The organism is Streptomyces sp. CBMA29 (genome assembly GCF_014596445.1).
Lineage (GTDB): Bacteria > Actinomycetota > Actinomycetes > Streptomycetales > Streptomycetaceae > Actinacidiphila.
Genome location: NZ_MECL01000192.1, coordinates 1 through 98,877, shown reverse-complemented (window position 1 = coordinate 98,877; position 98,877 = coordinate 1). Strand labels below are relative to the sequence as shown.

Below are 98,877 nucleotides of genomic sequence, written 5' to 3'. Positions count from 1 at the left end.
CGGGCGGCTCGGCCGCCACCTCGTCGTCGAGTGGCGCGACCTGCTGGCGCTGCTGCGGGCTCCCGGGCGGCTCGGCAAGGCGGCCGTCTGGACCGCGTGCGGCGCCGCCACCGCCGGGCTCGGCGTGGACCTCGGCGGGGAACGGCGGGTCGTCGGCCTCGTCCTCGGCCTGCTCTTCGGCTACCTGGCGGTCGGCGCGCTCGCCGAGGCCGCGCGGCTGGAGACCGACGACGTACGGCGGGCCGCCTGGGCGCCGTTCCGCTTCCGCACGCTGATGCTGCACCACGCCGTCGTGCCCGCCGTCCTCGGCGCGCTCCTCGGCCTGCTCGCCGCGGTCCCCTTCGCCGTGACCGGCACCCCCTCGGCGCTGCTGCTCATGCCCCTGTGCGCCCCGCCCTTCACCGCCGCCGCCCTCTTCTCCGCCTGCCGCGGGCCCGCCCGCACCCAGCTCCTCTTCCTCGGCGGCGGCTCCCCCGTCGGCGGCCCCGGCCCGCTGATCTTCCTCGCCTGGTACGCCGCCGGGCCCCTCGTCTCCGTCACCGCCCTCTCCCTCCTCCTCGACCCGCCCCTCGTCCACGGCCTCCACCCCGCCTCCGCCGCCCAACTCCTCCTCCCCACCGCCCTCCTCACCGCCCTCCTTCTCCTCCTCACCACCCGCGCCGCCGACCGCCTCATCCGCCACTAGCCGCCCTCCGGGCAGGTCCCCCCACCAGCGCGGCGCCCTCGCGCAGGGCCAGGTCTTGACGGGCGCGGGTACCCGCCCGACAGGCCGAGACGCTCCCGCACGTCACCACCTGCCGGTGGTGGGTCGCCCGCGCAGTTCCTCCCCCAGCTACCGCTGGGAGGTGCCCCCCGCGCCCCTGACGGGCGGGCCCTGCATGTGCGGGGAAGCGGGGAGCCGGGGTGCGGCCCCTGGGCGGTTCTTCTGCCGAGGCGGCAGGACGGGCCCCGCAGGGGCGCGAGGAACTGCGCGGGCGACCCACCACCGGCGGGTGGTCCGACGACAACCGGACTGCCCCGCCGGGGCCGCTGGTGACGTGCGGGAGCGTCCGGGTCGCCCGCGCAGTTCTCCGCGCCACTGAGAAGATCGGCCTGCCGCCCCCGGCAGAAGAACCGCCCAGGGCCGCGCCCCTGACGGGGCGCCGTCCTGCGCAAGGTGTCGGCGGCGGCGGACGAGGCAACCTGACCGCCGCGAAGCGGCTCTTAGCGGGCGTGAAGGACCACGACAGCCCAGACCACCCCTCCCGCCGCTCCCTGCTGACGGCAGCGGTGGCAACGGCGGGAGCGACGGCCGCGGCAGCGGCCCTGAGCGGCTGCACGTCCCAGGCCCAGGACACCGCCCCGCGCAGACTCCCGGCCCCGGCGGACCCGCTGGCGACGCAGCCGTACCGCCCGCAGGGCGACCCGCTGGTGCTCCAGGTGATGGCCCACCCGGACGACGACCTGTTCTTCATGAACCCGGACACGCTGCACTCGCTCCAGGCGGGCACGCCCGTGGTGTCGGTGTACGTGACGGCGGGTGAGTCGACAGGCGTCAACCACGAACCGTTCGGCCCGCGCAAGCGCCACCGCAGGGACCAGGCCGCGTATTCCTCCTCCCGCCACCAGGGCCTGCGGCAGGCGTACGCGACGATGCTGGGGCTGCCGCACTTCACCCGGTGGACCACGGACGTGATCGACGTCGGCGGCGGTCTGCACGCGGAGATGGACGAGCTGCGGCACGGCGCGATGCACGCGCGCCTGGTGTTCCTCCAGGTGTCGATGCACGAGCTGAGCTCGAGCGCGAGCCTGCCGATGATGTGGGAGGTGCCGGGCACCGTACTGCGGTACGTGGTGGCGCAGAACGCGCCCGCGCCCGCCAACGGGCGCGGCACGTACACCCACCAGAAGCTGGTGGACGTACTGGCGGGCCTGATGGAACGTTTCCGCCCGACGGAGATCAGGACGCTGGACCCGGACCCCGACATCCAGGTGCACGACAAGCGGCATCCGGCGGCCAGTGAGCAGCCCGGCTTCTCCGACCACCGGGACCACACCGCGACGGCGCTGTTCACGTGGAAGGCGATGGCGCAGTGGGTGTCGGAGTCGGCGAACGGCCCCGCCAGGGCGGTGCCCGCCTTCACCATCACCGCCTATCGCGGCTACTACAACCACCACTGGCCGTACAACCTGCCGCCCGCGACCGTCGCGCTCAAGGCGCGCTTCCTCTTCCAGTACGGCGGCAACCAGGCGTGGCGCTGCGGGAATCCGGGCGGCTGCGGAGACTACGGCCAGGGCGAGAACGAGCCGCTGGCCAACCACAAGGGCTGGATCCGCTCGACGCACCGCCGCTATCCCGGGGCGCGCCGGATCGTGGTCGGCGGGGCCGCGTACGAAGTGCTCGGTACACGGGCGGTGCGGCGCGAGCAGACCCGGCCGGGCAGCGGGGTCTGGGGGCCGCCCCAGGATCTCGGCGGCGGGACGCTGGCGCCCGCGCTGTCCTGCGTACGGACCCGCGACGGCGGCACCCTGCTGTTCGCACTGCGCTTCGCCGTCCTGGAGGGGCACGGCGGGCCGAACACCCGCGACATCGTGATGTGGCGCGACGGGGGCTGGTCCTCGCTCGGCAGTCCCGAGACGCGTCCGGACCGTACCCGCGGGACCGGTGCGCCGGTCGCCGTGGCGGCCCCTGACGGCAGCGTGCACCTCTTCGCGCGCAACGCGGCCAAGGGGGTCAGCACCCGGGTGCTGACCGCCGGCGTCTGGAGCCCCTGGCGCGATCTCGGCGGCGCCGAGGTCCAGGACGGGCTCGCCGTCGTCACCGACCGCCGCGGCCGTGTCCACGTCTTCGCCTCCGGCCACACCACCGTCCACCACTGGGCCCAGCACACGCCCGGCGGCGCCGTCGCCTACACCCCCCTCCCGGCCGTCCCCGCCCCGGGCGGCCTCCCCTCCGCCGCCCTCACCCCGACCGGCCTGACGCTGCGCTACACCCTCCCGGCCAGCCCCCACGTCTTCCAACGCAAGGGGCTCGCCCCGTAGGGGCACAACGCAAAGGGGCGACAACGCAAAGGTGCCCCGGATCGCGGGAAGCGATACGGGGCACCCTCGTCGGCTCGGAGCGAGCCGCGGGCTACTACTTGTTGATCTTCGTGACCTGGCCGGCACCCACCGTGCGCCCACCCTCACGGATGGCGAACTTCAGGCCCTCTTCCATGGCGATCGGCTGGATGAGCGAAACGGTCATCGCCGTGTTGTCGCCCGGCATGACCATCTCGGTGCCCTCGGGGAGGGTCACGACGCCGGTCACGTCCGTGGTGCGGAAGTAGAACTGCGGACGGTAGTTGTTGAAGAAGGGGGTGTGACGGCCACCCTCGTCCTTCGACAGGATGTAGGACTGGGCCTCGAACTCGGTGTGCGGGGTGACCGAACCGGGCTTGATGATGACCTGGCCGCGCTCGACATCCTCGCGCTTGATGCCACGCAGGAGCAGACCGACGTTCTCACCGGCCTGGCCCTCGTCGAGCAGCTTGCGGAACATCTCGATGCCGGTGACCGTGGTGGTGGTCTTGTCCTGCTTGATGCCGATGATGTCAACGGTCTCGTTGACCTTCAGCACACCACGCTCGATGCGGCCGGTGACGACGGTGCCACGACCGGTGATCGTGAAGACGTCCTCGATCGGCATCAGGAACGGCTTGTCGACGTCACGCTCGGGGGTCGGGATCGCGGTGTCCACGGCCTCCATGAGGCCGAGGAGCTTCTCGCCCCACTCCTTGTCGCCCTCAAGCGCCTTGAGCGCGGAGACGCGCACGACCGGCAGGTCGTCGCCCGGGAACTCGTACTCGGAGAGCAGCTCACGGACCTCGAGCTCGACGAGCTCCAGGATCTCCTCGTCGTCCACCATGTCGGCCTTGTTCAGGGCGACGACGATGTACGGCACGCCGACCTGGCGGGCCAGGAGCACGTGCTCCTTGGTCTGCGGCATCGGGCCGTCGGTCGCGGCGACCACCAGGATGGCGCCGTCCATCTGCGCCGCACCGGTGATCATGTTCTTGATGTAGTCCGCGTGACCGGGGCAGTCGACGTGCGCGTAGTGACGCGACTCGGTCTGGTACTCGACGTGCGCGATCGAGATGGTGATACCGCGCTGGCGCTCCTCAGGAGCCTTGTCGATCTGGTCGAAGGCCGAGGCCTCGTTCAGGTTCGGGTACGCGTCGTGCAGCACCTTGGTAATCGCCGCGGTGAGCGTCGTCTTACCGTGGTCGATGTGACCGATGGTGCCGATGTTGACGTGCGGCTTAGTCCGCTCGAACTTCGCCTTCGCCACTGGGGTCCTCCTGGGGAGTGGATCTGTACGCCTTGCTTCATCGGCGCCAGGTGATCTTTGCTGGAATGCGGACTGCCGGGGCACCCGCCGCGCACCGTCCGGTACACACCTTCCGGATTGCGGCGGATTGCCCCGAAGCCTGCTGTCAAGCCTAAAGGGTGATACGCGCTGAGGATTTCAGGCGTTACTCGCCCTTGGCCTTCGCGATGATCTCCTCGGCGACGTTCCGCGGAACCTCGGCGTAGGAGTCGAACTGCATGGAGTAGCTGGCCCGGCCCGAGGTCTTGGACCGCAGGTCACCGACGTAGCCGAACATCTCCGACAGCGGAACCAGGCCCTTGACGACGCGGGCGCCGCTGCGCTCCTCCATGGCCTGGATCTGGCCACGGCGGGAGTTGAGGTCGCCGATGACATCGCCCATGTAGTCCTCGGGCGTGGTGACCTCGACGGCCATCATCGGTTCGAGGAGCACGGGGCTCGCCTTGCGGGCACCCTCCTTGAACGCCTGCGAACCGGCGATCTTGAATGCCAGTTCGGAGGAGTCGACCTCGTGGTAGCCACCGTCGAGAAGGGTGACGCGGACGCCCACCATCTCGTAGCCGGCCAGGATGCCGAACTTCATGGCCTCCTGCGCACCGGCGTCCACCGACGGGATGTACTCGCGGGGGATGCGGCCACCGGTGACCTTGTTGACGAACTCGTAGGTCGCGTCGCCGCCTTCCAGCGGCTCCAGCATGATCTGCACCTTCGCGAACTGACCGGTGCCACCGGTCTGCTTCTTGTGGGTGTAGTCAATGCGCTCGACCGTCTTGCGGATGGTCTCGCGGTACGCGACCTGCGGCTTGCCGACGTTGGCCTCGACCTTGAACTCGCGCCGCATACGGTCGACCAGCACCTCGAGGTGCAGTTCGCCCATACCGCCGATGATGGTCTGGCCGGTCTCCTCGTCCGAGTGGACCTGGAAGGAGGGGTCCTCCTCCGAGAGCCGCTGGATGGCGACACCCAGCTTCTCCTGGTCACCCTTGGACTTGGGCTCGATCGCGACCTGGATCACCGGCGCCGGGAAGTCCATGGACTCCAGGATCACCGGGTTCTTGTCGTCGCACAGCGTCTCACCGGTGGTGGTCTGCTTCAGGCCCATGACGGCGATGATGTCGCCCGCGCCCACCGACTCGATCTCCTCACGCTTGTTCGCGTGCATGCGGTAGATCTTGCCGATGCGCTCCTTCTTGCCCTTGACGGAGTTCAGCACAGCCGAACCCGCGTTCAGGCGGCCCGAGTAGACCCGGACGAAGGTGAGCTTGCCCAGGTGCGGGTCGCTCATGATCTTGAACGCGAGGCCGGAGAACGGCTCCTCGTCCGACGGCTTGCGCTTGATGATCTCCTCGGCGTTGCCGACGGCGTGGCCTTCGACGGCCTCGACGTCCAGCGGCGACGGGAGGTAGCGCACGACCGCGTCGAGCAGGGGCTGAACGCCCTTGTTCTTGAACGCGGTGCCGCAGAACACGGGGGTGACGGTGACGGAGTCCTTGGCGCCCTTGGACGCCAGGGTGATCCGGCGGATGGCCGCGATGAGCGCTTCCTGGTCGGGCTCCTGGCCCTCCAGGTACAGCTCCATCATGGCGTCGTCGTGCTCGGCGACAGCCTCGAGCAACTTGCCGCGCCACTCGTCGGCCGCTTCGACGTGGGTGTCCGGGATGTCGACGACGTCGTACATCTCGCCCTTGGTCGCTTCCGCGGACCAGACCAGCGCCTTCATCTGGACGAGGTCGACCACGCCCTTGAAGTCGGCTTCCGCGCCGATCGGGAGCTGCATGACCAGCGGCACCGCACCGAGGCGGTCCACGATCATGTCGACGCAGCGGTGGAACTCCGCGCCGGTGCGGTCGAGCTTGTTGACGAAGCAGATGCGGGGCACGCCGTAACGGTCGGCCTGACGCCACACCGTCTCGGACTGCGGCTCCACACCGGCGACACCGTCGAACACCGTGACGGCGCCGTCGAGGACGCGGAGCGAACGCTCCACCTCGACGGTGAAGTCGACGTGACCGGGGGTGTCGATGATGTTGATGGTGTGGTCGACATCATCGAGCGGCCAGTGACAGGTCGTCGCGGCCGACGTGATCGTGATGCCGCGCTCCTGCTCCTGCTCCATCCAGTCCATGGTGGCTGCGCCGTCGTGGACTTCACCGATCTTGTAGGAGACACCGGTGTAGAACAGGATCCGCTCGGTGGTCGTCGTCTTGCCCGCGTCGATGTGGGCCATGATCCCGATGTTGCGGACCCTGGCCAGGTCAAGCGAAGTGGTGGCCATGTGGCTCAGTCTTCTCTCGGTCTCGATGTGGGTGGTGACTACCAGCGGTAGTGCGCGAAGGCCTTGTTGGACTCGGCCATCTTGTGCGTGTCCTCGCGGCGCTTCACGGAAGCACCCAGGCCATTGCTGGCGTCGAGGATCTCGTTCATCAGACGCTCGGTCATCGTCTTCTCGCGACGGGCGCGGGAGTAACCGACGAGCCAGCGCAGCGCCAGCGTGTTCTGACGGCCCGGACGGACCTCGACCGGCACCTGGTAGGTCGCACCGCCGACGCGGCGGGACTTGACCTCAAGGGTCGGCTTGATGTTCTCCAGCGCGCGCTTCAGCGTGATGACCGGGTCGTTGCCCGACTTCTCACGAAGGCCCTCAAGGGCGCCGTACACGATGCGCTCAGCGGTGGAGCGCTTGCCGTGCAGGAGGATCTTGTTGACGAGCGACGTCACCAGCGGGGAGCCGTAAACCGGGTCGATGATGACCGGGCGCTTCGGGGCGGGGCCCTTACGAGGCATGCTTACTTCTCCTTCTTGGCGCCGTAGCGGCTACGAGCCTGCTTACGGTTCTTGACGCCCTGCGTGTCGAGGGAACCGCGGATGATCTTGTAACGAACACCCGGAAGGTCCTTCACACGACCGCCGCGCACGAGCACGATCGAGTGCTCCTGGAGGTTGTGACCCTCACCCGGGATGTAAGCCGTGACCTCGATACCGCTGGTCAGCCGTACGCGCGCGACCTTGCGCAGCGCCGAGTTCGGCTTCTTCGGGGTGGTCGTGTACACACGCGTGCAAACGCCACGACGCTGCGGGGAACCCTTCAGCGCGGGCGTCTTGTTCTTCTCGACCTTGTCCTGCCGGCCCTTTCGGACCAACTGCTGGATCGTAGGCACCGTTTCTCCGGTTTCTGTGTGCCGATCTCGATAAATCTAACCTGGGGACCGACCCACGCGGTCGGGTGTGTCGCGGACCCCACACGAATCCGAACCAACGGAGAAGTGCGTATGTCGGGTGACGCGGCCTCGGTGCCCTCTCGCGGTCGCATGGCACGCGCGAGGACCCGGGCACACCCCAGGCACAAGGACAGAGCGTACCTACCGCATCGGCTGCGGTCAAAACAAATGCAAACGCGCAGGCCGGCGACTACTCGAAGATTGCCACCACCCAGACCAGCGCCCAGAAGGCCAGCCCGAGGTAACCGATCACCAACCCGGCCGTCGCCATCCCGTCACCCTGCTCGCCGCGCTCGCGGATCTGCCGCTTCGCGGTGTGCCCGAGCACGACCGCGCCGATCGACGCCATCCCGAAGATCGGCGAACCGACCAGCGAGCACACCAGTGCCCCGATCGCCGCCCCGTTCGTCTTCGGCACGGGCGCCATGACCGGCGGCGCGTACCTGAACGGCTGCGGCGGCCCGAACGTCGGAGGCACCGGATACGGCGAGGACGGCCGCGGAATGTCCGCCGTCAGCCGGTCCAAATCCCCGTACGTACGCGCCGCGTAGGCCCGCCCCAACCGGTCCTCGTACTCTTCCTGCTTCAACCGCCCCTCGGTGAACGCCTCGTTCAGCACGTTCACCGCGCGCTCTCTGTCCGCATCCCCGGCAAGCATGTATCCATAATGCCGCAGAGCGGCCATCCCCGAGAGGGATGGCCGCCCTGTGTGACAGCAACGGGACGAAACTCAGCCGTTGTACGGGCCGTAGTCGTAGTCCTCCAGCGGAACGGCCTGGCCGGAGCCGGTGCCGAACGGGCTGTAGTCGATGTCGTCGTAGCCGACGGCCGAGTACATCGCGGCCTTGGCCTCCTCGGTCGGCTCCACCCGGATGTTGCGGTAGCGGGCGAGGCCCGTACCGGCCGGGATCAGCTTGCCGATGATGACGTTCTCCTTCAGGCCCAGCAGCGAGTCCGACTTGGCGTGGATCGCCGCGTCGGTCAGCACCCGGGTCGTCTCCTGGAAGGAGGCGGCCGACAGCCAGGACTCCGTGGCCAGCGACGCCTTGGTGATACCCATGAGCTGCGGACGGCCCGAGGCCGGGTGACCGCCCTCGGAGACCACACGCCGGTTCTCGGTCTCGAACCGGCCGCGCTCGACCAGCTCGCCGGGCAGCAGCTCCGCGTCGCCGGACTCGATGATCGTCACCCGGCGCAGCATCTGCCGGATGATGATCTCGATGTGCTTGTCGTGGATCGACACGCCCTGCGAGTTGTAGACCTTCTGGACTTCCTGCACCAGGTGGATCTGCACCTGGCGCTGGCCCAGAATGCGCAGCACGTCGTGCGGGTTGGTGGCACCGAAGGTCAGCTTCTGGCCGACCTCGACGTGGTCGCCCTCGCCCACCAGGAGCTTGGCGCGCTTGGAGATCGGGTAGGCGATCTCCTCGGCACCGTCGTCCGGGGTGACGACGAGCTTCTTCGTCTTCTCGGTCTCCTCGATCCGCACCCGGCCGGACGCCTCGGAGATCGGGGCGACACCCTTCGGGACACGGGCCTCGAACAGCTCGACGACACGCGGCAGACCCTGCGTGATGTCGTCACCGGCCACACCACCGGTGTGGAAGGTACGCATCGTGAGCTGGGTGCCGGGCTCACCGATCGACTGGGCCGCGATGATACCGACGGCCTCGCCGATGTCGACGAGCTTGCCGGTGGCCAGCGAACGGCCGTAGCAGTACGCGCAGGTGCCGACGGTCGACTCGCAGGTGAGGATCGAGCGGGTCTTGACCTCCTCGACACCGTGCCGCACGAGCTGGTCGATCAGCACGTCACCGAGGTCGACGTTGGCGGGCGCGATGACCTTGCCGTCCACCACGACGTCCTCGGCGAGCATGCGCGCGTACACGCTGGTCTCGACGTCGTCCGTCTTGCGCAGCGCGCCGTCCGCGCCGCGCTCGGCGATCCGCAGCTTCAGACCGCGCTCGGTGCCGCAGTCCTCCTCGCGGATGATCACGTCCTGCGAGACGTCCACCAGACGACGGGTCAGGTAACCCGAGTCGGCGGTACGCAGCGCGGTGTCGGCCAGACCCTTACGGGCACCGTGGGTGGAGATGAAGTACTCCAGCACGGACAGGCCCTCACGGAAGGACGCCTTGATCGGACGCGGGATGGTCTCGTTCTTCGCGTTCGACACCAGACCGCGCATACCGGCGATCTGCCGCATCTGCATCATGTTTCCTCGGGCACCCGAGTCGACCATCATGAAAATGGGGTTGGTCTTGGGGAAGTTCGCGTTCATCGCCACGGCGACCTCGTTGGTCGCCTTGGTCCAGATCGCGATGAGCTCCTGCGTGCGCTCGTCCTTGGTGATCAGGCCGCGCTCGTACTGCTTCTGGACCTTCTCGTCCTGCTCCTCGTAGCCCTTGACGATGGCCTTCTTGGCCTCGGGCACGACGATGTCCGTGACGGACACGGTGACACCGGAACGCGTCGCCCAGTGGAAGCCCGCCGCCTTCAGGTTGTCGAGCGTCGCCGCCACGATGACCTTCGGGTAGCGCTCGGCGAGGTCGTTGACGATCTCGGAGAGCTGCTTCTTGCCGACCGCGTAGTCCACGAACGGGTAGTCCTCGGGCAGCAGCTCGTTGAAGAGCGCGCGGCCGAGCGTCGTCCGCAGCCGGAAGGTGTCGCCGAGCTGGTACGGCTCCTCGCCCTCGGTGGGCTCCGGCGGCACCCAGCCACGCGGCGGGACGGTGCCCACCGGGAAGCGGATGTCGACCGGCGCCTGCATCGTCAGCTCACGGTTGTCGAACGCCATGATCGCTTCGGCGGCCGAACCGAACGCCCGGTTCTCCCCGATGACCTCGCGCTCCTCGGAGTCCGTGGTCAGGAAGAACAGTCCGAGCACCATGTCCTGGGTCGGCATGGTGACCGGACGGCCGTCGGCCGGCTTGAGGATGTTGTTCGAGGACAGCATCAGGATGCGGGCCTCGGCCTGCGCCTCCGCGGACAGCGGGAGGTGCACGGCCATCTGGTCACCGTCGAAGTCCGCGTTGAACGCGGTGCAGACCAGCGGGTGGATCTGGATGGCCTTGCCCTCGACGAGCTGCGGCTCGAATGCCTGGATGCCCAGACGGTGCAGGGTCGGTGCGCGGTTGAGCAGCACCGGGTGCTCGGCGATGACCTCTTCGAGCACGTCGTACACGACCGTACGGCCGCGCTCGACCATGCGCTTGGCCGACTTGATGTTCTGCGCGTGGTTCAGGTCCACCAGGCGCTTCATCACGAACGGCTTGAAGAGCTCCAGCGCCATGGCCTTGGGCAGACCGCACTGGTGCAGCTTGAGCTGCGGGCCGACGACGATCACCGAACGGGCGGAGTAGTCGACGCGCTTGCCGAGCAGATTCTGCCGGAAGCGGCCCTGCTTGCCCTTGAGCATGTCGGACAGCGACTTCAGCGGACGGTTGCCGGGGCCCGTGACCGGGCGGCCGCGACGGCCGTTGTCGAAGAGCGCGTCGACGGCCTCCTGGAGCATGCGCTTCTCGTTGTTCACGATGATCTCGGGGGCGCCGAGGTCGAGAAGCCGCTTCAGGCGGTTGTTGCGGTTGATGACACGGCGGTACAGGTCGTTGAGGTCGGAGGTCGCGAAGCGGCCACCGTCGAGCTGCACCATCGGACGCAGGTCCGGCGGGATCACCGGGACGCAGTCCAGCACCATGCCGTTGGGCTTGTTGGTGGTCTGGAGGAAGGCGGAGACGACCTTGAGACGCTTGAGCGCCCTGGTCTTCTTCTGACCCTTGCCGGTACGGATGATCTCGCGGAGGCGCTCGGCCTCCTCCTCCAGGTCGAAGGACTCCAGGCGCTTTTGCAGCGCCGCGGCACCCATCGAACCCTGGAAGTACGTACCGAAGCGGTCGCGCAGCTCGCGGTAGAGCAGCTCGTCGCCCTCCAGGTCCTGGACCTTGAGGTTCTTGAAGCGGGCCCACACCTCGTCGAGCCGGTCGATCTCGCGCTGCGCACGGTCGCGGAGCTGCTTCATCTCGCGCTCGGCGCCCTCGCGGACCTTGCGGCGGACGTCGGCCTTGGCGCCTTCGTTCTCCAGCTCGGCCAGGTCGGCTTCCAGCTTCTTCTGCCGGCCCTCGACGTCGGAGTCACGGCGCTGCTCGACCTGCTGACGCTCGACGGAGACCTGGGCCTCCAGCGACGGCAGGTCACGCGTGCGGCGCTCGTCGTCCACCCACGTGATCATGTACGCCGCGAAGTAGATGACCTTCTCCAGGTCCTTCGGGGCGAGGTCGAGCAGGTAGCCGAGGCGCGACGGAACGCCCTTGAAGTACCAGATGTGCGTGACGGGCGCGGCCAGCTCGATGTGGCCCATCCGCTCACGACGCACCTTGGCGCGAGTGACCTCGACGCCGCAGCGCTCACAGATGATGCCCTTGAAGCGGACCCGCTTGTACTTCCCGCAGTAGCACTCCCAGTCCCGGGTCGGGCCGAAGATCTTCTCGCAGAAGAGCCCGTCCTTTTCCGGCTTGAGCGTGCGGTAGTTGATGGTCTCCGGCTTCTTCACTTCGCCGTGCGACCAGGTACGAATGTCGTCCGCGGTGGCAAGGCCGATCCGCAGCTCGTCGAAGAAGTTGACGTCGAGCACTTGTCGTCAATCCCGCCTTCGGGTTCCACCCGACCAAAAAACGCGGTCGGGGTCGATTGTCAAACATGGTCTGAACGGTCCTGGGAGAGGCCGCCCGGTCCTGGAGGGACCGGGCGACCGGCCCGTCAGACCTCTTCGACGCTGCTCGGCTCCCGCCGGGACAGGTCGATACCGAGTTCTTCCGCGGCGCGGAAGACGTCCTCGTCGGTGTCACGCATCTCGATGGACATGCCGTCCGAGGACAGCACCTCCACGTTGAGGCAGAGCGACTGCATTTCCTTGATGAGCACCTTGAAGGACTCGGGGATGCCCGGCTCGGGGATGTTCTCGCCCTTGACGATGGCCTCGTAGACCTTCACGCGGCCGAGCACGTCGTCGGACTTGATGGTCAGCAGCTCCTGGAGGGCGTAAGCGGCGCCGTACGCCTCCAGCGCCCACACCTCCATCTCACCGAATCGCTGGCCACCGAACTGCGCCTTACCACCCAGCGGCTGCTGGGTGATCATCGAGTACGGACCGGTGGAGCGGGCGTGCAGCTTGTCGTCCACCAGGTGGTGCAGCTTGAGGATGTACATGTAGCCGATCGAGATCGGCTCCGGGAACGGCTCGCCGGAGCGGCCGTCGAACATCCGGGCCTTGCCGGACGGCAGGACCATGCGGTCGCCGTCGCGGTTCGGGATGGTGGACTCGAACAGACCGCGGATCTCGTCCTCGCGGGCACCGTCGAAGACCGGGGTCGCGACGTTGGTGCCGGCGGCGACGACGTCCGCGTCGATCGCCTGGAGGCGACGCGCCCACTCCTCGCCGATACCGGAGACGTCCCAGCCCTGCTTGGCGAGCCAGCCGAGGTGGATCTCCAGCACCTGTCCCGGGTTCATCCGGGACGGGACGCCGAGCGGGTTGAGGATGATGTCGACCGGGGTGCCGTCCTCGGTGAACGGCATGTCCTCGACCGGCAGGATCTTCGAGATGACGCCCTTGTTGCCGTGGCGGCCGGCGAGCTTGTCGCCGTCGGTGATCTTCCGCTTCTGCGCCACGTACACGCGCACGAGCTGGTTGACACCGGGCGGCAGTTCGTCGCCCTCCTCGCGGTCGAAGACGCGGACGCCGATGACCTTGCCGACCTCGCCGTGCGGCACCTTCAGCGAGGTGTCACGGACCTCACGGGCCTTCTCGCCGAAGATCGCGCGCAGCAGGCGCTCCTCCGGGGTCAGCTCGGTCTCGCCCTTGGGCGTGACCTTGCCGACCAGGATGTCGCCGGCGACGACGTCGGCGCCGATCCGGATGATCCCGCGCTCGTCGAGGTCCGCGAGGACCTCCTCGGAGACGTTGGGGATGTCCCGGGTGATCTCTTCCGGGCCGAGCTTGGTGTCCCGGGCGTCGACCTCGTGCTCCTCGATGTGGATCGAGGAGAGGACGTCGTCCTGGACCAGCCGCTGGCTGAGGATGATCGCGTCTTCGTAGTTGTGGCCCTCCCAGGGCATGAACGCCACCAGGAGGTTCTTGCCGAGGGCCATCTCGCCCTCGTCGGTCGAGGGACCGTCGGCGAGCACCTGGCCGACGACGACCCGGTCGCCCTCGTTGACGACGACCTTCTGGTTGAAGGACGTGCCCTGGTTGGAGCGGGAGAACTTCGCGACGCGGTACGTGGTGTACGTGCCGTCGTCGTTGGTGATGGTGACGTAGTCGGCGGAGACCTCCTGGACCACACCGTCCTTGTCCGCCTTGATGACGTCACCGGCGTCGACCGCGCAGCGGTACTCCATGCCGGTGCCGACCAGCGGCGCCTCCGCCTTGATCAGCGGCACGGCCTGGCGCATCATGTTCGATCCCATGAGCGCGCGGTTGGCGTCGTCGTGCTCCAGGAACGGGATCATCGCGGTCGCGACCGACACCATCTGGCGCGGCGAGACGTCCATGTAGTCGACGTCGTCGCCGGGGATGTAGTCGATCTCGCCGCCGCGGCGGCGGACCAGCACGCGGGACTCGGCGAACCGCAGGTCCTCGGTGAGCGGCGCGTTGGCCTGCGCGATGACGAAGCGGTCTTCCTCGTCCGCGGTCAGGTAGTCGACGTCGTCGGTGACGACGCCCTCGACGACCTTGCGGTACGGGGTCTCGACGAAGCCGAACGCGTTGACCCGGCCGTAGGAGGCGAGCGAGCCGATCAGGCCGATGTTCGGGCCTTCGGGGGTCTCGATCGGGCACATGCGGCCGTAGTGCGACGGGTGCACGTCGCGGACCTCGAAGCCGGCCCGCTCACGGGACAGACCGCCGGGGCCCAGCGCCGACAGGCGGCGCTTGTGGGTCAGGCCGGACAGCGGGTTCGTCTGGTCCATGAACTGGGAGAGCTGGCTGGTGCCGAAGAACTCCTTGATGGAGGCGACGACCGGCCGGATGTTGATCAGGGTCTGCGGCGTGATCGCCTCGACGTCCTGGGTCGTCATCCGCTCGCGGACCACGCGCTCCATACGGGCCAGGCCGGTACGGACCTGGTTCTGGATCAGCTCGCCCACGTTGCGCAGACGGCGGTTGCCGAAGTGGTCGATGTCGTCGACCTCGACCACCATCGAGGAGCCGTTCTCCCCGGTGGTCTCGGTCTCACCGGCGTGCAGCTTCACCAGGTACTTGATGGTGGCGATGATGTCGTCGGTGGTGAGCACACCGGCGTCCAGGGGCGCGTCGCTGCCGAGCTTCTTGTTCACCTTGTAGCGGCCGACCTTCGCGAGGTCGTAGCGCTTGGGGTTGAAGTAGAGGTTCTCCAGCAGGGTCTGCGCGGCCTCCTTGGTCGGCGGCTCGCCCGGACGCAGCTTGCGGTAGATGTCGAGCAGCGCGTCGTCCTGGCCCTGGGTGTGGTCCTTCTCCAGGGTGGCGCGCATCGACTCGTAGTCGCCGAACTCGTCCAGGATCTGCTCGGTGCTCCAGCCGAGCGCCTTGAGCAGCACGGTGACCGACTGCTTGCGCTTGCGGTCGATGCGGACACCGACCATGTCGCGCTTGTCGATCTCCATCTCCAGCCAGGCGCCCCGGGACGGGATGATCTTGGCGGAGAAGATGTCCTTGTCGGACGTCTTGTCGATCTGGCTGTCGAAGTAGACACCCGGCGAGCGCACGAGCTGCGAGACGACGACACGCTCGGTGCCGTTGATGCAGAAGGTGCCCTTGTTGGTCATCAGCGGGAAGTCGCCCATGAAGACCGTCTGGGACTTGATCTCGCCGGTCTCGTTGTTGGTGAACTCGGCGGTGACGAAGAGCGGGGCGCCGTACGTGAAGTCGCGCTCCTTGCACTCGTCCAGCGAGTTCTTCGGAGGCTCGAATCGGTGGTCACGGAAAGTGAGCGACATCGACCCGGAGAAGTCCTCGATCGGCGAGATCTCCTCGAAGATCTCCTCCAGACCGGACTTCCTGGGGACGTCCTGCCCACTGTCCAGGGCCGCCTCGACACGGGCCTTCCACGCGGCGTTGCCGAGCAGCCAGTCAAAGCTCTCGGTCTGGAGCGCGAGGAGGTTCGGAACTTCGAGCGGTTCACGGATCTTCGCGAAAGAGATGCGCAGCGGAGCGGTGCTTGCGCCGTTGTTCGAATTGGTGGTCGAGGCGTTGCGCGAGGCGGCCAAGAGGGGGTCCTTCCGAGGGCTCGGACTCACTACGCGCGTACCGGTCCGCCCCTGAGCGTCAGAAGAAAGCCCTGATGGAGGCTTCTTCAGCAGTGCTCAGACGTGGGCATGCCCCTGGTGACGGGCCAGGCAGCAGCTAACAGGCAGCGCAAAGGGTCAGTGTAGCCACTCGGCACACTGATGTCCAGAGCAGAGATTCGGAGTACCGAATCATCGCCCCCTCGTCCGTCCTGCGGATCCCGCCTCGGAACCGGATCCGCGCCTGCGCCATGCATTCCCGCATCTCCCCCGATCCATGCATCCAACCCGGATCGAAGTGTCGACGCGTCCTGAGAATTGCGCGCCGCGTGCGGTTCGTCAAGGCCCTGGCCTGGCAGAGATGCTCACCGCCCGGCACACGGCCCCCCGCACAGCCCCCTGCCGGATGGCTCCCGGAGCAGGTCCTGTGCGGGAACGATCACCTTATCCGGACGGTGGCACCGCCCCGCCGCAAGAACGCGGGAACGCCGCAGGGCGGCCACCCGGATGGGTGACCGCCCTACGGCTGTCCGGCCCTGTGCGGGCCGTACGGGGACTGCTGGGTACCGCTCGGTGTTACTTGACCTCGACCGAGGCGCCGGCGGCCTTGAGGGACTCGGCGGCCTTCTCGGCGGCAGCCTTGTCGACCTTCTCCAGGACGGGCTTCGGGGCGCCGTCCACGAGGTCCTTGGCTTCCTTCAGACCGAGCGAGGTCAGCTCACGCACGACCTTGATGACCTGGATCTTCTTCTCGCCGGCACCGGTGAGGATGACGTCGAACTCGTCCTGCTCCGCGACAGCCTCAACGGCGGCGGCCGGGCCCGCGGGGGCGGCGGCGACGGCCGCGGCGGCGGTGACGTCGAACTTCTCCTCGAATGCCTTCACGAACTCGGAGAGCTCGATGAGGGTGAGGGTCTCGAACTGCTCGAGCAGCTCGGTCTGGCTGAGCTTCGCCATGATGGCGGTCCTTCCACTAATTCGGCTGGTGCCGGTTGTCGATGTCGGCGGGCGTACTCGGAGCCCGCTGGACTGCGGGAGTGGTTACTCCGCGGCCTCGGCGGGAGCCGGCGTACCGGCACCGCCCTGCTCGTCCTGCTCGGCCCTCTTGGCACGAAGCGCCTCCGCGGTGCGGACGAACTTCGACGGGAGCGCCTGGAAGAGCGTGGCAGCCTGCGACTGCTTGCCCTTCATGGCGCCCGCCAGCTTGGCGAGCAGAACCTCGCGGGACTCGAGGTCCGCGAGCTTCTTGATCTCGTCGGCGGACAGCGCCTTGCCGTCAAGGACACCGCCCTTGATGACGAGAGCGGGGTTGTCCTTGGCGAAGTCACGCAGACCCTTCGCCGCCTCGACCGGGTCACCGGCGACGAAGGCGACGGCCGACGGACCCGCGAACAGGTCGTCGAGCGTGCTGATCCCGGCCTCGTTGGCCGCGATCTTGGTCAGCGTGTTCTTCACCACGGCGTACGTGACGTTCTCACCGAGCGAACGGCGCAGCGTCTTGAGCTGCGCCACGGTGAGACCGCGGTACTCGGTCAGCACAGCGGCGTTCGAGGAGCGGAACTGATCCGTCAACTCGGCAACCGCGGCAGCCTTATCGGGCCTCGCCATGAGTCTCGGCCTCCTTCCGGGTGATTGCGGACCGCACGGAATTGAAGGAGGGGACTTGGCAAAAACGAACGCCCCGGCGCAGGCGCACGGGGCGTGACTCGACGGAACCGACTTCCGCTGAGCGGAAATCCCTTCCGGAGTTCATCCACGATCACCTGCGCGGGCCATCCGCAGCTAGCGGATCCTTCGGCCGCCACGCCCTTTTCGGGGCACGGCAACGACCAGCGGTCTTTGGCTTCCCGGGAAGCGTACGGGACGGGTCCGCACAACACCAAATCCGGCCCCCGTGCGGTGCGCACGGAGGCCGGACATGTGGACGGGTGCTGTGGACGGCGCTGCCACCCGACGCGCTCTCAGGCGCGGCCCCGCGTCGTCATCAGACGGACGCCGGGTCCTCCTCGACGAGGAGGTTGCGGGTGCGGTTGGGGTCGAGCTGGATGCCGGGGCCCATGGTGGTGCTCACGGCGGCCTTCTTGATGTAACGCCCCTTGGCGGCGGACGGCTTGAGACGCAGGATCTCGTCCAGGGCCGCCGCGTAGTTCTCCACCAGCTTGGTCTCGTCGAAGGAGACCTTGCCGATGATGAAGTGCAGGTTCGAGTGCTTGTCGACGCGGAACTCGATCTTGCCGCCCTTGATGTCCGTGACAGCCTTCGCCACGTCCGGGGTGACCGTACCGGTCTTCGGGTTGGGCATCAGGCCACGGGGACCGAGCACGCGGCCCAGGCGGCCGACCTTGCCCATGAGGTCCGGGGTGGCGACGACGGCGTCGAAGTCCAGACGGCCCTTCGACACCTCGTCGATCAGTTCGTCGGAGCCGACGATGTCGGCTCCCGCGGCTTCCGCGGCCGCAGCACGGTCACCGGTCGCGAAGACCAGGACCCGGGCGGTCTTGCCGGTGCCGTGCGGAAGGTTCACGGTGCCACGGACCATCTGGTCGGCCTTGCGCGGGTCGACACCCAGGCGGAAGGCGACCTCGACGGTCGAGTCGAACTTGGTGGTCGCGGTGTCCTTGGCGATCCGGACGGCCTCGAGCGGGGCGTACAGGCGCTCCGCGTCGATCTTGCCGTCGGCAGCGCGAAGGGACTTGCTGCGCTTGCTCACTTACTGCTCCTGGTTGCTCGTGGTGGAGTCGTGGTGCGGGCCGAGCAGGCCCTTCCACTGAGGCGTCGCCGCCCCTTGACGTACGGGGGTGGGCGTCAGCCCTCGCCCCATTTGCTCGGGCTTCCTGCTCACTCGCTCCGCGGACGACCTCGTTCCTCGGTCGGCCACTGCGCGAGTTCGGGCGTCAGCCCTCGACCGTGATGCCCATGGAGCGGGCGGTGCCGGCGATGATCTTCTCGGCGGCGTCCAGGTCGTTCGCGTTCAGGTCGGGGAGCTTCGTCGTGGCGATGTCCCGAACCTGGTCGCGGGTGAGCTTGGCGACCTTCTTGACGTGCGGCTCGCCGGAGCCCTTGTCGACACCCGCGGCCTTGAGGATCAGCTTGGCCGCCGGCGGCGTCTTGGTGATGAAGGTGAAGGAACGGTCGTCGTAGACCGTGATCTCCACCGGGATCACCATGCCGCGCTGCGACTCGGTCGCCGCGTTGTAGGCCTTGCAGAACTCCATGATGTTCACGCCGTGCTGGCCCAGCGCGGGGCCGACCGGCGGCGCCGGGTTGGCCGCGCCGGCGTTGATCTGGAGCTTGATCAGCCCCGTGACCTTCTTCTTCTTGGGAGGCATTGCTCTCTCCGGGTCCTGTTGAGAGTGTTCGTGCCTGCGTACAGGCATACCGCACCACGATAGCGGGTATTGCCCCCGGTCCTGAAATCCCGGGGTCGCCCGTCCCGTCCGTTACGCGTGGGCGCTGATCTGGCCGTCGTTGCCGAGGACGATGTAGATGCCGTTGGCGTTGACTCCGGCGGAGTGCCCGTCGTCGCCCGACTTCGCGTCGAGGGTGGCCACATCGCCCTCACCGCCGCTGATGCGGGCGCTGTAGTGCAACTCGGCGACCCGGGTGACCTTGGCGGTCCAGCCGCCCGCGAGGGTGAAGGTGCCCGGTCCCTGCTGGGCGCCGCCCGTCCAGGAGTGGATGGTGCCGTCCAGGTCGAGCACGATGAACATGTCGTTGGCGTCGACGCCGTCCACATGCCCGTTCGTGGTCTCCAGCGAGGTGAAGAGTTCACCGTTGGCGATGACCTTGGCGTAGTAGTGCGTGTCGCCGAGCTTGTAGATCTTGGCGGTGCTGCCGTCGACCAGCTTCGTCGTACGGATCGGGGACGCCCCCTTGGCCGGATCCTTGGCGCCCGTCGCGGCGGGCGCCGTGGTCTTCCCTGAGCCGCCCGTGCTCCCCTTGTCACCCGTGCCGGTCGGCACGGTGGCCTTGGGCGAGGGCATCGCGGGCGCCGAGGCCGAGGGGGCGGCGGGGGCCGAGGAGGACGTGGCCGGGGTTCCGGAGTTCGCCGGCGCGCTCGAACCGGTGTCCGACGGCCCGCAGGCGGTCGCGAGGAACGCGGCGGCGGTACCGAGGACGACGGCGATGGCGGTGCGGCGGCGGTTCATGGAGATCCCCTGTCGGTAGAGCGGTTGTCCGCGTCGGCTACAACCACCAGGACAGCTCTCCCCCCGCCCGGGGTTTCCGATGTGCGTCCGCTGTGGCCCGACGGTGACCGCTGTCATACAACGGAGACAACCGTCCCCGTACGAAGATCTCCACGGATCGCCACGTGGACGTACGGGACACCCGCAGGACGGCACACGCGCAGGACGGGACACGCGCAGGACGGCACACGCGGCGTGAAAAACGCCCCTACCGGCGGGTGAACCGCTGGTAGGGGCGTCTTCCGCCGATGATCCGGGTCAGTTCTTCTGGATCTGGTCGAAGCTCAGCTCGACCGGGGTCTCGCGGCCGAAGATCTCGACCAGGCCCTTGACCTTCTTCGAGTCGGCGTTGATCTCGTTGATCGTCGCCTGGAGCGTCGCGAAGGGGCCGTCGGTGACGGTGACCGAGTCGCCGACCTCGAAGTCCAGCACCTGGACCTCGACCTTGCGCGGCTGGGCGGTGCCCTCGGCGATGGCGGCGGCCTCGGCCGCGGCCTCCACCTCGGGGGCGAGCATCTTCACGATCTCGTCGAGGGTCAGCGGGTACGGGTCGTACGCGTTGCCGACGAAGCCGGTGACACCGGGGGTGTTGCGGACGACGCCCCACGACTCGTTCGTCAGGTCCATGCGCACCAGCACGTAGCCGGGGAGCTTGTTCTGCCGAATGGTCTTGCGGTCGCCGTTCTTGATCTGGACGACTTCTTCCTGGGGAACTTCCGCCTGGTAGATGTAGTCCTCGACGTTGAGCGAGACGGCGCGCTGCTCCAGATTGGACTTCACGCGGTTCTCGTAACCGGCGTAGGTGTGGATCACGTACCACTCGCCGGGCAGGGTGCGAAGCTCCTCGCGGAAGGCGGCGACCGCGTCCACGACCGGCTCCGACACGGCGGCCTCGCCGTCGTCCTCGGCCTCGGCGGCCTCGCCGTCGTCCTCGGCCTCGGCGTCCCCGGCGTCCTCATCGGACTCGTCGGCCGCCTCGTCCGTGGCGGCCTCGGCGGCTTCCTCGTCCTCGTCCTCGTGGACGGCGGCCTGCTCGGCGGCTTCGCCGGCGTTCAGGTCGGCAGCCTCGGCCTGGTCGATCTCGCCGTCGGCGGCCTCGACGATGTCGAGCGCGGTGTCGTCGCCCTCAACGGTTTCGCCGGCGTCGTTCACGTTCGGGTCAGACACGGTGACTGCTTCTTCCTGACTTCAAGGGGTGGAACATGCGGACAGGCGCCCGTGGACCGGCGCCCACCGCGGGATCAGCCGAAGACGTACGAGACGAGCTTCGAGAATCCCCAGTCAATCACGCTGACGAGACCGATGACGACGACAACGAAGACAATCACCACTGTGGTGTAGGTGATCAGGTCGTTGCGGCTCGGCCAGACGACCTTGCGGAGTTCCGCGACGATCTGGCGGTAGAAGAGCGCCAGCCGACCGAGGGGGCCCTTCTTGCCGCGCTTGCCGCCGCGGCGGGGCTTCCGAGTGTCGTCGTCCTCGGATGTGTCAGGCTCAGGGGCCTCGATGGAGTCCGTGATCTCAGTCACTACGTCCTCACCTGACTCCGGGTCGTGGCCGTGTCGCGCCCGTCGCGCGGTACGGCGAGTGCTTTACCTGCCCACGTCCGTCGGGTGACGTGTGGAGCAGGGTCGGAGGGACTCGAACCCACAACCGCTGGTTTTGGAGACCAGTGCTCTACCAATTGAGCTACGACCCTTTGCGACTCCCCCAACGTACCGCAGCATTGCGGAACCGCGGTGCCGGTGGGAAGGCCATCGACGGATGAGTGTACGTGTTTCGCGGCCCTCCGTCGAACGCCTTGCGTCCGATCAGGTTCCGGCCGCGTTCCGTTGACGTTGCGACAAGCTGCCGACGAGCTGCCGACCAGCTGACGACGGGGTGCCGAAGGGCTGTGTTCACAGTGCGGACAGGTCCGCAAACCCGGTGCCGGGCCTCCCCCGCGTCTGGGACCATGCAGTCATGAGCGCAGCTACTCCCCCCGTACAGTCTCCCACCGACCGTCGGGTGTCGGCCCGCGTCGGGTCGATCTCCGAGTCCGCGACGCTGGCCGTCGACGCCAAGGCCAAGGCCCTCAAGGCCGCCGGGCGCCCGGTCATCGGATTCGGCGCGGGAGAGCCCGATTTCCCGACGCCCGGCTACATCGTCGAAGCCGCGGTGGAGGCGTGCCGCAACCCGAAGTACCACCGCTACACCCCGGCCGGCGGTCTGCCCGAGCTGAAGGCGGCCATCGCCGCCAAGACGCTCCGCGACTCCGGCTACGAGGTCGAGCCCTCGCAGGTGCTGGTCACCAACGGCGGCAAGCAGGCCATCTACGAGGCGTTCGCCGCGATCCTCGACCCGGGTGACGAGGTCATCGTGCCCGCCCCGTACTGGACCACCTACCCCGAGTCGATCCGGCTCGCGGGCGGCGTGCCGGTCGAGGTCGTCGCGGACGAGACCACCGGCTACCGGGTCTCGGTCGAGCAGCTCGAAGCGGCCCGCACCGAGCGCACCAAGGTCGTGCTGTTCGTCTCGCCGTCCAACCCCACCGGCGCCGTGTACAGCGCCGCCGACACCGAGGCGATCGGCCGCTGGGCCGTCGAGCACGGCCTGTGGGTGCTGACCGACGAGATCTACGAGCACCTGGTGTACGGCGACGCGACGTTCACCTCGCTGCCGACCGCCGTGCCCGAGCTGCGCGACAAGTGCGTCGTGGTCAACGGCGTGGCGAAGACGTACGCCATGACCGGCTGGCGGGTCGGGTGGATCATCGGCCCGAAGGACGTGGTCAAGGCCGCGACGAACCTCCAGTCGCACGCCACCTCGAACGTCTCCAACGTCGCGCAGGTCGCCGCGCTGGCCGCCGTCTCGGGGAATCTGGACGCGGTCGCCGAGATGCGGACCGCCTTCGACCGCCGCCGCCGCACCATCGTGCGGATGCTCAACGAGATCGACGGCGTCGTCTGCCCGACGCCCGAGGGCGCGTTCTACGTCTACCCGTCGGTGAAGGCGCTGCTCGGCAAGGAGATCCGCGGCAAGCGCCCGGCCGACTCCGTCGAGCTGGCCGCGCTGATCCTGGACGAGGCCGAGGTCGCGGTCGTCCCCGGTGAGGCGTTCGGCACCCCCGGCTACCTGCGGCTTTCGTACGCGCTCGGCGACGAGGACCTGGAAGAGGGCGTCTCGCGGCTCCAGAAGCTGCTGGGCGAGGCGAAGGACTGAGCCTCTTCGGACGCCGCGGCGATCCGTTTTTGCATTCGGCCAAGCCCCCGTTCGGAGAAAGTGGTACCGGACGGGGGCTGTCGTATAGCAGGATCTTGGAATGGCACGCGAGGTCCGTCAGCTCCCCAAGGCACATCTGCATCTGCACTTCACCGGCTCCATGCGCCCCAGCACGCTCCTGGAACTGGCCGACCGGCACGGCGTGCACCTCCCCGAGGCGCTGACCTCGGGCGAACCCCCCAAGCTCCGGGCCACCGACGAGCGCGGCTGGTTCCGCTTCCAGCGGCTGTACGACATCGCCCGCTCCTGCCTGCGCACCCCGGAGGACATCCAGCGGCTGGTCCGCGAGGCCGCCGAGGAGGACGCGGCGGACGGCTCCGGCTGGCTGGAGATCCAGGTCGACCCGACCTCGTACGCGCCGCGGCTCGGCGGGCTGATCCCCACGATGGAGATCGTCCTGGACGCCGTGCACACCGCCTCGCGGGACACCGGGGTCGGCATGGCCGTGGTCGTCGCCGCCAACCGCATGAAGCACCCGCTGGACGCCCGTACGCTGGCCCGGCTCGCCGTCCGGTACGCCGACCGCGGCGTGGTCGGCTTCGGGCTCTCCAACGACGAACGGCGCGGTCTGGCACGGGACTTCGACCGCGCCTTCGCCATCGCCCGGGACGGCGGCCTGCTCGCGGCCCCGCACGGCGGGGAACTGGCGGGGCCCTCCAGCGTCCGCGACTGCGTCGACGACCTGTACGCGGGCCGTATCGGGCACGGGGTCCGCGCCGCAGAGGACCCGCGGCTGCTGCGCCGCCTCGCCGAGAAGGGCATCACCTGCGAGGTCTGCCCGGCCTCCAACGTCGCGCTCGGCGTGTACGAGAAGGCCGAGGACGTACCGCTGCGCACCCTGTACGAGGCGGGCGTCCCGATGGCGCTCGGCGCCGACGACCCGCTGCTCTTCGGCTCCCGGCTCGCCGCCCAGTACGAGATCGCCCGCGCCTCGCACGACTTCACCGACGCCGAACTGGCCGAACTGGCCCGGCAGTCGGTACGGGCCTCCCGCGCGCCGCAGGACGTACGGCAGCGGCTGCTGACCGGCATCGACGAGTGGGTGGCCAAGCCCGCCGAGTGACGCCTGCCGGCTGGGGTCTGTGCTGCTGAGGTCTGTGCTGCTGGGGTCTGTTCGGACGGGGGCTGGCTGGGGTCTACAGGCTGACGCCGACCAGGACCGGCTCGTTGACCAGGGTCACGCCGAACGCCGCGTGCACGCCGTCGCGCACCTCGCGGGCCAGCGCCAGCAGGTCCTCGGCGGTCGCGCCGCCGCGGTTGGTCAGCGCGAGCGTGTGCTTGGTGGAGATCCGCGCCGGGCCGCTGCCGTACCCCTTGGTGAACCCCGCCTTGTCGATCAGCCAGGCCGCCGAGAGCTTCGTGAGGCCCTGGCCGGCCTCGCCCGCCGGGTACGAGGGCGGCGCCGTGTCCTGGCCGAGCCGCTCCTTCGCCCGCTCCAGGAACGCGGCGTGCTCCGGGGCGGTCAGGATCGGGTTGGTGAAGAAGGAGCCCGCCGACCAGGTGTCGTGGTCGGCCTCGTCCAGCACCATGCCCTTGCCCGCGCGCAGCGCGAGCACCGTCTCCCGCGCCTTCTCCAGGGGCACCCGGTCGCCGGGTTCCACGCCCAGGGCGCGGGCCGTCTCCGCGTACTTCACCGGGGCGGAGAGCCCGCCCGCGTCCTCAAGACCGAAGCGGACGCGCAGGACGACGAAGCGGTGCGGCTCCGCCTTGAAGCGGCTGTGGCGGTACGAGAAGGCGCACGCGTCGTTCGCCAGCGTCACCGTCTCGCGGGTCTCGCGGTCGTACGCGACGACCTCGGTGATCGTCGTCGACACCTCTTGGCCGTAGGCGCCGACGTTCTGGATCGGCGTCGCCCCCGCCGAGCCGGGGATGCCCGCCAGGCACTCGATTCCGGCCAGGCCGGCGGCGACGGTCCGGGCCACGACGTCGCTCCAGGTCTCGCCCGCGGCGACCTCAAGCGAGGTGCCGTCGAGGGTCAGGCCGCGGGTGGCGATCCGTAGGGCCGTGCCCGCGAAGCCGCGGTCGCCCACGAGGAGGTTGCTGCCGCCGCCGACGATCAGCAGGGGGGTGCCGGTGGTGTCCGCCGCCGCGACGGCGGCGGTGACTTCGGCGTCTGAGGCCGCCGTGATCAGGCGGTGGGCGGGGCCGCCGAGGCGGAAGGTTGTCAGCGGGGCCAGCGGCGCCTTCTCCATTACGTCCACCCCCTCACCCTAGGGGTCCCGCCCTTTCTCTTCTTTTCCCGCCCGCCCACCCGTGCGGGTGCTTTCTCCGTCTGCGGGTGCCGCCTGTGCCTGGTCGGTGCCGGTCCGGGGTACCTCCTCGAAATCCGTATCACCTGGCCCCTCGTATCCGGTGACCTTCTTGTCAACGTATTTCTGCGGGGGCACCCCGCCCCGTCCCCTCCGGGTCCGTCGGCGTCCGCCTGTCCGGTGGGGGTGGCCGGGGAGGGGGGTGGGTGGGGGCCGGGCCCGTCGGCGGTCGCCTGTCCGTTGTGGCTGATGGGCTGGGGGGTCCTTCGGGCGAACCGCCCCCAGACGAACCAAAACCCCAGCCCCCACCCCCAACCGCACAAGGAGCCGACCCCAACTCCCACCACCACAAACCCCCATCCTCAAACCCCCCGGAGGCCCCGTAGCCCGACCAGGAGGGCCAACCCCCACCCACCGCGAACCGCCACCCGCACCCGTAGCCGTAGCCGTAGCCGCAGCCGTACCGGTGGGGGCGTTACCCGCCCACCCCTCCCTCCCGCCCTCCCCCACGGCGGACCGTCAGGCGGCGACGGAGCGGAGGGGACGGGGCGGGGTGCCCCCGCAGAAATACGTTGACAAGAAGGTCACTGGATACGCGGGGCCAGGTGTTACGGATTTCGAGGAGGTACCCCGGACCGGGACCGACACCAGGGACAGGGCGGGGGAAGAAAGGGCTGACCCCCGCGCCCGGGGCGGGAGCGGGGGTCAGGGAAGGAGGAAAGGGCTAGGCGGTGGGCTGGAGGTCGCGGGGGGAAGGGGAGGGGGAGGAGGACGGGGTGGAGTCGAGGGAGGGGGGCGAGGGACGGCGGGGAAGGAGGAGGGCCGCGACCGTGGCGACACCGAGAACGGCGGCACCGACCCACAGCGCAGGCGTCAACCCGTTGACAAAGGCGTCAGCCGACCCGTACCCGCCCTGCGCGGAAAAGATCGAGCCCAGCACCGCGATCCCGAGCGCTCCCCCCACCTCACGCAGCGCGTTGTTGGCCCCGGAGGCGATTCCCTGCTCGGCCCCCCGCACACTCCCCATCACCAACGCCGTGGCCGGCGCCACGAACAGCGCCATCCCGGCCCCACTGATGATCAGCGCGGGAAGCTGCGCCAGATAGGAGACGTCCGGCGAGATGATCGTCGCGAACCACCCGAGCCCGATCGCCTGAAGGGCGAGCCCGGCCGCGACCACCGGCCGCCCCCCGATCCGGTCGGAGAGAATCCCGGCGATCGGCGCGACGATCATCGGCATACCGGTCCACGGCAGCATGCGCAGCCCGGCCTCGGTCGGCGAGTAGCCGACGACGTTCTGCAGGAACTGGCTGAGCAGGAAGATCGACCCGAACATCCCGGTGAACATCAGCATGCTGGCCGCGTTGATGGCCGAGAACCCGCGGCTGCGGAACAGCCGCATCGGCAGCATGGCGTTCGGCGAGGTCGCCCCGTGCCGGATGAAGGCGGCGACGAGCGCCGCGCCGCCGATGAGCCCGCCGAGCACCGGCCCGCTGGTCCACCCCTTGGTCGTGGCGTTGACCAGCGCGTAGACGACGCCGAACAGCCCGAGGCTGATGAGCGCGGTGCCGCGCGGGTCGAGCCGGGCGCCGGGCGCGGTGGACTCGTTGAGGCGCAGCCGGGCCAGCGGGATGAGGGCGATGCCGAGCGGAACGTTCAGCCAGAAGATCCACTGCCAGGAGATGTGTTCGGTCAGGCTGCCGCCGATGAGCGGGCCGCTGGCGACGGCGAGGCCGTTGACGGCGCCCCAGATGCCGAACGCGGCACCCCGGCGCTCGGCCGGCACCGCCGCGGTGAGCAGCGTCAGCGTGAGCGGCATCATGATCGCGGCGCCGACGCCCTGGAGTGCGCGGAAGGCGATGAGCATGGTGATGGTGGGCGCGAGCGCCGCCGCGGCGGAGGCGCCGGTGAAGATCGTGAGGCCGGTGAGGAAGAGCTTGCGGCGGCCGAAGCGGTCGCCGAGCGCCGCGCCGAACATCAGCAGGACGGCGAAGGTGAGCGTGTAGGCGTTCACCGTCCATTCGAGGTCGGACAGCGCCCCGCCGAGGTCCTTGCGGATGGACGGCAGTGCGGTGGTGACCACGAGATTGTCGAGGGCCGCCATGAATCCGGCGACGCTGGTGATGATCAGAGCCCAGGCGGCGGTGCCTGGCCTGCGGCCTTCTGCTGCTTGCTGGGTCATGACTCCCCCTGTGGAGTGGGTACTGCGACGGCTTCGAGCCGTACGGTTAGTTATCGATGACTAACTTCAGCGGACAGAAAAACGCGCCGGTTCCGCGCCCCGAAAGGCGCCTCACTCGGGATGGGCCGTCTCGTGCAGGCCCTCCCAGATACGGTGGTCGGCCGGGAAGCCCAGCGACACCAGGGTGTTGATCAACATTCCGTAGGCGAGGAACTGCGTGGTCTGCTCGACATCCGCACCCAGCTCCAGATGCAGGGTCTCCCACAGCGCCTCCCACCCCTCACGGATGGAACGGCCGAACTCGTGGTCACCGGTCGCCTCCGCGGCGGCGACCGCGACATACATCTGCATCTGCATCAGCAGCCGCTCCGGGTCGTCGGAGATCAGCGTCTGATACGCGTCCCCCATCGCCTTGAGCTTGCCCTCGTGGTCCGTCTCCTCCTCGGCCACGTCGGCGAAAGCCTTGCGCGTCGATTCCAGGCAGTAGGTGGCCGCCGCCAGGAACATGGCCTCCTTGTTCGGGAAGAGGCGGAAGAGATACGGCTGCGAGACGCCCACCCGGCGGGCGATCGTCTCGGTGGACGTGCCGTTGTAGCCGCCGCGGGCGAATTCGCTCATCGCCGCGCGGATGACGCTCTCGCGCCTCTCCTCTGCGCTCATCCTGACCATACGAGTAAGTTAGTGGTCAATAACTAACCTGTCAACCGGAAGGCGGGAGGCGCGATACGTGAGACACGGGCAAACGTAAGGGGCGCCCACCTGGATGGGTACCCCTTACCTGCGCTTCTCCGTCTCAGGCGAGCCGGACCACGGCGCGGGACATGCCCAGCACCTTCTGGCCCGCGGACATCGCGGTGAGATCGACGCGCACCCGCTGGTCGTCCAGTTTGGCGGCGACCTTCGCGGTCACCTCGATGAGCGCGCCCTGCTCGTCGTTCGGCACGACGACGGGCTTGGTGAACCGCACGCCGTACTCGACGACCGCTCCCGGGTCGCCGGCCCAGTCCGTGACCACCCGGATCGCCTCGGCCATGGTGAACATGCCGTGCGCGATGACGTCGGGCAGGCCGACCTCGCGGGCGAACTTCTCGTTCCAGTGGATCGGGTTGAAGTCACCGGACGCGCCCGCGTACTGCACGAGCGTGGCACGGCTCACCGGGAAGGTCCGCGCGGGCAGTTCGGTGCCGACCTCGACGTCCGCGTAACCGATCGTCGCCGTCATGCCGCACCCTCCGCCGCGCGGGCGACCAGCTTCGTCCAGGCGGTCACCACGTGCTCGCCGGACTCGTCGTGGACCTCGCCGCGGATGTCGATGATGTCGTTGCCCGCCAGGGACTTGATCGCCTCGATGGTGGAGGTGACCGAGAGCCGGTCGCCCGCCATGACCGGGCGCGTGTAGGCGAACTTCTGGTCGCCGTGCACGACCCGGCTGTAGTCGAGGCCCAGCTCCGGGTCCTGGACGACCTGGCCCGCGGCCTTGAAGGTGATCGAGAAGGCGAAGGTCGGCGGGGCGATCACATCGCGGTGCCCGAGCGCCTTGGCCGCGTCCGCGTCCACGTACGCCGGGTTGGCGTCCCCGACCGCCTCGGCGAATTCGCGGATCTTCTCCCGGCCCACCTCGTAGGCGGCGGTGGGCGGATAGCTCCGCCCCACGAAGGACTGGTCCAGAGCCATCGGCACCTCCGGTGCGGGAAGCGGGCGGGATCGGGGGCAGCGTACGACATACGTACGGAAGTCGTACGGGCGCGGGGGGTCGCGGGGGGTGGCAGGGGGCGGCGTAACGGTTCAGCTGATCCGTACGGCTCCCACCGGGCAATACGTCGAGGCCGCCCCCGGTGACGGGGACGGCCTCGCGGTACTGCTACGGCCTGGTGTCAGCGCGTTTCGCGGTGCGCGGTGTGCGCGTTGCAGCGCGGGCAGTGCTTCTTCATCTCAAGACGGTCCGGGTCGTTGCGCCGGTTCTTCTTGGTGATGTAGTTCCGCTCCTTGCACTCCACGCAGGCCAGCGTGATCTTCGGGCGGACGTCTGTGGCGGCCACGTGAGTGCTCCTTGACGAACGGGGGTGATTTGAACATGAGAATAGTAGCCGACTGAGGGACCGATCCCACAATCGGCTACGGTGAGTAGCGGCGACCGGACTTGAACCGGTGACACAGCGATTATGAGCCGCTTGCTCTACCGACTGAGCTACGCCGCTTTGACGAACTGGCCCCCGCCTGGTGGCGGGGAACCGATCCATCAGAGCCCCAATACGGAATCGAACCGTAGACCTTCTCCTTACCATGGAGACGCTCTACCGACTGAGCTATTGGGGCGAGCGAGGAAGACATTACACGGTCCGCCGCGATACGTGAAATCCGTATCGGGCAGGGCACATCGGGCGTCGCGGGGCGTCCCGCCCACCCCCTGATCAGGGCTTGATCACCTCCCGGCCGCCCCGCGCCGGGCGGCCGACGGGCCCCGTACGAGGGCCTGTTCGCGCCATCGCGACGGCGGTCCGCCCGCGCCGCCGCGGTGGCGACGACCGCCGGAGCCGCCGGAGCCGCACCCGCGCTCGCCCTCCGCACGGAACCGCGCCCGCCCGCACCGTGTGCCCCGTCCCACGACCCCTACCGGTACGACTAATGCCCTGCTGTCAGGTGTGTGCCGTGCTGCCCCCTAAGCTCGGCTTTGCGTGATCTTGCCTCCCGCCGCCCGCCCTGCACGCACCGGAGGAGCGCGATGACCGACAGCCCTCGCGACAGTGCCCGCACCGCCGCAGAAACCGCCACCCTGCTGCTGTGCGGCGCCCGGCTGACCGACGGCCGGACCGTGGACGTACGGCTCAGCGGCCCCCGGATCGAGGCCGTGGGCACCGCCGGCAGCCTCGCGCCCGCCGCGGGCCGTACCGCCGACGGGTCGCGACGTCCGGCCGACGGCACCCGTATCGACCTGCGCGGATACCTGCTGCTGCCCGCGCCGGCCGAGCCGCACGCGCATCTCGACCTGGCGCTGACCGCGGGCGCCGCGGGGCCGCCCTCCGACGATCCCGCCGATGTGCAGCGCCGCGCCACCGAGGCCGCGCTGCTCCAACTCGGCCACGGCGCCACCGCTTTGCGCAGCCATGTGCGGATCGGCGACGTCCAGGGGTTGCAGGCGCTCGAAGCCGTGCTCCAGGCGCGGCGGGCGCTGCGCGGGCTCGTCGACCTGCACACCGTCGCCGTACCGCGGCTGCTGACCGGCGCGGCGGGCGCGGACGGGCTCGCGATGCTGCGTGACGCGCTGAAGATGGGCGCCGCGGTGGTCGGCGGCTGTCCCGATCTGGACCCGGACCCGAGCGGGTACGCCGAGGCCGTCTTCTCGCTCGCCGCCGAGTTCGGGCTCCCCGTCGACCTGCACACCGCGGCCGACGACCCGGCGCGGCTGGCCCGGCTCGCCGCGATGGCGGGCGGTCTGCGGCCGGGCGTCACCCTCGGCCCGTGCCAGGGTCTCGGCGCGCTGCCGCCGGAGGCAATCGACTGCGCCGCGCAGAGACTGGCCGCCGCAGGGATTTCCGTCACCGCGCTCCCCCAGGGCGGCTGCGGCGCGCTGGACTCCGTACGCCGTGGCGGCGGCCCGCACACCCCGGTGCGCCGTCTGCGCGCGGCGGGCGTCCGGGTCACGGCGGGCAGCGGCGCGTTGGGCGACCTGGCCAATCCGGTCGGCCGCGGCGATCCGCTGGAGGCCGCCTTCCTGCTCGCCTCCTACGGCGAGTGCGGCGCGACGCAGGCGTACGCGGCGGTCAGCGGCCGGGCGCGGGCCGTGCTCGGGCTGCCGGAGGTACGGGTCGAGGCCGGTTTCCCCGCCGAACTGCTGGCGGTGCGCGGGGAGGGGGTCGAGGCGGTGCTCTCCCTGGCGTACAGCCGGATCGTCATCCACCGCGGCCGGGTGGTCTCCCGGACGAGCGCGGTGCGCGAGTACTGCGACTCGGCGGGCGAGGCCGCGCTCGACCTCCCGCGTCAGTCGCACCGCGAGGCGTAGCGTCGCGTCCATGCGCATGGTGATCGCTGGTGGACATGGACAGATCGCGCTGCGGCTTGAGCGGTTGCTCGCCGAGCGCGGTGACAGTGTGGTCGGGCTGATCCGTAACCCGGCCCAGGCAGACGACTTGCGGGCGGCGGGCGCCGAGCCGGTCGTCCTGGACCTCGAATCGGCGACGGTCGCGGAGGTGGCCGCCGTCCTGGAGGGCGCCGAGGCGGCCGTCTTCGCGGCGGGCGCGGGTGCGGGCAGCGGGGCCGCCCGCAAGCACACCGTCGACCACGCGGCGGCCGTGCTCTTCGCCGACGCGGCCGAACAGGCGGGCGTACGGCGCTGTCTGGTGGTCTCCTCGATGGGCGCCGACGTCCGGGCGAGCGGCGGCGACCCCGTCTTCACCGAGTACCTGCGCGCCAAGGGCGCGGCCGACGACGACATCCGCGCGCGTACGGCCCTGGACTGGACGATCGTGCGCCCCGGCGCCCTGACCAACGACCCCGGCACCGGCCGCGTCCGCCTCGCCGCCTCCACCGGCCGCGGCTCCATCCCCCGCGACGACGTCGCCGCCGTCCTCGCCGGTCTCCTGCTGACCCCCGCCACCGCCGGCCTCACCCTCGAACTCGTCTCCGGCGCCGACACCGTCCCCGAAGCCCTCCGCACCGCCACAACCGTCTGACCACACACAGCAGAACGGCCCCCCGCCCTGCTCTTCAGCAGGCCGGGGGGCCGTTCTCATGATGTGGCGGCACGTGGATTCGAACCACGGTAGGCATAGCCGACGGATTTACAGTCCGTTCCCATTGGCCACTCGGGCATACCGCCATGGGATGAAGCCGCGGATCCGCTGGGTGCGGGGCGCCGTGGCGACGACGTAAACGATACCCGATCCGCGGGGGTGGTTCGCCACCGGATTGATCACCGCTCGCGGGCGGTGCCGCCGGATCAGGTGGCTAGTCTTTGACGATGGTGGTCCGGGGATCGGGCCGCGGATGTGATGGAAGACAGACAAGCGATACCCAAGGAGCCCACTGAAGATGGCCGACTCCAGTTTCGACATCGTCTCGAAGGTCGAGCGGCAGGAGGTCGACAACGCCCTCAACCAGGCCGCCAAGGAGATCTCGCAGCGGTACGACTTCAAGAACGTCGGGGCCTCGATCGCCTGGTCGGGCGAGAAGATCCTGATGGAGGCGAACTCCGAGGAGCGCGTGAAGGCGATCCTGGACGTCTTCGAGACCAAGCTGGTCAAGCGGGGAATCTCGCTGAAGGCGCTGGACGCGGGCGAGCCGCAGCTCTCCGGCAAGGAGTACAAGATCTTCGCCTCGATCGAGGAAGGCATCTCCCAGGAGAACGCCAAGAAGGTCGCGAAGATCATCAGGGACGAGGGTCCCAAGGGCGTCAAGGCCCAGGTCCAGGGCGAGGAGCTGCGCGTCAGTTCCAAGAGCCGCGACGACCTCCAGTCCGTCCAGGCCCTGCTCAAGGGCAAGGACCTCGACTTCGCCCTCCAGTTCGTCAACTACCGCTGATTCCACGCCGGGAGGCCGCGGCCGGCGTCGCGGCTCTCCCGCCGGTTCCCCGCGGACGCCGAATCCACGCGGACGCCGAATCCCCGAGGCCGCCGAATCCCTGTGGCGCCCGCGCCCCCGGCGATAGGCTGCCTGGCCACGACAGGCAACGGGGAACGGGGAAGTACCAGGCATGTCCGCCAAAGGAGATCTGACGATAAGTCTGATCGGACTCAGCGACCTGGCAACGGGGCTGAGATCGGTCAAGACGCGGATGGACGACACCGGGCAGGTCGATCGCGCCCTCGGCAACGGGGAGTTGGGCTCGTCCAGGGCGCACGACGCGCTCGACGGCTTCATGCACGGCTGGAAGGACGGCCGCAAGGAGATCGACAGCGGCCTGGAGAGCGTCGCGAAGATGGCGCAGGCCGTCGTGGACGAGATCACCAAGACCGACCAGGAGCTGAAGGACGCGCTGGCCAAGCACGAGGGCGGCGGTCAGCCGTGACCGTGTCCTCTTCCGCCCCCTCCGGCACGTCGCCGGTGCGCGGGGTGAACATCCTGGTACCCAGTTCCTGGTACGAATTCGACATCCATCCGGCCACGCGCGACGAGTCGATACGTGAGGTCGTACGCGAACGGGTGCGGGAACGGCCGGAGTTGGCCGACTCCAGGACGGCGCTCATCCGCACGCTGACCCGTACGGCCGACGAGGCGTGGCAGACCGGGGTGCTGTACTTCGGCGCGCTGGCCGACCTGAGCGACGAGGCGCCGCTGACGGCGAGCCTCACGATCGCGGTCCTGGAAGCCGACGACCGGGCGGACGACGGGCCCGACGGCAATCTGGCGGCGCTGGTGGCGGCGCTCAAGCCGGTCGCCGCGGGCCGCAGGCCGACCGACCCGTGGCGCCGGATCAAGCTGGTGGAGCTGCCGGACGCGGGTTCCGCGGCGCGCAGCGAGGGCATCGACGACATCGAGTTGCCGGACGACGACCGTATGGTCCGGATGGTGCTGATGCAGACCTTCGTACCGTTCCCCGGCGGCGACCCGCGGGTCGCGGTGATCAGCGGGGCGACCTCCCAACTCGCGCTCGCCGAGCCGATGCTGGAGCTGTTCGACGGCATCACCGAGACCTTTCGCTTCGTGTACGCCGACGACGACCCCTCCGCCGGGTCCGCCGGGAGGGTGAGCTGAGCCGTGACCCGACCCACCGACTGGCACCATCTCGACCTCGACAGCGACCCCACTCCCGGTGACGTCTACGAGATCAGGGCCGAGGGCAGGCGCTTCCAGACCTTCGCCGAGGACGTGGCGACCGTGCACTCGCTACTCAGCGGCGCGGCGAAGGACCAGGCGCTCGCCGAGTGGAACGGCAAGGCCGCCGAGGCGTTCCGCGGTCAAATAGGCAAGCTTCCGGGGCAGTTGGGCAAGCTCCACGACTCCTACGGCGCGGCCGGCGACGCCTTGGTGACCTTCGCCGGCTCGGTGGAGACCGAACAGTCCACCGCCGACGGCGCGTTGTCCCAGGCGCGCCTGCTGCGCGACGATCTGGCCGCGAAGCAGACCGAGTTGGCCCGCGCGCAGGTCGACGCGACCACGGCGGGCGACGCCAGGGCGAAGCTCGACGGCTCCGCTCCGAGCTCCGGCTCCAAGGAACCAACCGCGACCACCGGCGGGAACGTTCCGCCGCCCGACCCGGACAAGGTCCGCCAGGCGGTCCGCAACGCCCAGCAGGCCGACGCCCACAAGAACCAGGTCGCGGGCCAGGTGTCCGGTATTCAGCAGCAGTTGGCCGAGCTGCGCAAGAAGGCGCAGGAGGCCGGTACCAACCACGGCACCGCGGTGGACGTCCTCAAGAAGGACCTCGACCACGCCTCCGACGTCGGCATCCACAACAAGAAGTGGTACCAGAAGCTCGGGGACTTCCTGGTCAAGGCGTGGAGCGTCATCCTCCCGATCCTCAAGGTGATCGTCGCCATCGGCGGCATCCTGCTGCTGTTCATCGGCGGCCCGCTGGCCTGGATCGTGCTGGCCGCGGCCTTGCTGGTCTTCGCCGACACCTTGGTGAAGTTCATTCAGGGCAAGGCGGGTTGGGGCGATCTGCTGTTCGCCGCGCTGGACTGCATCCCGGTGATGGGCAAGGTCAGCATGCTGGTCAAGGCGGGTGAGATCGGCAAGCTGAAGTGGGCGGTCAAGATCCTCCAGGCCGAGCGGAAGTACCAGAACGTCATCAAGGTGTGGAAGTACGGCGAAGACCTCAGCGGCTTCCGCAAGGTCGCCTTCGGCTTCGCCAAGGGCCTGGGCAAGGACACCCTCAAGGACGCCATGAACGGCGGCTGGACGAACGTCAAGAAGAACTTCCTGGCCAACCTCGCGGGCAACACCATCGGCGCCGGGATCTCGCCGCTGGTCGACAAGGGCTTCGCCAAGATCCCCCGGCTCTACTACAGCGGCCCGATCTCCGCGATGTCGGGCGCCGAACGCCGTGCGCTGGGCCACCTGTCGATGGACATGAACGGCCTGACGCAGCGCGGGAAGACGCTCATCGGCGCCACGAAGGGGCTGGTGACGTCGGTGACGAAGGAGACCGTCAAGAGCACGGTCTTCGGCAAGGACTTCACCATCGAGAACATCGGCTTCGGCACGCTCACCGGCTTCGGCAACTCGGGCGGCGGCTACCGCACCGGCCGGCACTGAGCCGGACGGCTACGGGCCGCCGGCCGGGCACTGAGCGGGACGACTACGGGCCGCGCCGTACGGCCACGTCGTACCGCGGGTCGCCGAAACCGGCGGCCCGCGCCCGGCGCAGCGCCTCGTCGCCGATGTCCCGGATCGCCGGGCCGCCGCCGCGGGCCGCGTTGGTCCGCTCGGCGGCTCCGGCGGCCCCGCCCTGCCTGACCAGACTCACCCCGCGCGGCCCCGGCAGCGCGAGCACTCCCCCGATCCTGGGGTCGCCCGCGAACCAGACCTCGCGCTTGGCGTTCTCGCCGAGCACCCGCCGCCAGCGGCGGACGTCGGGGAAGCGGACCCGGATGCTGACGTCCTTGTCCGGGTTGCCGGGCACGGGCAGCCGGAAGAACGGCACACCGTTGTCGGCCACTTGGGCGACGCCGTCCAGGCGCTGCCAGGGGTAGACCTGAAGGACCCGCCAGTACCGCTTGTAGCGCGGCTGTATCAGGGCCCACCAGCCGAGGCCGAGCATCGAGGCCGTCATGAGGACGTACGCGAGCCAGGTGACGTCGATGTCGAGGAAGACGTCGAGGAAGGCGAAGACCAGGGCCCAGCCGGGGATGCCCGCGGCGCTGACGATCAGCAGGGTCCGCAGCCGCCGGCGGGAGCGCGCGCACCACTCGCGCGTCGCCGGTTCCGCGACCGCGCCCTCGTACGTCACGCCGTCGTACGTCAGGCCCTCGTACGCCACGCCGTCGCGCGGCACACCCTCGTAGGCCCCAGCAGGCACGGGAATTCCCCCTCGGGTGTGGGTGCGGCCATCGGGTCCGGCCGTCGGCGTTCGACCCTAGCAGTGCGGGTCTCCGGCGGCGTGGGCTCAACCGGCAGCGCGCGCTCAACCGGCGGCGCGGTACGTCACGGCGTGCCGAAGTCGGCCGCCCACGGGTTGAGTTCGGCGTACTGCTGCTTCCAGGCCGTGCGGTACTGGGCGGCCAGCGGCGGGGGGAAGATCGCCAGGACTTCGGCGACGCGCTCGGGAGTGGCGCCGTCGAGGAGCCACGGGATGTAGCGCGGGGCGAGGCCGAGGCCGATCTGATTGCGCTGGCTGTCGGCGAACAAGGCCCAGTCGGCCGGGGACAGTTCGCGCTCGATGAGCGGGAGCGCGTCGCTCTCCTCGTGGGTGAGGTGGGCGTTCAGCTCGGTGGCGAAGGCGTCGGCGGCGTCGCCGAGGGCGGTGTGGCCGCCCTGTTCGTCGGCGAACGCCGCGTCGATCGCGGCGATCAGCGGGTCGATCCGGTCGTGTTCCGCCTCCATCGCCTCAAGGAGTTCGAGGTCGTCGGGGCGGTCGGCGAACTGGCCGCGCAGCTTCGGCCACAGGACGTCGTCCTCGGCGGTGTGGTGGATGGTCAGGAACCGCTTGAACAGATCCCACCCGAAGTGGGTGGCGGTGAGCCGGGACGGGTCGTCGCCCGTGACCGCGGCGGACTTGGCGATGATCGCCACATCGCGCCGCAGTCCGTCGTGGAAGGCGTACATCATCGTCAGATCGACGGTCTCGCCCGGCTGGTGCGGAGTGGTCATCAACGTGTCTCCCTGGAACTAGGTGAACCAGTGGATCAGGAGGAATCGCCACACCGAGGCTATAGTCAGCCTGCCGAATCGTCAATCTGCATATCTATCCGGGAGTTGAACCATTACCGAGCCGAACCGAACCGAGAGGCTACTGAAGCTCCTTGACCACCTTCAGCGCGTCCCCGATGTGGCCGCCGATGTTCATCATCGAGGAGAACGCGTGCCGGACGACGCCCTCGCGGTCGATGACGAAGGTGACGCGGCCGGGCACGACGCCCAGGCTCGTGGCGCCGTACTGCTTGCGCACGGCCTTGTCGGTGTCGGCGAGGAGGATGAAGGGCAGCTCGTGGCGGCCGGCGAACTTCTCGTGCGTCTCGACCGAGTCGGAGCTGACGCCGATCACCTCGGCGCCCGCGTCGGTGAAGCTCTCGTAGCTGTCACGGAAGCTGCACGCCTCGGTGGTGCAGCCGCTGGTGTTGTCCTTCGGGTAGAAGTACAGCACCACGACCTTCTCGCCCAGCACATCGCTGAGCTTGACGGGCTTGCCCGTCTGGTCGGGGAGCGTGAAGTCCGTTGCCTTGGTGCCGACTTGCGCAATCGCCATGGGGGGTCGTTCTCCTTCGGGGGGTCTTCGTACGGAGAAGCCTCGTACCGAGAGGCTTCGTGGACATTCGCGGACGCTCGCGGAAAGGATTGGTCGCAGGGGGGACGGGATCTAGACCTCCGCGCGCAGCATCTTGGTGAGCAGCGCCTTCAGCTCCGCCCGGCCGTCGGTGCCGAGCCTCGTGCCCATGTCGGTCTCGGCGGCCTCGACGGCCCGCCGTGCGGTGGCCAGCGCGTCCCGCCCCGCGTCGGTCAGCCGCAGCGCGTACCGCCGCCGGTCCCGCGGGTCGCGCTCGCGCACCACCCTGCCCGCGCTCTCCAGGTCGTCGACGATCTGGAGGATCGCCTGCTCGCTGATGCCGAGCCGCCGGGCGAGCCGCTGCTGCGAACTCGCCTCGTCGGCCAGGACGGTGAGCGCGCCGAAGTGCCGTGCCTGGAGGCCGACATCGGTCAGCGCGTCCTCGATCCGGCGCCGTACGAAATGGTGCGCCTGGGCGATCAGCGGGCTCGTACGCCGTACGCCGCGCTCCGGCGGGGTACGGGCCAGCAGGGTGCTCAACAGCGCGTCGAGGCGGACGCGTTCCGCGGCGGTCAGGGCCGCGGTGAGGTGGTCGTCGCCCGCGGCCATCACGGGCTCCATGGCCTTGACGGCGCTGCGGCCGTCGTCGGTGAGGGCGAGGACGTACGAGCGGCGGTCGCCGGGGTTGCGGGCGCGGGTGACCTGGCCCGCCTGCTCCAGCCGGTCGATCAGCTTGACCATGGTGGTGCGGTTGATGCCGAGCCGCTCGCCGAGATCCTGCTGGGAGTACGCGGCGGGGGCGTCGAGCGCGTCGAGTATCTGGAAGTCGCGCGCGCCTGAGGCGCCTTGGCCCGCCGCGACGCCGAATTCCGGGGCGAGGTGATTGGCGACCCGGTTGGCGCGGATGTGTGCGCGGCGCAGAAGATGCGCCGCGTAGACGGCGAGGGCGGGCGGCAGCTCGGCGTCCGCCGTCTCGACACTGAGCGCGTAGTCGTCCACCCGGCACCTCCGCAGGTGAGGGTAGCAGGGACGGCCTCCTGACCGGCCGTCAGGTATGGCGGACGGCCGGAAGGCGCTCACCGCGAGGGACCGCCGGTAGGCGCTCAGCGCGCGGCGAACGGCCGGTCGGTCGGCACGATCTCCTTGCCCAGGGGCATGAGCGACAGCGGGATCAGCTTGAAGTTGGCGATGCCGAACGGGATGCCGATGATCGTCACGCAGAGCAGCACGCCGGTGACGATGTGGCCGAGGGCCAGCCACCAGCCCGCGAGGATCACCCACAGCACATTGCCGACGAAGGAGCCCGTGCCCGCGTCCCGGCGCTCGACCGCGGTGTAGCCGAACGGCCAGAGCGCGTAGACGCCGATGCGGAAGGCCGCGATGCCGAACGGGATGCCGATGATCGTGATGCAGAGGAGGGCCCCTGCGAGGACGTAGCCGAGGAACATCCACACACCGCAGAGGATGAGCCAGATGACGTTCAGGATGGTCTTCACCGGTGGCCTGCCATGTCTTCGAGGCGGGAGATGCGTTCTGCCATCGGGGGATGGGTCGAGAAGAGCTTGGAGACGTCGCCCGCGCGGAATGGACTGGCGATCATCATATGGCTGGCGGTCTCCAGGCGGGGTTCCGGCGCGAGGGGCCGCTGCTGTGTGCCCGTTTCGAGCTTGCGCAGCGCGGAGGCCAGGGCCAGCGGGTCGCCGGTCAGGCGCGCGCCCGAGGCGTCGGCCTCGTACTCCCGCGAGCGCGAGACGGCCAACTGGATGACCGAGGCGGCCAGCGGGCCGAGGATCATCAGCAGCAGCATGCCGAGGATGCCGGGGCCCTCGTCGTCGTCGGAGCGGCCGATCGGGATCAGCCACGCGAAGTTGACCAGGAACATCACCACGGAGGCGAGCGCGCCCGCGATCGAGGAGATGAGGATGTCGCGGTTGTAGACGTGGCTCAGCTCGTGGCCGAGGACGCCGCGCAGCTCGCGCTCGTCGAGGATGGCCAGGATGCCCTGGGTGCAGCAGACCGCCGCGTTGCGCGGATTACGGCCGGTCGCGAAGGCGTTCGGCGCCTCGGTGGGCGAGATGTACAGCCGGGGCATGGGCTCGCGGGCGGTGGTCGAGAGCTCGCGCACGATCCGGTACAACTCGGGCGCCTCGAATTCGCTGACGGGGCGGGCGCGCATCGCGCGTAGAGCCAGCTTGTCGCTGTTCCAGTACGCGTACGCGTTCGTCCCCACCGCGATGACCAGGGCCACGATGAGTCCGGTCCGGCCGAAGAAGCTGCCGATGACCAGGATGAGGGCCGACAGACCGCCGAGGAGTACGGCGGTCTTCAACCCGTTGTGCCGGCGGTGCACGGTGCGCCCTCCAAAGTGTGCGTCGGGGGGAACCTCTCCCCCTAGGAGAACCTCCTGCCCACAACAACGCCACCTGAGCGCCGCTAGTTCCCTTATGCGCACGCAGCGCTACCGGCGCCCGGAGCCGCCGCCGGGCCAGAAGCGCTGGTCAGAAGCGCTGGTCAGAACAGCGAGCCCTGCGCGTACCGCAGGACGAGCTGCGGCGCGCCGGACAGTGCCACCCCGGCCAGTGCGGTCAGCGTGATGGCGGCGACGAGACCGACGGGCGTACGGGTGACGGGTACGGCCGCGAGCGCGCCGCCGGTCGTGACGCCGCCCGCGCCGCCGGTCGTGACCGCGCCCGGGGGCTGCGCGGGGGCGCTCTCGGGGCGGGTGAAGAGCAGCGCCGTCCAGCGCAGGTAGTACACGAGCGCGATGACGACGTTGACGGCCATGATCACCGCGAGCCAGCCGTGCTGCGCGCCGACGGCGGAGGAGAAGACGGCCACCTTGGCGAACAGGCCGATGACGCCGGGCGGCAGTCCGGCCAGGCACAGCAGGAAGAAGCCGAGCGCGAGGGCGGCCAGCGGGCGGGTCGCGTACAGGCCCCGGTAGTCGCTGAGCCGGCCCTGCGGGGCGGTGCGCGAGACGAGGGCGGCCACGGCGAAGGCGCCGAGGTTCACTACCGCGTACATCAGGGCGTACGCGACGGTGGTGCCGATCTCGTGCGCCGGGTCGGCGGCGGAGGACGCGGCGGCCAGCGGCACCAGCAGATACCCCGCCTGGCCGATGGACGACCAGGCCAGCAGGCGTACGGCGCCGCGCTCGACGTCGGGCCGCTGCCGGAGCGCGCCGACGTTGCCGACGGTCATGGTGAGCGCGGCCAGCACGCCGAAGGCCGGGCCCCACACGTCGTGGTAGGGCTTGAAGGCGATGACCGACGCCAGGATCAGGCCGGAGAAACCGGCGGCCTTCCCGACCACCGACAGATACGCGGCGACCGGCAGCGGCGCGCCCGCGTAGGTGTCGGGCACCCAGAAGTGAAAGGGGGCCGCGGCGAGTTTGAAGGCGAACCCCACCAGAGTGAGGGCCGCGCCGACCTTCGCCACGGTGACGAGTTGCGCGGGCGCGTGCGTGAGGCCGTCGGCGACGGCGGCCAGGTGCATGGTGCCGGTGGCCGCGTAGACGAAGCTGATGCCGAGCAGTGAGACGGCGGTCGCGGTCACCGAGGACAGGAAGAATTTGAGCGCGGCCTCGCTGGACAGTTTGTCGCCGCGCCGCAGGCCGACCAGCGCGAAGGCCGGCAGGGTGGCGACCTCCAGGGCGACGATCAGGGTCGCCAGGTCGCGGGAGGCGGGCAGCAGGGCCGCGCCGGAGGCGGAGGCGAGCAGCAGGAACCAGTACTCCCCCGCCGGGATGTCGTCCTGGGTGTTGACCGACAGCAGGGCGGTGAGCAGCGCGCCGCCGAGTACCAGGGCCTGGACGACCAGGGTGAAGTGGTCGGCCGCGTACGAGCAGCCGCCGCCGCCCGCGGGGAGCGCCGGGGGGCCGGTCTCGGCGCCGGGGTGCACGACCGTCACGCAGAAGGTGGCGTGGCGGCCCGCCCGCAGCGGGATCAGGGCCAGTGCGGCCAAGGCGAGTCCCGCGACGGTGATCCAGGCCAGCAGCTCCTTGCGGGCCTTGGGCAGGAAGAGGTCGGCGACCAGGACGACGAGGGCGAGGACCGCCGGGATGGCGGCGGGGGCGAGCGCCGTCCAGTCGACGGACTGTACGAGGGACGGCATCAGTTGCCTCCGAGGAGGGTGTGCACGGCCGGATCGGTGAGGCCGAGCAGGACGGCGGGCCACAGTCCGGCGAGGACGGTGAGCGCGGCGAGCGGCGTCCAGGCGGCGAATTCGTAACCCTGGACGTCGGCGAGCGCGGGCTGCGCGTCGACGGTCTCGCGGTCGCCCATGCAGACCCGGCGGACCACGACCAGCAGGTACGCGGCGGTGAGCAGGGTGCCGAAGGCGGCGACGGCGGTGAAGGTCAGATACGCGGGGCGGCTGAGGCCCGCGGCGGGTTTGAAGGCGCCGAACATCGACAGCATCTCGCCCCAGAATCCGGCCAGGCCCGGCAGTCCGAGGGAGGCGACGGCGGCGAAGGCGACCAGGCCGCCCAGGCGCGGCGCCTTGCCGTAGAGCGCGGCTCCCGTGGCGCCGGCGAGGGTGTCGAGGTCGCTGGAGCCGTATCGGTCCTTCAGAGCGCCGACCAGGAAGAACAGCAGTCCGGTGATGAGGCCGTGGGCGATGTTGGCGAAGAGCGCGCCGTTGACGCCGGTGGGGGTCAGGGAGGCGATGCCGAGCAGGACGAAGCCCATGTGGCCGACGGAGGAGTACGCGATCAGCCGTTTGAGGTCGCCGCCGTTGCCCCGGCGGGCCAGCGCGAGGCAGGCGAGCGAGCCGTAGACGATGCCGACGACGGCGAAGGCGGCCAGGTACGGCGCGAAGGTGTGGATGCCGTCGGGGGCCATCGGCAGGACGATCCGGACCAGGCCGTAGGTGCCCATCTTCAGCAGCACGCCCGCGAGCAGCACCGATCCGACGGTGGGGGCGGCGGTGTGGGCGTCGGGCAGCCAGCTGTGCAGCGGCCACATCGGGGCCTTCACGGCCAGGCCGAGGCCGATCGCGAGGACCGCGATCAGTTGCGTGGAGTGACTGAGCGATGACCCGTTGTCAGTGGCGAGTGCCACCATGTCGAATGTGCCCGCTTTCACGCCGATGAGGAGCAGGCCGAGCAGCATGATCACGGAGCCGAGGAGGGTGTAGACGATGAAGCGCAGTGCGGACTTCTCCCGATCCCCGCCGCCCCAGCGGGCGATGAGGAAGTACATCGGGATGAGGACCATCTCGAAGGCGAGGAAGAACAGCATCAGGTCGAGCACGGCGAAGGTCGCCAGCGTGCCCGCTTCCAGGAGCAGCAACAGGGCGACGAACGCCTTGGGGCCGGGCCCCGCGGGCATTTTGAAGTAGCTGTAGAGCGCGCAGAGGAAGGTCAGCAGCGCGGTCAGGACGAGGAGGGGGAGCGAGATGCCGTCGACGCCGAGGTGGAGATGGATCTTGAGCGCGGGGATCCAGTTGAGGTCGGTGCTGGCCTGGGTCCTGGCGGGGTGGTCGTGGTCGAAGCCGGCCGCGAGGACGATCGCCAGGACGAGTACGGCGCCGGTGACGGTGACGCCGTGCCGCAGGACGGCCTGGCCGGGGTCACGGCCCTTCAGGCCGGGCGGCGGGGGGAGCAGGGCTCCGACGGCGCCGAGCAGCGGCAGCACGAGGAGCGCCGCGAGGACGTACTGGAGGGCGGTGTCGTTCACTTCGGGCTCAGCCTCCGACGGCGACGAGGACGGCGAGGACGACCGCACCGGCCAGCAGCGCGCTGAGGTAGGTCTGGACGTTTCCGGTCTGGGCCTTGCGGACGGCCGCGCCGAGCAGCCGGGGGGTGCCGCCCGCGCCGCGGACGTAGGTCTCGATGACCTCGCGGTCCAGGAAGCGGACGAGTTGCGCTGCGGCCAGCACCGGGCGGACGAACAGCGCGGTGTAGAGGGCGTCGAGGTGGAAGCCGTGGGCCGCGTGGCGGTGCAGCCTGCCCAGCAGCAGGCGGCCGGGGTCGCCCGGGTCGTCGGCGGACGCGATGTCGCCGTAGACCGCCTCGTGGGTGGCGATGGCCTCGGCCTCGACGAGGGCGGGTTCGGCGCCGGGGTCGCCGTCGGCGGTGACGACGGCTCCGGCGGGGACGGCGAGCCGGGTGGCGGTGGCCGCCTTCCAGGCGCCGTAGGTGATGAGGACGCCGACCAGGGCCAGGCCGGTGCCGAGGACGGAGGTGATCAGGGTGGGGCCGAGCGGGCCGCCGCCGAACCAGTCGGGCAGCTCGCGGTAGGCGAGGCCGCCGAAGGCGATGGCGGGGACGGCCAGCACCCACAGCACGGAGGTCATCACGACGGGCTGCCTGCCGTGGTCGGGGGCTTCGGGGCCGCTGCCGCGGAAAGCCAGCAGGAACAGCCGGGTGGCGTATCCGGCTGTCAGGACGGCGGCGATCAGGCCCGCGACGAAGACGGTCCAGCCGACGGCCGAGGGAACGTGCGCGGTGTGCCCGGCCGAGGCGTGCTCGGCGGCGCGCAGCACGGACTCCTTGGAGAAGAAACCGGACAGCGGAGGGAGGGCCGCGAGGGCGGCGAGCGCGATGCCCATCGTCCACATGGCGTCGGGGACGCGCTTGGCGAGCGATCCCATGCGGGACATCGCGGTGAGCGAGTTGGTGCCCGCCGCGTGGATGACGACGCCCGCGCCGAGGAAGAGCAGCGCCTTGAAGGCGCCGTGCGACAGGAGGTGGAAGACGGCGGCGTCGCGGTCGGCGACGGCCAGGGCGCCCGCCATGTAGCCGAGTTGGCCGATGGTGGAGTACGCCAGCACGCGTTTGATGTCGTCCTGGGCGAGGGCGGCCAGGCCCGAGCCGATCATGGTGACGGCGGCCATCACGGCGAGGACGGCCAGTGCGGCGGCGGACGCGGTGAACACCGGCAGCAGCCTGGCCACCAGATAGATGCCGGCGGCGACCATGGTGGCGGCGTGGATCAGCGCGGAGACCGGGGTGGGACCGGCCATCGCGTCGGGCAGCCAGGTGTGCAGCGGGAACTGCGCGGACTTGCCCGCGACCCCGGCGAGCAGCAGCAGCGCGATCACCGTGGGGTGGTGGAGTCGGCCGTGCGCCGCGGCGGAGAGGATGCCGCTGATCCGGAAGGTCCCGGCGTCGGCGGCGAGCGCGAACACCCCGATGAGGAAGGGGACGTCGCCGAGCTTGGTGACCAGGAACGCCTTGATCGACGCCGTCCTGGCGGCCTCGGTCTCCCAGTAGTGCCCGACCAGGAAGTACGAGCAGATGCCCATGATCTCCCAGCCGACCAGCAGCACCATCAGGTCGCCCGAGTAGACGACCAGGAACATGGCGGCGGTGAACAGCGAGACGAGGGCCGCGTACGAGGGATAGCGCGGGTCGTCGCGCAGATAGGCGGTGGAGTAGAGCTGGACACAGGTGGCGACGAGGCCGACGAGGACGGCGATCAGGACCGCGAAGCCGTCCAGGTGCAGGGCGAGGTAGACGGGCACGGAGCCGGTGTCGGTGAGCTTGTGGACGGCGTCGGTCGGCGCGCCGGTGCCCTGGCGGGCGGCGACGACCGCGGCCAGGACGAAGGCGGTGGCGGTGGGCAGTACGGCCAGCGGGCGTACGAAGCCGGGTGCGCGCCGGCCGAGCAGGAGTCCGGCGACCGCGCCGAGGAAGGGCAGGAGGGGGACGAGCGCGGCAAGGGCGGTCAGGGTCACGCGGCGGCCTCGGCCTTCTTGTCAGCGGCCGGGCCGTCCGGGTCGGACGCGGTGTGCTCGGACGACGCGTGCTCAGGCGACGGGTGCTCGGGCGGTTCGGCGAGGTCGGTGAGCCGGTCGATGTCGGAGCTGCCGCGGTTGCGGTACACGAGCAGCACGATCGCCAGGCCGAGACCGATCTCGGCGGCGGCGATCGTGATGGTGAACAGGGTGAGGGCCTGGCCGGAGTGGAGGGTGTCGCGCAGCCACACGTCGAAGGCGACCAGGTTGAGGTTGACGGCGTTGAGCATCAGCTCGACGGACATCAGGACGAGGATCGCGTTGCGGCGGGCGAGGACGCCGTAGACACCGACGCAGAAGAGGAGGGCGGCGAGGACGGCCGGGTAGACGAGGTGCATCAGTTCTCCTTGCCTGCGGCGGTGCCGCCGTCGTCCCCGCGGCGGGAGAGGACGATCGCGCCGACGAGGGCGGCGAGCAGCAGCACCGACAGCGCCTCGAAGGGCAGCACCCAGAACCGGAACAGGGTCTGCCCGGTGGCGTGCGAGGAGCCCTGGACCACGCCGTGCAGGTCGATCCAGGTGGAGCGGAAGGCGTCCACGACCACCCACACCAAGGTGACCGCGGCGGCAACGGCGACGCCGAGGGCGACCCAGCGGTTCTCGGAGTCGGCGTCCGGCGAGCGGCCGATGGGCGCTCTGGTCAGCATCAGTCCGAACAGCAGGAGGACGACGACGGAGCCGACGTAGATCAGCACCTGCACCCAGGCGATGAACTCGGCCGTGAGCAGCAGGTATTCGACGGCGAGGCCGCCGAGGGCGACGACCAGCCACAGGGCCGCGTGCACGAGCTGCCGGGTGGTGACGGTCAGGACGGCCGCGCCGAGGGTGACGAGGCCGACGAGGAGGAAGGCGATCTCGACGCCGGTGGGCGAGAGGAAGCCGCCCTGGCTGTGGAGGGTTTCGTGGACGATCACGAGTCGCCCTCCCCCGGGTCCTGGGTGGCCTCGGCCTGCGCCTGAGCCTGCGTCTGTGCCTGCGCTTCTGCCTGGGCCTGTGCGGCGAGGGCCTTGTCGGCGGCCTTGCGGGCGGCGGCGATCTCCTTGGGTTCCTCGGCGGCCGGGTCGAGCGCGGGAGGCGCGGGCACCGTCCACATCCAGTCGCGCAGCTTGTCGCGCTCGTGGGTGAGTTCGAGGATGTCGGTCTCGGCGTACTCGAACTCCGGCGACCAGAACAGCGCGTCGAAGGGGCACACCTCGATGCAGATGCCGCAGTACATGCACAGCGAGAAGTCGATGGCGAAGCGGTCCAGCACATTGCGGCTGCGCTCGCGCCCGCCGGGGACGACGGCCGGTGTCGTCTCCTTGTGGGAGTCGATGTAGATGCACCAGTCGGGGCACTCGCGGGCGCACAGCATGCAGACCGTGCAGTTCTCCTCGAACAGCGCGATCACACCGCGCGAGCGCGGCGGGAGTGCGGGCAGCGCGTCCGGGTACTGGTCGGTGACGGAACGCTTCGTCATCGTCCGCAGGGTGACGGCCAGGCCCTTGGCGAGGCCGGTTCCGGGGATGGCCATGCTTAGGAGATCACCACCTTGACGACGCCGGTCAGGGCGATCTGGGCGAGGGCGAGCGGGATGAGTACGGTCCAGGCGAGTTTCTGGAGCTGGTCCTCGCGAAGGCGCGGGTAGCTGACCCGCAGCCAGATCACGACGAAGGCCAGCAGGCCGGTCTTGACCAGCGTCCACAGCCAGCCGACGCTGCCGGACCAGGGGCCGTGCCAGCCGCCGAGGAACAGCACCGTGGTCAGGGCGCACAGCACGACGATGCCCGCGTACTCGGCGAGCAGGAACAGGGCGAAGCGCAGGCCGGTGTATTCGGTGTACGCGCCGAAGATGATCTCGGAGTCGGCCACCGGCATGTCGAACGGGGGCCGTTGCAGCTCGGCGAGGCCCGCCGTGAAGAAGACGAGGCCGCCGATGAGCTGCCAGGGGGTCCACCACCAGTGGTACTCCCCCACGATGCCCGGCAGTGACAGCGTGCCCGCAGCCATCGCGACCGACGCGGCGGTGAGCAGCATCGGCAGCTCGTACGCCATCAGTTGCGCCGCCGTGCGCAGGCCGCCGAGCAGGGAGAACTTGTTCGCCGACGCCCAGCCCGCCATCAGCGAGCCGAGCACGCCGATGCCCATCATGGCCAGTACGAAGATCAGGCCCGCGTCCAGCGCCTGGCCCACGAAGCCGTGGGGTCCCACCGGGATCGCGATCAGCACCACGAGGTAGGGCAGCAGCGCGACGGCGGGGGCGAGTTGGAAGATCCGCCGGTCCGCGTCGGCCGGAACCACGTCTTCCTTCTGCGCGAACTTCACTCCGTCCGCCACCAGTTGGGCCCACCCGTGGAACCCGCCCGCGTACATCGGCCCCAACCGGCCCTGCATATGAGCCATCACCTTGTGCTCCGCCTGCCCCACCACCAGTGGAAACACCAGGAACACGACGAGCACGGCCGCTAGCCGCAGCGCCACATCCACCACGTCGCTCACCCCCCCTCGCCTGCGGCGGGCTTGTCCGTAGGCGTGTCTCCGCCACCCCCAGCCGAGCCGCCACCCCCGACGGACGGCTCGCCTGCGGCGGACGGTTCGCCTGCGGCGGACGGTTCGCCTGCGGCGGGCAGTTCGCCTGCGGCGGGTTCGTCGGACGACTCGGGCTCGCCGCCCCGGGCGGGGGTGCCGCCTGCGGCGGGCCCCTCCTCTACGGCGGGCGGTTCGCTCGCAGCGCGCTCGTCGGACGACGCGGCATCGCCGCCCCGGGCGGAGCCACCACCTGCGGCGGACGGTTCGCTTGCAGCGGGCTCGCCCGACGACGCGGCATCGCCGCCCCCGGCGGGGGTGCCGCCAGCGGCGGACGGCTCGTCGGCATCGGACGGTTCGGCCTCGCTACCCCGGACAGGGCCACCGCCTGCGGTGAGCTCCTCGCCTGCGGCGGACGGTTCACTCGCATCGGACGCCTCGGACGGCACGGGCACGCTGCTGGCAACGGAACTGCCGCCAGCGGCGGGCTTGTCCGACGGCGCGGGCTTGCTACTCCGGGCGGGGGTGCCACCTGTCGCAGGCGCCTCGCCAGCGGCAGACTCGTCGGACGACGCCAGTCCGCCAATCCGGGCGGAGCCACCGCCGGCGGCAGACTCGTCGGACGACGCCAGTCCGCCAACCCCGGCGGAGCCACCACCTGCGGCGGGCTCGCCGGACGACGCGGGCTCGCTGCCCACAGCGGAACTGCCGCCTGCGGCGGGGGCGGCGGGGGGTGACGGGGGTTGTTCCCATGGGGCGTCGGGGACGCGCTTGCGTGGGGGCGCGGGGGGGTCGGCGGCGGAGCCCCCGGCAGGGGCTTGGCTGGCGGAGCCTTCGGTCACGCTGCGGGTGCGGCGCGCGGGCCGGTCGCCGGGGGGCGCCGTACGGGCCGGGCGGGCGGGGCGCGTGGGGGCGGGGGGGAGCTGGCCTTTTTGGGGGCCCCAGTCGTTGGGGTCGGGGACGCCGGGGGGCTGCATCTGACGGCGCTTGGGGCCGCCGTCGTGGGACTCGCCGGGCTCCTTGGCGCCGGGCCATGCCTTGGCGACGCGGGCCGCGAGGACGAAGTCCTTGCGGAGGGGGTGCCCCTCGAACTCGTCGGGGAGGAGGAGCGGCGCGAGGCCCGGGTGCCCGGTGAAGTCGACGCCGAACATCTCGTGGGTCTCGCGTTCGTGCCAGGCGGCCCCCGCGTAGACGCCGGTGGCGGTGGCGAGGACGGGCGCGTCGTGCGGCACGGTCGTACGCAGCAGCAGCCGCCGGACGCCGCCGTCCAGCGCGACGACGTGCGCGCAGACGCGGAAGCCGGTGCCGGGCTCGTCGACGGCGCTCAGCCAGTCGAAGTACGTGCAGCCGAGGGTGTCCCGCGCGGCCGTGAGCGAGGCGACCCACTCACCGGCCGGCACATCGACGGTCAGGAGGTCGTACGCCTCCTGTGCGACGGCGCCCTCGCCGAAGATCTCCGCGGCCTCCCGCGGCAGCCAACCGGTCACCGCGGCCCCTCCGGCGGAGTGACGAGGCCGCTCGTCAAGGCGGCGACGGACGGGCGCGGGCCCGCGGCGGAGCCGTACCGCTCCGCCAGCGACTCGCGCGCGATCTTCTCCTGGAGCTTGAGGATGCCCTGGAGGAGCGCTTCGGGGCGCGGCGGGCAGCCGGGCACGTAGACGTCGACGGGGATGATCTGGTCGACGCCCTTGGTGACGGAGTACGAGTCCCAGTAGGGGCCGCCGCAGTTGGAGCAGGCGCCGAAGGAGATGACGTACTTCGGCTCGGGCATCTGCTCGTACAGGCGCTTGACGGCGGGCGCCATCTTGTCGGTGACGGTGCCGGAGACGACCATGAGGTCGGCCTGGCGCGGTCCCGGCGCGAAGGGGATGACGCCCAGCCGGATGAAGTCGTGCCGGGACATCGACGCGGCGATGAACTCGATGGCGCAGCAGGCGAGGCCGAAGTTGAAGACCCACAGGCTGTAGCGGCGGCCCCAGTTGAGCACCACCTTCATCGGCTCCGGCGCCAGCCGGGACAGCACGCCGAGCCGGCGCGGCTCGGGAAGCGCCTGCGGCGCAGCCGCCTGCGCGGCCGGGTTCACGTCCATTCGAGGACGCCCTTCTTCCATGCGTAGAGCAGCCCGATCGCGAGGAAGCCGATGAAGACGAACATCTCCACCAGCGTCGTGGCGCCGAAGCCGGGCGCGGCGAAGACCGTGGCCCACGGGAACAGGAAGATCGCGTCGACCGCGAAGATGACGTAGAGGAAGGAGTACACGTAGTACTTGACCTGGGTGTGCGCCCAGCCCTCGCCGACCGGGTCGACCCCGCACTCGTACGTGAGCATCTTCTCGCGCGTCGGCACGACGGGCCGCAGCAGGCGGCCGGACGCGAAGGCGACGGTCACGAAGAGCACACCGACGACCGCGACCAGGCCGACGACCGAGTAGCCGTGGAAGTAGTCCACGTCCGTCCGCCCCTCGTTCACTCGTTGACCGGTGGTGTCCAGCGATCCTTGTGGATCTCTTTAGACGATCTATACGGAGGGAGTCTAGGCCCTGGCTTCACGCGCGCACGCCCCCCGTGCGGGCACCGAAAGCGGCATCGCCCGCGGCGCGACCGGCGCCCGCGCCCGTACCGGGGGATAACCCCACCGCCGCCTGACCTACGCACCCCATGGCGCGCCCCACCGCTTCACCGGCAGGCTGGACTCATGAACACCTCGCCCGCGTCCCGTCAACCCGCCGCCCCCGCCCCGCTGCCGCCCGTGCGCTTCGCGTACGACCGCGTGACGTGGCGGGAGATCGGGTATCTGCTGCTGAATCTGCCGGTGTCGATCATCGGCTTCGTCTACGTCGTGACGGTCGTGACGGTGGGCCTCAGCCTGTCGGTGACGGTGATCGGGTTGCCCCTGCTGGCGTACGGACTCGCCGGGTGCCGGCTGCTGGGGCGGGTGGAGCGGAGCCGGGCGCGCGACCTGCTGGGCGTGCGCATCGACGAGCCGCGCCCGCTGAAGCGGGGCACCTTCGGCTTCCTGCCGTGGCTGTGGGCGTCGCTGAAGGACCCGGTGGCGTGGCGGCACGCCCTTTATTACGGGATCCGGCTGCCGTGGGGCATCCTCACCTTCACCTTGACGCTGGTCTCGCTGTTCGTGCTGTGGCCGGTGCTGCCGTTCCTGGCGCGCGGGCTGACGACGGTCGACCGGGCGATGGTCCGCGGTCTGCTCCAGCCGTCGGACGAGCTGGAGCGGCGGATCGAGGAGCTGGAGTCGGACCGCGGGGTCGTGGTCGACACGGCGGCGGCCGACCTGCGGCGGATCGAGCGCGACCTGCACGACGGCGCGCAGGCGCGGCTGGTGGCACTGGCGATGGACCTCGGCCTGGCCAAGGAGAAGCTGCTGGAGGACCCGGAGGCGGCGGCCAAGATGGTGGGCGAGGCGCACGGCGAGGTGAAGGTGGCCCTCCAGGAACTGCGGGATCTGGCGCGCGGCATCCACCCGGCGATCCTCACCGACCGCGGCCTGGACGCGGCCCTGTCGTCGGTCGCGTCACGCTGTACGGTGCCGGTCGCCGTGACCGTCGATCTGCCCGCGCGGCCCGCGGAGGCGATCGAGGGGATCGCGTACTTCACGGTCTCGGAGCTGCTGCAGAACGTCAGCAAGCACAGCCGGGCGCGGCACGCCTCGGTGGACGTGTGGCGCGCCGACGACCGGCTGATGGTACAGGTACGGGACGACGGCCGCGGCGGCGCGGACGTGTCGGGCGGTACGGGTCTGGCCGGGCTCGGCGAACGGCTGCGGTCGGTGGACGGGCTCTTCGTGGTCAGCTCACCGGTGGCGGGGCCGACCGTGGTCACGGCAGAACTGCCCTGGCGCGACCGGGAGTTCCGCAAGGCCGGGGCCACGCGCTGACCCGGGCCACGCGCTGACCGGGGCCAGGCGCGGAGCGCGGCGGCCGTGGGGGGTCGGGGCGGTAGGGCTAGCCCCACCCCCAAGACGCCGATCCGCACCATGGGGATGGGTGCATACAGCAGCCACCATGGAGTCACAGAGAAAAGCAGAGAGGACGGACCGACCATGGCTTACGGCTTCCCGCCCGCCGAACGTGCGCGTGAGCGCGAACGCGGGCACCGCCTGCCGACGGCGCTGCGCGCGCCGGTCGAGGCACGCGCCTGGCGCGAGCTCGCCTACCTGCTGATCAATCTGCCGATGGGCGTCGCCGGCTTCGTCTGGACCGTGACGATGTTCTCGCTCGGCGCCGGGCTGCTGGTCACCTTCATCGGTCTGCCGGTGCTCGTGCTCGCGCTCGGCGGCTGCCGCGCGATCGGCGCCGTGGAGCGGGCCCGCGCGCGGTCGCTGCTCTGGCTGGACGTGGAGGACCCGCGGCCGGTACGCGGCAGGAACGGCGGTTTCCTGTCCCGGCTCGGTGCCCAGCTCGGCAGCGGCGTCAACTGGCGGCACGCCGCCTACACCCTGATCCACTTCCCGTGGGGGATCTTCACCTTCTCCGTCGCCGTCAGCTTCTTCACGTACGGCTGGGGCCTGTTGACGTATCCGCTGTGGCGCTGGGTCTTCCCGGTCTACTTCGGGCAGGACGGCCTCCAGATGTACGGCGACGGGCACGGGCACGGCTGGTGGCTGCACACCCCGGCCGACATGCTGCTGTGTGTCGTGGTCGGCGGCGCGCTCGTGCTGAGCAGCCCGTGGGTCTACCGGGGCATGGCGCACGTCGACCGGATTCTGGTGAGCGGTCTGCTCGGTCCTTCCCGGCTGGCGGAGCGGGTCACCGAGCTGGAGTCGGACCGCGGGGTCGTGGTCGACACGGCGGCGGCCGACCTGCGGCGGATCGAGCGGGATCTGCACGACGGCGCGCAGGCGCGGCTGGTGGCGCTGGCCATGGACCTCGGCCTGGCCAAGGAGAAGCTGCTCGAAGATCCGTCGGCCGGGGCCGTGATGGTCGAGGAGGCGCACGGCGAGGTGAAGATCGCGCTTCAGGAGCTGCGGGATCTGGCCCGGGGCATCCACCCGGCGATCCTCACCGACCGCGGCCTGGACGCGGCCCTGTCGTCGGTCGCGTCACGCTGCACGGTGCCGGTCGCCGTGACCGTCGATCTGCCGGCGCGGCCGGTGCCCGCCATTGAGGGCATCGCCTACTTCACGGTGTCCGAGCTGCTTCAGAACATCAGCAAGCACAGTGGCGCTTCGCGCGCGACCGTTGATGTGTGGCGGGTCGGTGACCGGCTCATGATGCAGGTCACCGACAACGGGCGCGGGGGCGCCGCCGTGTCCGGTGGGTCCGGGCTCGCCGGGCTCGCCGAGCGGCTCGACTCCGTCGACGGTGTCCTCGCCGTGGCCTCACCCCCCGGCGGCCCCACCCACATCACCACCGAACTCCCCTGGCGCGTCTAGCCCCTCCCCCAGGGGCACGCCCCCTGGTACGTCGCCTCTGCGCAAGGCGGTGCGCCGATCTTTTAAGGGGCGCGGGGAACTGCGCGGCCAGCCACGGCGGTGGCGCGCCTTTGAAAACCGGCCCCAGTGGGGCAGATGCGGATGTGTTCGGGCTGAAAGCCCGGTGGGGGCGGGTGGCGCAGTTCCCCGCGCCCCTTAAAAGATCGGCCAGCCGCCCTGGGAGAAGAGCCGCACCAGGTTCGCGGCCCTGGAAAACAGGCCCTGCGTAAGGCGGGCGCACAGGGACCGCGGCCCTGGAAGATGCGGCCTCCCCCGCAGGGGGCCGGCTAGGTCAGGGCGAGGAGGACCTTGCCGCGGTTGGTGCCGGCCTGGAGGGCCTGGTGGGCTTGGAAGGCCGCTGCAAGCGAAAGCTCGGCGGTGATGTCGAGCCGGATGGCTCCGGAGGCGAGAAGGGAGAGGGCGGCGAGGGCGTGGCCGCGCAGAACGGCGGGGGCGCGCAAGGCGAGGTCGTGGACGGAGTAGCCGGTGAGAGAGCGGTTGTGCCGGGAGAAGGGGAGGACGGGCAGGGTGAGGTCGGGCTGGCGGGCGGCCTCGCCGTAGGCGACCAGGCGGCCGAAGGGGGCCAGGAGGGAGAGCCCGGCCTGCCGGGTGGCCCCGCCGATGGGGTCGAGCAGCACGTCGATCTCGGTGCGAGCAGCGGAAAGCTCCTCGGCGAAGGTCTCGCGCAGCAGCACCGCGTCGTAGCCGAAACGTTTCGCGTACTCGGCCTTCTCGGCCGTACGGACCGTCCCGTACACGGCGGCGGCCCCCAGCGCGCGGGCGATCTGCGCGGCGGCCGAGCCGACCCCGCCCGCGGCGGCGTGGATGAGGACGGTGTCCCCCGCGGTGAGCCGCGCGGCCCCGGCGAGCACCCCGTACGCGGTGGTGAGGACGAGCGCCGCGCCGCCCCCGTCCCGCAGCGAGATCCCGTCGAGCGGGAAGGCGAAGTCGGCGGGCGCGACGGCGTATTCGGCGTATCCGCCGCCGTCGGGCAGGTAGGCGGCGACGGGGTCGCCGACGGCGAGCCCGGTGACGCCCGCGCCGAGCGCGGCGATCTCGCCGGAGACCTCGAGGCCGGGGACGGCGATCCCGTCCGGCGGACCGTAGTCGCCGAGCCGGTGCAGCACCTCGCCGTGGTTGACGCCCGCGTACGCGACCTGGATCAGCACCTGCCCGGGGCCCGGTTCCGGGACGGGGATTTCCACCGGCCGGAGCACTTCCGGGCCACCGTTGACGTCGAATCCGACCGCGCGCACACGCTCTCCTCTTGCCTGTGAGCCGCTGACGCGCGACCCCCGCCGACCTTCCGGGCGCAACCTTGCCCACCGGAACCGTATTCCCCATCAGCGCGTCGTTGCTGGGATGCTGGGGAAGACAGGGTCGGATGCGGGGGGCTGGAACGGGTGGAGGACAAGGTGCGGGTGGTCATCGCCGAGGATTCGGTACTGCTTCGGGAGGGACTGACCCGATTGCTGACCGACCGCGGTCATGATGTGGTGGCCGGCGTCGGTGACGCCGAGGCGCTGATCAAGGTCGTACGGGAGCTGGCGGACGAGGGCGCGGCCCCCGACGTCGTGGTGGCGGACGTACGGATGCCGCCGACGCACACCGACGAGGGGGTGCGGGCGGCGGTGCAGTTGCGCCGGGACCACCCCGGCGTGGGCGTGCTGGTGCTGTCGCAGTACGTGGAGGAGCGGTACGCGACCGAGCTGCTGGCGGGCAGCAGCCGCGGGGTGGGGTATCTGCTCAAGGACCGGGTGGCCGAGGTCCGCGAGTTCGTGGACGCGGTGGTGCGGGTCGCCGAGGGCGGCACGGCGCTGGACCCCGAGGTGGTCGCGCAGCTCCTGGGCCGCAGCCGCAAGCAGGACGTGCTGGCCGGGCTGACGCCGCGCGAGCGCGAGGTGCTGGGGCTGATGGCGGAGGGCCGGACGAATTCGGCGGTGGCCAAGCAGCTCGTGGTGAGCGACGGCGCGGTGGAGAAGCACGTCAGCAACATCTTCCTGAAGCTCGGTCTGGCGCCGAGTGACGGGGATCACCGTCGCGTCCTGGCGGTGCTCACCTACCTGAACTCCTGATCTGTTGACACTCTGTCTCACAGCAGACGCCTGACGGCGCGGGCCTCACGGACTCGCGCCGTTACATGCACATGCCACACACATGTCCGGCAGTCCGCAGGTCGGGGCCGCGCTCCCGCATCCACATTCCGGGACGTACGGGGAAGGCGACCCTTACCGACGTACGATGACCGGTGAGCCGCCGCCTCTAGGGAGGTCCGTTTCAGTGACCAGCCAGGTCAGCAGCAGCAGCCCCGTGCCCACGGAGCAGCCCGCGCATCCGCCGGTGATCGGCGATGTCCTGGGCGAACAGCGCAAACCGGCGAAAGAGACGAAACGCCTCGACCGGGTGATCATCCGGTTCGCCGGTGACTCCGGGGACGGCATGCAGCTCACCGGGGACCGTTTCACCTCGGAGACCGCGTCCTTCGGGAACGATCTCTCGACGCTGCCGAACTTCCCGGCCGAGATCCGGGCCCCCGCAGGCACCCTGCCCGGCGTGTCGTCGTTCCAGCTCCACTTCGCGGACCACGACATCCTCACGCCGGGCGACGCGCCCGACGTGCTGGTCGCGATGAACCCGGCCGCGCTGAAGGCGAACGTCGCCGACCTGCCGCGCGGCGCCGAGATCATCGTCAACACCGACGAGTTCACCAAGCGCGCGATGGCGAAGGTCGGATACGCCGCCAACCCGTTGGACGACGGGTCCCTGGAGGCGTACGCGATCCACCCGGTGCCGCTGACGACGCTCACCGTCGAGGCGCTCAAGGACAGCGGCCTGGCGCGCAAGGACGCCGAACGGGCGAAGAACATGTTCGCGCTCGGCCTGCTGTCGTGGATGTACCACCGGCCGACCGAGGGCACCGAGTCGTTCCTCCGCAGGAAGTTCGCCAAGAAGCCGGACATCGCGGAGGCCAACGTCACGGCCTTCCGCGCGGGCTGGAACTTCGGCGAGACCACCGAGGACTTCGCGGTCAACTACGAGGTGCAGCCCGCCTCCAGCGCTTTCCCCGCGGGCACCTACCGCAACATCTCCGGGAATCTGGCGCTGTCGTACGGCCTGATCGCGGCGAGCCAGCAGAGTGAACTCCCGCTGTTCCTCGGCTCGTATCCGATCACCCCGGCCTCCGACATCCTGCACGAGCTGTCGAAGCACAAGAATTTCGGTGTCCGCACCTTCCAGGCGGAGGACGAGATCGCCGCGATCGGCGCGGCGCTCGGCGCGTCCTTCGGCGGTTCGCTGGCGCTCACCACCACCTCGGGCCCCGGTGTGGCGCTGAAGTCGGAGACCATCGGGCTGGCCGTCAGTCTCGAACTGCCGCTGCTGATCATCGACATCCAGCGCGGCGGCCCCTCGACCGGACTGCCCACCAAGACCGAGCAGTCCGACCTGCTCCAGGCGATGTACGGGCGCAACGGCGAGGCGCCGGTGCCGATCGTGGCGCCCAGCACCCCGGCGGACTGCTTCGACGCGGCCCTGGAGGCGGCCAGGATCGCGGTCACGTACCGCACCCCGGTCTTCCTGCTCTCCGACGGCTATCTCGCCAACGGCTCGGAGCCGTGGCGGGTCCCCGACGTGCAGGACCTGCCGGATCTGCGGGTGCGGTTCGCGACCGGGCCCAACCACACCGCCGAGGACGGCACCGAGGACTTCTGGCCGTATCTGCGCGACCCGGAGACGCTGGCCCGCCCCTGGGCGGTGCCCGGCACGCCAGGACTCGAACACCGCATCGGCGGCATCGAGAAGCAGGACGGCACCGGCAACATCTCGTACGACCCGGCCAACCACGACTTCATGACCCGCACCCGGCAGGCCAAGATCGACGGCATCAAGGTGCCCGACCTGATCGTGGACGACCCGGAAGGCGCCGCGCGGACCCTGGTCATCGGCTGGGGTTCGACGTACGGGCCGATCACCGCGGCCGTGCGCCGCATCCGGCGCGAGGGCGGCGCGATCGCGCAGGCCCATCTGCGCAATCTCAACCCCTTCCCGGCCAACCTCGGGGAGATCCTGCGGGCGTACGACAAGGTCGTGGTGCCCGAGATGAACCTCGGCCAGCTCGCCCACCTGCTGCGCGCCAAATACTTGGTCGACGCCCGTTCGTACACGCAGGTCACCGGGCTGCCGTTCAAGTCGGAACAGCTCGCGAAGGCCCTCGTGGAGGAGAGTGCGAATGATTGAGGCGCTGTCGCTGGTGCCCAAGGCCGAGGCGAAGCAGTCCATGAAGGACTTCAAGTCGGACCAGGAGGTGCGCTGGTGCCCCGGTTGCGGGGACTACGCGATCCTGGCCGCCGTCCAGTCCTTCATGCCGGAGCTGGGCCTGGCCCGCGAGAACGTGGTGTTCGTGTCCGGGATCGGGTGCTCGTCCCGCTTCCCGTACTACATGAACACCTACGGCATGCACTCCATCCACGGCCGCGCCCCGGCCATCGCGACGGGGCTCGCCGCCTCGCGCCGCGACCTGAGCGTGTGGGTCGTCACCGGTGACGGCGACGCGCTCTCCATCGGCGGCAACCACCTGATCCACGCGCTGCGGCGCAATGTGAACCTGAAGATCCTGCTGTTCAACAACCGGATCTACGGGCTCACCAAGGGTCAGTACAGCCCCACCTCCGAGGTCGGCAAGATCACCAAGTCGACGCCGATGGGGTCGCTGGACGCGCCCTTCAACCCGGTGTCGCTGGCGATCGGCGCCGAGGCGTCCTTCGTGGCCCGCACGATCGACTCCGACCGCAAGCACCTCCAGTCGGTGCTGCGCGCGGCGGCCGAGCACGAGGGCACGGCGCTGGTGGAGATCTACCAGAACTGCAACATCTTCAACGACGGCGCCTTCGACGTCCTCAAGGAGCGCGAGAGCGCGCAGGACGCCGTGATCCGGCTGGAGCAGGGGCAGCCGATCCGCTTCGGCGCCCCCGCCGAGGACGGTCTCGGTGCGAAGGGCGTCGTACGGGACCCGGCGACCGGTGACCTGAAGGTGATCGACGTGACCGTGGACGGTACTGCGGGGGTACTGGTCCACGACGCGCACACCGCGTCCCCGACGACGGCTTTCGCGCTGTCGCGGCTGGCGGACGCCGACACGCTCCACCACACGCCGATCGGTGTGCTGCGGGACGTGACGCGCCCGGTGTACGACACGGAGATGTCGGACCAGCTCGAAAAGGCCGTGGTGCAGCAGGGCAAGGGCGACCTCGCCGGGCTGCTGACCGGGCGGGACACCTGGACCGTCGTCGGCTGACACGTACGGATACGGAAGGGGGGCGGGCCGCGCGACGCGCACCCGCCCCCTTTCGTGTGTCGGGCTTTCGTGTGTCGGGTCGTGTGTCGGGTTGCTCAACGCCTGGTCCCGCCGGAGAAGAGCGCGGCGCGCTGCTTGGCGGCGTCGGCGATGTCGAAGCGGGCCAGCAACTCCTCGGCCCGCGCCCGCCCTTCGGCCTTGCCGAGGTGCAGCAGGTCGGCCATGAGGAGCAGGTTCTCCTCGGCGGTGAGCAGGTCGTCGAGCGCCGCGAACTGCCCGGTGACGCCGATCGCGGCGCGGACCCCGTCCGGTGAGCCGGCCACGTCGTGGCCCGCGACCTGGGCGTGGCCGCCGTCGGCGGAGATGAGGGTGGACAGGATCTGCACGGTGGTGGTCTTGCCCGCGCCGTTCGGGCCGAGCAGGGCGAAGACGGTGCCCGCCGGGATGCGCAGGTCGATGCCGTCGAGGACGGTCTTGTCGCCGTAGGACTTGCGCAGGTAGGCGGTGGAGACGGCGGGCGGGCGCGGGTCGGTGCCCTGAGTATTTCTGGGCACGGGCATCGGCATGGGCATGGGCATGACAGGAGAAGGCATGGGCTTCGCCCTTTCGGGGGTGCGGTGACGTGGCCCGGTGCGTCGGGCCGTACGGGGAGGGGCGGGGGGGCGTACGGGGAGGGGCGGGCGGGTCAGCCGCGCGCGCGGAGGATCTCGATGTTGCCCCAGTTGGTCCTGGCGCGGACCGAGACGGCGTCCTCGGTCTGCCCGGGGGCCTCGGAGGCGGGGAGCCTGTTGCGCACCTGGCCGTGGCTGGAGCTGACGTCGAGCCAGGCGGCGGTGCCCTCGCGGACGCCGACCTCGATGGGGCCGTTGGAGGTCTCCAACCGGACCTCGCCGCTGATGACTTCGGCGACCCGCAGGTGGCCGTTGGACGTGGTGCCGGTGACCGACGCCTCGGCGCGCGCGATGTCGATGCCGCCGTTGGTGCCGCTGACCCGCAGGTCGCCGGTGACGGCGGCGAGGGTCGTGGTGCCGTTGGAGTTCTTCAGCACGGCGGTCCCCACGACCGTGCCGATCCGCAGGCTCCCGGAGCTGGTGGCGATCTCGGCCGGGCCCTCGACCCGGTCCACGGTGACGCTGCCGTGCGACACGACCAGGTCGAGCGGCCCGGTCGTGTCGAACCGCACGTCGCCCACCGAGACCTTCACCCGCACCTCGCCGAGCCTGCCCTCGCCGTGCACCTGCGCCCACGCGCCGGTCACTTCGACCGCCGAGCCCGTGGGCAGTTCGACCGTCACGTCCACGGCGCCGGAAGGCCCGATGAGGCGGCGGCCCTTGGGGGTCCTGATGGTCAACAGGCCACTCGCGTAACGGACTTCGGTCTGCTCGGCCGCCCGTACGTCCTGGTCCCGCTTCGGGTCGCGGGGCCGTACCTCCACGAGGGTGTCGAGGCGGTCGACGGCCGTGAACTGGATCGATCCGGCTTCCACGGTGCTCGTCACGGAGATGGGTTCGGGGGTGTCGAAAGGGGTGTGGAAAGGGGTGTCGAAAGAAGGCATGGCTGTCCCGTCGTCTTGGGTCGTTGGGTGAGCCGGGGCGCGCGGCTAGCGGACCCAGCCCTTGAAGCTCTGTCCTACGGTTCTGGTGGTACGGGTCTTCTCCGCCATACGCGGCTGGCCGCCGCCGCCGCCGTCGCCGCCGACCGCCGCCGAGACGGCTCGCACCAGCCAGGCGTTGACCGACAGGCCCTCCCTGGTCGCGGCCTCCTCGGCCCGCGTCTTGAGGTGGCCCGGCAGTCGCAGGTTCACCCTGGCGGTGCCGCCGTCGTCCCCCTCTGCTGGGGCGGGCCCCGGGGCCTGCGGCTGGGCCTGCGTCTGTGCCTGCGGCTCGTCCTCGTCCCGCGCGTACGGGCGCGTCACCACGAAGTCCGGGTCCAGGCCCCGGAGCCGCACGTCCACCGAGCCCGGCGCCAGCTCCCGCGTGACCTCGTCCATCGCCGCCGACAGCACATTCAGCATCGTCAAGCGCGTCGCCGACTCCAGCGGAGCCGTCAGTCGCTCCGCGAGGGCGCGTGATGCGTCCCCGCCGGCTTCGGCGGCCACCGCCAGCTCGCGGCGCAGATTCTCGACATACGGCGTCAGGTCCATAACGCCATAGTGGCACCACCATGGCGCCACCCGCAAGGGGTTCCTTGAGCCAACCTGGCACCACGTGGTGCCATCACAGTGAGGGGCGCGGGGACCTGCGCGCTCGGCCACCACGGCGGCATCGCCAAAAAACCGGCCCCAACAGGACAGACGCTGTCTGTTTCCGGACCGAAAGCCCGGCGCGGCCTGGCCGCGAAAGACCCGGGGTGCGGCGCCCTAGGAAGGGCTGGGGTGGGCGGCGTCGTAGGCGGTGCGGGCGGAGAGGACGGCGGGGGCGGCGTCGGCGGTCCAGACGGAGAGGGCGTGGACGCGGGCGGCAGCCTCAAGGCCGAGAGGGGTGAGGGAGTAGGTGACGTGCGGCGGGATGACGGGCAGAGCCCGGCGAAGGACGAAGCCGTCCCGCTCCAGCGTGCGCAGCGTCTGCGTGAGCATCTTCTCCGAGACGATGCCGATCGCCCGCCGCAGCGCGCTGAAGCGCAACTCCGCCCCGTCGAGCAGCTCGCACAGGACAAGAACCCCCCACCGGGAGGTGACGTGTTCGAGAATGACCCGCTCGGGGCAACTTACGTCCATGTCGGTACCTTACTTCAAGGTGGGTACTTTCCAAGAGTTAGTGACCGTCGTACGGTGGAGCCGAAGACACCGGACCACCGCGAACAGGGAGCAAAAAGACATGAGCATCGTCGTCACAGGAGCCACCGGGCACCTCGGCCGCCTCGTCATCGACGAGCTGCTCACGCGGGTACCGGCCACCGACGTGGCCGCCGTCGTGCGGGACGAGACCAAGGCCGCCGACCTGGCGGAGCGCGGCGTGGAACTCCGGGTCGCGGACTACAGCGACCCGGCGACGCTGAAGGACGCCTTCCACGCGGGCGACAAGGTGCTGCTGATCTCGGGCAGCGAGGTCGGCCGCCGCATCGCGCAGCACAGCGCGGTGATCGACGCGGCGGCGGCCGCGGGCGTGGCCCTGTTCGCGTACACAGGAGTCCTCGGCGGTCCCGCCGCCGACTTCGACCTCGCGATCGAGCACAAGGCGACCGAGGAGCACGTCCTGGCCTCCGGCCTGCCCTACGTCTTCCTGCGCAACGGCTGGTACAGCGAGGTCTACACCGAGAACCTGGCCCCGGTCCTGGAGCACCACGCCGTCGTCGCCAACGCCGGCGACGGCCGCCTCGCGAGCGCCGCCCGCGCGGACTACGCGGCAGCGGCGGCGGTCGTCCTGGCCACCGACGGCCACGAGAACACGGCGTACGAGCTGAGCGGCGACACCGCGTGGAGCTTCGCCGAATACGCGGCGCTCGTCGCCGAGCTGACCGGCGAGGACATCACGTACCAGAACGTCCCCGCCGAAACGCGCCAGCAGATCCTCGAAGCCGCGGGCCTCCCGCCCGCCTTCGCCGCCATCCTGGTCGACGTCGACCACGCCATCGAGCGCGGCCTGCTCGCGGGCACCAGCGGCGACATGTCCCGCCTGATCGGCCGCCCCACCACCCCGATCCGCGACACCCTGAAGGCCGCCCTCAAGGCGTGAGCGACGCCCGGTCACCCGGGCCTATCCGTACGGGTTGAGGGCCCAGAAGCGGACGGTGTCGCTGCGGCGGTCGAACCACAGGTCGGTGGAGCGACCGCCGCCGTCTTCGGTGTCGAGCTCGTCCGACCTGATCCACTCCGGGTTCTTCGGCCCCTCCCCCTTGAGCGGCTTCTCGAACCACGAGGAGAAGTCATGGGGCGGCCCGTCCGGGACAAAGGCATGGGCCGCCGTCAGTTCGGCGAGTTTCCCCGGTGCCAGCCGGGCGAGGCCCGAGAGCACCAGCTCCGGCGACGGCGTGCCTCGGTCGTCATCCCGACTGCTCACCCACTTGGCGTGGGTGAGCGGGCCGAGCAGCGGGAACGTCCGCTCCAGCCGGGCGGTGTCGGTACGCCAGCCGTCCCCGGACCCGTTCGCCATACGCCGCAGGCCCCACCAGGCGGGTACGACCGCGAGCCCCGCACCGACCCCGATCAGCTTCCGTCGCTTCAACGCGCCCCCCTCACGCCCGGCTCCGGGTGCACCTTACGCGCCGGAAGCCTCCGGCACGGGCGGCCTGTCATGACCGTGGGGTGGGACGGGCATGACAGGCCGGTGGGGGTGGGGCTAACGTCGTCACGTCGCGGCCCGGCGGCGGGTCATACGGCCAGGGCGGGGCGGTACGGGAAGGGGTCGGGATGAACGAGCGGCGCGCGGGACTGGTGTACGGCTTCGCGGCCTACGGCATGTGGGGCCTGTTCCCGCTGTTCTGGCCGCTGCTCGAACCGGCGGGGGCGCTGGAGATCCTGGCCCACCGGATGGTGTGGGCGCTGGTGGTGGTCGCCGTGATCCTGCTGGCGATGCGCCGCTGGGCGTGGATATCCGAAGTGGTCAGGCAGCCCAGGCGGCTCGGCCTGATCGCCGTCGCGGCGCTGTTCGTCTCCGTCAACTGGGGCCTGTACATCTGGGCGGTCAACGCGGGCCATGTGGTGGAGGCTTCGCTCGGCTACTTCATCAACCCGCTGGTCACCATCGCGCTCGGCGTCCTCGTCCTGCACGAGCGGCTGCGCCCGGTGCAGTGGGCGGCGGTCGGCGTCGGCGTGCTGGCCGTCGTCGTCCTCGCCGTCGGATACGGGCGGCTGCCGTGGATCGCGCTCACGCTCGCCTTCTCCTTCGGCGTCTACGGCCTGGCGAAGAAGCAGATCAACATGGGCGGCCTGGAGTCGCTGGCCGCCGAGACCTCGGTGCAGTTCCTGCCCGCGCTGGTCTTCCTCGTCGTGCTCGGCGCGCGCGGCGACTCGACCTTCACCCACCACGGCCCCGGCCACGCCGCCCTGCTGGCCGCCTGCGGTCTGGTCACCGCCGTGCCGCTGGTCTGCTTCGGCATGGCGGCGACCCGGCTCCCGCTGTCCACCATCGGCCTCATGCAGTATCTGACGCCGGTCTTCCAGTTCCTGATCGGCGTGCTCCACTTCCACGAGGAGATGCCCCCCGAGCGCTGGGCCGGTTTCCTGATGGTGTGGGCGGCGCTCGTCCTGCTCACCTGGGACGCGATACGGGGCGCACGGCGCGGACGTACGCAAGCGCGGGCCGCGCGCCAGGCCCCGGCGGTACGGGAGACCCCGCCGGTACGGGAGACCCCGGCGGTACGGGAAACCCCGGAGGCGACCGACTCCCCGCTGCCCGGCTGAGCCGTACGGGCGAGCGCCGACGTCCACTCGGGTGACACGCACACCGCCGCCGGTTGGGTTATCTGACGACCGGTCATGCGAAGGACGTACGCGTCCGGCGGTCAGGCGTCGGACCGCCCGAAGTGCAGGAGAACGCGTCGTGCGCATGCCGGCCAACAGACTCACCGCGAGAACGGCCCGGGTGCTGGCCGCAGCAGCCACGGCCGCCGTCATGATCCCGCTGGCCGCGACGCCAGCGGCGGCGGCCGGTTCCGCGTACGGGGAGTGGAGCGAGACGGCCCTGCACGTGCCGGTGACGGGCTTCCCGGACGCGGCCTTCACCACCGACAGCAGCTCGGTCACGACCCCTTCCGGCGTCTCGACCTTCCTCAACGACTCGACGCCCTTCGGCGCCGCATACGGCAGCTCGCGCGGGCAGAACTACCTCTCCCTGCGCCCCTCGACCGGCGGCGCCAACGGCCAGCCGTCCCTCACCACCCTCACCTTCGCCGCCGCCACCCCGGTCGGCTGGGGCTTCACCCTCGGCGACATCGACGCCGACCAGGTGCGGATCACCGCGACGGGCGTGGGCGGCGTACGCCTGACGGCGGCGCAGCTCGGCTTCCAGTCGACCTTCAACTACTGCGTGGGCACGCCGAAGCCGTCCGTGTGCGGCAGCGGCCCGAACACCGACGTGCCCACCTGGGACCCCGCGACCTCGACGCTGCGCGGAAACGTCAACGACACCAACGGCGCCTCCGGCTGGTTCAGGCCGACAGCCCCGGTCACGTCGGTCTCCTTCACCTACAGCGTGCTCAGCGGCGCCCCGGTCTACCAGATCTGGATGGCCGCCCCGGACGCCGACATCAGCGGCCGTATCACCTCCGGCTGCGGCATCCCGCCCGGCACTGCGGTACGGCTGCGCACCGCGACCGGCGCCGCCGTGCTCGACAGCGCGGGCCAGCCGGTGGCGGCGGCCGTCGACGCCGACGGGACGTACTCCTTCTCCGGCGTGGCCACCGGCCGCTTCCGGGTCGTGCTGCCGGTGCCCGCCGGGTACGCGGCGACCGGCCCGACCAGCCGTACCGCCGACACCTCCGGCGGTGACGTGCGCGGCGCGGACTTCCGGATCGGCTGTACGCCCGAGCCCGCGCCGCCGGTGACCGTGCCCGAGAACGGCGGCCCGGTCCGCGTCCCGGTCACCCCCGACCGCGACCCCGAGACCCCGGTCACCGTCCCCGAGCCGCCGGACCACGGAAAGGTCCAGGTCGAGGGAGATCACCTCGTCTACACGCCCGACAAGGGCTACGCGGGCAAGGACTCCTTCATCTACAAGGTGACGGCGAAGGACGGGCAGGCGAAGTTCGTCAAGGTGAGCGTGGACGTCACCAAGCCGAAGCCGAAGCCGAGGCCCACGCCCACGCCGCCCCAGCCGCACCCCGCTCCCCCGGCCGACCACCCGCAGCCGCAGCAGACCGGCCCCGAACTGGCCGCCTCGGGCGCCGACGGTTCGCTGACGCCGGTCGCGGTCGGCCTGCTCGGCGCGGGAGCCCTGACGGTAGCCGCCACCCGAGTACGCGGACGCCGCCGCTGACCCGTCGGCTCCAGGAGTGCGTCACTCGCGGGCGGCGCACTCCGCCCACACCATTTTTCCGACGCCGTCCCGTTCCCCTACGCCCCAACGGCCGTCGCCCACCAGCGCGTTGACCAGCGCGAGCCCGCGCCCGCCCTCGTCGCCGTCGGCCGCCACCCGCAACTCGGGCCGCGTCTCGGCCGCGTCATGCACCTCGATGCGTACGCCGTCCGCCGTCCGCACGTACCGCGTCTGCACATCACGCCCGGCGACCCGCGCGTGCACGACGGCGTTCGTGAATAACTCCGACAGAACCAGCGCCGCCGATTCCGTCACGTCCTCAAGTCCCCAGCCTTTCAGCACCGATTCCAGCTCGTGCCGTGCCCGCCCGACCGACCGCGCCGTACGCGGCCAGAGCCGTGCGACCGCCAATTCGCCGGACTGTCCTGGTGGTTCTCGGTGCATGGCCGTGCCTTCCCTCGTCGCCGAATTCCATTGACGTCGGAGCCCCCTTGTCGCCACGTCGGGGGCCCCGACGGAGGACTCACCCGGGCGCCCACGGGGAGTGGCGCCGCACGGGGGTCCTCACCACCCGCCACACGAGCGCGGCACCCGCGCGACGGGAATCGGTACGTGCTTGACGACGCGTCAAGCACCGCGCCGGATCGCTTTGCGAAGTAGCGCGTAGTACGAGAGTAGGCGCCGATTCGGCTGCGCCGCAACCAGAACAAGTGAATGCATACGCTCGGGTGCATCTCCGGGCCGAACTGGCCCTAGAGTGGACCTTGTTAGGGACCAGGCTGCCGGAGCAGAGGGAGGGGACCATGCCCGCAGGAGGACGGCCGACCGTGCGCAGCAGGCGACTCGGAGCAGCACTCAGAAAGCACCGACAGGCCGCTGGCCTGGATCAACCTCAGGTCGCCGAGGTGATCGTCGCCTCCCAGGCCCGCGTCAGCCGCATCGAGACCGGCCACGTGACGGCCCGTCCGATCGAGATTCGCGCAATGCTCGCCGCGTACGGGGTCGAGGACCCCGAAGTCTGCGAGCGGCTGGAGGAGCTGGCCAAGAGCGCCCACCGACGCGGCTGGTGGCTTGAACACGCTGCGCACCTACGTGCGGACTACGTGGACCACATTTCCGTCGAGGATGACGCCACGTACATCCGCGAGTGGCAGCCCGTCCTGGTGCCAGGACTGTTGCAGACCCCCACCTACGCGAGAGCTGCCATCACGGCCGGACCCGGCTATGTAGCGGACGAGCGCGTCGAGCAGTTGATCAAGGTCCGGAAGGCGCGACAAGCCAAGATCGAGGCTGGTGACGCGAGTTACACGGCCATCATCTGGGAGCCGGTAGTCATCCACCCGCTGTTGGCAATAGAGCCCCACCGCGAACAGTTGGAGCGCATTCTCGAAGCGGGGAAAAAGCAAAACGTGACCGTTCAAGTCCTGCCGTTTTCGGCCGGAGTTCCCGTGGGCGCAACATCCGCCTTCTCCAGCTTCAGCTTCGACACCGAACCGGTCGTCGAGGCGGTGACCATGGAAAACCTTCGCGGCACGTCCGTCCTGGAGGACCCGGACGATCTCACCGCTTACACCAACGCCTTTGACCAACTACGATCGGCAGCACTAACACCGGACGCGAGCGCGCGACTGATCCGAAACGCGCTGCGCAGTAGCAAGGAAGACGCATCGTGACCGAAATCGTGAGCCCTTACCGGAAATCTTCCTACTCCGCGCAAGAGGGCAACTGCGTAGAGGTCGCCGCCACGGCGAACGGCGGTCGTGCCGTACGCGACAGCAAGGACCAGAGCGGCCCCGCACTCTCCTTCAGCCCCACGGAGTGGACCGCCTTCCTCGCGGGAATGCGGAACGGCGAGTTCACCGACTAGCGCACCACGCGCAAGTGAAGGCCCCCGGAGTCGCCACCGGGGGCCTTCACCATGTGTGCTCACCCAACTACCGTTGAGGCAACGCCTACTCGGCCAGCGAGGGAGACACACCGTGACCTCTGCACCTGACGTCGTCAGCCCGTTCAAGAAGTCGTCCTACTCCGGCGCGGAGAACAACTGCCTGGAGGTCGCCGCCACATCAGACGGCGGTCGGACCGTACGCGACAGCAAGGACCCCGGCGGCCCCACCCTCACCTTCACGCCCACCGAGTGGTCGGCCTTCCTCACCGGAACACGGAACGGCGAGTTCGCCGAGTAGCAGCCGCCCGGAGCGGTCAGTTCTTGGGGCCCTTGAAGGTGAAATCGCGTTCGGTGATCGATGACGGCGGAGGAACGGGCCCGCCGGGCCGCTGCCCGGGATGGTTGACGACGGCGGAGCCCAGTCGCGCCGCCGATCGGGACCAGTTGGCACCCTGCTTCGGAGCCCCGTGATCGCTCTGGTGACCATCCTCACGGTCACCACGGTAGGCGTAGGTCTTCGGGTCGAGGATCAGGTACGAGCGGGAGGTGTATTTGCCCTGCACGAAGGTCGCCTCCACTGCGATGCCGGGGCGTCCTGCCGCGTCCTTCATGGGCTTGGTGAGCAGGTGGACGCCGGGGATGTGGGCGAGCGACCGGTAGAGCGCCGCCGTGAGGTCGGGTGGGGCGGTCTCACTCAGCGACAGCAAGGCGACGACCCGGTCGAACGCGGCTATGGGCGACGACGCCGGAATGGTCCCGAGCTTGGTGTAAAAGGAAGCGAAGTAGGGATCGTCGCGGAGCGCCTTCAGCAACGCGTGCGGTTCCCTGGGGAGCTTGGCGAGTCGTGCGCGGGTCTCCTGGGGCCGCCCGTTGGGGCCTCGGACGAACCGGCCCCCCGGTCCGTAGTCGTTGACCAGCACTTGCGCGTCCTTGGCCTTCCCGGTCAGGAAGGCGAGTTGGTTGCCGTCGTAACGGAGCCAGTCCTCGTTCGTGGTGCAGGTCGTCGCGCAGAGGTATTCGCGGGTGTACAGCCACTGGTGCGCGCTCGGCTCCGTACCGGACTTCGCGGCGGCGTGCGTCGCCGCGGCGTCGAGGACCTGGGCGAAGGAGACGGTGCTGGTCGGCTCGGACTGTCCGCCCGGGTCCACCATGGGCAGGGCCACGAGGACGCCCGCGGTGACTGCACCGGCCGTCAGCCCGGCCACGCAGGCCCTGCGTACACCGGTGGCGACCGCCATCCGCAGGACGCCGACGCCGACGCCCGAGTTACGTCGACCGGCCGGGGGTGCGGTGTCGCGGATCTGCGAGATCAGGTGACGGGCGCCGACGGCGACCCACTCGGCGTCCGGTGCGGCGGTGTCGGCGCGGAAGTCGCGCAGCTTCGTCAGCTCATCCATGGTGGGGCGCCTCCGGGGCGAGGATCGGGTCGAGTTCGGGGATCGCGGCGCGCATCTTCCTGCGGGCGCGGTTGAGGCGGGAACGTACGGTTCCCAGCGGGATGCCGAGGGCCTCGGCCACTTCCTGGTAGGAGAGGTCCGCCCAGGCGATGAGCAGCAGCACATGCCGGTCGCCGTCGGACAGCGCGCGCAGCGCCGTCGCGATGGCCTGGCCCGACGCCTGCGCGGTGACCTTCTCGTCGACGGCTTCCGCCTCGGAGGCGTCGGTCTTCGCGACCGGGTCGACTCCCGTTCTGACCAGCGCCTGATAGCCGCGCAGCTCGCTTCGGCGGTGGCCGCTGACGAGGTTGACGGCTATGCCGTAGAGCCACGGCAGGGCCAGGGACCGCGTGCGGTCGTAGCTCTCGCGCCGCCGGAAGGCGATGAGGAACGTCTCACCGACCACGTCGTCGGCCAGGTCCGTTCCGAGCCGTCGCGCGACGAAGCGGTGGAGTTCGGCCGCGTGCCGGTGGTAGAGCTGGGCGAAGATCTCGGGGTCGTGCGACGAACGGGCGATCAGTTGGGCGTCGTCAAGATGCTCGGGCACCGCTGGTGGAGCGGACCGGTCTGTTGGCGAGGAGCGGATGGAGGCGATCACGGAGCTCCGATCGTGCGCTCGGGCGGTGCGCCGGGACAGCGCACCCACCTCTGCTTGACCGCAGGGGCGGATCGGGTTCACGCACCCGCCGGCGAGGACCCGTCCAGCCGGTCTTCGAGGCGGCAGACGGCTGTCCGGTTCTGAGGTCAGGCCAGGTCAAGCCAGGTCCGGCTCGGACGCGCTCATCGCCGCCGTCAGGAACGTGATCGCCCATCGCCGGGCCGACTCGCCCGTCATCGGCGGCGCGCAGCCGGGGGTGGGCTGCTGGTGGACCTCAAGGCGGTCGACGGCCGTCACGGCGAGGATTCCGCGCATCCGGAACGACAGCTCCTCCGGGGAGACGCCGGGCAGCGCGCGCGCGAACGCCGCGAAGTAGCGGTCGCGGACCGCCTCCTCGGCCGGGCCGGTCCAGCTGCGTGCCTCCTCGGCCGGGTCGCTGAGGATCGTCATGATCAGCCGGGACGTCCGGGCGCCGTCCCCGTCACCGGCGGACATCTCGTCGAACAGCGGCCCCGCGAACGCCTCGACCAGGTCGCCGACCAGCGGGTCGGGGGTCCGGGCGAGCAGCGCGTCGAGCCCGGCGCACTGGGCGGCGTTGATCGGCTCGACCACGCGGCGGACGACCGCGGCCATCAGCTCCGCCTTCGACCCGAAGTGGTAGCCGACGGCGGCCAGGTTCGCTCCCGCGAGTCTGGTGATCGCGCGGACCGAGGTGCCGCGGTATCCGTGCTCGGCGAAGAGCCGCTCGGCCGCGTCGAGGATCTGGATGCGGGTGTCTGGGGTCGCCACACGAGGGACTCTACATATGTTTGAATGAAACGAACGTATGAATGAAACGAACGTCTGAAAGAGGCTGTCATGAAGCTGCTCGTCTACGGCGCCGGGGTGTGCGGCAGCCTGTTCGCCGTCCGCATGCACGAGGCCGGCCACGACGTCTCGCTCCTCGCCCGGGGCGAGCGCCTGGCCGCCCTGCGCCAGCACGGAGTGCGGCTCATGGAGGAAGGCGACCCGGCTGTCAGGCGGGTGCCGGTACCGGTGGTCGAGCGCCCGGACGGCGCGTACGACCTGATCGCCGTCTTCGTGCGCACCCATCAGGTGGACGCGGTGCTGGAATCCCTCGGCGGTGTCCAGGGCGACGTGCTGTTCCTGCTCAACTGGGCGGCCGGCCCGGAGCCGCTGGGCGCGGTGATCGGCCACGAACGGGTGCTGCTCGGCTTCCCCACGACCGGCGGCACGATGGACGGCGGGGTGGTCCGCTACCGCGGGAGCACGGTCCTCACCCGCCGGGTCGCGATACCGGTCGGCGAGCCCGACGGCCGTAGCACCCCGCGACTGGAACGGATCGTGGAGACGTTCCGTACCGCCGGGTTCAACGCCAAGGCCGAGCCGCGGATGGGCGCCTGGCTCAGGACGCACGCCGCCTTCGAGGTCCCGCTCGGGCAGGCGGTGCTCGCGGCGGGCGGTCCGGTGGCGCTGGCCGACGACCCGGACGCGGTCCGCGGCATGCTTCAGCTCATGCGGCGGAATCTCGCCGCGCTGGGGACGCCTCCGGTGCCTCGCGTGTTCGCCGCGTTGCGGGTTCTGCCGCGGGGGCTCCTCGTGGCTGTGCTCCGGCGCTTCCTGAAGAGCCCGACCGCCGTGCACAGCGGACTCAGCGACGCCTCGCCCGCCGCGGCGGCCGAACTGGAGCGGCTGGCCGAACAGCTCCGTGCCCCGGCGGGGGGCCGCTGAGCGGGCCGGGTCCGCGCGTCGCTCGGGTCACTCAGGCGCCTCGGGTCACTCAGACGCCTTGGGCGCCTTGGGCGCCTCGGGCATGAGTGTGTGCTGGAGGCGGGTGATGGTGGCCTGCCAGGGTCCGTCGCCCGGGGGTTCGTCCCAGACATCGACCAGTTCGGAGGGGGCGGCGAGGACCCGGGCCAGGGCCTGGAGGGCGAGGGCGCGCAGCGGTGTGAGGTCCGTGAGCGGCTGCTTCGGCCCGTAGTCGGGGTCGATGGGTTCACCGCCGGGGCACTGGGCGGCGACCAGCGCCGCGGCGGCGACGGCCTCTTCGGAGATGTCCGCGTTGAGGTCGCCGGTGGTGTCGATCACGCGGGTGAGGGTGTCGCGGACGACGCCGGGACGCGCGTCGGGGGCCGCCTCGTCAAGGGCGTCGCTGAGGTCCCACGCGGAGTCGTTGTCGAAGGGGCCGACGTCCCAAGTGCCCATCAGGCGTTCGCTCCCAGAGCGTCGGACAGGGCGGTGAGCGTCGGGCCGAGGGGCAGGTCGAGGGTGAGCGCGGCCAGGTCGTCGCCCCTGGTGGGGCCCTGGTTGACGATCGCCACCGGGGTGCCCCCGCGGGCGGCGCGGCGGACGAAGCGCAGCCCCGACATCACGGTGAGGGACGAGCCCAGGACGAGCAGGGCCGGGGCGGCGTCGACCAGGGCGAAGCCGCGGTGGACACGTTCCGGCGGCACGTTCTCGCCGAAGAAGACCACGTCCGGCTTGAGTGTGCCGGTGCCGCAGACCTCGCAGGGCACGAGCCGGAACCGCTCGGTGCTCCCGGCAGGGAGTTCGGCGTCGCCGTCCGCGTTGGTGCGGGCGACGGCGGTGGCGCGGAAGCCGGGGTTCGCCTCGTCCAGGCGGTCGTCGAGCCGCGTACGGTCGCTGAGGTCGCCGCAGTCCAGGCACACCACCCGGTCCAGCCTGCCGTGCAGGTCGATCGCCTCCGCCGTACCGGCCGCCGCGTGCAGCCCGTCCACGTTCTGCGTGATCACCCCGGTCACCGCGCCCGCCCGCACCAGCCGCGCCACCGCCCGGTGCCCGTCGTTCGGCCGCGCTTGCGCGATCGTCCGCCACCCGAGGTGACTGCGCGCCCAGTACCGGCGCCGGGCCGCCTCTTCCCCGACGAACTCCTGATACGTCATCGGCTCCGACGTCCGCCGCCGCCCCGTCACCCCGCGGTAGTCCGGAATCCCCGACTCCGTCGACAGCCCCGCCCCGCTGAGGACCACGGCCGCCCGCCCGGCCAGGAACCCGGCCAGCACGTCCACGCCTTCCCCCGGCCCCCCGCCGACCCCGATCTCCATACCGGCAGCGTACGCCCGCCGCTCGCGGGCTACGCCGTGACGTCGCGGGAGGTGAAGCGGGCCCAGGCGGCCGAGCCGAAGACGGCGGCGTAGAGGGCTTGGAGGCCGAGGTTCTTGGCGATGCCGGTCCAGGTGACGGGGTCGCGGAGGATGTCGGCGAAGCTGAGCCAGTAGTGGGGGAAGAGGTAGGGCTGGAAGGCGTGGAGCTGGGGGATGTTGTCGATGATCTGGACGGTGATGAGCAGGCCGACGGTGGCGGCCATGGCGCCGATGCCGCTGTCGGTGAGGGTCGAGATGAACAGGCCCAGCGCGCCGATGCCGATCAGGGAGGCCGCGACCAGGACCGCGATCAGCAGGCAGCGCAGCATGCCGTCCGAGAGCGAGATCGTCGTGCCCGACAGCAGGGTGACGTCTCCGACCGGGAAGAGCGCGAAGCCGACGATCAGCGCCGAGACGGCGACCACCAGGGTCGCCGCCAGGCAGAAGGCCAGCACGGACGCGTACTTGGCGAGCAGCAGGCGGGTGCGGCCCGCCGGGGCCACCAGCAGATAGCGCAGCGTGCCGGCGCTGGCCTCGCCCGCGATCGAGTCGCCCGCGATGACGCCGATCGCCATCGGGAGGAAGAAGGGCAGGGTCGCGGCGAGGGCGGCGAAGGTCAGGAAGAGGCCGTTGTTGCTCACCTGCTCGATGAAGGCGGGGCCGTTGTTCTGGCCGTTGGGCCCGCCGCCCCCGAGGGAGCCGCCGTTACGCGTCTCGATCCGCACCGCCACGCCCACCAGCAGCGGCACCCCCGCCAGCACCGCGAACAGCGCCAGCGTCCGCCCCCGCCGGAAGACGGTGACCAGCTCGGACCGGAAGAGCCCGAAGGTCCAGAGCAGCCTGGGCGTACGGAGCGGCACCGTCGGTCCCGCCTCAGCCCGCGACATCGAAGCCCTCCCCCGTCAGCGCGACGAACGCGTCCTCCAGCGAGGCCCGTTCCAGACCGAAGCCCCGGACCCGTACGCCCGCGGCGACCAGCGCCGCGTTGAGGTCGGCGAGGTCCGGCGGATCGGCGGGCAGCTCGCCGCTGACCCGCTGCCCGTCGGTGAGCAGCGCCCCGACGCCCTGCTCCTTGAGTACGCGCGCCGCGTCCGCCGGGTCCGGTGTGGTGACGACGAGCCGCCCGCGCGTACCGGCCGCCAGTTCGGCCACCGGCCCCTGCGTGAGGAGCCGGCCCCGCGCCATGACGGCCGCGTGCGTACAGACCTGCTCGATCTCGTCCAGCAGGTGCGAGGAGAGGAAGACGGTGGTGCCGTCTGCGGCCAACTCCCTTACCAGGGAGCGGATTTCGCGCATGCCCTGCGGATCGAGCCCGTTCGTGGGCTCGTCGAGGACCAGCAGCTCGCGCGGCTGGAGCAGGGCGGCGGCCAGGCCGAGCCGCTGCTTCATGCCCAGCGAGTACGCTTTCGCCTTCTTCGCGCCCGCCGCCGTCAGCCCGACCCGGTCGAGCGCCGAGCCCACTCTGGCCCGGCGCGTACGCGGGTCGGCCGTCGGGTCGGCCGCGTCGTACCGCAGCAGATTGTCGTGGCCCGACAGGAAGCCGTAGAGGGCCGGGCCCTCGATCAGCGCGCCCACCTTGGGCAGCACCGTGCGCTGTGCGCTCGGCATCGGGCGGCCCAGCACCCGCGCCGTGCCCGCCGTCGGCGCGATCAGGCCCATCAGCATCCGGATCGTCGTGGTCTTCCCCGAGCCGTTGGGGCCGAGGAAACCGAAGACGCTGCCGCGCGGCACCCGCAGGTCCAGGCCGTCCACGGCGAGCGTGCCGCGGTACCGCTTCGCGAGACCGCGCGTCTCGATCACAACGTCGGCGTCCGCCGCAGGCACGGTCACCACGTCGGCGGCATCCGCCGCAGGCACGGTCACCACGTCGGCGGCATCCGCCGCAGGCACGGTCACCGCGTCGGCGTCCGCCGCAGGCACGGTCACCGCGTCGGCGTCCGCCGCAGGCACGGTCACCGCGTCGGCGTCCGCCGCAGGCACGGTCACCGCGTCGTACGTGCTCGGCCGGTTCGGCCCGTTCGGCCCGGCGGCCTGCGGCTGCTGCATCGCGCTCCTCTGCGACGGGGACTAGGAACTGTACGGCTCACGCCGTACGCCTGCGGCTCGGGCTTCTCCCCGGACCCGGGGCCCGAACTCCGGCTCCGGCTCCGGCATCCGCCCGGACGCGGCCCCCGGACCCGGCCCGGCTTCCGCCACGCGTCGCCTCCGGGCCCCGGGCCCGAACCCCCGCTCCGGCATCGGCCCGGACGCAGCGCCGGACCCGGCCCGGCTTCCGCCACGCGTCGCCTCCGGGCCCCGGGCCCGAAAGCCCGCTCCCGGGTTCCGCTCGGGCCTGACCCGAATCCCGGCTCCGGACCCCCGTTCGGGCGCAAGCCCGGTTCCGCCCGGACTTCGGGTTCCGGGCGGGCCCGGTGGGGGGTCCCCCCGGACGGGGAGAGGCACCCGCCGATCGGGATGCGAGCGGAGCTACTTGGCCGCGTTCGCCGCGTCCGTCAGGGCGGACTGCGTTACCGCGCCCACGTACAGGGTGCCCTTGTCGGTCAGGAGGGCGTTCACCAGCCGGGTGTGGAAGACGGTGCCGGAGCCGAAGTCGCCGGTGACGTGCTGGCCGAAGCTGTTGAGGAGGGACTGGGCGTCGCCGCCGCCCTTGCCGTGGGCGTTCTTGTCGGCGCCGGAGGGCAGGCCGCCGCCGGGCGACTTGATGACGGCGATGGAGTCCCAGCCCTTGCCGATGACGGTGGGCTCGGCGCCGTTGACACCGGGTACGCCCGTGACGCCGTCGAAGCCCTTCTGGCCCTTGGTGACGACGTCGGACTCCTGGCCGGCCTCGGTGACCTTCGTGCCCTTGGGCGGGGTGAAGGTGAAGGTCGACGCGGACGGCTTGGCGAAGCTCACCTTCGTGAAGCCGATGTCCACGATGGCCTTGCCGCCGCCCTTGGGCGAGAGCGTGAACTTCAGCGGGACGCCGGTCTTGGAGTCGACGGCGATACGGATCGCGCCGACCGTGGTCCTGTCCGCGTGCTGCGGGGTGACCAGGAGCTGGTACGCGCTGTGGCCCGCGACGCGCGCGGTGCCGTCCACGGTGATCGAGGCCGTACCGTCGGCGGCCTTGAGCACCTGCTGGGCGGCGGCCTGCGGGGTGGCCGGGAAGTCCTGCGGCCGGGCCTTGCCGTCGGCGCCGCGCCCCTCGGGGGCCGTGGCGTGATACGCCTCGTTGGACCCGCTGTCGTAGCCCCAAATCTCGGTGCCGTTGTGGATCAGGCTGTACTCGGCGGCGGGCTCGATGACCGAGACCTTCTGCCGGTCGGGGCCGTCCGCCGCCACGTGCAGGGTGTGCGAACCGGCCAGGAGTTGGGTGAGCTGGGCCTGCGGGGCCGCGGCCGAGCCCCTGCCGTCCTTGCCGGACGGGCCCGCGGCGCTCGCGGCGCCGCCGAACAGGCTGCTCGCCGCGCCGCCGGACAGGACGTCGGGCAGCCCGAGGTCCGTACTGACCTTCACCGAGCCCGACACCGTCTGGGTGTCGGACGCCGCGATCTTCGTGAGCAACTGCTCCGCCGTCAGCGTGGGCAGCGACGGGCTGCCGGTGTCCGCGAGCGCGGGTACGAGGCTGATGGTCGCCGCCGCCACCCCCGCCACCGCGACGGGCACCGCGTACCGCATGGCCTTGCGTCCCCGCCCCCTGCCGGGCTCGTCCGATTCCGGGTGCTCCGGAAACTGTGCCGGTTGGATCCGTGCCATCGCGTCTCTACCTCCGTCGTCGCGGCGGTTCACTGCCTCGCACTCGCCCGCTCCCCAGGCCATTGTCGCCCGGTCCGCCGTGAAGTGGACGTCTCCATCACACCAAAACGGCCCACCCGCCACATCAGCCGACGGATGCAACCCTGTGTACGCCCCCGGGATGACAGACCCCGACGCCGTACTCGGGTCGGCGCAGGGCATCACCTAGGGGACGTCGGCCATCCGACCTCACAGGCCGGTACAAGTCGCCGATACAGCCCGACGAGACCGCACCGGGCACGCCCTCACAGGGCAATACACCTAGCCCGCCCGGTGCACCACGATGTCGCACAGCGCCGCCAGCGCCAGCTTCGCCGTGCACTCCGGCAGCGGCGCGAGGGCGGCGCGCGCCTCGTCGGCGTACCGGAGGGTGTCGCGGCGGGCCTGTTCGAGGGCGGGGTGGTCGCGCAGGAGGCTCAGGGCCTCGCTGTGCAGGGCGTCGTCGGTGAGGTCGCCGTCGAGGAGCTGGTGGAGGCGGCGGTCGGTGGCCGAGACGCTGCCCGCGGCCTGCTGGTACAGACGGCGTACGTGCAGGATCGGCAGCGTGGCGATGCCCTCGCGCAGGTCGGTGCCCGGGGTCTTGCCGGACTCGTGGCTGTCGCTGGTGATGTCGAGGAGGTCGTCGGCGAGCTGGAAGGCCAGGCCGATCCGCTCGCCGTACTGGGTGAGGGTGTCCACGACCGTCTCGTCCGCGCCGGACATCATCGCGCCGAACCGCCCGGACACGGCCATCAGCGAACTGGTCTTGCCCGCGAGGACGTCCAGGTAGTGGTCGATCGGGTCGCGGCCGTCGCGCGGTCCGACCGTCTCCAGGATCTGGCCGGTGACCAGCCGTTCGAAGGACTCCGCCTGGACGCGTACGGCCTCGGGGCCGAGGTCGGCCAGTATGTGCGAGGCGCGGGAGAAGAGGAAGTCGCCGGTCAGGATGGCGACGGAGTTGCCCCAGCGGGCGTTGGCGCTGGGCACGCCCCGGCGCACCTCGGCCTCGTCCATGATGTCGTCGTGGTAGAGCGTGGCCAGGTGGGTCAGCTCGACCACGACGGCCGCGGGGACCACCCGGGGCGCGTGCGGGTCGCCGAACTGGGCCCCGAGCATCACCAGCAGTGGCCGGAAGCGCTTGCCTCCCGCCTTGAGGAGGTGGCGCGCGGCGTCGGTGATGAACGGGACATCACTCTTGGTGGCCTCCAGCAGGCCCTCTTCGACGGCCGAGAGACCGGCCTGGACGTCGGCCTCAAGGGCCTCGTCCCACACGCTCAGCCCGAAGGGCCCGACGACGGTCACGAGGGGTACTCCTGTCGCTGATCTGGCTTCTGGCGGGGTCTGAGGGGCGGCACTGTCTACACGGGCAGCGTAGCCGGTCGGCTGTGGATCACCGCCGGGGCATCGCCCTGGAAGCGGGGTCGCGGCGTACCGGAAGCGGGGTTCCGGAACTCCCCCCGGATTCGCCCCGTATTCCCCCCTGATTCGCCGCGGCTTCCGGACGGATTCGCTGCGGCTTCCGCACGGATTCGCCGCGGCTTCCCCACGGCTACCCCCGCTCCGGCACTACACCAGGCCGTCTCCGACCGGGCCGGTTATGATCCGTAATGCCGGTTTTAGCGGCTTAAAGACCGCCCGGAAGGGATGATGGCCGATTCGGGCGGTTGACCGAAGAACGTTCACCATTACGTAAGACGGTCCCGCAACATGGTCAACTACACTCGCGGCAGCAACAGGTGACATGTCCTCGCTTCGGGGTAGACCCCACGGGTAATCCCCGGGGTAACCCCCCAAGGAAAGAGAGGAGGTGGATCGATGGCAGCCGACCTGCGGGAAGACGAGGCGGAGGCCCACGTGCGCGGGGTCTGCTTCAAAACGGGTCCGCCCGCACGTACCGGTGTGGAATTGGAGTGGCTGGTCCACGACCGCTCCGATCCGCTGTCCCTGATATCCGTCGACCGGCTGGACGCGGCCCTCGCGCCCGTCGAACAGCCGGGCGGGCTGCCCAGCGGCAGCAGGCTCACCCGTGAGCCGGGCGGCCAGGTGGAGCTCAGCTCCCGGCCCGCCGACACCCTCGCCGCCTGCGTCGACTCCATGGCCGCCGATGTCGCGGCACTGCGACAGGCGACCGACGAGGCGGGACTCGTCCTCGTGGGACGCGGGCTCGACCCGTTCCGCGACCCTCCCCGCGTGCTCGACCATCCCCGCTACCGGGCCATGGAGAGCTTCTTCGACCGCGACGGCCCGTGGGGCCGCACGATGATGCGGCGCACCGCCGCCCTCCAGGTGAACCTCGACTCGGGCGACGACTCCGCGGGCGCCTCCGGCTACCGCTTCCGCTGGGAGCTGGCGCACCGGATCGGCCCGGTCCTGGTCGCGGCCTTCGCGAATTCGCCGCTCCAGGGCGGTACGCCGACCGGCTGGGTCTCCACCCGGCAGGCGGTCTGGAGCCGGATGGACCCCAGCCGCACCCGGCAGCCGGGGCACGACGAGGACCCCCGTACCGCGTGGACGCGGTACGCCCTCGACGCGCGCCTGCTGTGCGTACGCGAGGGGCCCACCGACAGCAGCGGCGTCTGGGACGCCGCCCAGCCCGACTGGTCGGTGCCGGGCGACCTGACCTTCCGCGCATGGCTGCGGGGCTCCCCGGGCGTGCGGGCGCCGACCGTGGACGACCTCGACTACCACCTCAGCACGCTCTTCCCGCCGGTCCGCCCGCGCGGCTGGCTGGAGCTGCGGATGACCGACGCGCAGGACGGCGACGACTGGATCGTCCCGACCGTGCTGACGGCGACACTGCTGGACGACCCCGTCGCCGCCGAGGCCGCCCACGCGGCCACCGCGCCGCTCTGCGAGGACGGCGAGCCGATGCCGTCCGAGCAGATGTGGCGGCGCGCCGCCCGGGTCGGACCCGCCGACCCCGTCATCGGCGCGGCCGTACGGGCCTGTTTCGCCGCCGCGGCCGACGCGCTGGCGCGTACCGAAGCGCCCGCGGCCCTGCGGCTGGCCGTCGCCGGCTTCACCGAGCGCTATCCAGAACGCGGACGATGTCCCGCCCACGACCAGTTGGACGCGCTGCGCCGCGTCTGACCCTCCGGAAGGCATGTCGTGACACACCCTCGTACCGACGGCCGGAACACGGCCGAAAGCAGTGCCTCACCCGGCACTTCCCTCACTTCTGGCGCATCCACCACTTCCGCCACTTCCGCCATGTCCGCCACGTCCGCCATGCCTGGCTCCGCCGTCAAGGCGCGGGCGCTCGCCGCGCTGGAGACCGCCCGGCGCAGGACGATGGCCCTCACCGACTGCGTGGACGACGCGGATCTGGCCGCGCAGCACTCGCCGCTGATGTCCCCGCTGGTCTGGGACCTGGCGCACATCGGCAACCAGGAAGAGCTGTGGCTGGTCCGCGAGGCCGGCGGCAGGCCGGGCCTGCGGCCCGACCTCGACCAGCTCTACGACGCCTTCCAGCACCCGCGCGCCGACCGTCCCGCGCTGCCGCTGCTCGGCGCCGACGAGGCCAGGGCGTACGTGGCGGAGGTACGCGCCGAGACCGTGGACGTACTCGACGCCGTCGACACCTCGCCGAACGACTCGCCGTCCTTGAAGCGGGAGCGGGCGGAGCGGCTGCTCGCGGACGGCTTCGTCTTCGGGATGCTCGCCCAGCACGAGCAGCAGCACGACGAGACGATGCTCGCCACCCACCAGCTCCGGCAGGGCCCGGCCGTCCTGGAGGCGCCCGAGCCCCCGGCCGCGCCGGACGACGCGGCACTGCTGCCCGCCGAAGTCCTCGTCCCCGGCGGCCCGTTCACCATGGGCACCAGCACCGAGCCGTGGGCGCTGGACAACGAGCGCCCGCAACACACCGTGGACGTCGCCCCCTTCTGGCTGGACACCGTGCCGGTCACCAATGGCGACTACCTCGCCTTCATCGCGGCGGGCGGCTACCAGGACGCCCGCTGGTGGACGGAGCAGGGCTGGCGGCACGTCCAGGACGCGGGCCTCGAAGCGCCGCTCTTCTGGTCGTACGACGACGGCGCCGCCGTCTGGACCCGGCGCGTCTTCGGCCGGACCGAGCCCGTACGGGTCAACGAGCCGGTCGTGCACGTGTGTTGGTACGAGGCCGACGCGTACGCCCGCTGGGCCGGGCGGCGGCTGCCGACCGAGGAGGAGTGGGAGAAGGCGGCGCGGCACGACCCGGCGACCGGGCGCTCGCTGCGCTACCCGTGGGGCGACGCCGATCCGGGTCCCGAGCACGCCAATCTCGGCCAGACGCACCTGCGGCCCGCGCCCGCGGGCAGTTACCCGGCCAGTGCGGCGCCCTGCGGAGCGCGCCAACTCCTGGGCGACGTATGGGAGTGGACGTCCTCGGACTTCGCGCCCTACCCGGGCTTCGAGGCGTTCCCGTACAAGGAGTACTCCGACGTCTTCTTCGGTCCCGACTACAAGGTGCTGCGCGGCGGGTCGTTCGGCGCGGACCAGGTCGCGGCGCGCGGGACCTTCCGCAACTGGGACTATCCGATCCGGCGGCAGATCTTCTCCGGCTTCAGGACGGCCAGGGACGCGTCCGGCTCCGACTCCCGGGACGGCGGGCGCGGCTGATGTGCCGTCATCTCGCGTACGTCGGGGCGCCGTTGACACTGGCCCGGCTGCTCACCGAGCCGTCGCGCGGGCTGTACGAGCAGTCGTGGCAGCCGCGGCTCCAGCGGCACGGCACGGTGAACGCGGATGGTTTTGGAGTGGGTTGGTATCCGCTGGAGCCCTCGCCCGAGGAGGGTGACGAGGGGTTTCCGCTGCCCGCCCGCTACCGGCGGGCCGTACCCGTCTGGTCGGACGCCAACTTCACCGAGCTGGCCCGGACGATCCGGGCCGGCGCCGTACTGGCGGCGGTACGGTCCGCGACGGCGGGCACCACGCAGGACGAGTCGGCCGCCGCGCCCTTCCGGGACGGCCGCTGGCTGTTCAGCCACAACGGCGCCGTCGCGGACTGGGAGCGGCTGCCCACCGACCTGACCCCGGCCGAACTGCTGGGCCTCGAATGCCACAGCGACTCGGCCCTGTTGTGGGCGCTGCTGATCCGGCGGCTGCGGCAGGGCCAGCCGCCGGGCGGGGCGCTGGCCTCCGTCGTACGGCAGGTCGCCGCCGCCCGGCCGACCGCGCGGCTCAATCTGCTGCTCACGGACGGCCGGACGATCGCGGCCACGGCGTACGGGGACACGCTGTGGTTCAGGACCGGCGCCGGTGGGGCGGGGTCGGTGCTGGTCGCTTCAGAGCCGGACGAAACTCCGGGCGATGCTGAGGGCGACTGGCACGAAGTCCCCGACAGGTCGCTGCTGTTGGCGACCGCCCAGGGCGTACGGATTGTCCCGCTGCGCCCGCCACCCCCGTACCGAACCGAACGCAAGGACCCCCTACGCAAGGACCCCCTACGCAAGGACCCGCACCTCATGGACGAGAGCCGCTTCACCCTCGACGACCGGCTGCCCGCCGACTACTTCACGACGTCACTGCGCGCCGATGTGCTCGGCGGGCTCACCACCGCGCCGCGCACCCTGCCGCCCAAGTGGTTCTACGACAAGCGCGGCAGCGACCTCTTCGAACAGATCACGCGGCTGCCGGAGTACTACCCGACCCGCGCCGAGCAGGAGATCCTGACCCGCCGGGCCCCCGAGATCGCGCAGCTCACCCGGGCCGCGACCCTGATCGAGCTGGGCTCTGGCTCCTCCCGCAAGACGCGGCTGCTGCTCGACGCGCTGACCTCGGGCGGCACGCTGTCGCGCTACGCGCCGCTGGACGTCAGCGCGTCCGCCCTCGAAGAGGCCGGTGAGGCGATCGTCCGCGACTACCCGGGGCTGCGCGTCGCCGCGACCGTCGCCGACTTCGAGAGCGGCCTCGCGCTGTCCGACGAGCCGGGACCGCGCCTGCTGGCCTTCCTCGGCAGCACCATCGGCAACTTCGACGCGGCCCAGCGCCGCGCCTTCTACCGCACGCTGTCCCTCTCCCTCACCAGCGACGACGTGCTGCTCCTCGGTGCCGACCTGGTCAAGGACCCGGACGTCCTGATCCGCGCCTACGACGACGCGCAGGGCATCACCGCCGAGTTCAACAAGAACGTCCTGCACGTGCTCAACCGCGAACTCGGCGCCGACTTCGAGCCCGACGCCTTCGACCACGTCGCCCTGTGGAACACCGACCACGAGCGGATCGAGATGCACCTGCGCTCCCGTACCGCCCAGACCGTCAAGATCCCCGACCTCGACCTCACCGCCGAGTTCGCCCCCAACGAGCTGCTCCGCACGGAGATCTCCTGCAAATTCCGCCGCGATTCCCTCACGGCCGAACTCCACGAAGGCGGCTTCACCGTCCGCCACTGGTGGACCGACCCCCAGTCCCGCTTCGCCCTCCTCCTGGCCGTCCCCAACTGACCGCTCCCCCCTGTTCCACCGCCCCCCGGCACCCCGCAGGCGCCGGGGGACGGCCCACCTCCAGCACCTCGCGCACTCGGGCTCCACCCCCGAGAGGTCTGGCATAACTTTTGCTAGAGTGGTCGCGTGACTACTTTCCCGCCGGGCGACGGCCCCACCCAGTCCGTCTCGGTCTCCTTCCACGCGGGGACCATCGACGCGGTACGCGACCGGGTCGGCAAACGAGGTGTCTCCGCGTATGTGGAGAACGCGGTACAACGGCAGATCGAGCGGGACGCTCTCGACGCGGTGATCCGCGACCACGAGACGCGGCACGGGAAGATCACCGATGAGGAGATCGCGGCCGCCGAGGCTGAGCTCTACGGGGACGGCGGCAGTGCGAGGCACGCCGCGTGAGCGGTAGCTGGGTGCTGGACAGCGAGGCCCTGTCACAGGTGATCCGGGACGACCGGACCATGGCGGTACGACTCGCCGTCGCCCGCAAGCGCGACGTCCGGGTGGCACTGTGCGCCGCCACCGTCATTGAGGCCGACCACGACGGGGTGCACCCCGCACGGCTGGGCTGGGTGCTCTCACAGTTCACCGTGCTGCCGGTCGACAAAGCGAGCGCGCGCACCGCTTCCGGGCTGCTCAAGGCGGCCAAGCTGCACGGTCACAAGTACGCCATCGACGCCATGGTCGTCGCAACCGCCCTGGATATGCCGAACCGGCCCGTCGACATCCTCACCTCGGATCCGCACGACCTCTCAACGATCCTCGGCGTGCACTTGGACACCGCCAAGCACCAAGGCGAGCGGGACGCCAGCAAAGTGCGCGTCATCGCCCTCTGATGTCCGCGTTCGACGCGTTCGAGCGGCGGGCACGGGGTGGGAAGGCCGGTGCCTACGCGCGAAGTTGGGGGTGTGCCGAGGGCACCCTGGCCCTCCCCCACACCGCCCTCCTCGCGGCAGCCACCACTCCTGCGGAGGGCCCGGCTTCATAGGCGGCGCGGGCTCTGCGCCTGCGCTGACGGTGGTCAGAGCGCCAGCCCCGACCGAGTCTCGGCACGGCACCCGCCCAACCTCCGACAAACGTTCGAGCAGGACTTGCGCACGACGACACGACCCTGTGAGCGCCCGGAGCAGATCGCGCTCCGGGGCCCACGCGAGTCCACGGTTTCGGCTGAACTGCCGCCCCGCCCGGGGATAGGCTGACGCCCCTCGAAGCGGGGCGGAGAGCCGTATGGGGTTGTTCGGAGAGCGGAAGGCTTTCCTGCACAAACTGAACCACGCCGATCGGCAGGCTCTGTTCTCCCAGGGCACCCGGCGCTCGTACGCGCCGCGAGAGCAGATGATCGGCGAGGGCGAGCGGTCCACCTTCGTACTGCTGATCCTGGACGGTTGGTGCGCGATACGCCGGTCCACCGACCGCGGCCAGATCATCCTCGCGCTGCGCCAGACCGGTGAGCTGGTCGGCGAGATGGCCGCGCTCGACGGACGTCCGCGCAGTGCCACGGTGAGTGCGCTCGGGACGGTGGAGACCCTGACGCTGGCCGGGGATCGCTTCCGGCACTTCATAGCCACCCGTCCGTACGCCAACGGCCTGGTCATGAACCAGCTCACCGAGCGGTTGCGCAGCTCCGACGACGAGCGCAGAGCTCTGGCTTCCGCCACCGTGCTGGAACGGCTGGCCGCCTGCCTGGTCCAGCTCGCCGATCGCGCCGGCCGCGCCGAGGGCGGGACGGTGGCGATCCGGCTGCCGCTTTCTCAGCACGAGATCGCCGCGGCCGTCGGCGCCACCCGGGAGGCGGTCGCCAAAGCATTGCGGCTGCTGCGCGACGAGGGCCTGGTGAGCACGGGACCGCGGACGATCACGGTCGCCGATCTGGAGCCGCTGCGGCTGCTCGGCGGCCGGCCCGGTGCAGACGGTACCGGCTGAGAAAAATCCGCCCGCGGTGTGTAAACGGCTACAGCGCGCCGGGCGCCACCGGAGGAGAGTCTCGATCACCGGACGACGGGACGGTACCGGCAACAGGGAGAAGGACAGGGGACAATGCACGGCGAGCACAGCGGACATGGTGAGCACGGCGCAACGGACTACGGCCTCGTCATCAGTCTGGACACACAAGGGTCGAGCGCAGTGCCCGACCCGGACCGCCCGGCGCTGCGGGAGCGGCTCTACCGGGTCGCCGAGCACGCCTTCGCCGCCGCCCGGATCGCCGAGACCCGGCACTTCCAGGAAGACCGCGGGGACGGAATCCTGATCGTGGCCGAGCCGCGTGCCGCGGGTCGGGTGGTCGGCGAGTGGGTCGAGTACCTGCATCAGAACCTGCGCGCCGTCAACCGCGAACTGAGGACTCCGCTGCGCCTACGGGCCGGGCTCACCCTCGGCCCCTTCACCCCGGACCGGCACGGCTTCTCCGGCAGCGCGGTGGACCTCGCCTGCCGGATCGGCAACTGCGCCGAGGCCAAGGCCGTCCTCGCCGCGGCGCCCGGCGCGCCACTGCTGGTCGCCGTCTCCGACCCGCTCTACCAGGACGTGGTCAGTCACGGTGGCCGGTGGATCGATCCCGACCACTACCGGCAGTACGACGTCTCGCTCCAGGAGGGCCCACGACGGCCCTGGTTCCTGGTGCCGGGACTCACAGTCCCGCCGCTCTCCGGAGGGGAGAGCGCATCCGCGTCCATGGGGGGCGATGCGGACGCGCCACCGCAGGGGGCCGGAGAGCGGCGGCCCACGTCGGACCGGTTCCGGTTCGGCGAGGTCACCAACAACGGGTCGGGACAGGTCCTACAGGGCGAGTTCGGCGACATCACCTTCGACAACCGCGGTGGGGAGCGGCCGTGAGCGGGCGGGGAGAGGAGCCGGCGGGCGCCGACCAGGGCCCCCGGCCCCGGCCCGACGACCGGCCGGCGAAGGGCCCGGAAGAGGGTGACAAGTCGGCCGATGAGGGCCTGTTCGGCGCCGAAACCGACCCGGCCGCGAAGGAGGGCCGCGCCGCGGCCGGCGTCGCCGCCGCCCGGATCGCCCGTGAGTCCCGTGAGGCGTTCTCGCTGCACGACTCCAGTACGTATATCGGCGGCACGATCGGCGCGGTCAACTTCCAGTTCGGCGAGCAACAGCAGCGGCTGCTCGCCGGCCCGCTGCCGGAGGAGGAACTGCGGCGGCTGCGTGACCGGTTCACCGAGCCGCCCGGGTACGAGAACCTCAAGCGGCAGTTGCGCGGGACTCCCCTGCTTGTGCTGTCAGGGCAGCCAGGCACCGGCCGGATGTTCACCGCGCTGTCGCTGCTGGACGACTTGGCCCGGGGGAAGGTGGCCCGGCTCGACCCGGAGACGGACCTGACAGCGCTGGGCGTCGACGACATCGCCGAGGGCCACGGGTACGCGCTGGAACCGGCCGACGGCCACATGCCGACCGAGCTCCACCTCGACCGGCTGTGCCGGCTGCTCGGCGACCGGGGCGCATACGCGGTTCTGCTCGCGGTTCCCGACCCGGGAATCACCGACGGGCACGGGGTGCGCTATCACCGGATGCACGAGGCGGCTGATCCCGACGCGGTGCTGGACGGTCATCTGGAGGCCGAACTCGACCGGCGGCTGCCCGCGCTGAAGTCGGCGGCCCTGAACACCGCGGCCCGCCTCGACATCCGACAGGCGCTGGGCCTGGAGGCCCTGCGGCCGGCGGAGGCCGCCCGGTTCGCCGCTTCGGTGGGTGCCTACGTCAGCGGGCGGTTCACCGAGGAGGAACTCGTCGCGGACTGCCGGGGCTTCGCCGTCGAGCAGGTCCGGCAGTGGTTCGCAGGCGGCACTCGGGCCGAGACGCTGCCCGCCCTGCGGGACGCCGCGTACAGGATCGCGATGGCGGTCTTCGGCCGCGGCTCCTTCAACACCGTCGCGGAGGCGGCCGAACTGCTCGCCTGGGAGCTGGCCGTCACCGTCGATCCGGAGCGGGTCATCGGCCGCCCGCTGCTCAGCGACGGTCTTGAGGCCAGGCTCGCCTCGACTCGGGCGGTGACCGAAGTACGGACGCAACCGGTGGTCGCCGACCGGGACATCCCGGTGCGGACCGTGCGCTTCGCTGGGGAGAACTTGGCACCGGCGCTGCTGGCGTACCTGTGGGAGCACCACCACAACATGCGTGGACCGGTGCTGCGCTGGCTGGACTCGCTGTGCCAGGACCCGCGCGACGACGTGTGGACCAGAGCCGCCGTCGCGGCCGGCGAACTGTGCCGACTGGACTGCGCCCACACACTGAGCGACTTGCTGATGCCGATGGCCGAGGCCGAGCAGGCCCGCCGGGGTGTCTTCGTCGCCACCGCACTCGAATCGGTGCTGCGCGACGGCCAGGTGGGGGCCGCGCTACGGTCGATGGTCAAGGCGTGGAGTACGAGCGGGAACGCCAACCTTCGGTGGACCGCCGCCGCCGTCCTGAGCCGGGGGACCGCCACCGCGGCGGTCTCCGACGCGCTGGGCCGGCTGGGTGCCATAGGCACCTGGGAGGAGGGACGGCTGCGGGTGGTCGCCGCGGAGAGCGTGGTACATCTGCTGGGCTCCGACCCGGGCCTGGAACCACTGGACGCGATCCGCCGCTGGCTCAACGACAACCGCCGCCACCATCAGGACCTGGGGCTTGTCGCCACGGTTCTGCTGGCCGAGTTCCAGACCGAGGACGTGTGGAATCCGGCCCCGGAGCTGTCCGGCCGGGAGAAGTGGCCGCTGGCACTGGCGGTGGCCGCCGCCTGTCCGGACCGGGCCCAGGAAGTGGCCGGGCTGCTGTGGACGGCGCTCAACACCAGTCGCTCCTACGAGGCAGCGCTCGATGCCGTCACCCGCTGGCTGCGTTCGTCCCAGGGCGAGCCGTGGGAGAAGGAACTGCTGCGTTTCCTGCCACTGCTGATGTTGACCGCGGACGACCGGCAGCGGCTGGCCTCGCTGATCAAGGAATTGTCCGAGGATCCCGACGATCCCCTGGGACCGGACCAGAGCCGCCGGTTGCGGCGGTTGGTAGAGGAGTAGGGAAAGCGAATGACGCACAACACATGGTCCGGCCGCCCAGGCCCCTGGCAGCAGCCCCCGCGCGCGGGGGGCAACAGCTTTGTCCAGGACGTCGAGCTGCCGATGAACCTGCGGGGACCGTTCCTGCGCGAGTTCGTACCGCAGAGCGGGCACAAGCACCGCGGCGCACAGATCGCCTCGGTGGTCTTCTACCGCAACGGCGGCCACAGTGTGATCACCGTGCGGGGCGCCCACCACGAGAACAAGCCGATGATGGCCAGGCCCACGTCGGTCTGCCTGATCGCACGCGGCCGGCACCAGGTCTCCTTCGAGATGCAGTTGCCCACCCAGGGCGACCAGTCGGACTTCACCTGCCAGGTGGACATCAACTGGGAGGTGACCGACTTCCACCTGGTGGCGGAGAAACGGGTGGTGGACGTCGAGCGGATGCTGCGCCCGCCGCTGCTTGGCCGGCTGAGGGGGATCACTCGGCGGCACGGCCTGTCCGGCGCGCAGGCAGCGGACGAGGCCATCCAGGCCGAGCTGGCCGGCGGCCACTGGTCACCGTTCGGCGGCGACATCGGTCTGGCCACGCAGGTGTTCGTCCGGATCGACCTCGGCCGGGCAGCGTCCGACCACTACCAGGCGCTGACGCAGGTTCAGCACGACGCCACTGTCCAGGCAGCGGTGGACCGCGCCGAGGCGGCCCGTGTCGAGGCCAACCTCGCAGACGCGCGCAAGCTGATCGACGCGGGTGAGGCCGAGCAGTACGCGGTACTGCTCGCCCGGGACCCGAGCCGGGCCACCGAGATCCTGGGCGCGTTGCAGACGCAGGCCAAGCAGCAGCGACAGGGCGCTCTGGAGTACCTGACCCGGCTCATCGACCAGGGAGTCGTGCAGCGGCACCAGGTTGAGGGGCAGGTGCAGCAGCTCATCGAGTACGCGAAGGCGGTCGGAGGCAGCCTGATCGACCACGGCCTGCCACAGCCGGCGACATCGCTGCTGCCGCCGCCGGTGGTGGTGGACCGGACGCCAGTGACACCGATTGCGCCCGCGGCGGACGCGCCGCCGTCCCCGCCACTGCCGCCGATGCCGCCGCACCAGCCTCGGCCGGCTTGGGCGCAGACGGATGAGGCAGCCCAGGCGGCAGCGGCGGGCGGCGCGCCGGACCCGGCGGACCCGGACCGGATCATGGACGGGGCGGAGGAGTCCGCGCGGGCGAGGACCGCGGATGGCGGCTGACTCCGAGGACGGCCTGTACGTCGCCGAACGGCTGCTGGGCACGGTAAGGGACGAGTTGCAGCGCGCGGACACCAAGGCGTCGGTTCTCCTGTCAGGGGCGCTGGCGTTACCCGCGTTACTGTTCAGCGGCAGGTGGTCGGCGGACCGGCTGGCCGGGGGGTGGCTCGGCCTCTTCGTCGCGGGCGGCCTGTTGTGGGCAGCGGGCACAGCGTTCCTGGTACTGACGATCCTCCCCCGCACCTGGACCACCCGGATCGGTCCCGGCGTCACCTTCTTCGGCGATGCCCGGTCGGTGCCCGCGCCGGAAGTGCTGCGTCTGGCGATTTCGGCGGCCGGGCGCGACCGGGTGGGATGGCTCATCACGCAACTGTTGGACGTGTGCGCAATCCTCGCGGCGAAATACCGGTGCCTGCGGTGGGCGATCTTCTGCCTTCTCCCGGCGCTGGTGCTGTGCGGGGCCGCGCTCACGGCGGTGCCTTGAGCCGGGCACGGGGACATCGGCGGCGAGTGTGCGGGGGGGACGAAAAGGCCCGGGTCGCCTCCTGTGAGGAGGCGACCCGGGCCGATGGTGAAAGGGGCTAGCGGACGAAGACGCTCGCCTTGTCCGCGAGGTCGAGGAAATACTGGGGGGCCAGGCCCAGGACGATCGTGACGGCCACCCCTATGGCGATGGCGGTGGACGTCAGCGGGCTGGGCACCGCGACGGACGGACCGTCCGGCTTCGGCTCGCTGAAGAACATCAGCACGATCACGCGGATGTAGAAGAAGGCCGCGATGGCGGAGGAGATGACACCGACGATGACCAGCGGCATCGCACCGCCCTGCGCCGCGGCCTTGAAGACCGCGAACTTCCCCGCGAAACCGGACGTCAGCGGGATGCCCGCGAAGGCCAGCAGGAAGACCGCGAAGACGGCCGCGACCAGCGGCGAGCGCCGTCCGAGACCGGCCCACCGCGACAGGTGCGTGGCCTCGCCGCCCGCGTCGCGGACCAGCGTGACGACGGCGAAGGCGCCGAGGGTCACGAAGGAGTACGCGGCGAGGTAGAACAGGACGGAGGAGACGCCCTCCTTGTCGGTGGCGATCACGCCCGCCAGGATGAACCCGGCGTGGGCGACCGAGGAGTAGGCCAGCAGCCGCTTCACATCGGTCTGGGTGACGGCGATGATCGCGCCCGCCAGCATCGTGAGGATGGCGACGCCCCACATGACCGGCCGCCAGTCCCAGCGCAGGCCCGGCAGGACGACGTACAGCAGCCGCAGCAGCGCGCCGAAGGCGGCGACCTTGGTGGCGGCGGCCATGAAGCCGGTGACCGGGGTCGGCGCGCCCTGGTACACGTCCGGGGTCCACATGTGGAACGGGACGGCGCCGACTTTGAAGAGCAGGCCGACCGCGACCATCGCGAAGCCGATCAGCAGCAGCGCGTCGTTGCCGGTGGAGCTGGCGAGCGCCGGGGTCATCGGGGCGGTGCCGTCGATGACCGAGGCGATGCCGCCGTAGGTGACCGTGCCCGAGTAGCCGTAGAGCAGGGCGATCCCGAAGAGCAGGAAGGCCGAGGAGAAGGCGCCGAGCAGGAAGTACTTGACGGCGGCTTCCTGCGACATCAGGCGGTTGCGGCGGGCCAGCGCGCACAGGATGTACAGCGGCAGCGAGAAGACCTCAAGGGCGATGAAGAGCGTCAGCAGGTCGTTCGCCGCCGGGAAGATCAGCATGCCGCCGACCGCGAAGAGCAGCAGCGGGAAGACCTCGGTGGTGGTGAAACCGGCCTTGACCGCGGCCTTCTCCTGATCGCCGCCGGGGACGGCGGAGCCCTGGGCCGCGAAGGAGTCGACGTTGTTGCCGTGCGCCTTCGGGTCCAGGCGCCGCTCGGCGAAGGTGAAGACGGCCACGATCGCCACCAGCAGGATCGTGCCCTGGAGGAAGAGCGCGGGACCGTCCACGGCGACCGCGCCCATCGCGGCGACATGCGCCTTCGTGGTGCCGTACCCCTTCTCGGCGAGCGCGACCACGGCGGCGAAGGCCGCCGCGAGACCGACCACGGCCAGCACGAGCTGCGCGGTGTAACGGGAGCGGCGCGGCAGGAACGCCTCAAGGAGGATGCCCACCATCGCCACGCCGAAGACGATCAGCACCGGTGAGAGCTGGGCGTACTCGATGTCCGGCTTCGGGATCTTGTCGGCGACCGGAGCGGCCGTCGTCCACAAGCTGTGGACAGCGCCCACACCCACGGCTCCCTTGTCTGCTGCGCTCACTTCTTCGCCTCCAGCGCGGGCTTGGGATCGGTCTTGTGCAGGTCGGAGAGCGTGTGCTTGACCGACGGGTTGAGGATGTCGGTCACCGGCTTCGGGTACACGCCCAGGAAGAGCAGCAGCGCGATCAGCGGTGCCACGACGACCAGTTCACGTACCTTCAGGTCGGACATGCCCTCGATCCCGGCCTTGACCGGGCCGGTCATCGTGCGCTGGTAGAGCACCAGCACGTACAGCGCGGCGAGCACGATGCCCAAGGTGGCGATGATGCCGAGCACCGGGTAGCGGCTGAAGGTGCCGACCAGGACGAGGAATTCGCTGACGAAGGGCGCCAGGCCCGGCAGCGACAAGGTGGCGAGGCCGCCGATCAGGAAGGTGCCCGCCAGCACCGGCGCCACCTTCTGCACACCGCCGAAGTCGGCGATGAGCCGCGAGCCGCGCCGGGTGATCAGGAAGCCCGCGACCAGCATCAGCGCGGCCGTCGAGATGCCGTGGTTGACCATGTACAGCGCGGCGCCGCTCTGCCCCTGGGTGGTCATCGCGAAGATGCCCAGGATGATGAAGCCGAAGTGCGAGATCGAGGCGTACGCGATCAGCCGCTTGATGTCCCGCTGGCCGACGGCGAGCAGCGCGCCGTAGATGATGCCGATCACGGCCAGGACCAGGATCACCGGGGTCGCCCACTTGGACGCCTCGGGGAAGAGCTGGAGGCAGTAGCGCAGCATCGCGAAGGTGCCGACCTTGTCGACGACCGCGGTGATCAGTACGGCGACCGGCGCGGTGGACTCGCCCATCGCGTTCGGCAGCCAGGTGTGCAGCGGCCACAGCGGGGCCTTCACCGCGAAGGCGAAGAAGAAGCCGAGGAACAGCCAGCGCTCGGTGGACGTCTCGATGTGCAGCTTGCCCGAGCCGCGCGCGGCCAGGATCTCCTGGAGCGAGAAGGTGCCGGTGCCGAGCTGCTTGGCGGTGACCGCGTACAGGCCGATCACCGCGGCGAGCATGATCAGGCCGCCCGCCAGGTTGTACAGCAGGAATTTGACCGCCGCGTACGACCGTTGCCGCGCCGCCTCTTCCTCACCGGCCGCGTGCGCCCGGTCGCCGAAGCCGCCGATGAGGAAGTACATCGGGATGAGCATGGCTTCGAAGAAGATGTAGAAGAGGAAGACGTCGGTGGCCTCGAAGGAGAGCACCACCATGGCCTCGACCAGCAGGATCAGCGCGAAGAAGCCCTGTGTGGGGCGCCAGCGCCGGTTGGGGTTCGCGCCTTCGAGAGGGTCGGCGTCGTGCCAGCCGGCCAGCATCACGAAGGGGATCAGCAGCGCGGTCAGCGCGATCAGGGCGACGGCGATGCCGTCCACGCCGAGGTCGTAGCGGAGCCCGAAGTCCTTGATCCAGGCGTGCGACTCGGTGAGCTGATAGCGGTCGCCGCCGGGGTCGAAGCGGACCAGCGCGGCAATCGCCAGGCCGAGCGTGCCGAGCGAGAAGACCAGCGCCGTGTACTTGGCGGCGGTCCTCTTCGCGGCGGGCACGGCGGCGGTGACGACGGCTCCGACTGCTGGCAGGGCGGCGGTGACCGTAAGGAGGGGAAAGGACATGAGCTATCAGACCGCCCTCATGAGAAGAGTCGCGGCGACCAGCACCGCGGAGCCGCCGAGCATCGAGACGGCGTACGACCGTACGTAGCCGTTCTGGAGCTTGCGGAGGCGCCCGGAGAGGCCGCCGACCGAGGCGGCCGTGCCGTTGACGACGCCGTCGACCAGGGAGTGGTCGAGGTAGACCAGCGAGCGGGTGAGGTGCTCGCCGCCGCGGACGAGGACGACGTGGTTGAAGTCGTCCTGGAGCAGGTCGCGGCGGGCCGCCCGGGTCAGCAGCGAGCCTCGCGGCGCTACGGCGGGTACGGACTTGCGCCCGTACATCAGCCAGGCGATGCCGACGCCGATGACCAGCGCCACCATCGTGCCGCCGGTGACGGTGCCCGCGCTGATCGGCGAGTCGCCCTCGGCGTGCCCGGTGACCGGCTCAAGCCACTTCACGAACGAGGAGTTGATGCTGAACAGGCCACCGGCGAGGACCGAACCGAACGCCAGGATGATCATCGGGATGGTCATCGACTTCGGCGACTCGTGCGGGTGCGGCTCGTGGCCCTCGGCGTCCGGCACCCAGCGCTTCTCGCCGAAGAAGGTCATCAGCATCACGCGCGTCATGTAGAAGGCGGTGATGGCGGCGCCCAGCAGCGCGCAGCAGCCGAGAATCCAGCCCTCGGCGCCGCCCTTGGCGAAGGCCGCCTCGATGATCTTGTCCTTGGAGAAGAAGCCGGACAGGCCGGGGAAGCCGATGATCGCCAGGTAGCCGAGGCCGAAGGTGACGAAGGTGACCGGCATGTACTTACGCAGGCCCCCGTAACGCCGCATGTCGACCTCGTCGTTCATGCCGTGCATGACCGAACCGGCGCCCAGGAACAGCCCGGCCTTGAAGAAGCCGTGCGTCACCAGGTGCATGATCGCGAAGACGTAGCCGATCGGGCCGAGCCCGGCCGCCATGATCATGTAGCCGATCTGCGACATCGTCGATCCGGCGAGCGCCTTCTTGATGTCGTCCTTCGCGCAACCGACGATCGCACCGAACAGCAGCGTGACCGCGCCGACGGTGACGACGGCGGTCTGCGCGTCGGGCGCCGCGTTGAAGATCGCGCCGGAGCGGGTGATCAGGTAGACGCCCGCGGTCACCATGGTCGCGGCGTGGATCAGGGCCGAGACCGGGGTCGGGCCCTCCATCGCGTCGCCGAGCCAGGACTGGAGCGGCACCTGGGCCGACTTGCCGCACGCGGCCAGCAGCAGCATGAAGCCGATGCCGGTGACCGTGGCGTGCTGCGTCGTGGACGCGGACGCGGCCCGCGGCAGGATGTCGGTGAAGGCGAACGAGCCGAAGGTGGTGAACATCAGCATGATGGCCACCGACAGGCCGATGTCGCCGACCCGGTTGACCAGGAACGCCTTCTTCGCCGCGGTCGCCGCGCTCGGCTTGTGCTGCCAGAAACCGATCAGCAGGTACGAGGCGAGGCCGACGCCCTCCCAACCGGCGTACAGCAGGAAGTAGTTGTCGGCCAGCACCAGCAGCAGCATCGCCGCGAGGAACAGGTTGAGGTAGCCGAAGAAGCGGCGGCGGCGCTCGTCGTGCTCCATGTAGCCGATCGAGTAGATGTGGATCAGCGTGCCCACACCGGTGATCAGCAGCACGAACGTCATCGACAACTGGTCGAGCTGGAAGCCGACATCGGCGCGGAAACCGCCGACCGGCACCCAGGTGAACAGGTGCGAGTGCAGGCCCCGCGCGTCGGCGTCCTTGCCCAGCATGTTGGCGAACAGCACCACGCCGAGCGCGAACGACGCCAGGGCGAGCAGCGTGCCGAGCAGGTGGCCGAAGCGGTCGAGCCGCTTGCCTCCGGTCAGCAGGATGCCCGCGCCCAGCAGCGGCGCCGCGACGAGCAGTCCGATCAGGTTCTCCACTGTCGCAGCCCCTCTACAGCTTCATGAGATTGGCGTCGTCGACCGAAGCCGAGTGGCGGGAGCGGAAGATCGACACGATGATCGCCAGGCCGACCACGACTTCCGCGGCGGCGACCACCATCGTGAAGAACGCGATCACCTGGCCGTCGAGGTTGCCGTGCAGCCGCGAGAAGGTGACGAACGCCAGGTTGCAGGCGTTCAGCATCAGCTCGACGCACATGAAGACCACGATCGCGTTGCGCCGGATCAGTACGCCCGCCGCGCCGATGGTGAACAGCAGCGCCGACAGGTACAGGTAGTTGGCCGGATTCACTTGGCACCCTCCTCGGCCCGGTCGGAAGCCTTCGCGGCCTCTCGTGCGGCATCCCGGTCGGCCTCGCGTACGGACTCGCGCTCGGCCCGTTCGGCCTTGCGCTCCACCGCCGTACGCTCCGGCTCGCGCTCCAGGTACTCCTCGGTGCGCTGGTCCAGCTCGGCGAGCCGGTGCAGGGCGTCGGCGGACACGTCACGGATCTGGCCGCGGGCCCGCAGCGTGCCGCTGACCGACAGCTCCGAGATCGAACCGTCGGGCAGCAGCGCCGGGATGTCCACCGCGTTGTGCCGGGCGTAGGTGCCGGGGGCGGGCAGCGGGGTGACCTGTACGCCGTCGCGCACGCGCGCCTCGGACAGCTCGCGCTGGGTGCGCCGGTCCTCGGTGCGCTCGCGGTGCGTGAGCACCATCGCGCCGATGGCCGCGGTGATCAGCAGTGCGCCGGTGACCTCGAAGGACCACACGTACTTGGTGAAGATCAGCCGGGCCAGGCCCGGCACGTTGCCCGCGGAGTTGGCCTGGCCGACACCGGCGAAGGTGTCGAGCGAGGCGTTGCCGATCCCGGCCATCAGCAGGATGCCGAAGCCGAGACCGCAGGCCGCCGCCATCCAGCGCTGGCCCTTGAGCGTCTCCTTGAGCGAGTCGGCGGCGGTGATGCCGACCAGCATGACGACGAAGAGGAAGAGCATCATGATCGCGCCGGTGTAGACGACGATCTGCACGACGCCGAGGAAATACGCGCCCTGGGCGAGGTAGAAGATCGCGAGCACGATCATCGTCCCGGCCAGCGACAGCGCGCTGTGCACGGACTTCTTCATCAGGACGGTGCCGAGCGCGCCGAGCACGGCGACCGTGCCCAGAATCCAGAACTGGACGGCCTCGCCGGTGGAGGTCTGCGACGCGGCGGCAGCGAGCTGCATCATGCCTCGTCCCCCGTTCCCGCGGGCGTGCCGCCGCCGGGCGCGGGCGCCACGTTCGCGTCCCGCTCGGCGTCCGGGTCAGGGCCGATCTCGGTGCCGTCGGCCGCGACCACGTTCTCGTCGGGCTTCTCGCCCTTGGAGACCGCGACCTGCCGTACGGTGCCGGGCGCGGCCTCGGTGACCGCGCCGCGGTAGTAGTCGCCCTCGTCCATGCCGGGGAAGATCGAGTGCGGCGACTCGACCATGCCCTCCTCAAGACCGGCGAGGAGCTGTTCCTTGGTGAAGATCAGCGACTCGCGGGTCCGGTCGGCCAGTTCGTACTCGTTGGTCATCGTCAGCGCGCGCGTCGGGCACGCCTCGATGCACAGCCCGCACAGGATGCAGCGGGCGTAGTTGATCTGGTAGACGCGGCCGTAGCGCTCACCGGGTGAGTAGCGCTCCTCCTCGGTGTTGTCCGCGCCCTCCACGTAGATGGCGTCCGCCGGGCAGGCCCACGCGCACAGCTCGCAGCCGACGCACTTCTCCAGGCCGTCCGGGTGCCGGTTGAGCTGGTGGCGGCCGTGGAAACGCGGGGCGGTGGGCTTCTTGTACTCGGGGTACTGCTCGGTCAGCCGCTTCTTGAACATGGCCTTGAAGGTCACGCCGAAGCCTGCGACCGGGCCGAGGAACTCAGGCATCGCCGTCCTCCTTCTTCTCCTGCTCGGGGGCATCCTGGACGTCCGGTTCCGCCGCGCCGGACACGCCGGACGCGCTGGCGGCACCCACGAGTTGGGGCTGTGCCGCCCGGCTGGGGCGCCGCGGCACCCGCTCCGCCTGCTGACCCGGCAGCGGCGGTACGGGATAGCCGCCCGCCATCGGGTCGAAGCGGTCAGGTGGCGCGAGCGCGCCGCCGTCCCGGACCGCGGTCTTCTTCTCCTCGCGGTCCCTGAAGACATCCGCGATGAGCGAGATCAGCAGCAGCGCGATCACCACACCGCCGATGTACAGGACGATCTTCGTGAAGTCGTAGTCCTCGTTGCGCATCGCGCGGACCGCGGCGACCAGCATCAGCCAGACCATGGAGACCGGGATGAGGACCTTCCAGCCCAGCTTCATGAACTGGTCGTAGCGGACCCGGGGCAGGGTGCCGCGCAGCCAGATGAAGAAGAACAGCAGCAACTGGACCTTGACGATGAACCAGAGCATCGGCCACCAGCCGTGGTTCGCGCCGATCCAGACCGTGCTGATCGGCCAGGGGGCGCGCCAGCCGCCGAGGAAGAGGGTCGTCGCGACCGCGGAGACCGTCACCATGTTCACGTACTCGGCGAGCATGAACAGCGCGAACTTGATCGAGCTGTACTCGGTGTTGAAGCCGCCGACCAGGTCGCCCTCGGACTCCGGCATGTCGAACGGCGCGCGGTTGGTCTCGCCGACCATCGCGATGATGTAGATGATCAGCGAGACGGGCAGCAGGATCGCGTACCAGCGGTCGTGCTGCGCCTCGACGATCGTCGACGTCGACATGGAGCCGGAGTAGAGGAAGACCGCCGCGAAGGACAGGCCCATCGCGATCTCGTACGAGATCATCTGCGCGGACGCGCGCAGGCCGCCGAGCAGCGGGTACGTCGATCCGGACGACCAGCCCGCGAGCACGATGCCGTAGATGCCGACCGACGCGGTGGCCAGGATGAACAGCAGGCCGATCGGGAGGTCGGTGAGCTGGAGCGCGGTGCGCTGGCCGAAGATCGACACCTCGTTGTCGGCCGGGCCGAAGGGGATCACCGCGAACGCCATGAAGGCCGGGATGGCCGCCACGACCGGCGCGAGGATGAACACCACCTTGTCGGCCCGCTTGACGACCAGGTCCTCCTTCAGCATCAGCTTGATGCCGTCGGCGAGGGACTGGAGCATGCCCCAGGGGCCGTGCCGGTTGGGGCCGATGCGCAACTGCATCCACGCGACGACCTTGCGCTCCCACACGATGGCGACCAGCACGGTCAGCATCGCGAAGGCGAAGCAGAAGACCGCCTTGAGGATGATCAGCCACCAGATGTCGTTGCCGAACCAGGAGAGGTTCTCCGTGGTGGCGGCGAGTTGGGTGGCGGCGAGCTGGGTCAGTGGCGCGCTCATCGGGTGCCCTCCTCTTGCGTGGCCTCGGCGGCGCTGCCGACGGAGACGACCTGGCCCGTACGGGCACCGGTGTCGGAGGCGACGCCGTTCCCCGCGGAGTTCAGCGGCAGCCACACCACCCGGTCGGGCATCGCGGTGACGACCAGCGGCAGCGTGACCGCGCCCGCGGGCCCGGTGACCGTCAGCGGGTCGCCGTCCGTGACACCGGCCTCGGCGGCGGTGGCGGCCGACAGCCGGGCGACGGCCGCGTGCCGGGTGCCGGCCAGCGCGTCGTCACCGTCCTGGAGGCGGCCCTCGCGGGTCGCGTTGGCGAAGAACTTGGCGATGCCGGAGGCGAAGGCGTTCGGCGGCTCGTGGCCGTAGAACCAGGTGGGCAGCCCGTACGAGGGCCCGCCGTCCGGCCAGCGGTCGCGGACCTC

The 98,877-nt window shown here is 70.6% G+C and carries 90 protein-coding genes, 4 tRNA genes and 3 pseudogenes; 33 read left to right on the top strand and 64 right to left on the bottom strand.

The window, feature by feature from the left end; all coding sequences use genetic code 11:
* Positions 1 to 685: pseudogene (locus tag BGM09_RS25470) on the top strand (hypothetical protein); the annotation flags it as partial.
* 527 nt (positions 686 to 1,212) lie between these two features.
* On the top strand, positions 1,213 to 3,021 hold the full coding sequence (locus BGM09_RS25465) for a PIG-L family deacetylase (protein ID WP_188284034.1): 1,809 nt from the start codon (positions 1,213 to 1,215) through the stop codon (positions 3,019 to 3,021).
* Positions 3,022 to 3,115: 94 nt separating this feature from the next.
* Here the strand turns inward: BGM09_RS25465 and tuf are convergent, their stop codons facing one another.
* The 15 genes from tuf to BGM09_RS25390 form a co-directional block, all read right to left on the bottom strand.
* The gene (tuf, locus tag BGM09_RS25460; RefSeq protein WP_188284033.1) at positions 3,116 to 4,309 is read right to left on the bottom strand and encodes an elongation factor Tu; all 1,194 of its coding nucleotides are present in this window, start codon (positions 4,307 to 4,309) and stop codon (positions 3,116 to 3,118) included.
* A gap of 184 nt (positions 4,310 to 4,493) precedes the next feature.
* Positions 4,494 to 6,623, bottom strand: a complete 2,130-nt coding sequence (fusA, locus tag BGM09_RS25455; protein WP_188284032.1) for an elongation factor G — start codon at positions 6,621 to 6,623, stop codon at positions 4,494 to 4,496.
* Between the two features lie 38 nt (positions 6,624 to 6,661).
* On the bottom strand, positions 6,662 to 7,132 hold the full coding sequence (gene rpsG / locus BGM09_RS25450; RefSeq protein WP_093713199.1) for a 30S ribosomal protein S7: 471 nt from the start codon (positions 7,130 to 7,132) through the stop codon (positions 6,662 to 6,664).
* Positions 7,133 to 7,134: 2 nt separating this feature from the next.
* On the bottom strand, positions 7,135 to 7,506 hold the full coding sequence (gene rpsL / locus BGM09_RS25445; RefSeq protein WP_014144289.1) for a 30S ribosomal protein S12: 372 nt from the start codon (positions 7,504 to 7,506) through the stop codon (positions 7,135 to 7,137).
* A 250-nt stretch (positions 7,507 to 7,756) separates the two neighbouring features.
* Positions 7,757 to 8,224: a DUF1707 and DUF4190 domain-containing protein gene (locus tag BGM09_RS25440; protein WP_188284031.1), complete on the bottom strand. Its 468-nt coding sequence runs from the start codon at positions 8,222 to 8,224 to the stop codon at positions 7,757 to 7,759.
* 72 nt (positions 8,225 to 8,296) lie between these two features.
* Entirely contained in the window at positions 8,297 to 12,196 is a 3,900-nt protein-coding gene (locus BGM09_RS25435; RefSeq protein WP_188284030.1) for a DNA-directed RNA polymerase subunit beta', read from the bottom strand.
* A gap of 125 nt (positions 12,197 to 12,321) precedes the next feature.
* On the bottom strand, positions 12,322 to 15,807 hold the full coding sequence (rpoB, locus tag BGM09_RS25430; protein WP_188284029.1) for a DNA-directed RNA polymerase subunit beta: 3,486 nt from the start codon (positions 15,805 to 15,807) through the stop codon (positions 12,322 to 12,324).
* A gap of 594 nt (positions 15,808 to 16,401) precedes the next feature.
* A complete protein-coding gene (gene rplL / locus BGM09_RS25425; protein ID WP_188284028.1) occupies positions 16,402 to 16,782 on the bottom strand; it encodes a 50S ribosomal protein L7/L12 in 381 nt (126 codons plus the stop codon).
* Between the two features lie 84 nt (positions 16,783 to 16,866).
* The gene (rplJ, locus tag BGM09_RS25420) at positions 16,867 to 17,433 is read right to left on the bottom strand and encodes a 50S ribosomal protein L10 (RefSeq protein ID WP_188284027.1); all 567 of its coding nucleotides are present in this window, start codon (positions 17,431 to 17,433) and stop codon (positions 16,867 to 16,869) included.
* A gap of 376 nt (positions 17,434 to 17,809) precedes the next feature.
* Positions 17,810 to 18,535: a 50S ribosomal protein L1 gene (rplA, locus tag BGM09_RS25415; protein WP_188284026.1), complete on the bottom strand. Its 726-nt coding sequence runs from the start codon at positions 18,533 to 18,535 to the stop codon at positions 17,810 to 17,812.
* 184 nt (positions 18,536 to 18,719) lie between these two features.
* Complete coding sequence (gene rplK, locus BGM09_RS25410) at positions 18,720 to 19,154, bottom strand: 50S ribosomal protein L11 (RefSeq protein ID WP_188284025.1); 435 nt, start codon at positions 19,152 to 19,154, stop codon at positions 18,720 to 18,722.
* Positions 19,155 to 19,265: 111 nt separating this feature from the next.
* Positions 19,266 to 19,973 (bottom strand): hypothetical protein, encoded by a 708-nt coding sequence (locus BGM09_RS25405; protein WP_188284024.1) that lies wholly within the window; start codon positions 19,971 to 19,973, stop codon positions 19,266 to 19,268.
* A gap of 297 nt (positions 19,974 to 20,270) precedes the next feature.
* Entirely contained in the window at positions 20,271 to 21,179 is a 909-nt protein-coding gene (gene nusG / locus BGM09_RS25400; protein ID WP_188284023.1) for a transcription termination/antitermination protein NusG, read from the bottom strand.
* A 74-nt stretch (positions 21,180 to 21,253) separates the two neighbouring features.
* Positions 21,254 to 21,532, bottom strand: a complete 279-nt coding sequence (gene secE, locus BGM09_RS25395; RefSeq protein WP_317452892.1) for a preprotein translocase subunit SecE — start codon at positions 21,530 to 21,532, stop codon at positions 21,254 to 21,256.
* Between the two features lie 106 nt (positions 21,533 to 21,638).
* Positions 21,639 to 21,711: transfer RNA gene (locus BGM09_RS25390), tRNA-Trp, on the bottom strand.
* A gap of 263 nt (positions 21,712 to 21,974) precedes the next feature.
* Between BGM09_RS25390 and BGM09_RS25385 the strand changes: the two genes are divergently transcribed.
* Together BGM09_RS25385 and BGM09_RS25380 are read left to right on the top strand one after the other, a co-directional pair.
* Positions 21,975 to 23,213: a pyridoxal phosphate-dependent aminotransferase gene (locus BGM09_RS25385; RefSeq protein ID WP_188284021.1), complete on the top strand. Its 1,239-nt coding sequence runs from the start codon at positions 21,975 to 21,977 to the stop codon at positions 23,211 to 23,213.
* 100 nt (positions 23,214 to 23,313) lie between these two features.
* Complete coding sequence (locus BGM09_RS25380) at positions 23,314 to 24,336, top strand: adenosine deaminase (RefSeq protein WP_188284020.1); 1,023 nt, start codon at positions 23,314 to 23,316, stop codon at positions 24,334 to 24,336.
* A 73-nt stretch (positions 24,337 to 24,409) separates the two neighbouring features.
* Here the strand turns inward: BGM09_RS25380 and BGM09_RS25375 are convergent, their stop codons facing one another.
* The 8 genes from BGM09_RS25375 to BGM09_RS25340 all read right to left on the bottom strand — a co-directional run bounded on the left by BGM09_RS25375 (position 24,410) and on the right by BGM09_RS25340 (position 30,020).
* A complete protein-coding gene (locus tag BGM09_RS25375; protein WP_188284040.1) occupies positions 24,410 to 25,465 on the bottom strand; it encodes a UDP-N-acetylmuramate dehydrogenase in 1,056 nt (351 codons plus the stop codon).
* 781 nt (positions 25,466 to 26,246) lie between these two features.
* Entirely contained in the window at positions 26,247 to 27,704 is a 1,458-nt protein-coding gene (locus BGM09_RS25370) for an MFS transporter (RefSeq protein ID WP_188284019.1), read from the bottom strand.
* Between the two features lie 111 nt (positions 27,705 to 27,815).
* On the bottom strand, positions 27,816 to 28,373 hold the full coding sequence (locus BGM09_RS25365; RefSeq protein ID WP_188284018.1) for a TetR/AcrR family transcriptional regulator: 558 nt from the start codon (positions 28,371 to 28,373) through the stop codon (positions 27,816 to 27,818).
* Positions 28,374 to 28,497: 124 nt separating this feature from the next.
* Entirely contained in the window at positions 28,498 to 28,926 is a 429-nt protein-coding gene (locus tag BGM09_RS25360; RefSeq protein ID WP_188284017.1) for a MaoC family dehydratase, read from the bottom strand.
* Positions 28,923 to 29,378 carry a MaoC family dehydratase N-terminal domain-containing protein gene (locus tag BGM09_RS25355; protein WP_188284016.1) on the bottom strand — a complete coding sequence of 152 codons (456 nt, stop codon included), beginning with the start codon at positions 29,376 to 29,378 and terminating at the stop codon, positions 28,923 to 28,925. Before BGM09_RS25355 ends, BGM09_RS25360 begins: the two co-directional genes overlap by 4 nt.
* Before the next feature lie 200 nt (positions 29,379 to 29,578).
* Complete coding sequence (rpmG, locus tag BGM09_RS25350; RefSeq protein WP_004571794.1) at positions 29,579 to 29,743, bottom strand: 50S ribosomal protein L33; 165 nt, start codon at positions 29,741 to 29,743, stop codon at positions 29,579 to 29,581.
* An 86-nt stretch (positions 29,744 to 29,829) separates the two neighbouring features.
* Positions 29,830 to 29,902, bottom strand: a tRNA-Met gene (locus BGM09_RS25345).
* Positions 29,903 to 29,947: 45 nt separating this feature from the next.
* A tRNA-Thr gene (locus BGM09_RS25340) sits at positions 29,948 to 30,020 on the bottom strand.
* 406 nt (positions 30,021 to 30,426) lie between these two features.
* On the opposite strand from BGM09_RS25340, the gene BGM09_RS25335 reads away from it, so the two are divergent.
* Positions 30,427 to 31,704: an amidohydrolase family protein gene (locus BGM09_RS25335; RefSeq protein ID WP_188284015.1), complete on the top strand. Its 1,278-nt coding sequence runs from the start codon at positions 30,427 to 30,429 to the stop codon at positions 31,702 to 31,704.
* Between the two features lie 10 nt (positions 31,705 to 31,714).
* A complete protein-coding gene (locus BGM09_RS25330) occupies positions 31,715 to 32,374 on the top strand; it encodes an NAD(P)H-binding protein (protein ID WP_188284014.1) in 660 nt (219 codons plus the stop codon).
* Positions 32,375 to 32,438: 64 nt separating this feature from the next.
* Here the strand turns inward: BGM09_RS25330 and BGM09_RS25325 are convergent.
* Positions 32,439 to 32,520: transfer RNA gene (locus tag BGM09_RS25325), tRNA-Tyr, on the bottom strand.
* Between the two features lie 212 nt (positions 32,521 to 32,732).
* Between BGM09_RS25325 and BGM09_RS25320 the strand changes: the two genes are divergently transcribed.
* From BGM09_RS25320 to BGM09_RS25305, 4 genes are all read left to right on the top strand, one after another.
* Positions 32,733 to 33,221 (top strand): YajQ family cyclic di-GMP-binding protein, encoded by a 489-nt coding sequence (locus BGM09_RS25320; RefSeq protein WP_188284013.1) that lies wholly within the window; start codon positions 32,733 to 32,735, stop codon positions 33,219 to 33,221.
* A 172-nt stretch (positions 33,222 to 33,393) separates the two neighbouring features.
* Positions 33,394 to 33,708, top strand: a complete 315-nt coding sequence (locus BGM09_RS25315) for a hypothetical protein (RefSeq protein WP_188284012.1) — start codon at positions 33,394 to 33,396, stop codon at positions 33,706 to 33,708.
* A gap of 44 nt (positions 33,709 to 33,752) precedes the next feature.
* Positions 33,753 to 34,394 (top strand): hypothetical protein, encoded by a 642-nt coding sequence (locus tag BGM09_RS25310; RefSeq protein WP_188284011.1) that lies wholly within the window; start codon positions 33,753 to 33,755, stop codon positions 34,392 to 34,394.
* 3 nt (positions 34,395 to 34,397) lie between these two features.
* On the top strand, positions 34,398 to 35,897 hold the full coding sequence (locus tag BGM09_RS25305; RefSeq protein ID WP_188284010.1) for a WXG100 family type VII secretion target: 1,500 nt from the start codon (positions 34,398 to 34,400) through the stop codon (positions 35,895 to 35,897).
* Between the two features lie 43 nt (positions 35,898 to 35,940).
* Here the strand turns inward: BGM09_RS25305 and BGM09_RS25300 are convergent, their stop codons facing one another.
* The 16 genes from BGM09_RS25300 to BGM09_RS25225 form a co-directional block, all read right to left on the bottom strand.
* The gene (locus BGM09_RS25300; RefSeq protein WP_188284009.1) at positions 35,941 to 36,660 is read right to left on the bottom strand and encodes a hypothetical protein; all 720 of its coding nucleotides are present in this window, start codon (positions 36,658 to 36,660) and stop codon (positions 35,941 to 35,943) included.
* A 125-nt stretch (positions 36,661 to 36,785) separates the two neighbouring features.
* Entirely contained in the window at positions 36,786 to 37,451 is a 666-nt protein-coding gene (locus BGM09_RS25295; protein WP_188284008.1) for a hemerythrin domain-containing protein, read from the bottom strand.
* Positions 37,452 to 37,590: 139 nt separating this feature from the next.
* Positions 37,591 to 38,046 carry a peroxiredoxin gene (locus BGM09_RS25290; RefSeq protein ID WP_188284007.1) on the bottom strand — a complete coding sequence of 152 codons (456 nt, stop codon included), beginning with the start codon at positions 38,044 to 38,046 and terminating at the stop codon, positions 37,591 to 37,593.
* Between the two features lie 111 nt (positions 38,047 to 38,157).
* Positions 38,158 to 39,063, bottom strand: a complete 906-nt coding sequence (locus tag BGM09_RS25285) for a MarR family winged helix-turn-helix transcriptional regulator (protein WP_188284006.1) — start codon at positions 39,061 to 39,063, stop codon at positions 38,158 to 38,160.
* A 104-nt stretch (positions 39,064 to 39,167) separates the two neighbouring features.
* Positions 39,168 to 39,560 carry a YccF domain-containing protein gene (locus BGM09_RS25280; RefSeq protein ID WP_188284005.1) on the bottom strand — a complete coding sequence of 131 codons (393 nt, stop codon included), beginning with the start codon at positions 39,558 to 39,560 and terminating at the stop codon, positions 39,168 to 39,170.
* On the bottom strand, positions 39,557 to 40,414 hold the full coding sequence (gene htpX, locus BGM09_RS25275; protein ID WP_188284004.1) for a zinc metalloprotease HtpX: 858 nt from the start codon (positions 40,412 to 40,414) through the stop codon (positions 39,557 to 39,559). Before htpX ends, BGM09_RS25280 begins: the two co-directional genes overlap by 4 nt.
* A 161-nt stretch (positions 40,415 to 40,575) precedes the next feature.
* Positions 40,576 to 42,177 (bottom strand): NADH-quinone oxidoreductase subunit N, encoded by a 1,602-nt coding sequence (locus BGM09_RS25270; protein WP_188284003.1) that lies wholly within the window; start codon positions 42,175 to 42,177, stop codon positions 40,576 to 40,578.
* Positions 42,177 to 43,742 (bottom strand): NuoM family protein, encoded by a 1,566-nt coding sequence (locus BGM09_RS25265; RefSeq protein ID WP_188284002.1) that lies wholly within the window; start codon positions 43,740 to 43,742, stop codon positions 42,177 to 42,179. The genes BGM09_RS25270 and BGM09_RS25265 overlap by 1 nt, the downstream gene beginning before the upstream one ends.
* A gap of 7 nt (positions 43,743 to 43,749) precedes the next feature.
* Positions 43,750 to 45,744: an NADH-quinone oxidoreductase subunit L gene (locus BGM09_RS25260; protein ID WP_188284001.1), complete on the bottom strand. Its 1,995-nt coding sequence runs from the start codon at positions 45,742 to 45,744 to the stop codon at positions 43,750 to 43,752.
* The gene (gene nuoK, locus BGM09_RS25255) at positions 45,741 to 46,142 is read right to left on the bottom strand and encodes an NADH-quinone oxidoreductase subunit NuoK (RefSeq protein ID WP_188284000.1); all 402 of its coding nucleotides are present in this window, start codon (positions 46,140 to 46,142) and stop codon (positions 45,741 to 45,743) included. The genes BGM09_RS25260 and nuoK (BGM09_RS25255) overlap by 4 nt, the downstream gene beginning before the upstream one ends.
* Positions 46,142 to 46,717 carry an NADH-quinone oxidoreductase subunit J gene (locus BGM09_RS25250; protein ID WP_188283999.1) on the bottom strand — a complete coding sequence of 192 codons (576 nt, stop codon included), beginning with the start codon at positions 46,715 to 46,717 and terminating at the stop codon, positions 46,142 to 46,144. Before BGM09_RS25250 ends, nuoK (BGM09_RS25255) begins: the two co-directional genes overlap by 1 nt.
* On the bottom strand, positions 46,714 to 47,316 hold the full coding sequence (locus BGM09_RS25245) for a NuoI/complex I 23 kDa subunit family protein (RefSeq protein WP_188283998.1): 603 nt from the start codon (positions 47,314 to 47,316) through the stop codon (positions 46,714 to 46,716). Before BGM09_RS25245 ends, BGM09_RS25250 begins: the two co-directional genes overlap by 4 nt.
* 2 nt (positions 47,317 to 47,318) lie before the next feature.
* Positions 47,319 to 48,281 carry a complex I subunit 1/NuoH family protein gene (locus BGM09_RS25240; RefSeq protein ID WP_188283997.1) on the bottom strand — a complete coding sequence of 321 codons (963 nt, stop codon included), beginning with the start codon at positions 48,279 to 48,281 and terminating at the stop codon, positions 47,319 to 47,321.
* On the bottom strand, positions 48,278 to 49,795 hold the full coding sequence (locus BGM09_RS25235; protein ID WP_188283996.1) for an NADH-quinone oxidoreductase subunit C: 1,518 nt from the start codon (positions 49,793 to 49,795) through the stop codon (positions 48,278 to 48,280). The genes BGM09_RS25240 and BGM09_RS25235 overlap by 4 nt, the downstream gene beginning before the upstream one ends.
* Positions 49,792 to 50,397 carry an NADH-quinone oxidoreductase subunit B gene (locus BGM09_RS25230; RefSeq protein WP_188283995.1) on the bottom strand — a complete coding sequence of 202 codons (606 nt, stop codon included), beginning with the start codon at positions 50,395 to 50,397 and terminating at the stop codon, positions 49,792 to 49,794. Before BGM09_RS25230 ends, BGM09_RS25235 begins: the two co-directional genes overlap by 4 nt.
* Positions 50,388 to 50,777 carry an NADH-quinone oxidoreductase subunit A gene (locus tag BGM09_RS25225; protein WP_188283994.1) on the bottom strand — a complete coding sequence of 130 codons (390 nt, stop codon included), beginning with the start codon at positions 50,775 to 50,777 and terminating at the stop codon, positions 50,388 to 50,390. Before BGM09_RS25225 ends, BGM09_RS25230 begins: the two co-directional genes overlap by 10 nt.
* Before the next feature lie 225 nt (positions 50,778 to 51,002).
* On the opposite strand from BGM09_RS25225, the gene BGM09_RS25220 reads away from it, so the two are divergent.
* On the top strand, positions 51,003 to 52,199 hold the full coding sequence (locus tag BGM09_RS25220; protein ID WP_188283993.1) for a sensor histidine kinase: 1,197 nt from the start codon (positions 51,003 to 51,005) through the stop codon (positions 52,197 to 52,199).
* A gap of 165 nt (positions 52,200 to 52,364) precedes the next feature.
* On the top strand, positions 52,365 to 53,696 hold the full coding sequence (locus BGM09_RS25215; RefSeq protein WP_188283992.1) for a sensor histidine kinase: 1,332 nt from the start codon (positions 52,365 to 52,367) through the stop codon (positions 53,694 to 53,696).
* 326 nt (positions 53,697 to 54,022) lie between these two features.
* Here BGM09_RS25215 and BGM09_RS25210 read toward each other — a convergent pair whose 3' ends face one another.
* Positions 54,023 to 54,991, bottom strand: coding sequence for a zinc-binding alcohol dehydrogenase family protein (locus tag BGM09_RS25210; RefSeq protein WP_188283991.1), 969 nt, complete (start codon positions 54,989 to 54,991; stop codon positions 54,023 to 54,025).
* A 159-nt stretch (positions 54,992 to 55,150) separates the two neighbouring features.
* On the opposite strand from BGM09_RS25210, the gene BGM09_RS25205 reads away from it, so the two are divergent.
* The 3 genes from BGM09_RS25205 to BGM09_RS25195 all read left to right on the top strand — a co-directional run bounded on the left by BGM09_RS25205 (position 55,151) and on the right by BGM09_RS25195 (position 59,028).
* Positions 55,151 to 55,810, top strand: coding sequence for a response regulator (locus tag BGM09_RS25205; RefSeq protein WP_188284039.1), 660 nt, complete (start codon positions 55,151 to 55,153; stop codon positions 55,808 to 55,810).
* A 205-nt stretch (positions 55,811 to 56,015) separates the two neighbouring features.
* Entirely contained in the window at positions 56,016 to 57,971 is a 1,956-nt protein-coding gene (locus BGM09_RS25200; protein ID WP_317452891.1) for a 2-oxoacid:acceptor oxidoreductase subunit alpha, read from the top strand.
* Entirely contained in the window at positions 57,964 to 59,028 is a 1,065-nt protein-coding gene (locus BGM09_RS25195) for a 2-oxoacid:ferredoxin oxidoreductase subunit beta (RefSeq protein WP_188283989.1), read from the top strand. Before BGM09_RS25200 ends, BGM09_RS25195 begins: the two co-directional genes overlap by 8 nt.
* 98 nt (positions 59,029 to 59,126) lie before the next feature.
* Here BGM09_RS25195 and BGM09_RS25190 read toward each other — a convergent pair.
* From BGM09_RS25190 to BGM09_RS25175, 4 genes and pseudogenes are all read right to left on the bottom strand, one after another.
* A pseudogene (locus BGM09_RS25190) lies at positions 59,127 to 59,588 on the bottom strand (ATP-binding cassette domain-containing protein); the annotation flags it as partial.
* 125 nt (positions 59,589 to 59,713) lie between these two features.
* Entirely contained in the window at positions 59,714 to 60,583 is an 870-nt protein-coding gene (locus BGM09_RS25185) for a DUF4097 family beta strand repeat-containing protein (protein ID WP_188283988.1), read from the bottom strand.
* A 45-nt stretch (positions 60,584 to 60,628) separates the two neighbouring features.
* Complete coding sequence (locus tag BGM09_RS25180) at positions 60,629 to 61,171, bottom strand: toxin-antitoxin system HicB family antitoxin (protein ID WP_188283987.1); 543 nt, start codon at positions 61,169 to 61,171, stop codon at positions 60,629 to 60,631.
* Between the two features lie 216 nt (positions 61,172 to 61,387).
* Positions 61,388 to 61,744 (bottom strand): winged helix-turn-helix transcriptional regulator, encoded by a 357-nt coding sequence (locus BGM09_RS25175; protein WP_188283986.1) that lies wholly within the window; start codon positions 61,742 to 61,744, stop codon positions 61,388 to 61,390.
* Between the two features lie 100 nt (positions 61,745 to 61,844).
* Between BGM09_RS25175 and BGM09_RS25170 the strand changes: the two genes are divergently transcribed.
* Positions 61,845 to 62,702, top strand: coding sequence for an NmrA family NAD(P)-binding protein (locus tag BGM09_RS25170; protein ID WP_188283985.1), 858 nt, complete (start codon positions 61,845 to 61,847; stop codon positions 62,700 to 62,702).
* 21 nt (positions 62,703 to 62,723) lie between these two features.
* Here BGM09_RS25170 and BGM09_RS25165 read toward each other — a convergent pair whose 3' ends face one another.
* Positions 62,724 to 63,191, bottom strand: coding sequence for a hypothetical protein (locus tag BGM09_RS25165; protein WP_223187567.1), 468 nt, complete (start codon positions 63,189 to 63,191; stop codon positions 62,724 to 62,726).
* Positions 63,192 to 63,376: 185 nt separating this feature from the next.
* Between BGM09_RS25165 and rarD the strand changes: the two genes are divergently transcribed.
* Entirely contained in the window at positions 63,377 to 64,369 is a 993-nt protein-coding gene (rarD, locus tag BGM09_RS25160; protein WP_188283984.1) for an EamA family transporter RarD, read from the top strand.
* Positions 64,370 to 64,514: 145 nt separating this feature from the next.
* Positions 64,515 to 65,942, top strand: coding sequence for an Ig-like domain-containing protein (locus tag BGM09_RS25155; RefSeq protein ID WP_188283983.1), 1,428 nt, complete (start codon positions 64,515 to 64,517; stop codon positions 65,940 to 65,942).
* A gap of 21 nt (positions 65,943 to 65,963) precedes the next feature.
* Here BGM09_RS25155 and BGM09_RS25150 read toward each other — a convergent pair whose 3' ends face one another.
* Positions 65,964 to 66,386, bottom strand: a complete 423-nt coding sequence (locus tag BGM09_RS25150) for an ATP-binding protein (protein WP_188283982.1) — start codon at positions 66,384 to 66,386, stop codon at positions 65,964 to 65,966.
* Between the two features lie 359 nt (positions 66,387 to 66,745).
* Here BGM09_RS25150 and BGM09_RS25145 point away from each other — a divergent pair, with 359 nt between their 5' ends.
* The 3 genes from BGM09_RS25145 to BGM09_RS25135 all read left to right on the top strand — a co-directional run bounded on the left by BGM09_RS25145 (position 66,746) and on the right by BGM09_RS25135 (position 68,128).
* Positions 66,746 to 67,615 carry a helix-turn-helix domain-containing protein gene (locus tag BGM09_RS25145; protein WP_188283981.1) on the top strand — a complete coding sequence of 290 codons (870 nt, stop codon included), beginning with the start codon at positions 66,746 to 66,748 and terminating at the stop codon, positions 67,613 to 67,615.
* On the top strand, positions 67,612 to 67,809 hold the full coding sequence (locus BGM09_RS25140; RefSeq protein WP_188283980.1) for a DUF397 domain-containing protein: 198 nt from the start codon (positions 67,612 to 67,614) through the stop codon (positions 67,807 to 67,809). Before BGM09_RS25145 ends, BGM09_RS25140 begins: the two co-directional genes overlap by 4 nt.
* A gap of 112 nt (positions 67,810 to 67,921) precedes the next feature.
* A complete protein-coding gene (locus BGM09_RS25135) occupies positions 67,922 to 68,128 on the top strand; it encodes a DUF397 domain-containing protein (RefSeq protein WP_188283979.1) in 207 nt (68 codons plus the stop codon).
* Between the two features lie 16 nt (positions 68,129 to 68,144).
* Here BGM09_RS25135 and BGM09_RS25130 read toward each other — a convergent pair whose 3' ends face one another.
* The 3 genes from BGM09_RS25130 to BGM09_RS25120 all read right to left on the bottom strand — a co-directional run bounded on the left by BGM09_RS25130 (position 68,145) and on the right by BGM09_RS25120 (position 70,653).
* The gene (locus tag BGM09_RS25130) at positions 68,145 to 69,227 is read right to left on the bottom strand and encodes a CU044_5270 family protein (protein WP_188283978.1); all 1,083 of its coding nucleotides are present in this window, start codon (positions 69,225 to 69,227) and stop codon (positions 68,145 to 68,147) included.
* The gene (locus BGM09_RS25125) at positions 69,220 to 69,813 is read right to left on the bottom strand and encodes an RNA polymerase sigma factor (RefSeq protein WP_317452890.1); all 594 of its coding nucleotides are present in this window, start codon (positions 69,811 to 69,813) and stop codon (positions 69,220 to 69,222) included. Before BGM09_RS25125 ends, BGM09_RS25130 begins: the two co-directional genes overlap by 8 nt.
* 207 nt (positions 69,814 to 70,020) lie before the next feature.
* Positions 70,021 to 70,653 carry a TetR/AcrR family transcriptional regulator gene (locus BGM09_RS25120; protein ID WP_188283977.1) on the bottom strand — a complete coding sequence of 211 codons (633 nt, stop codon included), beginning with the start codon at positions 70,651 to 70,653 and terminating at the stop codon, positions 70,021 to 70,023.
* A gap of 69 nt (positions 70,654 to 70,722) precedes the next feature.
* Here BGM09_RS25120 and BGM09_RS25115 point away from each other — a divergent pair, with 69 nt between their 5' ends.
* The gene (locus BGM09_RS25115) at positions 70,723 to 71,595 is read left to right on the top strand and encodes a ketopantoate reductase family protein (RefSeq protein WP_188283976.1); all 873 of its coding nucleotides are present in this window, start codon (positions 70,723 to 70,725) and stop codon (positions 71,593 to 71,595) included.
* Between the two features lie 45 nt (positions 71,596 to 71,640).
* Here the strand turns inward: BGM09_RS25115 and BGM09_RS25110 are convergent, their stop codons facing one another.
* The 6 genes from BGM09_RS25110 to BGM09_RS25085 all read right to left on the bottom strand — a co-directional run bounded on the left by BGM09_RS25110 (position 71,641) and on the right by BGM09_RS25085 (position 78,026).
* Complete coding sequence (locus BGM09_RS25110) at positions 71,641 to 72,069, bottom strand: DUF4259 domain-containing protein (RefSeq protein WP_188283975.1); 429 nt, start codon at positions 72,067 to 72,069, stop codon at positions 71,641 to 71,643.
* Entirely contained in the window at positions 72,069 to 72,929 is an 861-nt protein-coding gene (locus BGM09_RS25105) for an NAD-dependent protein deacetylase (protein ID WP_188283974.1), read from the bottom strand. Before BGM09_RS25105 ends, BGM09_RS25110 begins: the two co-directional genes overlap by 1 nt.
* 29 nt (positions 72,930 to 72,958) lie before the next feature.
* Positions 72,959 to 73,855, bottom strand: a complete 897-nt coding sequence (locus BGM09_RS25100; protein WP_188283973.1) for an ABC transporter permease — start codon at positions 73,853 to 73,855, stop codon at positions 72,959 to 72,961.
* Complete coding sequence (locus BGM09_RS25095) at positions 73,842 to 75,014, bottom strand: ABC transporter ATP-binding protein (protein WP_223187566.1); 1,173 nt, start codon at positions 75,012 to 75,014, stop codon at positions 73,842 to 73,844. Before BGM09_RS25095 ends, BGM09_RS25100 begins: the two co-directional genes overlap by 14 nt.
* A gap of 420 nt (positions 75,015 to 75,434) precedes the next feature.
* Positions 75,435 to 76,706 (bottom strand): DUF2092 domain-containing protein, encoded by a 1,272-nt coding sequence (locus BGM09_RS25090; RefSeq protein WP_188283972.1) that lies wholly within the window; start codon positions 76,704 to 76,706, stop codon positions 75,435 to 75,437.
* Positions 76,707 to 77,006: 300 nt separating this feature from the next.
* Positions 77,007 to 78,026 carry a polyprenyl synthetase family protein gene (locus BGM09_RS25085; protein WP_188283971.1) on the bottom strand — a complete coding sequence of 340 codons (1,020 nt, stop codon included), beginning with the start codon at positions 78,024 to 78,026 and terminating at the stop codon, positions 77,007 to 77,009.
* 513 nt (positions 78,027 to 78,539) lie between these two features.
* Between BGM09_RS25085 and egtA the strand changes: the two genes are divergently transcribed.
* The 11 genes and pseudogenes from egtA (at position 78,540) to BGM09_RS25035 (ending at position 89,848) form a co-directional block, all read left to right on the top strand.
* Complete coding sequence (egtA, locus tag BGM09_RS25080; protein WP_188283970.1) at positions 78,540 to 79,814, top strand: ergothioneine biosynthesis glutamate--cysteine ligase EgtA; 1,275 nt, start codon at positions 78,540 to 78,542, stop codon at positions 79,812 to 79,814.
* Between the two features lie 120 nt (positions 79,815 to 79,934).
* Complete coding sequence (gene egtB, locus BGM09_RS25075; protein WP_188283969.1) at positions 79,935 to 81,326, top strand: ergothioneine biosynthesis protein EgtB; 1,392 nt, start codon at positions 79,935 to 79,937, stop codon at positions 81,324 to 81,326.
* Positions 81,326 to 82,036, top strand: a pseudogene (gene egtC / locus BGM09_RS38000) (ergothioneine biosynthesis protein EgtC); the annotation flags it as partial. The gene egtB and the pseudogene egtC, both read left to right, overlap by 1 nt.
* Positions 82,037 to 82,171: 135 nt before the next feature.
* The gene (gene egtD / locus BGM09_RS37995) at positions 82,172 to 83,149 is read left to right on the top strand and encodes an L-histidine N(alpha)-methyltransferase (RefSeq protein ID WP_223187573.1); all 978 of its coding nucleotides are present in this window, start codon (positions 82,172 to 82,174) and stop codon (positions 83,147 to 83,149) included.
* A 126-nt stretch (positions 83,150 to 83,275) separates the two neighbouring features.
* Positions 83,276 to 83,545 (top strand): hypothetical protein, encoded by a 270-nt coding sequence (locus tag BGM09_RS25065; protein ID WP_188283967.1) that lies wholly within the window; start codon positions 83,276 to 83,278, stop codon positions 83,543 to 83,545.
* Positions 83,542 to 83,979, top strand: coding sequence for a DNA-binding protein (locus tag BGM09_RS25060; protein WP_188283966.1), 438 nt, complete (start codon positions 83,542 to 83,544; stop codon positions 83,977 to 83,979). The genes BGM09_RS25065 and BGM09_RS25060 overlap by 4 nt, the downstream gene beginning before the upstream one ends.
* A 391-nt stretch (positions 83,980 to 84,370) precedes the next feature.
* The gene (locus BGM09_RS25055) at positions 84,371 to 85,066 is read left to right on the top strand and encodes a Crp/Fnr family transcriptional regulator (RefSeq protein ID WP_188283965.1); all 696 of its coding nucleotides are present in this window, start codon (positions 84,371 to 84,373) and stop codon (positions 85,064 to 85,066) included.
* Between the two features lie 201 nt (positions 85,067 to 85,267).
* Positions 85,268 to 85,975, top strand: coding sequence for a hypothetical protein (locus tag BGM09_RS25050; RefSeq protein ID WP_188283964.1), 708 nt, complete (start codon positions 85,268 to 85,270; stop codon positions 85,973 to 85,975).
* Positions 85,972 to 88,146, top strand: a complete 2,175-nt coding sequence (locus BGM09_RS38580) for a hypothetical protein (RefSeq protein WP_188283963.1) — start codon at positions 85,972 to 85,974, stop codon at positions 88,144 to 88,146. Before BGM09_RS25050 ends, BGM09_RS38580 begins: the two co-directional genes overlap by 4 nt.
* 9 nt (positions 88,147 to 88,155) lie before the next feature.
* Complete coding sequence (locus BGM09_RS25040) at positions 88,156 to 89,367, top strand: hypothetical protein (protein WP_188283962.1); 1,212 nt, start codon at positions 88,156 to 88,158, stop codon at positions 89,365 to 89,367.
* Positions 89,357 to 89,848, top strand: coding sequence for a Pycsar system effector family protein (locus tag BGM09_RS25035; protein WP_188283961.1), 492 nt, complete (start codon positions 89,357 to 89,359; stop codon positions 89,846 to 89,848). Before BGM09_RS25040 ends, BGM09_RS25035 begins: the two co-directional genes overlap by 11 nt.
* Positions 89,849 to 89,945: 97 nt before the next feature.
* Here the strand turns inward: BGM09_RS25035 and nuoN are convergent, their stop codons facing one another.
* The 8 genes from nuoN to BGM09_RS24995 all read right to left on the bottom strand — a co-directional run.
* Positions 89,946 to 91,592, bottom strand: coding sequence for an NADH-quinone oxidoreductase subunit NuoN (gene nuoN / locus BGM09_RS25030; protein WP_188284035.1), 1,647 nt, complete (start codon positions 91,590 to 91,592; stop codon positions 89,946 to 89,948).
* A 20-nt stretch (positions 91,593 to 91,612) separates the two neighbouring features.
* Entirely contained in the window at positions 91,613 to 93,208 is a 1,596-nt protein-coding gene (locus tag BGM09_RS25025; RefSeq protein WP_188283960.1) for an NADH-quinone oxidoreductase subunit M, read from the bottom strand.
* A gap of 6 nt (positions 93,209 to 93,214) precedes the next feature.
* Positions 93,215 to 95,119 carry an NADH-quinone oxidoreductase subunit L gene (gene nuoL, locus BGM09_RS25020; RefSeq protein ID WP_188283959.1) on the bottom strand — a complete coding sequence of 635 codons (1,905 nt, stop codon included), beginning with the start codon at positions 95,117 to 95,119 and terminating at the stop codon, positions 93,215 to 93,217.
* 13 nt (positions 95,120 to 95,132) lie between these two features.
* The gene (gene nuoK / locus BGM09_RS25015; protein ID WP_033177728.1) at positions 95,133 to 95,432 is read right to left on the bottom strand and encodes an NADH-quinone oxidoreductase subunit NuoK; all 300 of its coding nucleotides are present in this window, start codon (positions 95,430 to 95,432) and stop codon (positions 95,133 to 95,135) included.
* Positions 95,429 to 96,352, bottom strand: coding sequence for an NADH-quinone oxidoreductase subunit J (locus tag BGM09_RS25010; protein ID WP_188283958.1), 924 nt, complete (start codon positions 96,350 to 96,352; stop codon positions 95,429 to 95,431). Before BGM09_RS25010 ends, nuoK (BGM09_RS25015) begins: the two co-directional genes overlap by 4 nt.
* Positions 96,349 to 97,026 carry an NADH-quinone oxidoreductase subunit NuoI gene (gene nuoI / locus BGM09_RS25005; protein ID WP_411158367.1) on the bottom strand — a complete coding sequence of 226 codons (678 nt, stop codon included), beginning with the start codon at positions 97,024 to 97,026 and terminating at the stop codon, positions 96,349 to 96,351. Before nuoI ends, BGM09_RS25010 begins: the two co-directional genes overlap by 4 nt.
* Positions 97,019 to 98,458 (bottom strand): NADH-quinone oxidoreductase subunit NuoH, encoded by a 1,440-nt coding sequence (gene nuoH / locus BGM09_RS25000; RefSeq protein ID WP_188283957.1) that lies wholly within the window; start codon positions 98,456 to 98,458, stop codon positions 97,019 to 97,021. The genes nuoI and nuoH overlap by 8 nt, the downstream gene beginning before the upstream one ends.
* A partial coding sequence (locus BGM09_RS24995; RefSeq protein ID WP_317452889.1) for a molybdopterin dinucleotide binding domain-containing protein occupies positions 98,455 to 98,877 on the bottom strand: 423 nt, incomplete at its 5' end. The genes nuoH and BGM09_RS24995, both read right to left, overlap by 4 nt.

Excerpts from the sequence above, each read along its gene's own strand:
- fusA (WP_188284032.1), bottom strand. The coding sequence starts at position 6,623 with ATGGCCACCACTTCGCTTGACCTGGCCAGGGTCCGCAACATCGGGATC.
- rpsG (WP_093713199.1), bottom strand. The coding sequence starts at position 7,132 with ATGCCTCGTAAGGGCCCCGCCCCGAAGCGCCCGGTCATCATCGACCCG.
- BGM09_RS25440 (WP_188284031.1), bottom strand. The coding sequence starts at position 8,224 with ATGCTTGCCGGGGATGCGGACAGAGAGCGCGCGGTGAACGTGCTGAAC.
- rplL (WP_188284028.1), bottom strand. The coding sequence starts at position 16,782 with ATGGCGAAGCTCAGCCAGACCGAGCTGCTCGAGCAGTTCGAGACCCTC.
- rplJ (WP_188284027.1), bottom strand. The coding sequence starts at position 17,433 with ATGGCGAGGCCCGATAAGGCTGCCGCGGTTGCCGAGTTGACGGATCAG.
- rplK (WP_188284025.1), bottom strand. The coding sequence starts at position 19,154 with ATGCCTCCCAAGAAGAAGAAGGTCACGGGGCTGATCAAGCTCCAGATC.
- BGM09_RS25405 (WP_188284024.1), bottom strand. The coding sequence starts at position 19,973 with ATGAACCGCCGCCGCACCGCCATCGCCGTCGTCCTCGGTACCGCCGCC.
- BGM09_RS25385 (WP_188284021.1), top strand. The coding sequence starts at position 21,975 with ATGAGCGCAGCTACTCCCCCCGTACAGTCTCCCACCGACCGTCGGGTG.
- BGM09_RS25380 (WP_188284020.1), top strand. The coding sequence starts at position 23,314 with ATGGCACGCGAGGTCCGTCAGCTCCCCAAGGCACATCTGCATCTGCAC.
- BGM09_RS25375 (WP_188284040.1), bottom strand. The coding sequence starts at position 25,465 with ATGGAGAAGGCGCCGCTGGCCCCGCTGACAACCTTCCGCCTCGGCGGC.
- BGM09_RS25370 (WP_188284019.1), bottom strand. The coding sequence starts at position 27,704 with ATGACCCAGCAAGCAGCAGAAGGCCGCAGGCCAGGCACCGCCGCCTGG.
- BGM09_RS25365 (WP_188284018.1), bottom strand. The coding sequence starts at position 28,373 with ATGGTCAGGATGAGCGCAGAGGAGAGGCGCGAGAGCGTCATCCGCGCG.
- BGM09_RS25360 (WP_188284017.1), bottom strand. The coding sequence starts at position 28,926 with ATGACGGCGACGATCGGTTACGCGGACGTCGAGGTCGGCACCGAACTG.
- BGM09_RS25355 (WP_188284016.1), bottom strand. The coding sequence starts at position 29,378 with ATGGCTCTGGACCAGTCCTTCGTGGGGCGGAGCTATCCGCCCACCGCC.
- BGM09_RS25335 (WP_188284015.1), top strand. The coding sequence starts at position 30,427 with ATGACCGACAGCCCTCGCGACAGTGCCCGCACCGCCGCAGAAACCGCC.
- BGM09_RS25330 (WP_188284014.1), top strand. The coding sequence starts at position 31,715 with ATGCGCATGGTGATCGCTGGTGGACATGGACAGATCGCGCTGCGGCTT.
- BGM09_RS25320 (WP_188284013.1), top strand. The coding sequence starts at position 32,733 with ATGGCCGACTCCAGTTTCGACATCGTCTCGAAGGTCGAGCGGCAGGAG.
- BGM09_RS25315 (WP_188284012.1), top strand. The coding sequence starts at position 33,394 with ATGTCCGCCAAAGGAGATCTGACGATAAGTCTGATCGGACTCAGCGAC.
- BGM09_RS25295 (WP_188284008.1), bottom strand. The coding sequence starts at position 37,451 with ATGACCACTCCGCACCAGCCGGGCGAGACCGTCGATCTGACGATGATG.
- BGM09_RS25290 (WP_188284007.1), bottom strand. The coding sequence starts at position 38,046 with ATGGCGATTGCGCAAGTCGGCACCAAGGCAACGGACTTCACGCTCCCC.
- BGM09_RS25270 (WP_188284003.1), bottom strand. The coding sequence starts at position 42,177 with ATGCCGTCCCTCGTACAGTCCGTCGACTGGACGGCGCTCGCCCCCGCC.
- nuoK (WP_188284000.1), bottom strand. The coding sequence starts at position 46,142 with ATGCACCTCGTCTACCCGGCCGTCCTCGCCGCCCTCCTCTTCTGCGTC.
- BGM09_RS25245 (WP_188283998.1), bottom strand. The coding sequence starts at position 47,316 with ATGGCCATCCCCGGAACCGGCCTCGCCAAGGGCCTGGCCGTCACCCTG.
- BGM09_RS25230 (WP_188283995.1), bottom strand. The coding sequence starts at position 50,397 with ATGGACGTGAACCCGGCCGCGCAGGCGGCTGCGCCGCAGGCGCTTCCC.
- BGM09_RS25220 (WP_188283993.1), top strand. The coding sequence starts at position 51,003 with ATGAACACCTCGCCCGCGTCCCGTCAACCCGCCGCCCCCGCCCCGCTG.
- BGM09_RS25215 (WP_188283992.1), top strand. The coding sequence starts at position 52,365 with ATGGCTTACGGCTTCCCGCCCGCCGAACGTGCGCGTGAGCGCGAACGC.
- BGM09_RS25195 (WP_188283989.1), top strand. The coding sequence starts at position 57,964 with ATGATTGAGGCGCTGTCGCTGGTGCCCAAGGCCGAGGCGAAGCAGTCC.
- BGM09_RS25185 (WP_188283988.1), bottom strand. The coding sequence starts at position 60,583 with ATGCCTTCTTTCGACACCCCTTTCCACACCCCTTTCGACACCCCCGAA.
- BGM09_RS25180 (WP_188283987.1), bottom strand. The coding sequence starts at position 61,171 with ATGGACCTGACGCCGTATGTCGAGAATCTGCGCCGCGAGCTGGCGGTG.
- BGM09_RS25175 (WP_188283986.1), bottom strand. The coding sequence starts at position 61,744 with ATGGACGTAAGTTGCCCCGAGCGGGTCATTCTCGAACACGTCACCTCC.
- BGM09_RS25170 (WP_188283985.1), top strand. The coding sequence starts at position 61,845 with ATGAGCATCGTCGTCACAGGAGCCACCGGGCACCTCGGCCGCCTCGTC.
- rarD (WP_188283984.1), top strand. The coding sequence starts at position 63,377 with ATGAACGAGCGGCGCGCGGGACTGGTGTACGGCTTCGCGGCCTACGGC.
- BGM09_RS25155 (WP_188283983.1), top strand. The coding sequence starts at position 64,515 with ATGCCGGCCAACAGACTCACCGCGAGAACGGCCCGGGTGCTGGCCGCA.
- BGM09_RS25150 (WP_188283982.1), bottom strand. The coding sequence starts at position 66,386 with ATGCACCGAGAACCACCAGGACAGTCCGGCGAATTGGCGGTCGCACGG.
- BGM09_RS25145 (WP_188283981.1), top strand. The coding sequence starts at position 66,746 with ATGCCCGCAGGAGGACGGCCGACCGTGCGCAGCAGGCGACTCGGAGCA.
- BGM09_RS25130 (WP_188283978.1), bottom strand. The coding sequence starts at position 69,227 with ATGGATGAGCTGACGAAGCTGCGCGACTTCCGCGCCGACACCGCCGCA.
- BGM09_RS25115 (WP_188283976.1), top strand. The coding sequence starts at position 70,723 with ATGAAGCTGCTCGTCTACGGCGCCGGGGTGTGCGGCAGCCTGTTCGCC.
- BGM09_RS25110 (WP_188283975.1), bottom strand. The coding sequence starts at position 72,069 with ATGGGCACTTGGGACGTCGGCCCCTTCGACAACGACTCCGCGTGGGAC.
- BGM09_RS25105 (WP_188283974.1), bottom strand. The coding sequence starts at position 72,929 with ATGGAGATCGGGGTCGGCGGGGGGCCGGGGGAAGGCGTGGACGTGCTG.
- BGM09_RS25100 (WP_188283973.1), bottom strand. The coding sequence starts at position 73,855 with ATGTCGCGGGCTGAGGCGGGACCGACGGTGCCGCTCCGTACGCCCAGG.
- BGM09_RS25095 (WP_223187566.1), bottom strand. The coding sequence starts at position 75,014 with ATGCAGCAGCCGCAGGCCGCCGGGCCGAACGGGCCGAACCGGCCGAGC.
- BGM09_RS25090 (WP_188283972.1), bottom strand. The coding sequence starts at position 76,706 with ATGGCACGGATCCAACCGGCACAGTTTCCGGAGCACCCGGAATCGGAC.
- egtA (WP_188283970.1), top strand. The coding sequence starts at position 78,540 with ATGGCAGCCGACCTGCGGGAAGACGAGGCGGAGGCCCACGTGCGCGGG.
- egtB (WP_188283969.1), top strand. The coding sequence starts at position 79,935 with ATGTCCGCCACGTCCGCCATGCCTGGCTCCGCCGTCAAGGCGCGGGCG.
- egtD (WP_223187573.1), top strand. The coding sequence starts at position 82,172 with ATGGACGAGAGCCGCTTCACCCTCGACGACCGGCTGCCCGCCGACTAC.
- BGM09_RS25055 (WP_188283965.1), top strand. The coding sequence starts at position 84,371 with ATGGGGTTGTTCGGAGAGCGGAAGGCTTTCCTGCACAAACTGAACCAC.
- BGM09_RS25040 (WP_188283962.1), top strand. The coding sequence starts at position 88,156 with ATGACGCACAACACATGGTCCGGCCGCCCAGGCCCCTGGCAGCAGCCC.
- BGM09_RS25035 (WP_188283961.1), top strand. The coding sequence starts at position 89,357 with ATGGCGGCTGACTCCGAGGACGGCCTGTACGTCGCCGAACGGCTGCTG.
- BGM09_RS25025 (WP_188283960.1), bottom strand. The coding sequence starts at position 93,208 with ATGTCCTTTCCCCTCCTTACGGTCACCGCCGCCCTGCCAGCAGTCGGA.
- BGM09_RS25010 (WP_188283958.1), bottom strand. The coding sequence starts at position 96,352 with ATGATGCAGCTCGCTGCCGCCGCGTCGCAGACCTCCACCGGCGAGGCC.
- nuoI (WP_411158367.1), bottom strand. The coding sequence starts at position 97,026 with ATGCCTGAGTTCCTCGGCCCGGTCGCAGGCTTCGGCGTGACCTTCAAG.
- nuoH (WP_188283957.1), bottom strand. The coding sequence starts at position 98,458 with ATGAGCGCGCCACTGACCCAGCTCGCCGCCACCCAACTCGCCGCCACC.